Below are 115343 nucleotides of genomic sequence, written 5' to 3'. Positions count from 1 at the left end.
CAGCAGCGAGGAAGCTGTGAAATTCCTTCCGATCGATCATCATGTAGGAATTGTTTACAAATCCAGCGATCCGGACATTATACAGCAAAGACTAGACAGTGCTGCCGAAAAAATCCAGGCGGAAATGCTGAATATTCTGCCGCCCAAAAGTAAACTGACAAGCTAAACACAATATATAATAAAAGAAACTGATCAATGCCGCATATAGAACATACAGATTATTATTCAAACATATTAGGAACAAGTCTTAAAGTGGAGGTTACAGGACATTACGGATATCCCATCGTTATGTTTCCAACTTCCCAGGGACAATACACCCAAAATCACGACTTTCATCTCAACGGAAGTATCAATTGGTTTATAGAACAGGGAAAAGTAAAGCTTTATAATATCCAGACGATTGACAGCTGGAGCTTTTATGATGAAAAAATTTCGCCTCAGAAAAGGATAAAGAATTATGAGCTGTATGTACAGTTTCTGATTCAGGAATTTATCCCCTATATCCAGAAAATTCATAAAACACACCGTGTTGCAGTGGCAGGAGCAAGTTTCGGAGGTTATCATGCCGCTAATTTTGCTTTCAGGTTTCCGGACGTGGTTTCCCATCTGTTCTGTCTTTCCGGAGCATTCAGCATCAGGAATTTCATGGACGGGTATTCAGATGAACTCGTATATTTTAACTGCCCGAGAGAATTTGTAAAGAATGACGAGGCATGGAAATACAAACATATGCACATTGTACTGAGCACTTCTGACCAGGACATCTGCAGGGATAAAAATATTGAAATGACAGAGATCTTAAGCTCGAAGGGAATCGATTTCTGGTACGATGAGAGAAAATGGATCAATCACGACTGGCCGTTATGGAGGATGGTATTTCCTACTTTTATAGGAACTTTTTTCTCATGAAACCGTACATTTAATAAGATAAAATAATAAAACATATACCAATTTAAAAACAGAAATTATGGCAAAAAAAGTGGGAATTCTATTCGGTATGGAAGACACATTTCCTTGGGCGTTTATCGACAAAGTGAATGAGCTGGGCGGCGGAGAAATCATTGCTGAAGCAGTAAATATCGATAAACTTGAGCAGGGAGCTGATTACGGCTATGCAGTCATTATCGACAGAATTTCGCAGGATGTTCCTTTTTACAGGGCTTATTTGAAAAATGCAGCACTTAACGGAACTTATGTAATCAATAATCCATTCTGGTGGAGCGCCGACGAAAAGTTCTTCAATAATGCGCTGATGACAAAACTTGGAATTCCGCTTCCTAAAACAGTACTCCTTCCTTCGCACGAAAGACCTACAGATACTTCGGAAACATCATTCAGAAACCTGAAATTTCCTCACGACTGGGAATATATTTTCAATTATGTAGGGTTTCCTGCCTATATGAAACCTCATGACGGCGGCGGATGGAAAAGTGTATACAGGGTAGAAAATCCTGAAGATCTATGGGAAAAATTAAGCGAAACAGAACAGCTTGTGATGATGGTACAGGAAGAAATTGTTTTCGATGATTATTACAGGGTTTACTGTCTGGGCAAAAAATATGTTCATATTATGCCTTACGAACCACGTAATCCACATCACTTAAGATATGCCACGACACATCAGACCAAAGGAGAGGAACTTGAAAAACTATTAAAAACAATTCATGATTACACTATTACCATGAATGAAGCTCTAGGCTACGACTTCAATACGGTAGAGTTTGCCATCAGAGACGGAATTCCATATGCGATAGATTTCTGTAATCCGGCTCCTGATGCAGATAAAAACTCGGTAGGTGAAGAAAACTTTGCATGGATTGTAGAGCATTCTGCTAAACTGGCTATTGAAAAAGCAAAAGAATATGTTCCTGGAAAACCTAACATCTCTTGGGGTACGTTTGTAAAAGACTCCGTAAAATAAACATTAAAAAAATAAAAAAACACGAAAAAAAAATGCATCAGTTTACTATAGGAATCGAGGAAGAATATCAGATCATTGATGTTGAGAGCAGAGACTTAATATCTCATGTTTCAAAGATCATTGAAGGGGGCAAAGCTGTTTTAAGTGAAAATCTAAAACATGAAATGCATGAATCAATGATCGAAATGGAAACCGGAATCTGCCAGAATATCAAGGAAGCCAGAACGGAGCTGACTAACCTGAGAAGACATTTAATCAATACAGCTCATGAACAGGGACTTCGGGTTTCCGGAGGTGGAACCCATCCTTTTTCTAACTGGGAACATAACACCATCACCAACGGTGAGCGGTATAACAAGATCGTGGATGATATGGGAGATGTTGCCCGCGGAAATTTAATTTTCGGGCTCCATGTCCATATTGGGATCCCTAACCGTGAAGAAGGGGTAAGGATTCAGAATGTGATGCGTTATTTTCTTCCACACGTCTATGCACTTTCTACCAACTCACCTTTCTGGATCGGAAGAAATACAGGATTCAAGTCTTACAGACAGGAAATTTTTGTAAAATTCCCAAGAACCGGTATTCCCAGCTACTTCAATTCACTGGCTGAATTTGACAGCTATGTAGAACTTCTGGTAAAAACCGGAACTATAGATAATGCCAAGAAAATCTGGTGGGACCTGCGTGTCCACCCATTCTACCCTACCATTGAATTCAGAATCTGTGACATGCCTTTAAGGATAGAGGAAACAGTTTGTATGGCTGCCATTATGCAAAGTTTAGTAGCAAAAATCTATAAACTTCACCAGCAAAATTTAAGTTTCAGAAGCTACAGAAGATTATTGCTAAACGAAAACAAATGGAGAGCATCTAAAAGCGGTATTGAAGCCCATCTGATTGATTTCGGAAAAGAAGAATCCGTTCCTTATCCACATCTGTTGAAAGAACTCCTGGAATTCATTGATGATGTAGTAGATGACCTGGACTGCAGAAAAGAGGTTGAATATGCCTGGACCATCCTGGAAAACGGAACAGGAGCCGACAGACAGCTTAAAGTATTTAATGAAACCGGAGATCTTACCAAAGTGGTAGATTATATGATCTCTGAAACGGAGTATGGCATAACACATGGCGAAACGGCTTCGTAATATTTTTGGTAACTTTGCAAAAAATATGAAGTAGTATGAAAGATATTCGAATCGCTCTGGTTGATATGAACAACAACCATGTCAATCAAGGCTTTAGAAATATTAAAGAGATTTCAGAAGCATTCCAACAAAGTTCTGAAGAAAATGTAACGATCAAAACATTTGATGTAAGGTTTAAGAATGAAATGCCTAACGTTGAAGATTTTGACATCTTTATTTCTTCTGGCGGACCTGGAAACCCACACAGAGAAGGTTTGGAATGGGAAGACAGGTATGCCGCTTTTCTGGATGATATTTTAAAGCATAATAAACATAATGAAGATAAAAAATATCTGTTCCTGATCTGCCATTCATTCCAATTGGCAAGTATTCACTGGAAGCTGGGAAATATCTGCAAAAGAAAATCTTATTCTTTCGGGGTAATGCCGGTTCATAAAACAGACGAAGGCAAGCAGGAGTTTTTGTTCAAAAATCTTCAGGATCCTTTTTATGCTGTAGATTCCAGAGCGTACCAGTTTATTGAGCCGGATATGGACCGTTTTGATGAGTTGGGAATGAAAATCACGGCTATCGAGAAATTCAGACCACATATTAACCTGGAAAGAGCTATAATGGCTGTACGTTTTTCAGATGAAATATTCGGAACGCAGTTTCATCCGGAAGCTGATCCCAAAGGCATGATAGAAAATCTGAAAGACGAAAAGAATAAAACGGCAATGATTGAGAACTTCGGCATGGAGAAATACCTTGAAACTGTAGACAGAATAGATGATGAAGACAAGATTATCCTTACCAGAAGCCAAATCCTTCCGAGATTCCTTCAGTCTGCAAAAAAAAACATTTTAAAGGAAAGTGAAGCTTTGGCTTAAGCTTATATAATAGATGCTTCGACTTTGCTCAGCATGGCAATGCTGAACAAATAACAGTCAGTATTAGAGATGTTATGCTGAGCGAAGTCGAAGCATTATTAATAAGATATGGCAATAACCATAACAGATTAAATCGGACAGAAATGTTCGATTTTTTAAAATAAAAACCACAAAGAAAAAATATGATCCCAAAATACAGAAAACAGTTTAACCAGGAATTTTCGCAGGAAAAATATGATCAGCTTAAAGAAAGCCTTGCCCAGAAAGGAAATATTGCACCGGCATTCAGAATTTCAGAAAGCCCGCTCTTTCTTACTACTGAGTTTAAAAACAAACTTCTTGACGCAAGCGAAAGTATTATTGACCAGATAAAAGCACTTCCTGCCGAAGTGCTTTACAAGGCTGTTCCGGATAACTGCAGAGTGCCGAATGACACGCTTCAGCCTCACTTTTTTACCATTGATTTTGGGATCTGCCGAAGCGAAAACGGACAAATTGAACCGCAACTCATAGAACTGCAGGCATTTCCTTCTTTATATGCTTTTCAAAAAGTATTTGAGGACACATTTTGTGAGGTTTACCCTTTTCTTTCTGAGATCAGAAATACAATGCCGCATTCTGAGTTCAAAAGTCATTTAAAAGAGCTGATTATAGGTGATGAGGACCCTGAAAATGTTATTCTCCTTGAAATATTTCCAGAGAAACAAAAAACAGCCATTGATTTTGCTCTAACAGAACAATTACTGGGAATAAAAACAGTTTGCCTGACTAAAGTAAAAAAAGAAGGCAGAAAGCTGTTTTATGAAAACAACGGAAAAACTGTTGAGATTAAAAGGATCTATAACCGTGTCATTTTTGATGAACTGGATAGAATTCCGGATCTGAAAACCGGGTTCGATTTCCGTGATGATATTGATGTTAAATGGATCACACACCCTAACTGGTTCTTTAAGATTTCAAAGTTTCTTCTTCCGATTCTAAAGCATCAATTCGTTCCGAAGAGCTATTTTCTTCACGAATTCCCCGAATCCGAAAGTCTGGATAATTTTGTATTGAAACCTTTATTTTCATTTGCAGGAAGCGGAGTGAATTTAAATCCTACGAAAGAAATTACTGAGGCTATTGAGGATAAAGAAAATTATATCTTACAAAGAAAAGTAACTTATGAACCAATTTTTGAAGATATCAACGGAGAGTTTTCAAAAGCTGAAATCAGATTGCTTTACATCTGGCACGAAAATGACGAACGTCCTATTCTACTGGAAAACTTGGGAAGAATGACTAAAGCTGCGATGGTAAATGTGGATTTTAACAAGAAGGATGCCATATGGATCGGGAGTTCTAATACGTTTTTTGGAGAGGAGTAATTTGACAAATCAAAAAACAGGATAGTAAACAAAACCCAATTAATACAACAAATCCTTCTGCCTTCAGGAGGATTTGCTATTTTTGCAATGATTAGTCTCTATGTTAGCTTACAGAAAGGCTTATGGAGCAATAAAAAATGATATTCATGAATCTTAAAAATGTCGATGAACTGATTTTTCAGCCGCTTGGACTGAAACTTTTAAATGTAGAAGAAGATATAGAAGCCCAAGAGTATTCAGGTTGCAGTTTAGGTCTAAACCAACTGAATATTAAATTCCGAACAGCAAAGATAACACCAACTAAAACAGGCCAGTTTGTGACTATCTGGAAACGTAATGAAAAGGGAGAAACAGCTCCGTTTGATTCTAATGATCTGTTTGATTTTTATTTAATTTCAGCTTCCACGGACAATGATAAAGGAATTTTCATATTTCCTAAAGAAGTTCTGATAGAAAAAGGAATTTTGTCCCATGATCAAAAGATTGGTAAAAGAGGAATCAGAGTATATCCAAACTGGGATCCCACGGAAAATAAGCAGGCAAAAGCGACTCAAAAATGGCAGGTAGAATATTTTCTTGATCTTTCACAGGATACGGAATCGTATCTTAAAAAAGCGAAACTACTATTTGATTTGAAATTTTAGAGTTGCAAAAAAGCTTTATCAGCGGGTTCGCCGCCTCGTTTACATTCCTTAAAGTACAACCTGCTTTTCATAAAGCTTTGTGTTAAAGAAACCTTTTGCAGATTAAACAGATTTTGCAGATCTAATAGATGAAAAAAGTGAATGAAAATTTGTTTAAAATAAAAAACGGCTGAAAATTCAGCCGTTTTTGTATAAATCTTTTATTTTATGAATTTTTATCGTCTTCCATAAGCTCGCGTGCCTGGTAATCCTGTACCAGATCGATTGCATTGGAAATAACGTCACTTAAAGCAGTGATAAAGGTTCCTTCTTCAGCCATTCCCATGGCATGTTTTAAAGCTTCAATTTCTTTAGGTATAATCTCATAGCTCACATCTCTTCCGGCTTCATTAATACCATCGATGATCAATCCGTTGATTTCTTCTTCCGTTCTTCCTCTCAGGTGTTTTTCGTTTCTGATGATGATATAATCAAACATCCTTCCGGCAATTTTTCCGCATTCTCTGATATCACCATCCCGTCTGTCTCCTACTCCTGAAATAATGCCTATCTTCTTGGTAGATTCTACATTTTTAAGGTAATCTTCTATTGCCTGGTAGCCTGAAGGATTATGTGCAAAATCAATAAGAACCTTAAAATTCTTAAATTTAAAAATATTCAGTCTTCCCGGTGTAAGCTGCGCACTCGGAATAAAAGTTCTTAAGGAATTGGAAATGTCTTCGATTCCGAAACCGTAGAGATAACTTGCCAAACTAGCAGCTAAAACATTTTCGATCATAAATCTGGCCTTTCCTTCCATGGTGATCGGGAAATCTTTAGCCTTTCCTATTCTGATCTTCCAGTCGCCTTTTTTAATCGTCACGAAACCTTCTTCATAAATGCAGGTAATTTTCCCTTCTTTGGCAAATTTTACGATATGGGGATTACTTTCATCCATACTGAATATCGCGACATTGCTGTCCAGATCATTAATGATCTTCATGGAATATTCATTATCAGCATTCAGGACGCTCCAGCCATTTTTCTTTACACTGTCCAGAACAACTCTTTTTACTTTTGTCAGGTCTTTTAGATTATGAATATCATTCATTCCTAAATGATCCTCTTCGATATTCGTCAAAACCCCGATATCACATTGTGAAAATCCTAAGCCTGAACGCAGGATTCCGCCTCTTGCTGTTTCCAGAACAGCAAATTCTACCGTAGGATCTTTCAGAACAAACTCAGCAGAAAGCGGTCCTGTAGTATCTCCTTTGGAAAGCATTGTATTTTGTATGTAAATCCCGTCAGAAGTAGTAAAGCCTACTCTGTAACCATTGCTTTTTACAATATGGGAAATCAGTCTTGTTGTTGTTGTTTTTCCATTGGTTCCTGTCACGGCGATAATGGGAATGGTGAACGGCTTCCCCGGAGGATACAGCATATCAACTACCGGAGCAGCTACATTTCTCGGTAAACCTTCGCTTGGCGCCAGGTGCATTCTGAATCCGGGAGCAGCATTTACTTCAATAATGGCTGCGCCGCTTTCTTTAAGAGGCTGAGTCAGGTTTTCTGCCATAATATCGATGCCGCAGACGTCCAGACCTATAATTTTGGAAACTCTTTCAGCCATGGTGATATTCTCCGGATGCACCATATCAGTAACATCTATGGAAGTGCCCCCTGTAGAAAGATTAGCCGTTGATTTCAAATAAACCACTTCTCCCTTCTGAGGGACGGTTTCAAGGGTGTACTGAAGCTTTTCAAGAAGTTCCAATGTATCTTTGTCTACTTCTATTTCGGTAAGCACATTTTCATGGCCATAACCTCTTCTCGGATCTCTGTTCTCTTTATCGATCAGTTCCTGAAGATTCAGTTCCCCATCACCTACTACATGGGCGGGAACTCTCCTTGCTGCCGCAACCATTTTATTGTTAATCACCAGAACCCTGAAATCATATCCTGTAATATATTTTTCTACAATGACTTTTCTGGAATATTTCTGGGCATGTTCCAATCCTATTTTTGCAGCTTCCCAATCGTTTACATTAATAGAAGAACCCTTTCCGTGATTTCCGTCCAATGGTTTTAGTACAATGGGATAGCCTATTCTTTTTATAACGCTGTCCAGACCTTCTTCATCCATCACCAGATCTCCGATAGGAACAGGTATAGCAGCATCATGGAGCATTTTTTTCGTCAGTTCTTTATTACATGCAATATCTACCGCAATTGAGCTTGTTTTTCCTGTAATGGTAGCCTGGAAACGCTGTTGGTTTACCCCATATCCAAGCTGCACCAAAGAATTTGTTCCCAATCTTATCCATGGAATTTTTCTGGAAACAGCCTCTTCCACGATACTTCCTGTAGAAGGCCCCAGGCGGACACGTTCTCTGATCTCCTTCAATTTCTGTATACAGGCATTAATATCGTATTCTTTATTATTTATTAAAGCCTGGGCTATATTTACAGCTTCTTCAGCAGCATAAATGCCTGCATTTTCTTCAATATAATTAAAAACAACATTGTATATTCCCGGTGATTTTGTTTCGCGGGTTCTTCCGAAGCCTACATCCATACCTGCCAGCGTCTGTATTTCCAACGCTATGTGTTCTATGACATGCCCCATCCAGGTTCCCGTTTCTATTCTGTGAAAGAATCCACCTTCCACTCCTTCTGAACACCTGTGGGTAAACAGAGAAGGGATCAGCTTTTCAATTCTTTCTCTGAAACCGTCGATTTTATTGGTAGGATAATTCTCCATTTCTTCAAGATCCAACCTCATCTGTATCAGCTTCTTTCTTCTGATACTCCAGATGTTTGGGCCTCGCAGTGCCTGTATCTTCTCAATTTTCATAATCTATTTGCATTTTATCAGTTAACAATAACTCCTTCAAAAATCAAAGATAATGTAAAACCCTAAACCAAACTATACCACATTTAAAGATTCCCAAAAAAAAATTAAAAAAAATTAACAATTCTAAAACATTAAAAATCATTAAAATGTGGCATGAATTTCGCCAAATGTTAATTATTTTTTAAATTTGCACACTATGATGAGACCCGTTGGAAAATTAATTATTATCGGAGGAGCTGTAAACAAAGGAAGCTTTGCAGAAACCGATTTCGACCAGAACATTGAAAAAAACCTTAACTTTTTTGAAAGAGGAATCTTAAGAAAGATCATTAACGAATCTAAGCTTAAGGAAAATTCTGTCATCGAAATTGTAACCACAGCCTCCCAGATCCCTCAAATTGTAGGCACAGAATACAAAAAAGCTTTTGAATTTCTTGGCGCCAAAAATGTAAATATTCTCGATATCCACAACCGTGAAGAGGCCAATTCTGATGCTATGGCAGCCAGAGCTAATGCAGCAGATGTTGTGATGTTCACCGGGGGAGATCAGCTCAGGCTGACTTCTATTCTTGGTGGAACAAGATTTCACGATACTATCTTACTGAAATACCAGGAGCAGGATTTTATCTATTCAGGGACTTCTGCCGGTGCGGCGGCGGCTTCTGAAAATATGATCTACCAGGGAAGCAGCTCTGAATCTCTTTTAAAGGGAGAAATTAAAACAACGCAGGGGCTGGGTCTTATAGATAATGTAATTATTGATACACACTTCGTACAGCGTGGCAGAATCGGGCGTCTTTTTCAGGCTGTAGTCAACAATCCGAGAACATTGGGAATAGGACTGGGTGAAGACACCGGACTTTTTATCCATAATGATATTATGACAGCTGTAGGTTCAGGGCTGGTGATCCTGGTAGATGGAAGATTTATTAAGGATACCAACCTTACGAATATCAACCTGGGTGAACCTATTTCAATCGATAATCTTACGGTACATGTTATGTCTATGAATGATCATTACGACCTTACCACAAAGAAACTTACGATCGAAAATTCACAGTTCAACCCTATCCCACAGGATAAATAAAAGTTAACGGTCAATGGTGAATAGTGAATTTCACCGGTTAAAATTTTATCATTATCTTTAAAATTGACCATTGACTTTTCACAATTGGCAAATACAATCTTATGAAAATCATTATCCACGGCGGTTTTTTCTCTGAAAGCGATCAAAGTCATGAAGTAAAGACGGCAAAACAAAATTCTTTAAAACAGATTGTCCAAAAGGCTTTTGAATATCTTCAGACGCATTCTGCTTTTGATACGGCAGCTTATGCTGTTTCTCTTCTGGAAGATGATCCGTTGTACAATGCAGGCATCGGCTCTCAGATACAAAGTGACGGTGTGATCCGTATGAGCGCAGCAATTATGGATGGAGAAACGCAGAAGTTAAGCGGTGTAATCAATCTTCAGGATGTAAAGAATCCGATTTTTGTCGCAAAAGAGCTAATCAAAGAGGATGACAGGGTTCTGGGTGGTAATGGTGCTAAGATTTATGCCTCTGAACATGGTTTCGAGAATTTCTCAACGGAGATTCCCCAAAGAAGAAGTGAATATGAAGCTAAACTTAATAATGGCGGTAAAGGAACAGTAGGCTGCGTGGTTCTTGATAAAGATGGAAAGCTGGCAGTAGCAACCTCTACAGGCGGGAAAGGCTTTGAGATTCCTGGAAGGATTTCAGATTCGGCGACGGTAGCAGGAAATTATGCCAATTCAGTTTGTGCAGTGAGCTGCACGGGCGTAGGAGAAGATATTGTAAGCAATGCCACTGCTGCAAAGATTGTAACGAGAACTACTGACGGAATGAGTCTGGAACAGGCTTTTAATAAGACATTTGAGGAGCTTAAAACCATAGATGGCTTTGCAGGGGCTATCGCTATTGATAAAGACGGAAATATCTACCATCAGGATTCTTATCCTACGATGGTCTTTGCAAGTTTTGACGGAGAAGACTTTCAGGTCTTTCAATAATTTTAACATTTTTTTATTATCCTATTTAATTTTTTGGCACGTATTTTACATGTTTACTAGTAACAAGTTTTAATATAAATCATTAAAAATAAAAATCATGGGAAATAAAACAAAAGGGCTATTGGCCTTACTAGGGGTAGGTGCTTTAGCATATTGGAAATACAAGAACTCTACACCTGAAGAAAAGCAGGCTGTAAAAGATAAAATCAATACTGCAAAAGACAACCTGAACAAATGGGGAAATGACGTGAAGAACAAAGCCAATGATGTTGCATCCCAAGTTCAGAATAAAGTAGACGAAGCTAAAACAAAAGCTGAAGATTCTTTAAGCTAAAAACAGATTAGTTTTTTTAACATTCATATATAAAAAGTCATCGTAATCTCAGGATTATGATGACTTTTTATTTTAAATGATACTGTAAAATTAATTTTTATATCCTTTCAAAGCATAAACCAACGGCAATTTATTATCAAACTTTGAAATCCGCCATTTCCCTTTTTCAAATTCTTCCACATGGTTGAAACACGGATAAGGTGACCAGTCAAATTCCTGGAATTTTTCCAGTTGTATATCATGATTTATCAGATTCTGCAGCACTTCAGCTAAAGAATGGTTCCACATCACATACTGCTGAACAATATCTGCAGATTGATCAGCATAGGTTCCTTCGTAGGTTTCTACAATAGGTTTTTCATTAAAATAATTGTAGGCAACTTTCGTAAAATCATCATCAAACATCCAGACGGCAGGATGAAATTCCGCCATTATAAATTTTCCACATGGTTTTAAATAATGGCTGATGACCTCTGCCCATTTATCGAGGTCAGGAAGCCAGCCTATTGCTCCGTAACTTGTATAGACGATATCAAATTTCTGATCAAGAATACCCGGAAGGTTATATACATCCGAACAGATAAATTTGGTATCGGTACCACATTGCTGTGCAAGCTCTTTTCCTGCTTCAATAGCTTTATCAGACAGGTCTATACCAATAACCTGAGCTCCCATTCTTGACAAGGAAATAGAATCCTGTCCGAAATGACATTGAAGATGCAGAATATTTTTACCTTTTATATCTCCTAGAAGCTCCAGCTCTATCGGATTGAGTGAGTTTCTTCCTTTTAAGAATTCATCCACAAAATAAAAATCTGATTTCAGGTGAGGGTCTACTTTGGCATTCCATGAGTTTTTATTGATTTCCAGGTAATTTTCCATGGTGTTTGTTTAATGCTAATTTAGAAAATGTTTTGAGATTATTTTACTTAATACTTATGTACAAACAATCAAATTCCGGGAATAACAATGGATGTATAAGAACTGTAAAGCTCCCACCCCATTGTTTCATAAAGTGATTTTCCCTGCTCTGTTGCCACTAAAAAATTGTTGTAAATACCATTTGATACTGCAATTTTCTTGAGTTCATGCATCAGAAAAGTAGCGAGTCCCTTTCTTTGATGGTTTTCTGCTGTTACAATTCTGTCATAAACTGCCAGATCATCTGCAAGCACAATTCTGCCTATGCAAGCCAACTCTCCATTTTCATCAATAATCTTAACCGCTGTTGTGGAATTGTAGTTTTCATATTCAAGCCGATAGCTTTCGCCCAGGCTTTTCCGTGAAATATTCATCGGACTGGAACAGAACATCATGTATCCGGGAGGCTGAATTATCCATTTTTCTGATACCCTATTTTTTACCTCATCCGGAGAGGCGCAAACCTTGAGGTAAATCCAGGGTTCATCAATCTGTTTTGAGAGTTCAATGAAATCATCATTGATCTCAGGAAAAACATATCTTATTTTCTGCCTTTCTTCTCCTACTTCTACTTTAAAACCGGATTTGTATCTTACCGGAAGAGGAAGTTTTCTGGACAATGACCATGCCCTCAACCATTTCTCTATAATATTATAAGGCACGATGTCCATCATGGTTTGCTCGTTATATTTACAAAGGCTGGTTCAGCAGTTTCTTTTTCTGTTCTGCAAATTCTTCTTCACTTAACACTCCACTTTCTCTGAGTCTCCCCAACTGTTCCAATTGATCTAAAACTGAAGGTTCTGATTTACTTTGAAAATATTCTTTAGGACGGGCCATAAAGTCCCTTACTTTTTCACAAAATAATTCTGCATAATATTTTCCAACATTATCAATTTCAAGAACATTATCCGAAATATGAATATCTATGGAAGCCAGCATTAAGGATTTCTCGTATTGTATAGAACTTACTTTATCGTAAGAAAAATCTTCTACCTTCAGCCCATACATGAATTCTTTATCCACAAAAATAAGTCTTCTTTCCGTTGCTACTAAGATGATATGATGATTAGTCAGTTTATTTCTTCCTTCAATTAAATACACAATTCTTTCATTCTCCGAAAGGACATCCGGTAACGCATGAATTTCTTTTCTGGCAAAAATGGTGGGATTGATATCTAATATTTCCAGTTCATCTTTTATTTCGTCAAGTCTTGATTTTTCACTCATTATTAGCTTTTATAAATGGTAGATATTACAAATTTAATTTTTTTCTAAAATAGGGAAAGACATAAGTCTATTATTTTAAAAATAAATTTAACAGTCATTCTTACAAAAACATAACTCGCACAAGTATTAATACCAGTAAATGCAAAAAGCATTATCAATCGATAATGCTTTTTAATTTTATATTTTCCAGAATATTACCCTAAAAACTCTTCCAAAGAAACTGTTTTCTGTTCTCCAGCTCCCAGATCCTTAAAAGTAACTGTTCCGTTTTTAATTTCTTCTTCTCCTAAAAAAACAAGGTTTTTAATTCCTTTCTTTTCAGCGTAGGTAAACTGTTTGTTCAGTTTTGCATTTTCAGGATACAGTTCAGCGGAAATTCCTTTTTCCCTTAGTTGCATGATCAGTTTTAAAGCTTCTACCGTTTCTTCTCCTCCGAAGTTAGCAAAAAGGTATTCTACTTTCATTGAAGCTTCTTCAGGGAAAAGATTAAGCTCTTCCATCACCAGATAAACCCTGTCCAAACCAAACGAGATCCCGATTCCCGGAATATTTTTAACTCCGAAAACCTCTGTAAGGTTGTCATATCTACCACCACCTCCAATGGAACCCATTGCCACCTCATCCGCTTTCACTTCAAAAATAGCCCCGGTATAATAATCTAAACCTCTGGCCAGCGTAATATTGAATACCAGATTCTGCATATCTACACCAAGGTTCAGAGATTGAGTAAGGACAAATTCAAGTTCTTCCACTCCTTTCAGTCCAATTTCACTGTCAGCAAATTTTTCTTTTAACTGCAGAAGATTTTCCAGCGCATCATCGGACTGATTAAATAAGAACTCCAATTTATCAATAGATTCCTGAGAAATTTCTCTTTCCAGTAATTCTTTAACAACTCCTTCTTTTCCTATTTTGTCCAGTTTATCGAGAGCTACAGTAAATTCAATCAGTTTATCAGTAATACCTGCATATTCTGCCAGACCGGAAAGGATCTTTCTGTTGTTCATATGGATGGTAACAGGAATTTTCAGATCGGAGAATGATTTCAGATATAGCTGAACCAAATCCACTTCCTGTAATAAGCTTTCGCTTCCTACCACATCTGCATCACATTGGTAAAATTCTCTGAATCTACCCTTCTGTGGACGGTCTGCTCTCCATACCGGCTGAATTTGGTAACGTTTGTAAGGAAATGTCAGCTTACCATGATTCATCGCCACGAATCTTGCAAAAGGTACGGTAAGGTCATAACGGAGCGCTTTATCTGAAATTTGAGAAATAAGTTTCTGATGATTTTTATTATCCCAGTCTTCCTGATTCACTTTTGAAGCGTATTCCCCTGAGTTCAAAATTTTAAAGATCAATCGGTCACCTTCTTCTCCGTACTTTCCTGTCAAAGTAGAAAGATTTTCAAAGCTTGGGGTTTCTAGTGGCTGAAAACCGAACAATTCAAAATTATTCTGTAAAATATTAATAATATATTTTCTTCTTGAAACTTCCTGTGCTGTAAAATCTCTCGTTCCTTTTGCTAAACTTGGCTTCATTTGCTGTATGTCATTTTGATAGATGCAAAAATAAGGAATTGAAAGGACTTTTCCGAAAGATAAAAAAGCTGAGGGAGATTTCTCCCTCAGCTCCTGATACATCATCATTAAGAAGTTCAAAAATCAGACGCTTTCAAGAATCTCCAGGATCTCTTCACCATAGTTTTCAATCTTATGTTTTCCGAAACCTTTGATCTCAAGCAGCTCTTCTTTTTTAGCAGGTTTATACTTAGCCACAGACATCAGTTCTTTATTGCTCGCGATAAAATAAGTGGGGAGATTCTGTTCTTTCGCCTTCTCAGATCTCCAGTATTTCAGGGCATCTAAAATTTTCTCTTCATCGGAGTTTAAAGTATCATTATCTGCAGAGTACTTTACTGCCTTTGGTTCCTTCACTGTATTTTTAGCTGTTTTCAGCTCTTCAAAATACAGGATTACGGACCAATAACATTCATCGTTTACAAAAGCGGTTTCCACTTTTATAATTTCGTTCACGTCAAGAAAATCATCAAGCATTTTTTGATCTCTATGAAGAAATTCCTTGGAAAGTCTGATTTTAAAAACTTTTACATTCATCATTTGTGTTTTTAAAATTATTTACCTCCTAAAAGCAGGATCTCATCGATTCTGATCTCGGTTATATAACGCTTAACGCCGTCTTTGTCATCATACGATCTGTAGGTAAGTTTTCCTTCAATTGCAATTTCTTTTCCTTTGGGTACATACTTCTGAAGGATTTCAGCTGTCTTTCCAAAAGCAATCAGATTATGCCATTGTGTTTCTTCCACTTTTTCGCCTTTTGCATTCGTGTAATGATCGCTGGTGGCTAGCGACACGCTTGCTTTTACATTTCCGCTTTCGAAGTTTACTGTTTCAACTTCTTTACCTGTGTAACCAATTAATGTTACTTTGTTTCTTAGTGACATAACTTTAAAATTTTTAAGATTAATAATTCAGATAAGAGACGTTCACTGTCTTTCTCAAATCTCTGTTGCAAAGATTGTTACACCAAAGCATCTTAGTCGGTTATAAACTATTTAAATTCATTTGTATTCGTTTGTTGTCGAGTATTTCCGTATCTTTGATCAAATCAAGCTATGAAAAAGGACATCACTATTTTTGAGTTTCCTTTAAATCTTGGGCTCACTAAAAAGAAGCATGAGATAGAACCGGGAGTAAGAAAACTTCCTGAATGGCTCAGGAAATTTGGTTTTCATAAAGGAATAAATCCCATATACTGGATCCTGATTATGATACAGAAGGGCTTTATACCCAACCTTTCATTGAAAATTTAATTCAAATTATAAATAAACCGACTGAAAAAAATTAAATATGAAAAAGATTACCAGAATATGGCATGGAGTTGTCAATGCTGAGAAGGCAGATGAATACCTTAAATACGTTGAAGAAACAGGTATTTTACACTATAAAAATACCCCAGGAAATCTATCTACAAAAATACTGAGAAAAAAAGATCAGGAAATTTGTCATTTTTTTACTGTTACCGAATGGGACTCTTATGAAAGTATCAGGAAATTTGCAGGAGATGATTATGAAAAGGCAAAATATTATCCTGAAGACAAAAGATTTTTACTGGAATTTGAGTAAAATGTCAATCATTATGAAACTTTTGAATACTAATTAATAGAAAGAAATTGTGAAGAAAACAATAAAAAGAACGTTCAGGGTTTCGAAATATGTGATTTACCGAGAAACACTGGTTGATTATAAAGAGCATTTCTGGTCTTTTTTAGGAGCATTTGTCGGGATCGGAATTATTGCATTTATTCAGTCCCATACTTTGGCTGCCACTGAGAACATCTTCCTCATCGGTTCCTTTGGTGCATCAAGTGTTCTGATCTATGGGGCCATTCAGAGTCCTCTTGCCCAGCCCAGAAATTTAGTGGGTGGACATGTTATTTCAGCGCTTGTGGGAGTTACGGTTTATAAAATCGTTCCTGATATCATATGGCTTGCTGCGCCTCTGGCTGTAGCTTTTTCTATTGTCTTGATGCAGTATACAAAAACCCTTCATCCGCCCGGAGGAGCAACCGCTCTGATTGCAGTAAGCTCTACAGGAAAAATTCCGGACCTTGGATATTGGTATGTACTTTCTCCGGTTTTATCAGGCTGCATCATTCTTTTACTCGCAGCTCTTTTATTCAACAATATAACTCCGAATAGAAGCTATCCTTCTCATACAAGTTTTAAACGGTTATTAAGAAAAAAACATGAACATTCACACAAAATGAAAAAATAAAAGCATGAACTGTCTCGAATGTGGCGAAAAAATTATCGGGAGGTCTGATAAGAAATTCTGTAATGATGCCTGCCGGAATGCCTACAATAATAAGCAGAACAAAGATTCTACTAATCTGATGCGGAATGTGAACAACAAACTCCGCAGAAATTACCGTATCCTTATGGAACTGAATACAGATGGCAAAGCGAAAATTGCAAAATCAAGGATGGATGGCTTAGGTTTTGATTTCGATTATTTCACCAATCTGAAAGTTTATAAAAATGGCTCTGAATACAGGTTTATTTATGACTACGGCTATAAGCTTCTGGAAGATGATTTTGTACTCATTGTAAAGAATCAGACATAATTCCCTACTTACCCTAAATATTCAATTATGAAAGAAATTGTTCTTATCACCGGTGCCGGCGGAATGATCGCACAGAAACTCTCAAAAAAAATAGAAAACGAATACTCCGTACGATTTCTGACGCGAAAGAAAAGGCATGAGAATGAATTTGAATGGGATATTAAAAACGGAACAATCGATGAATCTGCTCTTGAAAATGTTTCCCACATTATTCATCTGGCTGGCGCCAATATTTCAGAAAAACGATGGACCAAGGAAAGAAAGCGTGAACTGATATCCAGTCGTGTAGATTCTGCAGGACTTCTTTTAAAAACAGTAAAAAAGAAAAAAATACAGCTTAAATCTTTTATTTCCGCTTCTGGAATCAATTATTACGGAACGGTAACAACAGAAAAATTTTATACTGAAAAAGATCCTCCCGGAAATGACTTTCTGAGTGAGGTTGTGGTTTTGTGGGAAAGATCGGCAGATGATTTCAAAGAACAAAACCTGGCAGAAAGGGTTGTGAAAATACGGACAGCCGTTGTTCTTTCTGAAGAAGACGGGGCACTGAAGAAAATGGTTCCCACTATAAAATACGGCATTGGGTCTGCTTTAGGGAATGGAAAACAATACATGCCGTGGATTCATATTGACGATATTTGCTCTATTTATCTGACAGCCCTGAAAAACTCTGATATGGATGGGGCTTACAACGCAGTTTCTCCTCAGCATACTACCAATGAGAATTTAACGGAAAAAATAGCTGAAGTCCTGAAAAAACCTTTATTTATGCCTAATGTACCTGCATTTGTTTTAAAACTGATGTTTGGAGAGCTGGCAGATGCTTTACTGGAAGGCTCACGGGCTTCTTCACAAAAAATACAGGATACAGGATTCCAATTTAAATTCCCTGATCTGAGGGGATCTCTGGAAAATCTTCTGAAAGAGAAGTAATTTAGAAACAAAAAAAGTATTATATACATATCCTAGTGAAGCCACACTCAGACTTTCAAATTTTCCAGAACCTTATTAAGCAAAGCTGTTAATGTTTCTAATTCTGTTTTATCTAAGATAGCAGAAGCCTGATCGGCTACTGTTTTTCGGAAATCTTCAGAATTATTGATCAGAAACTTACCTTTTTCTGTCGCTGAAAGATTAAATATTCTTCTGTCGGAAATACTTTGTTTCTGTTCGACCAGCTCATTACTGATCAGGAATTTGATCTGTTTTGATACGGCTGCCTGGCTGACCTTAAATGCCGCAGCAATTTGTTTTCCGGTAACCTGATCCTTCCGGTATATATATTCTATAATATTGTAATGCGTTGCTGTAACACCGCTGATGTTCCCCTTGTTCATATTAGCCAATATAAAACACTGAAGATCAGTAAACGTATTAAAAAATTGATTCTTTTCTATTTCCATAAAAATACTTAACTTAGTTAACTATTAACAAAGTTAATGAATTATTATGAAAGAAATCATCATCACTCACGCAAGACAGAATAATCTGAAAAATATTTCATTACGCATTCCAAAAAATAAAATAACGGTCTTCACAGGAGTTTCAGGATCTGGAAAATCATCATTGGTATTTGAAACGATAGGTGCCGAAGCCCAACGCCAGATTAATGAGACACAAAACAGTTTCATAAGGAACCGTTTACAGCATTTTGGAGTTCCGAATGTAGAAAAAATAGAAAACCTTAATGTCCCTTTTATCATCAATCAAAAGAGGCTGGGAGGAAATGCACGCTCAACAGTGGGAACAGCAACAGATATTTATGCTTCCCTCCGGCTACTTTTTTCCAGAATAGGAAAACCATTTGTGGGATATTCCAATGTATTTTCTTTCAACAATCCTCAGGGGATGTGTCCCGAGTGTGAAGGTTTGGGCTATGTACAGACCGTGAATACGGAAACTCTTTTTGACAAAAACAAATCACTGAATGAAGGCGCGATACGGTTTCCCACATTTCAGCCTGGAGGATGGAGGCTGACACGCTATATTTATTCCGGGTATTTTGACAATGACAAAAAGCTTAAAGACTTTACAGAAAAAGAATGGGAAATGTTGTTGAATGCCAAAGAACATCTTCCCAAAAATCCGACCAAAGAATGGGGAAAAACAGTCCGGTATAAAGGCGTAATTCCCAGAATTGAAAGTTCATTTCTGAAAAAGGATTCTAAAGAGAATATTACGCGAAAAGATACTTTAAAAAAAATCATAATTACTAAACCATGTCCGCTTTGCGAGGGGAAAAGGCTCAATTCAAAAGTTCTGTCCTGTAAGATTGAAGGTAAAAGCATTGCAGACTGTACCTCACTCTCCATTGATGAACTTCTCGTTTTTATTCAGAGCTTGTCATCGGAAATATATTCTTCTATAATTAATGAGTTGATAAAAAAGCTTCAGAACCTAATTGATATAGGTTTGCAGTATCTGACCCTGGACAGACAAACTGACACGCTATCAGGAGGGGAATCCCAACGGATAAAAATGGTAAAGCAGCTGGGAAACAGCCTTGTGGATCTGCTGTATATTTTTGATGAACCCAGTATCGGCCTCCACCCTAAAGATATTGACCATATTGTAGACATCATCAAAAAAATAAGGGATAAAGGCAATACCGTCTTAATTGTTGAACATGACCCGGATCTCATCAAAATAGCCGATCTTATTGTGGATATGGGACCTGATTCGGGGAAAAACGGCGGTGAAATTATGTATCAGGGAACTTTTAATCATTTAAAAAATGCAAAAGGTAAAACAGCCGATTATTTTAACAAAGCCCGTACTTATAATAACGTCCCTAGATCAGCAAAAGGCTATCTTGAAATTAAAAATGCTCATCTTCATAACTTAAAAAATGTGAGTGTAAAAATACCTACAGGCATAATGAATGTTGTAACCGGTGTGGCAGGATCAGGGAAAAGCACTTTGATCAATAAAGTTTTACCCTTATCCTATCCGGTAACCGTAGTAGATCAATCTGTTTTTACAGCCAGTATCCGTTCAAATCTGTTAACGTATCTCAATCTGTCAAATACTGTCAGAAAACTTTTCTCCAATGCCAATAATGTTTCTGAAAAGCTTTTCAGCCGCAACGGTGAAGGCGCCTGTTCCAATTGCAGGGGATTGGGCGTGGAAAAAATAGACCTTGCTTTTATGGATGATATTGAACAGCCCTGTGAAGTCTGTCACGGATCAGGATATAAACCTGAAGTTTTACAATATCTATACAAGGGTAAAAATATCGCTGATATCATGAATATGACCGTTCTGGAAGCCCTGCAGTTTTTTCCCGGACCCGGATTTGAGCATGAACTCAGTCTAATGATTAAATTAGGACTGGATTATCTGACTCTGGGGCAGCGGCTGGACAGCTTCTCCGGAGGTGAAAGACAACGTTTAAAACTGACCAAAGAGCTGAACCGTACAGATAAGATTATTGTTTTGGATGAGCCCAGCACAGGCCTTCATCCTATTGATAATGAAAAGCTGCTTTCTTTCTTTGATGAACTGATACATAATGGGAATACCTTAATCGTTATTGAACATAACCTGGACATCATCGCTCAGGCAGACTGGATTATTGATATCGGTCCTGGAGCCGGAAAACTGGGCGGCAGTATTGTATTTGAAGGAACCGTGAAAGACCTCTTATCAGCACAGCATTCTGCAACTTCCGTATATTTAAAGAAGCACCTTCGAGGTCAATAGAAGCTGAAATGGCTGCTTACTGTTTATTTTGTGATAAAGATTCTCTGATTTTAAGGGAAATTTAGGGGCTTGTTGAAAAAGAAATATTAATTTAGCATTTATATATAAGGCCTATCAGACCCACATCATTAAATATAAAAGAGAAGATATTCCCATGCAGAATCCTAACATTACTATTCTTAAAACAGAAATTTTATCAGACAACTGGTATACACTTAATAAAGTCACTTACAACATTACAAAAAAGGACGGAACCACAGAAACCCATAGCAGAGAAGCTTACGACAGAGGAAACGGAGCGGTTATCCTCCTTTATAATAAGATTTCAGGTACTGTGATCTTAACCAGACAGTTCAGGCTTCCTACTTTCATCAATGGGAATGCCACAGGAATGCTTATTGAAGCCTGCGCCGGCCTTTTGGACAATGATAACCCCGAAGACTGTATAAAAAGAGAAACGGAAGAGGAAACCGGTTATAAAATTTCTAAGGTGGAAAAAGTGTTCGAAGCCTATATGTCTCCTGGCTCCGTAACGGAAATCCTGTATTTCTTTATCGCTGAATATTCTTCTGAAATGAAGATCGCAAACGGTGGAGGACTCGAAGAAGAGGGAGAGCATATTGAAGTTTTAGAACTTCCTTTTAATGATGCCCTTACCATGATAGACAGCGGAGAAATCATGGATGCAAAAACCATCATGCTTCTGCAGCATTTACGCATCAAAAGTATTGTATAGAAATAAAATGAAAAAATTACTTTTTACACTTTCATTGGCTCTTTCTGCAGCAGTCTTCGGACAGAAAACAAGCAGTAAGAATAACAGTCTGGTACTCTACCCTTACCAGACTTTCAACTGCGATAATAAAGGATATTTTAATCCTGGAAAATATAAAAAAGAGGAAATAGACGGGATTTATAAGCTCCTATATCAGTTCAACAGTGGTTTGTTCGACACTCATGCGGTCTTTAAACTTTCGGATCTTGAAGATGTCCGAAAAAATAAAAACATTTATCTGCAACAATTGGAAAAGCAGTATCAGGAAAAGAAAAGCCAGCTGTATAACCTTAAAGTTATTAATCTTCCCGAGTGGAAAAAGCTTCACCAGGAAACCATTCAGACTTTTGAAAATGAATATCAACTGAAAAAAGAAGAGCTTATCGCCTACTCTGATCCTGCATCACTTAAAAATAGCAAATATTACGATACCTGCAAACAATATATTGATGCTGTTTCTTCTCCAGACAAACAGAAAATGTACACCGTTTGGAAAAACTTTGTTGAAGCAAAAAGCAAGGATAATGCTGATCCACAATCTGTAATAGATAGGTTCAAGGCTCAATTCAACGATCCGAAGAAAGATGATTATGCACTGATTCAATTAATTGGTTTCGGTTTCTACAATTGTGCCAACGGCAGTTTCAGACCAGATCCTAATGATGAGGGAGCGCTTTATGAAAAGTTTGATAAGATCTTTACGAAGCTGAAACAGGACTGTGATGAGCCATAATTTTATTTAAAGATTGAAAAATTTAATGATTTAAAAATCAGCCAGCATTCGTTTTCGGGTGCTGTTTTTTGTTTCCGTAAGAAATTTCTCTTATGAGCCTGAAAAAAAATGATTCGCTTTTATTTCAGACAGCTGTACTGATGTGGAAGGAATTCCAAATTTTAACAGCCTGTCAATAATTTGTTCAAGGTGGGCACTGTCTTTTAACACACATTCAGCAATGAGGCAGTATTCTCCTGTGATTCTTTTACAGCTGATGATCTCGGGGAAGTGTTTCAGGTGGTCAATAAATATTTTAAACTCATCATTTTTAAACTTCAGATGAATAATGACTCTCAGGCTATATCCGAGAAGGCCATAATCAATATCTGCTGTAAAACTTTTGATAACACCGGTATCGGTAAGGTTCTGTACTCTCTCTTTTGTAGCAGACTGAGAAAGGGAGATGTTACGCCCTATTTCAGCATAACTTAATCTGGAATTTTCAGACAGTAACCGTAAGATTTTATAATCAAAATCGTCTAAAACTATTTTCATTGTATTTTTAGATTAAATCAGTAGAAATAATCAAAATTATAAAATTTAACCATTAAATCCATTTTAAAACTATATGAATTAGACAGAAATTTGACATAAAAAAATATGACAACAATTGAATTTTCAGACAATGGAAATACACCATTTGAAAAACTTATTGGCCATAACACTGAAATACTATACCACTGGAACAGACTTGAAGAGACTTTCTTCAAAAATACCAGTTTAGACTCTGATTTACTGGAACAGATCCGAAGAACACTTGCATTTGGCAATGGCTGTGAATACTGCATGGTAAAAGGCGGAAGACCCGATTTCAGCCAGTCAGATCTTAAAATTTCTGTAGCCGTAAGCTTCGCAGAGCTATTCTCTAAAGATCACCGTTCCATACTCAAGAGCCATTTCAGCATGTTGAGAGAATTCTTTTCCGAAAAAGAAATTTCGGAGCTCTGCACCTTTATCAGTTTTATCAGTGCTTCCCAAAAACTGGGAAAAATATTTAATCTGACTGAAGAATATCAACAAAATGCAGTAGTGAGAATGGAGCAGTTAATTTTATTTAAAGATTGAAAAATGTAATGATTTAAAAAATTATAATGGCAGTATCCTATGGGTGCTGCTTTTATTTTTAAATACTTACTCCGTGAATATTTTTAACCTCGGCCATCACAAAAGTGCTGTGTGCACTTCCTATAGAATCTAATGAACCCAGCGTATTGAACACAAAGTCCTGGTAATGTTTCATATCTCTTACCTGAACTTTCAGGAGAAAATCGAAATCTCCTGAAATATTATAGCATTCAGCAATTTCATCAATCTGTAAGATATCTTCAACAAACTGATTTCCTACAGAACGGTCATGGATTTTAAGTTTAATCTGGCAAAAAACAGTAAACCCACGGTTCAGCTTTTCTGCTTCCAGTACAGCTGCATAATGCTTGATATATCCTTCCTGCTCAAGTCTTTTCATCCGTTCGAAAACAGGTGAAGGTGAAAGATTGACTTCTTTTGCAATCTCTTTTACAGTCAATTTAGCATTCTTTTGCAGGATTCTGAGCAATTGAAGATCCCTTTCGTCAAGTCTTTCCACAGAATAATATTCTTTTTGAGGTTATGTTTTTCAAATTTACAGAATTTTTAACTTTAAAATAAGACCAAAACAAAATAATATTCCTAATTTTTGCAAATTAACCAATCAATTCACTTTAATCAATACCTTTGACATAGATTTTGTTCTTTAACATACTTCATCAAACAGAAGAGGTTTTACATAACGTAGATTAATAGGGAATCGTATGAGAATCACGAGCTGTCGCGCAACTGTAAGTAACACGACAAAGGTTTTTATCCAAGTATATCCACTGCCAGAAGCGGGAAGGATGATAAAAACTGTTACAAGTCAGGAGACCTGCCTATTCTGAATTGACAATGCTTTCGCGGTCTGAAGCTTCAGCTCATATAGATGATACTTTGAACGTCCCTGCATTACCGGGAAATTACGTCCTCACTGTATCCATTTATATCTTAAAATTCTTTCCAAACAGCATTGCGGAGCATCTAAAAGAGCCTTTAAAATACTAATTGTCTAATTTAAAGTTTAAAAACATGCAAACGCACATTCTTGGCAGCCCGCGTATTGGCCGCCACAGAGAACTCAAAAAAGCCTGCGAACAGTATTGGTCAGGTAAAACATCATTAAACGAATTACTGGAAACCGGGAAAACCATTAGCCGGCAGAACTGGAAAATGCAGCAGGAAGCAGGAATTGACCTTATTCCCTGCAATGACTTTTCTTATTATGATCAGGTTTTGGACATGACTCTAGCTGTGGGAGCAATTCCCGAACGCCATAAAGAAATTGCCTCAAGAGCAGCCAATTCTGAGCTTGATCTATATTTTGGCATGGCAAGAGGCTACCAGAAAGACGGCCTCGACATTACCGCCATGGAAATGACAAAATGGTTTGATACCAATTACCATTACATCGTTCCTGAATTTCAGAAGAACCAGCAGTTCGGATTATTTTCCAAAAAGATCATCAGTGAATTCATCAGCGCAAAAGAAGCCGGAATAAATGCCAAGCCTGTGATATTAGGCCCTCTTACCTATCTTCTTCTGGGAAAAGAGAAAGAAGACGGGTTTGATAAACTGGACCTCATAGAAAATCTGCTTCCGGTATATATCGAAATTTTAAAAGAACTGGAAAACCATGATGCCACATGGATTCAGCTTGATGAACCTTTTTTAGGTCTGGATCTTACTGAAAAAGCAAGAGAAATCTACCCATCTGTTTATGCTGAAATCAGAAAACAGTTCCCGAATCTTACATTTATTCTTGCTACTTATTTTGAAGGTTTAAAAGACAACCTTTCATTAGCAGCTTCACTTCCTGTAGATGTCCTGCATATTGATCTGGTACGATGTCCTGAACAGCTGGATGAAGTTTTACGTACCATTCCTCAAACATTGAGTCTATCCTTAGGTATTGTAGATGGACGGAACATCTGGAAAAATAATTTTGAAAGATCTTTAAGCTTTATAGAAAAAGCGGTCAGCACCATTGGTTCAGACAGGGTTTTCATTGCCCCTTCATGTTCTCTGCTTCACTCTCCTTTTGATCTTGAACTGGAGACGAATGAAGAAACATTATCTCCTGAAATTAAGCAATGGATGGCTTTTGCCAAACAAAAAGTTGATGAAATTGTTACCTTGAAAAAGCTTGCTTCCGGAAAGGCAGATTACCAGGCTCTGCAACAGTATGCCGAAAATAAAAAAGCAATTGACACCCGTAAAATCTCAGCTTTGATCCACAATCAGGAAGTAAAAGACCGTACGGATGTAACAACTGAAGATGATGCAAAGAGAAACAGCCCGTTCAGCATAAGGAAAGAAGAGCAGCAAAAAGTTCTACAGCTTCCCTTATTTCCTACGACAACGATTGGCTCTTTTCCTCAAACTAAGGAAGTAAGGACATGGAGATCAAAATTTAAAAAAGGGGAACTGACCGCTGAACAATATGATGATCTTCTTAAAAAAGAGACAGAAAGAACCATCCGCTGGCAGGAAGAGATAGGTATTGATGTGCTGGTTCACGGAGAATTTGAACGTAATGATATGGTAGAATATTTCGGGGAACAGCTTTCCGGATTTGCTTTTACTCAAAACGGATGGGTTCAGAGCTACGGCAGCCGATGCGTAAAACCTCCGGTGATTTATGGTGACGTTCACCGTCCGCATCCAATGACGGTTTACTGGTCCCAATATGCCCAATCTTTAACTCAAAAATGGGTAAAAGGAATGTTGACCGGCCCCGTAACGATTCTTCAATGGTCTTTTGTACGTGATGACCAGCCTCGTTCTCTTACCTGTAAACAGATTGCACTGGCAATCCGTGATGAGGTGAATGATCTGGAAAAAGCAGGGATCAGAATCATACAGATTGATGAACCGGCTATCAGAGAAGGGCTTCCGCTCAGGAGATCCGATTGGCAGCAATATCTTGAATGGGCTGTAGAAGCTTTCAGGATTTCATCTTCCGGTGTGGAGAATGCAACACAGATTCATACGCATATGTGCTATTCTGAATTTAATGATATCATCGAGAATATTGCCGATATGGATGCCGATGTGATTACGATAGAATGCTCCAGAAGCCAGATGGAACTGTTGAATGCTTTCGCAGATTTCAAATATCCGAATGAGATTGGTCCGGGGGTTTACGATATTCATTCACCCAGGGTTCCGTCAAAAGAAGAAATGGTTGAATTGCTGAAAAAAGCGCAAGCCGTTATTCCAGCACAGCAGCTTTGGGTAAACCCTGACTGTGGTTTGAAAACCCGCCATTGGGATGAAACAGAAAAGGCTTTGGTTGCCATGGTGGAAGCTGCAAAAGAAGCAGCAGAAACTTTTGATAAAGAAGGAAATTTAGTTAAATAATAGGATTTGTGCAGGAGTTTTTAAGCTCCTGCTTTTTTTGTTTTGGTCAAAAAAATTATAGCATCTTTATGATTACTTTTCCTTTTGCACGGCCACTTTCTACATATTTCACTGCTTCATTCGTATTTTCGAACGAAAAAACTTTGTCGATGACAGGTTTTATTTCTCCTGCTTCTATCAATTTTGTAATTTCTGCTAATTGCTTTCCATCAGCTTTCATGAAAAGAAAAGAATAATTAATATTTTGCTTATCCGCTTTTTTTCTGATTTTACGGCTCAACAATTTTGTCACCAATTTTATATACCAGGGCAGGTTAAGTTCATCTGCAAATGCAGGTGTTGGCGGACCGGAAATTGAAATAATTTTTCCTTTTGATTTCAGGATATTGAATGATTTTTCCAGGGTTTTGTTGTCCTGGCTGTTCAGCACTGCATCATAATCCATCAGAATATCTTCAAAATTCTGTGTTTTGTAATCGATCAGTACATCTGCACCAAGGCTCTTTAGGAGTTCAAAACTTTTTTCACTGGCAGTAGTAGCAACCGTTGCCCCTAGATATTTTGCCAGCTGTATAGCAAAAGTCCCTACACCACCGGATCCGGCCTGAATAAAAACTTTCTGACCGGCCTGAATATTAGATTTCTCAATCAAAGCCTGCCAAGCCGTTAAACCCACCAAAGGAATTGAGGCCGCCTCTTCCATTGTCAGGTTTTTAGGTTTTAAAGCCACATCCTTTTCATTAATAGAAATAAATTCTGCGAAAGTCCCTATATGAAAATCTGCTACCCTTGCATAAATCTCATCCCCTACTTTAAAGCTTTTTACTTTTGAACCTACTTTTGTGATGACTCCTGCCACATCATGACCTAAAATCAACGGCATTTTATAAGGTAAAATGAGTTTAAATTCACCGCTTTTTATTTTAGAATCCAGGAGATTGACACTTGCTGCATAGATCTGAACTAAAACCTCATTTTCTTTGACAACGGGTTCAGGCAGATCTATAAGTTGAAGTGCACTGTCTTTTTTATAACGATTGATACCGTATGATTTCATAATTTGAGCTTATTTATGGTTTAAGGTATTGTTCTGATCTCTTAGGGTTTACTAAACCAAATGTGAATTTAGGAAAAAATCTGTGCAGAAAATAAACCAGTTTTGTATCACCTATCCGAATTGTATATTGATCTTTCTGTAATCCTAAAATCAAACCTTTTACGAGTTCTTCCGGTGTCATTTTCTTATCTTTCCTTGCGGCAGTCATTTCCGTATCCACAACCGGAGGAAGTAATTCAAATATCCTGATTTTGCTATCGATAATCCGTAAATGCTCTCTGAGTGATTGGGTATAAAATGCCAGCGCCGTTTTAGAAGCCGAATAGGTAGCTTCAAGAAGTGACGGTACATAGCTCAGGATGGAAGTGGTATTGATAATAGCACTTTCTTTTCTTGATTTCAGCATCTCCAGAAAAAGATTATTTAAACGTATTACCCCTAAATAATTAACTTCCATTTCGTATACAGCATTTTCGATATGTTTTTCGGTGGGAATTCCCAAATTGATGGGCGCCGCACCAACGCCGGCATTGTTGTACAAAATATCAATCCCACCCATTTCTGAAACTTTATCAAAAAGTAGTTTAGCATCTTCAGCAACAGATACATCACTTTGGATGGCCGTGAGATTTGGAAACTGTTTTTTTGCAGCATCAAGTTTATCCTTACTTCTGCCTGTAATAATAACCTTCGCACCTATTTTTAAAAACTGCTTCGCTGCTTCCAGCCCTATTCCTGAAGCTCCTCCTGTTATCAGAATTGTTTTTCCTTTTAATTCCATGATACTCTATTTAAAATGAAACCCCTCTTTTTGTCAGACGATCTGCTCTTCTTATTATCAGAACCCTCAAAGTCCGATTGTTTCGATCTAAGTGGATATTTCTATAAGAGTTAAAAAGAGTATTTTTCATTGTATTGTAAAATTAATTCGTTAAATTCGCTTGCATTTTACAAGTACAAATTTATACAATAACTTTTAAAATGCAAGTTATTTTTTTAATTATTAAATTTATTTTATGTCAACTTCAAAAAAGAGATCAGATTGTCCTATCAGCTGCTCACTGGATATCTGGGGAGATAAATGGTCACTGCTTATTATAAGAGACTTGATGTATGCCAAACAGTGCACTTATGGAGATTTCTTAAAATCCGAAGAAAAAATAGCCACCAATATTCTGGCTTCCCGCCTTCTCATGCTGGAAGAAAACAAGCTCATCATCAAACTGGACCATCCGGAAAGTAAGGCTAAAGTATTATACAAACTCACCCAAAAAGGTATTGATCTACTCCCTGTCCTGATTGAAGTTAATCTATGGGCCGAAAAATATTCTGACATTCCGGAAGACCAGAAACTGATGTTAAAAGAAGTAAAAAAGGATAAAGAAGCTTTTATAAATAAACATATTAAAGAGCTGAGTAAGGGAATACATTAGAGTATAACCGTGAGGCGAAGATTTCAGGAAGGAGCCTTGTCAAGGTCTTAAACCTTGACAAGGCTTTTCTTTTCTTATAAGTGAAAACTGCAAATAAACTTGCTTAAAATTCAATTTATTCCATATTTTCCGATGCTCAATATCTTTATGGTCAGCCCTCTCCTAAGAAAAAAACAAAAATGATAAATTTTCCTGATTTCTCAAGCATCAAATAAATTAATACTGAATAACTTACATTTTTCTCAATTAAAAACCTTAATTTTGCACCCCGAAATAAGGATTCTACAGTTATGAAAAAATTAGGCGAATACAGAAAGCTTCTTGAAGTTGATAAAACCGTTACTTTAAAGGAATTAAAGACCATTTACAGGAATACAATGAAAGATACGCATCCTGATAAATTTGCCAATGACGAAGCCGGAAAGCTGGAAGCAGAGGAAAAAAGCAAGTCTATCATTGAAGCCTATCACTTTCTGGTGAGCATCAACCCGGAAACACAGGAAAAATATAAGGAAGAATATACTGAAACGATTACAAAATCTAATATTCAGGATTTTTACCTTGAAAAAGCAGTTTTGAAAGTTCAGCACCTGAATGGAAACATGTATGAATACCTTGGAGTTCCGAAAAATACATATATTAAAATGGTGAATTCCGATTCTCCAAGCCGTTTTGCAAGAAGACATATCTACGGTAGTTTTATCTACAGAAAGGCTGGCGAAGCTATGGCAGATTAATTTTCTGTATAACAATAAATAAGCGAAGGCTTTCAGTTCATTCTGGAAGCCTTTTTTTATGATTAAAGAAATTAAACGATCATCTTTTTGAAATGTATACTTTCAGGATTTTTTTGACGCAAAGGATTAATTATTATACTTCATAAGAAGGATGCAAAAAAGGAATCAATCAAAGATTGATTTGATTAAGGAAACGTAAAGCGCATCAGAAATCTAATGCGCTTTAATTAATTGAGATCCGGACTCCCGAAAAGATACTTTCAGTTTTATAGTGTGACCACTATTTTACCTACTACCCTTTTTGTTTCCATTTCCAGATGGGCTTTAGCCATTTCCTCAAAAGAAAAAGTTCGATGGATATGAGGAATCAGGGATTTATTCTCAAGTAAGCCAGCAATGGCCTGAATCGTTTCTTTTTTGGAAGCCACCATCATGAATTCAAGATTAATATCCTGTTTTTCCGCTTTATCCTGAGTGTTTTGAGGAATTTCAGGCGAAGGTAAGGTTACAATAACTCCTCCGGGCCGTACTGCATCAATTGATTTCAACAATGTTTCTCCCTGGATGGTATCTATAGCAATATCGATGTCTCTAACCATATCGAGGCGGTCTTTTTGGGTATAATCAATATGCTCATCCGCTCCGATCGACAGAACAAATTCCTTATTATTTGCGGAGGAAGTTCCTATCACATAAGCTCCAAAATATTTAGCGATCTGTACTGCAAAATGGCCAACTCCTCCTGACGCAGCATGGATCAGAACCCTGTCGTTTTTCTTAATTTTAGCAACATCCACCAAGGCCTGGTAAGCTGTTACCGCTGCTAAAGTAGCTGCTGCAGCCTCTTCAAATGTATGATTGTCAGGAATCAGGGCCAAATGACTTTCAGGAGCAGCCACATACTCTGCATAGGCTTTTCCGTTCCCGAAAAAGTTTACCATTCCGAAAACTCTGTCCCCGATTTTAAAATCACTTACTTCCTCTCCGATTTCACTTACCTCTCCTGCAATATCCCAGCCTAAGACCACCGGTCTTATATCACCATATATCCAATTGAGAACACCATCATATGCTCTGGCATTTACATCAACCGGGTTGATTCCTATTGCTTTTACTTTTACTAATACTTCGTTACTTTTTATTTGGGGTTTTTCAGTATCAGCCAGCTGAAGCTTATCAACACCTCCGGCTTCATTTAAAATAATTGTTTTCATTATATTTTTACTTTAAGGTCAAAACAAAAGTAAATTAATGCTATATTACAGGCAAGTATGCACTTTTTTGTACTCTACAAACCAAAAGTATACTATTGCTGATTATCAATATATTAATTTTAATAAAAATCATGAAAAAATATTTAATCGACGAGCCTTCCTGTCCTGTAGACTATGCATTTAGAAGAATTGGCGGAAAATATAAAGGAAGAATCTTATGGTATCTGCACGTAAAAGCTATTATGCGTTACGGCGAATTGCGGAAGACGCTCTCCGATATTACCCCGAAAATGCTTACCCAGACTTTGCGCGAACTGGAAGATGACAGCCTTATCAACAGGAAAGTATATCACGAAGTTCCGCCAAAAGTAGAATATTCTTTAACAGAAGTTGGCCAGCAGCTCATCCCTTTCATTGACTATTTAAGAATCTGGGGAAATGAGCAAATAGAAAAACACAAAGCTAAACAGATAATTTAATATAAGGTAATTGTCCTAAAATTAAAAAGCGCCTCAGAAATCTGAGGCGCTTTTCGGTTAATTAAGGCTAATATCTTAGTCTATGTGTTTAGGAGTATATCCGTCTTCACTTAGTTCTTTGTGTACATAGTCAGCTTTCATTTCAGCTTCGTAGTCTACTTTTTCATGTTTACCCATTCTTCTAAGAATTGAATCAAATAATGAATACACTACCGGTACAATGATCAGCGTCAGGAATAATGATGATGTCAAACCACCGATAATAACCCAGGCTAATCCGTTGTTCATCTCTGCTCCTGCTCCTTTTGCAATCGCAATCGGGATCATCCCGAAGATCATCGCAATCGTTGTCATCAGGATCGGACGAAGACGTGCGTGGTTCGCCTGAATCAGTGCATCATGCGTATTCGCACCTGCTGCTTTTCTCATATTCGCAAAGTCGACAATCATAATCGCGTTCTTCGCTACCAAACCAATCAACATGATCATCCCCAGCATCGTAAAGATGTTTAATGAATTTCCGGTGATGGCAAGAATAACCATTACCCCGATCAATGCCAGCGGAATGGAGAATAATACCACGAACGGATATACAAATGAATCATACAATGAAACCATTACCAGGTATACCAATACGATAGCCGCCATCAATGCAATTCCTAGGGTACCGAAACCTTCGGTCTGGTTTTCCATATCACCACTCCAGATATAGCTTACGCCTGCCGGTTTGGTTTTTTCGTTATCCATAAACTGAGCGGCCCATTCGTTGGCAACATCTCCTACAGGACGACCTACTACTTTAGATTTTACCTTTACAGAAGGCGATTTATCCCTACGTTCCAATAAACTCGGTCCTGAGCCCATTTTTACGTCAGCAAACTGACTCAATCTGATCTGCTCTCCCTGAGGGTTTGTAAACATCAGGTTTCTTACATCATCAATGGATTGTCTGTTGGCATCACCAAAACGGATGTTGATGTCATATTCATATTCTCCGGCTCTGAATTTTCCGTCTGTATTTCCACTGAATGCAGTCTGCATCGTTTGTCCTACGCTGGAAAGATTTAAGCCTAAAGATGACATTTTATCTCTGTCGATATTCACCTGGACTTCCGGATTTCCAGAGTCAGTTGATAATTCTGCATCTACAGAACCAGGAACTTTTTTAAGCAATTCAAGAATTCTGTTCGCTTCCTTATTGGCTGTTTCGTTATCCTGAGCCGTTACCACCATTTCAATAGGTGCATTATCTGCTCCCATTAATCCGATCGGTGCCGTTTTAAATTCAACTCCTGTGAATTTTTCTTCCAGCGCTCTCTTGATTTTTGCAGACTTGATATCTGTGCTTTCATTACGCTCAGATTTATCTACCAGAATCACCTGAATTTCTGACTGATACAAGGTAGCCTGCGCTCCACCAAATCCTGATGACTGCTGACCAACTGTGGTGATCATATCTACAACATCTTTATCATTTCTAAGGTACCTTTCAACCGCTAACGTAATCTGATTGGTTTTTTCTACGGAAGCATCTTTTGGTAATTCCATCTGAACAAGGAACTGTCCTCTGTCCATTTTAGGGAAAAATTCACCCCCGATAAATCCGAATGCTACCAACATGAATGAAGAAATCAAGATAATGAACGTTACGATCACGGTCATGATTCTTCTTAATGAAGATTTCAGCACCCACTCCAAAATTCCTGTGATCCAGTGCGTGAATTTTTCCAATTGCTTTTCAAACCAAAGGATAAATTTCTCAAAAGGATTTTTACCTGTTAAATGCACCAACTTACCATATCTTGAAGATAACCAAGGAATGATAGTGAATGAAGCTAATAATGAGAATAATGTTGCAATAACCACCGTGACACAGAACTGCGCCAGGATATCAGATACCAGCCCCGAACTCATCGCGATTGGCAAGAATACCACCACGATTACCAGGGTAATAGCCGTTACGGTAAATCCAATTTCTGAAGCACCATCATACGCTGCACGGATTCTGCTTTTACCCATCTCCATGTGACGGTAAACGTTCTCCAAAACTACAATCGCATCATCCACAAGAATACCAACCACCAATGAAAGTCCTAGTAAACTCATCAGGTTTAAGGTATATCCCATCAGATACATCCCGATTACCGTTGCAATCAATGACATCGGGATAGAAACCATTACAATGAATGCATTTCTGATGTTATGAAGGAACAATAACATTACTACTGCTACCAGGATAATTGCTAGGAATAAATCGAAAATTACGTGGTCTGCAGCCTCAAGTGTAAAGTCTGTGGTATCATCTACAATATTGATTTTAATTGCCTGGGTTTTATAGTTGTTCTGAACATCAGCAATTGTTTTCTGAATAGCTTCTGAAACGGAGACCGCATTGGCATCAGACTGTTTTTTAACCTGAAGTAAAATCGTTGAATTCTGATTGTATCTTGCCACTTTCTCCACATCTTTTTGGGTATCGAAAACGGTAGCAATATCAGACAAACGAACCTGAGCTCCATCTTTATTGGAAACCACAAGGTTATTCATCTCATCTACACTTTTATACTTCCCGGAAAGTCTGATCGTAGATCTTGACGTTCTGGTCTTCAAAGCTCCCGTCGGGAAATCCAGGTTGGATGAAAGAATGGCCTGCTGAACATCTGCAATAGCAATACCATAACCCTGCATTTTCTTTTCATCTAAGTTGACCTGAATCTCTCTCTCCTGGCCTCCTACAAGATCAACCTGAGCCACACCATTTACACGGGAAAAAATAGGCTCTATTTTTTTATCTAAAAGGTCATAAAGATCTTTATTATTAAGCTTGTCACTGGAAATACTCAAAGTCATGATCGGAAGATCATCCAGTGAGAATTTTTGCAAAGAAGGTGGATCTGCATCGTCCGGAAGGTCTGCCAGAATAGCATTTACCTTTCTCTGTGCATCATTCAAAGCATAGTTTACATCGGCACCGGTATTCAGCTGAACCATAATAACCGATAAACTTTCGTAAGATGAAGATTCAACTTTTTTTACGTTTTCCAGGGAACCCACAGCATCTTCAATTTTTCGGGTTACCGAAGTTTCCACCTCAGCAGGCGAAGCTCCCGGATATACCGTAGAAATGGTTACCATATTGGTTTCAAACTTTGGAATCAACTCGTACCCCATCATGGAGTAACTTAATAAACCACCCAGTGTAAGTATCGTAAACAATACGATAACAAGGGACGGCCTTTTAATGGATATTTCTGCTAACTTCATCTTCTGTTACTTTACGATATTGATTTTTGAACCGTTATCAAGGTTGATTTGTCCGCTGGTAACTACCTGTTCACCACCATTCAGTCCGCTTAAGATCTGAACTTTGTCACCGTATACTTTTCCGGTTTGTACTTTGATCAGTTTAGCCGTTCCGTTGCTTACGATAAATAATTGTCCTGAACTTACTCCGTTCACAAAAGCTTCTGCAGGAACGGTCAGCATATTCTGGGTTTCAGCACCATGATTGGTTTTGAACAAAGCTGTTGCATACATACCCGCTTTCAGGTTTCCTCTGTTCTGAACTTCAATTTCAACAGGGAAATTTAAAGAAGCATCACTTTTAGGAGCAATGAAGGTAATTCTTCCGCTGAAAGATTCTCCGGGTAAAACATTTACATTAATTGGAACTTCCTGGCCCAACTGAATTCTTCCAACCTGGCTTTCATCCACCAATACAGAAAGTTTCAAGCTGTTGATATTAACGATTTCAAACATGGAAGTTCCCACGGAAACCACTGTTCCCGGCTCTACCATCTTTTTATTAATTGTTCCGCTGATCCCTGCACGGATGCTGGTATCATTTACTCTTACTCCCTGAGCTCTTACGGCTGCCTGTGCATTTTTCAGCTGCAGTCTTGAGTTATCAACCTGCTGTTTGGTAACACCTCCGGTTTTGAAAGCATTTTCGTAACGTTGGTTATCAATAATCGCATTTTGCAAATTATTTTGAGCCTGAGAAACATCCACTTCGATTGCGTCTTTTTTGATCACAGCCAAAGTCTGTCCTGCAGAAACTCTTGATCCTTCTTTTACCAGAACGCTTACAATACGTCCGGCGATTTCGGAAGACTGATTCATTTCCTGCTTTGGAATGAAAGTTCCGTTGGCAGTATAGTCTGTGTCAATATTTTCTCTTGCAACAGTGACAACATTTACGTTGATTTTATCCACCTGTTTAGCAACTTCTTTTACTTCTGTTTCCTGTTTCTTCTTATTATCAGCGATTTTATATGCGGCTAAACCAATAAGTACTGCTGCGACGATGATATATATTAAGGTTTTTTTCATAGTTTATTACGGGTTTTGTAGTGTGTTTAATTCTCCTTTAGCCTTGATTAATTTTATTTCCGCCTGTTTGTAATCTAATAAAGCATTTGCATAATTCTGTTTCGCCTGGGTAAGAGCATTTTCAGCATCTAAAACCTCTGTAAGCGTTGCCAGACCATACTGATAGTTGGCCTGAGTATTTTTCTGAACTCTCTCTGCCAATCCTACATTATCTTTCATACTCTCAATATTGATTAATGCATTTTCCATATTGGTAATTGCATTTTTATAATCTAAACTTAAGCTCAGCTGGGTATTTTGGATATCTAAATCTAAATCCTGGATATCAATTTCTGCCTGATTGATTTTAGCTTTGGTAGCTCCCCCGGTGAAAATTGGAATGTTCACATTCAAACCTATCGCTGAATAATCGCTCCAAAGAACTCCGTTGTTAATCCCATTGGTAAGAGGAAATTTTCTACCTTGTCCTCCCCAGCCGTAATTGGCAACCAGATTCACTGTCGGGTATAAATAAGCTTCCGTAGCTTTTTTGTTAAACTGCAGAAGTTCTCTGTTTTTGTTTAAGACTTTGATTTCTGTACGGTTGTCCAGGTTTACATTGCTTGCTATCAATTCAGGTCTTGGCTCGATTGTTTTCTCTTCAAGCTCGATATCCGTAGAAATCGGAATTCCCATATAAAACTTCAAAGCATTTTTTGAAAGTTCAACGGAATTGATTAGCTGCTGCTTATTTGAACCGATATTTGTCAACTGAACATTGGTGCGATCTAAATCGATGGCTTTTGCTAAACCATTATCAACCAGGCTCTTGATTACATTTCTCGTTTTTTCCGTATTGGCGTAGCTGGCTTCAACCGTTTTAAGATTCTCTTCCTGAACAAAAACCTGATAATAAGCTGTTGCTACATTTTCAATAATTTGTTCGTTCGTTAACTGAGCATTTAAAACATAGAATTCTCTGGTAGATTTTGCCGCTTTAAGACCGGTAAAAACTCTTTGATCAAATACTGCCTGCTGAAGCTGTACAGAAGCCGTTGAGCTCCATGGCTGTCCCAGCTGTGCTCTGATTCTCTCCCCGCCAAATTCAAGCAAAGATTCCTGAATAACCGGATTGTAAGTTAGCCCTGCAGTAGCACTTATCTGCGGTAAAGCTCCAGCTCTGGCCTCATCAATTTTATATTCAGCTTTTTTGATCTGTAATGCCGCTTTTTTGGCTTCTGCCTTATTTTGCAGTGCCTGCTTGATGGCTTCCTGTAAAGAAACCTGCTGCTGGGCAGATACGGATGAAAAGCCGAAAATCATAAATGCTGCAGCTATCCCAATTTTTAGCTTTTTAGCAGTTATACGTTTTCTTTTCATAATTTTATACTTCGTTTATTTTTTTAATATAATTTTTCTCGTCAATGTTTTTATTTCTAAAGGACGAATCATTTCTTAAAATACTTTAACATTTTTTTAATTTTTGAAAAGCATGTTGATAATGATCTCTTTTCTTTCGGAAATGATTTTATCATATTCTTCATCGCTAATCATCAGATTCTCCATAAATAAAGGTCTTATAGCACTTGGAAATACAAGTAATGAAACCATATTCAGAATAAACTGAACGGGAGCCATTTTTTCAATATTTCCCAGTTCCATCTCTTTTTCGATGTCTTTATAAAGAGTTTCCAGTACATCTTCTTCTATCTCTCTCTGATGGCAGTTCCCTTTATTAATCTGTGAAACAATATAAGTTTCCAGATATGGATATTGAAGACTGGTGGCAAGGCTTCCTTCTATAAACTTGCTGATCTTCACTTTAAAAGGAAGATCTGCATTTTGAATAATCTTTGATTTTTCCTGTTCCACCCGTTGGGCTTCATCAAAAATGATCTGAATCAGATTATCCCTTGATCGGAAATAATAATTAATCAGTGTTCTGTTCACTCCGGCTGCATCTGCAATCTCCTGGGTAGTAGCATCAAACTTCCCTTTCACAAAGAATAAATTCTTCGCTGTCTCTTTTATTAATTCCTGTGTTTGGTCTTTTTTTGCTTGATTTGACATTATTGTTAAACAATTTTGTGCAAATGTAAATCAAATTTTATTTTTGACAAAATTGTTAAACAAAATAATTAAACAAATTTGTCATGATTTACATCATGTTTTGAGAATAAGCATAAATCAATTAAGATCATGATTCGGAAAGAAATGTCTAACAATTTTGTTTATGGCAAAGGCAAAAAAATAAATTTTGGAGAAGTATAATAAGAAAAAGGGCATTCATTGAGCAAAGGAATACAGGGAAACAATTAAAATCAGGGTGGAAGAACTTATAGTTGTAGCTTCTGGCAAAGAACAAGATACCAAAACAAAACGGGCAGAAAATTCTGCCCGTTTTTTATTTTACAATAATTTTATCTTATCTTCTGAAATATCGACGATTTTATCTTTATACAGTCCGCCGAGTGCTTTTTTAAAGTTCTTTTTACTCATCTGAAGCTCATCTTTGATCTCTTCAGGAGAAGACTTGTCTGACAGATAGAGAAGTCCGTAGTTTTCTTCCAGTTTGTCAAGAATCTTTTGCTTGAATTCATCTATATTTTCGAAACCTTCCGGCTGTAGGGAAACATCAATTTTACCGTCTTCACGGATAGCTTTGATATAACCGCTTTCTTCCGATAAAGGATACAGCTTTTTGAATACATCTGATGCATAAACAAGTCCAATATATTTTTTATTGATCACCACATTCCAGCCCAGCTCACTTTCATTCATCATCAACAGGTCTACCTTATCTCCTTTTTGGAAAGGAAGGTCCTGGTACTGTGGATTTCTTTTGAATTTTGTAGTTCCGGTAATCAGATCAAGGTCTTCATCCACATATAAATAAACCAGGTATCTTTTTCCTTCAATAATTTTGGATTTCTGCTGTTTGTAAGGAATAAAAAGGTCTTTTATAATCCCCCAATCCATAAAGGCTCCACTCGGAAGGCTCTGTACACAGCTCATTACCGCATACTCTCCTACTTCAGCCAATGGAATTTCAGTGGTTGCCTTTAATTTTCCGTCGTCCTGATAGACAAAAACTTCAACCTCATCATCAATTTCCTTATCATCGCTGGTGAAAACTTTGGGCAAAAAAGCTTTTTCGCCTGATTCATCCGTTAAGATCCATCCTGAGTAGTTTTTATCTGAAATTTTTAAAGTCTGGGTTTTTCCGAGTTGCATTGAATAATAGAATTAGCCACAAAGGTACGGAAAATTGAAGATTTCAAACTATGTATCCTGTTTTATCCTGCTATCGAAATACAATTTTCAGTCCACAAAAAAAGAGAAGCAAATGCTTCTCTTTAATTTTAAATATTTGAATTTTAAATCTTTCAATCAAAAATTACATATGAATTGGTCTCTTCCCTGTAGCATCCAATGCCGCTTCTTTAATAGCTTCTGCATAGGTTGGGTGGGCGTGAGAGCTTCTTGCAATATCTTCAGCACTTGCACGGAATTCCATAGCAATTACTCCTTCTGCGATAAGGTCGGCAGCTCTGGCTCCGATGATATGCATTCCTAAAACTTCGTCAGTTTTTTCGTCTGCAATAATCTTTACAAGACCGTCGATGTCGCCACTTGCACGGCTTCTACCTAACGCTCTCATTGGGAAAGAACCTACTTTGTAAGCTACTCCTTCTTCTTTCAGCTGCTCTTCAGTTTTACCAACTCCGGCAACTTCAGGCCATGTGTACACAACACCAGGAATAAGGTTATAGTTGATGTGAGGTTTCTGACCTGCAAGGATTTCAGCTACCAAAACTCCTTCTTCTTCCGCTTTGTGAGCAAGCATTGCTCCTTTGATCACGTCACCGATCGCATAGATGTTGGCAACGTTAGTCTGTAAGTGGTCGTTTGTTTTTACTCTTCCTCTTTCATCAAGTTCCACACCTGCTTTTTCAAGAGCAAGACCGTCTGTATAAGGTCTTCTACCCACAGATACCAAACAGTAATCTCCTTCTACGGTTACTTCTTCTCCTTTTTTATCTTTAGCTGTGATCTTTACAGTATCTCCGTTTCTTTCAACAGCAGAAACAGCCGTAGAAAGCATAAACTTCATTCCCTGTTTCTTAAGAACTTTAGTCAGTTCCTTGCTTAGAGCTCCATCCATTCCCGGAATGATCTTATCCATGAATTCCACAACAGTTACCTGAGCGCCTAATCTTAAGTATACAGAACCTAATTCAAGACCGATAACTCCTCCACCGATTACTACCAGGTGCTTAGGAATTTCTTTAAGGTTTAATGCTTCTGTAGAGGTAATCACTCTTTCTTTATCCAGAGTAATGAAAGGTAAAGAAGACGGCTTGGAACCGGTTGCAATGATGGTATATTTGGATTCGATGGTTTCAGAAGAACCGTCGTTTTTCGTTACTTTGATCTGAGTAGCAGATTCAAAACTTCCCAATCCTTCAAAAACGGTGATTTTGTTTTTGCTCATCAGGTAGTTGATTCCATCTGTATTCTGTTTCACCACTTCGTTCTTACGCTCGATCATTCTTGCAATATCAGCCTGCGGCTCATTGATAATGATTCCGTGGCCTGCGAAGTTGTGCTTCGCGTTCTCGAAATGTTCAGAGCTGTCTAAAAGCGCTTTTGACGGAATACATCCAACGTTAAGACAAGTTCCGCCTAAAGTTGAATATTTTTCAATAATTGCTGTTTTGAAACCTAACTGTGCCGCACGGATAGCAGCTACATAACCTCCAGGACCGGAACCTATTACGGTAACATCGAATTGACTCATGTTATTGTATGAATTTGTTTATTATTATCTTTCTTAATTCTCACAAATTTACATATAAATTACCAAGCACCAAAGTGAGTTTTATCAATTTTAAGATTGACAATTCAGATGGTTGATTTGCGGAACTTCTATTTCAATAATTTTATATTTTCTTCATTTCCTTCTTTCAGATAGATTGCTGTAAAAACAAGAGGTTTTTCTGCTGATGCATTATCAAAGTGAAGGATCTTTACATTTTTAGGTTCATAGAAAGCGTCTCCTTCATGAAGAATTATTTTTGGCTGACCTTCTATCTGAAAAACCGCTTCTCCAGATTTTATTATGCCCACTACGGGACAGGGATGCAGGTGCTTTGGAACTTCCAATCCCGGCACTAGCGTTATTTCCTGAATTTCCGTAGTCTTAACTTTCTGGTTAATGACAGTTTTCAATAATTCTTTTCTGGAGATGGTCTTCTGCTGAGCCAGCATTACAACAGAATTCAGTATCAAAATAACAATTATAAATGGCTTTATGAAATTTCCCATTTTATTTATTCTTAAATTATATGCTAATTCTTTCAAGACTTATGAATCAATCCACATTCAGTTTTCCTTGGCCAAAAGTTCCGGCACTTTCAAAAAACGAACCTCCATACACGTACCATTCAAGATTTTCCAAATAGTCAACTGCATTTTCAGGGGTTATTTGTGTGCGGTCTTTTTTCGAAACAATTCCTTTGTACCATCTTCCTGATTTAGAATAATGTTCAAATTCAACAAAATAGTGAATCCATATTCTTTGACAAAGTTTGCACTGCTGAATTGTTACTTCTGCATATCTTCCGTTGGTATGGTCTATGCCTAATTCAGAACTTCTATATTCAGTATAGTCCGAAGTCGGTTTTTCACAAGCACATCCAATTTTGGGAATTTTAATCATTGATGAATATTGATTTTAAATAAAATTAATGAAGGTCAAATGTAAAAAAATATGGATCTATAACGCAAATTCAGCAATTATTTTTTCATCAGATCCAACAACACCTTCTCATATTTATCCAGAATAATATCCTTCGAAAATCTTGACCTTATGGAGTTTTTTATTCCATCACGATTATAATTTCCCTGCAGAACTTTCATTATTTTTTGGGAGAAATCTTCGTAATTTTCAATATTTGAAACTTCTCCGTTCACCTGGTGCTGGATGATCTCATTAATGCCTCCCGGACAGTTATTGGCCAAAGAATAAGTTCCGCAGGCACCTGCCTCCAAAAGAACATTCGGGAAACCTTCATACCTAGAAGAGAGAATGAAGAGATCTGCATATTTTAGATATTGGTAAGGATTATCCTGTCTGCCATGGAAAATAACATTTTTCAGTCCCAGAAAATCTTTCATCTGAAGCAGTACATCCTTATCTTTACCGTCGCCCAGGATATGAAGCATAATATTTTCGTTTTTAAGTCTTGAAAATACTTTTAGCAAATTGTCAAAACCTTTCCTCGCCGATAGATTTCCTATGGCCACTACATTTTTATAATTGTATTTAAAACTATCCGGCTTGACAGAAACGCCCAATTTTTCATTGATAAAGTCAAAATCGACAGGGTTGTTTATTTTTACAATTTTCTTTTTCTTAATATTAAAATTATCAACAAGATCATGCATCATGTCATCACTTTGGGCAATGATCCTCTGATAATTATTGTAAAAGTTGTAGAAGAATTTGATTTCTTTCCGCGTTACATGCTGTGTTACCACATTCGTTTCCCTGGCAATAAATTTCGTCCTTGGGAAGAGTTTAATGAATAAGGCCAGATAAGCATTTACTTCGCCAAAACCTGAAAACACAATATCTGGTTTTCTGCGGTAAATTTCGCCTAAAATAGGCTTTAGGGAATGCCTGATCCTTTCGGTGTTGATGTCAATGATTTCAACATCTTTTTTCAGAAAATTAAGATATCCGCCCTGTTTGCGAAGCAACAGGATTTTGGGTTCAAACCGGTCTCTGGAAAGATGATTGGCGATAGTGGTAACAATTCTTTCTGCACCACCGGTTTCCAGATCCGGCAGAATAAATATGACAGATATTTTTTTCATCAGTTAAAGTTAGTAAAAAGTTTTATTAAGTTTCAAATATTGATATCCGGAACATTTCATTAAAAGTTAATAAACACAAGTTATTATCTAAAAAAAGCCCTTCCAAAGAAGAGCTTAGATATTAAATATATTGGATTTCTTAATTTGCTACATCGCTGATAAATTTTATTCTCAGCATTCTAACTTCCTCATCCGAAAGTTCATCTCCGAACTCATCGAGAAGCACTTTCATGCTGTCGCTTTCAGATTCAGTCATGAATTCCATGAAGCCATCTACGATATCTTCATCAAAATTATCTTCAATATAATAGTCAATATTCAGTTTTGTCCCCTGATAGACAATACTTTCCATTTCTTTTAAAAGTTCATTCATGGAAAGGTTCTTCGCCCTTGCAATATCTTCAAGGTCAATTTTTTTATCGGTACTCTGGATAATAAAAACTTTATGGCTGGATTTATTAGCCACCTGTTTCAGTACCATATCCTGGGTACGTTCGATATTATTTTCTTCTACGTAGGCTTTAATAAAGTCTGCGAATTCTTTACCATATTTTTTGGCCTTTCCTTCTCCTACCCCGTAAATCTTGGCAATTTCTTCCAATGAAATAGGATACTGAACGGTCATATCCTCCAGACTTGGATCCATGAAAACCGTGTAAGGTGGAATTCCATGTTTTTTGGCTACTTTTTTTCTAAGATCTTTTAACTGGTTGAAGAGATTCTGATCCAGACCTGTACTGGCCTGCATTTGTACTTGTTCACTCTCTGCCTTGGTTTGGGAAAGATCAAACTCTCTGTCTTCCGCAATTAAGAATGGTTCTTTAGATTGTTTTTCTAAGAAGTTTCTTGCCTTATCAGACATTTTCAAAACACCGTAGGTTTCAATATCTTTCTGCAGAAATCCCTGAACCGTTGCCTGTCTCAAAATAGTTTTCCAGTAGTTATCTTTTTCGTCCTTTCCGAAACCGAAATGAGAAGTCTGTTCTAATTTATATGATTTTGTAACTGCATTTTCTTTTCCAACAATTACTGAGATCAGATCCTTAGACTTGAACTTTTCACCAGTATCTTTAATAAGTGTCAGAACTTTTTTAAGGTCCGATGTTGCTTCTTTTAATTTTGGAGGGTTAGAGGAATTGTCACACATATTGGCTCCATCCCCTTTCACCGGATCAAAATTTTCTCCGAAATAATAGAGAATATATTGCCTTCTGCTCATTGAAGTTTCAGCGTAGCCCACCACTTCATTTAAAAGCTGTAACCCGATTTCTCTTTCGGAAACTGGTTTTTGTGCAAGGAATTTTTCCAGTTTCTCAATATCCTTAGGATCATAAAATGCAAGGCAATGACCTTCGCCACCGTCTCTTCCTGCTCTTCCTGTTTCCTGATAATAGCTTTCCAAAGATTTAGGAAAATCATAATGGATTACAAAACGTACATCCGGCTTGTCGATTCCCATTCCGAAGGCTATGGTAGCGACAATAACATCTACTTCCTCCATCAGAAATTTATCCTGATTAGCCACTCTCACTTTCTGATCAAGACCGGCGTGGTACGGAAGCGCATTGATCCCGTTTACCTGTAGCAGCTGGGCAAACTCTTCCACTTTTCTTCTGCTCAAACAGTAAACAATTCCCGACTTTCCTTTATGCTGATTGATAAATCGTACGATTTCTTTGTCTACATTGACTTTCGGACGTACTTCGTAATAGAGGTTCGGACGGTTGAAACTTTCTTTAAAAACTAACGCATCGCTCATTCCTAAAGTTTTCTGGATGTCATCCTGAACTTTTGGTGTTGCAGTAGCTGTCAAAGCGATCACCGGAACCTCAGCAATCCTGTCAATAATCGATTTCAGGTTCCTGTATTCCGGCCGGAAATCATGGCCCCATTCTGAAATACAGTGTGCTTCATCAATAGCTACAAAAGAAATCTTAACTTCTTTAAGGAAATCCAGATAATCGTCTTTGATTAACGATTCCGGAGCTACATACAAAAGCTTGGTTTTGCCACTCCTGATGTCATCAAAAACCTGTTTTGTCTGTGTCTTATTTAATGATGAATTTAAAACGTGCGCTACCCCGTCATCAGATGAAAGGCCGTTTACCGCATCTACCTGATTCTTCATTAACGCTATTAAGGGCGAAACTACTATTGCCGTACCTTCTGAAATAAGTGCCGGAAGCTGGTAACATAATGATTTACCTCCTCCTGTCGGCATTAAGACAAATATATCCTTCCCACTAAGTAGGTTTTCTATAATTTGTTCCTGCTGGCCTTTAAATGTAGAAAACCCGAAATACTTTTTCAATTCGCCTGATAAATTGGCTTTTTTTGCGTTCATCTAATTTTCTATTGCTAAATTTGCATCCAACCCAAAGTTATAAAAATTCTGCTTAAAATAAAAGCGAACGAATTTATAAAAAATAAAACTTATATTAAATATTCTTTTTTAAATATAACGTTTTTTAATGGATTTTTTGTATACCTTAAAATTATAAAATGGAAAGAGCTGACCTTATTTCAATTGCAAAGAGCACTTTAGAGATAGAAATCTCAGAACTTGAAAAATTAAAGAACAGGATAGGTGAAGATTTTGCCAGAGCAGTGGAAATTATTCATTCGGCAAAAGGGAAATTAATTGTTGTGGGAATCGGGAAATCTGCCCATGTAGGTAATAAAATTGTTGCTACTTTAAATTCTACGGGTACACCGTCGCAATTTCTTCATGCTTCTGAAGCGATCCATGGAGACCTCGGTGTAATCCAGAAGCAGGATGTGGTTTTATGCATCTCAAATTCCGGAAATTCACCTGAAATAGCTAATCTTGTTCCTTATTTAAGAGATTATTCTTCTGCCCTGATCGGGATGACAGGGAATAAAAACAGTAAACTCGCCGAATTCTCCGAAATTGTTCTGGATACTCACGTAGATGTGGAAGCCTGTCCTAATAAACTGGCCCCGACCAGCTCTACCACCATCCAGATGGCACTTGGAGATGCTATGGCTGTTGCTTTAATGGAGCTGAATGATTTCAGAGAGAACGATTTTGCTAAATTTCATCCGGGAGGAAGCTTAGGAAAGAATCTGGTTTCAAAAGTAGATCAGTTCTTATCCCCTCAGAAGCCGCAGGTTGAGGAAAATGCACCGGTAAGGGACGTCATTATTTCAATCAGTGCATCAAGCCACGGGATTACAGTAGTGACACAGGACGAAAAAATAATTGGCGTGATCACCGACGGGGACTTGAGAAGAATGCTGATGAAAGGTGATGATATCACTAAAATTCAGGCAAAAAACATCATGTCTGCCCATCCTAAAACCATTGAAAGAGATACTCTGGCCAAGGAAGCTATGAAAATCCTGAAAGAAAATAATATCGGCCAGCTTATCGTTACAGAAAATGGAAAATATTTCGGGATCATTGATCTTCATACATTGCTTGATGAAGGAATCAATTGATTCTATTTAAAATCATTTTATTAATCACAATAAATCAGCAGACGGTATCTACAAAATACCGTCTGCTTTTTTCTGAAAACCAAACATACAAGTATTTCCCTATAAACTTAGACAAAATCACATTCAATAATTCTAAATACTGATTATTATTTCATAATTTCGCAGACTTAAACGGCTTACCTTTTACGGGTTGGCTATTTTAGAGAGACTTAGTATATGGACGAAAAAAAAGAAATGTCCTTTTTGGGACATATTGGAGAATTAAGAGGTCACCTTGTCCGCTCAATTATTGCTATTATAATTGTTGCTGTGGCTGTAGGATTCAATATCAACTGGATCATGGACCATATCTTTTTTGGTCCGACCAGAAATGATTTTCCAACTTTCAGGGTAGTCAATCATTTTTCAAGAATGCTTTTAGGAGAAGACAGTATTCATCTTCCGAAAGATTTTCCGGTTCGTGTACAGCGGCTTTATCAGCAGTTCAATGTGATGATGGCTGTTTCTGTTTTCGGAGGTCTGGTAGGAGCTTTTCCTTATATCGTATGGGAGTTATGGAGATTTATAGGCCCTGCCCTTCATCCTAAGGAAAGAAAGAACTCTATTTTTATTATCAATGCGGTATGGATCCTGTTTATGACAGGAGTTTTATGCGGTTATTTTTTAATCCTTCCTTTCGCTGTAAATTTCGGGGTTATCTTTAAGATTTCCGATATTATCATTCCATTGTATGACTTAAGTGATTATACCACATTATTTTTACAGGTAATTTTAGGTATGGGAGTTATTTTCCTGTTTCCTATTCTTATCTATTTCCTAACGAGCATAGGAATTCTGACCCCTATGTTTATGAAAACTTATCGCCGTCATGCTATTGTTCTGATCATGGTCGTTGCTGCGATTATTACGCCGGCAGATGTTTTAAGTATGCTGATGGCTGCTTTTCCGCTCCTTATTCTGTATGAATTCAGTATTATCATGTGTTCCTTTACTTACAAAAAGGTTCAGAAGAATGCCGGAAATCTGCCAACCGTTCAATAGCACAGATTAAATTAAAAACATAAAACACTATTAAACAACTTCTTACACTAAAGGAGTTGTTTTTTTAAATATTTTATTTTCAATAATTACTGAAAGTTCAAAAATATTTTTACCTTTGAATAAGATTTAAATAAAAGCAAATTCTTAATCCCATGAAAAGCATTTATAACATAGTAATTTATAGCATTGCCACAGTCTGGATGATCAATGGCCTTTTCTGTAAAGTATTGAATTTAGTACCTCGTCATGAAGAGATTGTTGCAAGAATTTTAGGCGGTAATTATTCAAGAATACTAACCCTGCTGATCGGATGTTCAGAAATTCTGATGGCTATATGGATTTTAACGGGAATTAATTCCAGGTTCAATGCCATTGCACAAATTGTAATCATTGCAGCTATGAATATGCTGGAATTTATACTAGCTCCTGATTTACTGCTTTGGGGGAGATTCAATTCATTATTTGCTTTTCTCTTTATTGTACTTATTTATTTCAATGAGTTTCATTTGAATCCAAAAAATTAAATTATCATGTTTGACTTTTTAAAAAACCACCCGTTTGCTGTTGAAGCTTTTTTCGAAAATTCTCTTGTTCTGACCTTTGCAGTATCCAAAGAACAACTACAGCACTTGATTCCGGAGTGTCTGGAGCTTGATACCTTCAAAGATCAATGGGCTTTTGTAGCAGCAGCAATGGTTCAGACAAAAGACTTACGCCCAAAAGGATTTCCAAAGTGTATGGGAAATGATTTTTTCCTGATCGGCTACCGGGTATTCGTAAGATATAGAAACAATACCGGAAAAAAATTGCGTGGATTGTATATTCTTAAATCTGAAACGGATAAAAGGAAGATGGAATTTATGGGGAATTTATTCACACATTATAATTATTCAACCACAGACATTCGGCAGACAGAAAAAGAAAACATAAAAGAGATACAATCTGTTAAATCAAAGTTTAAGGTCAGTATCTGCAAAACAGAGGAAAATATTCCCTTACCCGCAGATTCTCCCTTTGCAGACTGGAAGGAAGCAAGAAGGTTTGCAGGACCATTACCTTTTACTTTTACCTACAATAAAGAAACTCAGGAAGTTCTTATTATAGAAGGCGTAAGACAAAACTGGACTCCTGCACCGGTGAAGATCCTCGATTATAATTTCGGATTTTTAGGTACGCTGAAACTGGAAAATCCCATTTTAGCCAATGCTTTTATCATTAAAAACACTCCATACTACTGGAAAAAAGGAAAAATTGAATCATGGAAACAAAAAGAAGAAAATTTCAAGGCGTTTTAAATATTTTAAGTTTTAACCGCCATTTTTATATCATAGGAATAGGGATTTTAGCTTTAATTATGATCAGTCATCAAATATCTGAGTGGTCAGATTACTTATATTGGCTCATCATAGCTGCATTTCTTTATGGACTTATCATGCCGTTAATCGTATCAGCTTATGTTTATGATTTTTCGGGATATTATAATTTTCAATGGCTAAAAAACTGTTCAGTTGACGAATCAAAAGTACGACAGATCTTAAATATTAATGCCGGCTTTGATGAAACGAGCTACATTATTAAAGACAACTTTCCACAGGCAGATTTAAAAGTGTTTGATTTTTATGATGCGAAACGACATACGGAACCCGCTATAGTAAGGGCCCGGAAAGTGAGTTTTGTATATCCTGATACTCAACAGATGCAGTCAAATTCTATTCCTTTGCCTGATCAATCGGCTGATATTATTTTTCTGCTTTCTGCAGTACACGAAATAAGATCACACAAGGAAAAAGTCCTGTTTCTAAAAGAGTGTTACCGCTTATGCAAAACCGATGGGAAAATAATTATGGTAGAACATCTGAGAGATCTTCCTAATTTTTTAGCTTTTTCAGTTGGCTTTACCCATTTTTTCTCAAAAGCTGTATGGAAAAATGCCTTTAGCAGTGCGGGGTTCGTATCATTCAGAGAGATAAAATTCACCCCATTTATGTCAATTTTTATCTGTACCCCTTAGTCATCTATTTAATATGGAACTTCATTTACAAATAACCGGAATGCTTCTTATTGTTTTAGCATTTGTACATATTATTTTTCCTAAACATTTTAACTGGGAAAAAGAACTCCAGTCGTTGAGCCTAATGAACCGGCAAATGATGTGGGTTCATACTTTATTTATTGCCTTAACAATATTTCTTATGGGTTTACTCTGCATCACCTCTCCACACGAGTTAACAGATACAGGCCTGGGTAAAAAAATAACCTTGGGATTAGCCGTCTTTTGGACCGTCCGATTATTCATTCAGTTTTTTGGATATTCCTCAGAATTATGGAAAGGAAAAACTTTTGAAACGGTTATCCATATTATTTTTTCCCTATTCTGGACATACATAAGTGTTTTGTTCTGGATAATCTGTTTCAAGAAGTAGAAGAAATTATTTTGTGTTTAAAATCTAAATTATTGCCATTAATTTTTCTATTTTTGATAGAATTTAATTTGATTTTAAATGAAAAAGCTGACGTATACACTTTTATTTGCTTCGGGACTTGTTTTTGGGCAATTCTTTGAAAAAGATAAGGTTTTCACAAAACAAGATACACTGAAAGGTTCTGATACCCAGTTCAGGAATTTCTGGGATGTCAAAAAATATGATCTTTCTGTAGAGCCGGATTTTGCACAGAAAAGTATTAAGGGATATAATAAAATCAGCTTTGAGATCACCAAAGATATTACCGACCCTGTTTTCCAGATCGATTTGCAGAAGCCGATGAAGGCAGATAAAGTGGAAGGTAATTTCCCGATTGCCAACTATAAGCAGGATGGAGATTTTATTTTCATCACAGCCAAAAAGAAATTCAAAAAGGGTGAAAAATATACGATTGATGTAACCTATTCCGGAAAACCAACGATTGCAAAAAATGCACCCTGGGACGGAGGCTGGGTCTTCGCTAAAGACGAGAAAGGAAATCCGTGGATGAGTGTAGCCGATGAAGGAATCGGAGCTTCCATATGGCTTCCGACAAAAGATATCTGGAGTGATGAACCGGAAAATGGTATTGTTATGAAGATCATTACTCCCAATGATCTTGTAGGTGTAGGAAACGGAAGACTGACCAGTAAAAAAACGGAAGGTAACAAAACAGCTTATACCTGGGAAGTAAAGAATCCAATCAATGCTTATTCTATCATTCCGAATATTGGCAAATATGTCAATTTTAAAGATACATTTAATGGAGAGAAAGGAAAGCTCGACCTGGATTACTGGGTACTGGATTACAATCTTGAAAAAGCAAAAAAACAGTTCCAGCAGGTAAAACCAATGCTTTCTGCATTTGAATACTGGTTCGGGCCGTATCCTTTTTATGAAGATTCTTACAAGCTGGTTGATTCTCCCTATCTGGGTATGGAGCACCAGAGCAATGTAGCTTATGGGAATGATTACCAAAACGGTTACCGAGGCAGGGACCTTTCCGGAACAGGCGTAGGTCTTAAATGGGATTATATCATCATTCATGAAAGCGGCCACGAATGGTTTGCCAATAATATTACGGCAAAAGATCAGGCGGATATGTGGATCCATGAAAGTTTCACCATGTATTCTGAGGTTCTTTTCGTGGAAAAATATATGGATAAAAAATCGGCGGACATATATGCTGTAGGCATTCGTAACAATATTGATAATGATATTCCGATTATTGGAAAGTATGGCGTGAGAAATGAAGGCAGCGGTGATATGTATCCGAAAGGGGCCAATATGCTTCATACCATACGGCAGATCATCAATAATGATGAAAAATTCAGACAGATCCTGAGAGGCCTGGGTAAAGATTTCTACCATCAGACTGTTACCACAAAACAGATCGAAGATTATATGTCATCTAAATCAGGAATTGATCTATCGAGTATCTTTAATCAATATTTAAGAACAGTAAAAATTCCTAATCTTGAGTATTCTCAAAACGGAGATTCCTTAAAGTTCCGGTACACAGATGGGGTTAAGGATCTTAAACTTCCCATAATCATTAACGGTGACCAGACCATCAATCCTACCGAAAACTGGCAGACTGTAAAACTTAAAAAGGCTACACCGGTAGAATTTAACAAGAACTATTATATCCATTATAATCAGGTTCAGTAAATAAAAAAATCAAAAAAGGCAAATCGTTACAGTACAGGTTTGTCTTTTTTAATTTCAGCTATGAAGCTTTTCTTCGGATCATAAGATCAGTAAGGTTCTTTTAAAATTTTAAGAAAAGTTTAATACTGAACACCGTAACAAAATGATCAAATAAACTACTATTTAACTATAAAGATTTAAACCTAATGAGAAAAACAGCAATCAGTCTGGGTCTTTTCGCCGCTTTTTTGGCTAATGCCCAATCTATAAAAACAACGATTGATCTTGTGAATGTAAAAGACGACAAGGTAGCCGTTACCATGGAGTTTCCGAAAATGAAATCCGGAGATATCAAGTTCCATTTCCCGAAAACCGTTCCCGGTACGTATTCTGTAGATGATTACGGCAGATTTGTGGAAGGGATCAAGTTTTATGATAACAAAGGAAAAGAATTAACCTACACAAAAGTTAATGACAATACATACTCATTAAAAAATGCTAAAGATCTTAGCAAGGTAACCTACCTGGTAAATGACAGTTTTGATGATGAAATGGACAATTCAAAACATAAAGCTGTATTTTCCCCATCAGGAACCGATATCGAGGAAGGTAAGATATACATGATCAATACCCATGGCTTCATTGGGTATATCGACAATATGCAGGATGTTCCGTACCAGCTTATCGTTCAGAAACCTGCGGGCTTCTATGGAACAACAGCTTTAGTGGATCAGGATAAGTCTGATGCTACAGATACGTTTACACTGGCCAATTATGCTAAAGTGACGGATTCTCCGCTGATGTACACGAAACCTGATTATATTACCTTCAACGCAGGAGGTATGGATCTGGTGCTGGGCGTTTATTCACCAACCGGAAAGTATAAAGCAGCAGACTTTAAAGATAATCTTGAAAAAATGGTACTGGCTCAGAAGAAATTCCTGGGTGATATGAATACCAATAAAAAATATGCGATCATGCTTTATCTTTCGGGGGGCGAGGGACCGCAGATCAAAGGTTTCGGGGCATTGGAGCACCATGAATCCACCAGTGTTGTGCTTCCTGAGATGATGCCTAAAGAAGCAATCGATAAAACAATTACCGATGTCGTTTCCCACGAGTTTTTCCATACCGTAAATCCTTTGAAAACACATTCTGAAGAAATCCATTATTTTGATTATGCAGATCCCAAAATGTCTCAGCACTTATGGATGTATGAAGGCGGAACGGAATATTTTGCCAATCTTTTCCAAATTCAGGAAGGTCTGATCAATAAGGATGAATTTCTTCAAAGAATCAATGAGAAGATCACCAATTCAAAGAATTATGATGATACGATGCCGTTTACGGTCATGAGTAAAAATGTTCTGAAAGATGAATATAAAGATCAGTACAGAAACGTTTATGAAAAAGGAACATTGCTGACTATGTGTCTGGATATTGAGCTGAGAAAACTGTCTAACGGAGAGATGGGCTATCGTGATATGATCAGAAAGCTGTCCCAAAGATTCGGGGAAAACAAACCTTTCAAAGACGACAAGCTGATTGATGAATTGGTAACAGTAACCGGTTATCCGCAGGTAAAGGATTTCTATAATAAATATATCGCAGGAAACCAGCCGACACCTTATGCCGAATATCTGAATATGGTAGGCATAGAAGCAAAAAAGAAGGACACACCTCCCCTTTTCTGGTTCATTAAAGACCCGAATCAGACAGGCTATAATGATAAAAATAACACTTTTGTATTTGATGAAAGTTCTGCACTATCTCCTTTTGCAAAGAGCGTAGGATTTAAGATCACTGACGAAATTGTTGCTCTGGATGGAAAAACAATTGATATTCAGAAGGTACAGGAGTTTATAGGATATACCAAAACAATTAAGGAAGGACAGGATGTTACTGTTACTATTCTCAGAAAAAATGGTGATAAAACCGATAAGATGGATCTTAAAGGAAAAGCTATTTTAGACAAAATGACGATTGAAAGTCTACAGTATAAGGCCAACCCAACTCCGGCAGAACTAAAGCTGCAAACTCAGTGGCTGACGGGAAAGAAATAATACAGTAAGAAATTAATGGTTATAAAAAAAGCGGAGAAAATTTCTCCGCTTTTTTAGTATTTCTTATTTACCGCCTTGCTTTTCTAACAGTTCCAGCGTATGCTTCACATGGTCGTTGCCTTTCCATTCATCATGGCCGGGAATAACCTTAGCACCGGAAGGATATTTAGTCTGCAGGTTTTTCATCGTCAGTGGCCATTGCTCTACATTGGCTTCTCCGGTGTAGCCAAGATCAACAGCAGAGCTGCTTTTTACCAGGCAGCCTCCATCCAGAACATTATATTTTGGAAACCAAACCACTACATTATCTGCTGTGTGGCCTTCACCCAGAAAGTCTACAATAAATTCTTCCCCTCCTATTTTATATTTCTTTCCTACTTTTATTAAATTATTTGAAGTTGCTTTTCCTTCTTTTTTCAATAATTCGTTGGTTTTAGCAGTAGCATAAGTTTTGATTCCTTTATTATTGTAAAAGCTAAGGTCTCCAGCCCTGTCAGCATGTGAATGTGTGGCAAATACAGCAATCACGGGTAAATTATGTCTCTTTTTTATAGTATCCATAAGGCTCTGATACTGGGTTTTCTGCCAAGGAACATCAAACAGAACGACTCCTTTTTTGGTGACCAGATAAAGAGCATTGGTTGAATATTCTTTACCTCCAAAAACCCCGAATGTCTTATACAGATAGAGCTTTGAGCTAAGAGGCGGTTCAATAACAAAATCGCGTACCTGTGCATAAAAAAAATTAGTCAGGAATAAAAACAACACTGCAAAAGCCTTAACACTTTTCTTCATAATTTTTTATAGTATTTAATTGATTAGATTAATCGTAGAGAATAACTGGAATATTTTGTGTTTTAAGAGAAACAAAGGTATTTATAATTTGTATAATTAATTCACAATAGAAACGATTTAACTTTTTTTAATACTAAAAAAGCGGTGCACAGGTGGGATATTATACCCCGGAAATAAGTAAATTGATAGGTTTACAGTAAAGATTTAAACAAAGATTCAAAGGAGTTCATCTTAAAAACAGATGATGAACTGGAGTATGCCAACAGTGAAATATTTTAAGACTTTCTGATTGTTATTCTGAATGTAGTTCCCTTTCCTACTTCAGTTTGGGAAATTTTAATATCACCTTTATGATATTCGTGAATAACTCTTCTCGCCAGTGAAAGTCCCAGCCCCCAACCTCTTTTTTTAGTGGAATAACCTGGTTTAAAAGCATTTCTTGCCTGTTGTTTTGTCATTCCGCTTCCGGAATCTTTAACCTCGATCAGGATATTTTTGTTTCTTTCAAAAACGTACATCTCCAATGTGCCTTCTCCTTTCATAGCATCTACTGCATTTTTCACCAGATTTTCGATGACCCAGCTCATCAGGATCTTATTGTGGGGAATGAGAATAGTATAGGTCGGAAGATGCAGGCTGAAATTTATTTTCTTAGAGATCCTTGTTTTTAGGTAATTATAATTCTCCACAATCGTCTCATTGAAATTCATATCATTCAGCTCAGGAACGGATCCTATTTTAGAAAAACGCTCGGAAATAGTCCTCAGCCTTTCAATATCTTTCTCAATTTCGTATACCCCTTCAGACTCCGGATTATCCAGCTTCATAATTTCCATCCAACCAATCATGGATGATAAAGGGGTTCCGATCTGATGGGCAGTTTCTTTGGCCAGTCCGGCCCAGAGATACCCTTCATCTGTTTTCTTAATCGTTCGGAGGAACCAGAATGAAAACAGAAAATAGCATAAAATAAAAAAGCCCAGTATAAAAGGAGAATATCTTAAATCATTAAGCAACCGTGAGTTATCATAATAAACAAACTGATTATTTCCGTCAGGTATTTTTATTTCAATAGGCGGATAGCTTTTTGCCATTTTTTTGGCCAGAAGAGTTATCTGAACCGGGTCATTCTCTATTTCCTGCGGAATATTTTTATGGACCATAGGCCGGTCATCCCTATCCAGCACAATCATTGGAATCGTGTTATTAGAACTGTATATTTTGAGAATCAGCTCCTGAACTTCCAGGCTGGGAGTTACTTCCTGCTGGAATTTCAGCGCACTTACCAAGATATCTACTCGCTTGATTTCCTCTTTCCTGAGAAAATTAATAAGAACTGTTGAGGCCACCACGATAGTGACAACTACCAAAGTCATCAGTAAAAATATAATCCAGTTATTCAGTCTGGTAAGTATGGATTTCCTCAAGCTGTTTTTATTTTAAGACATTCAGAATTTTCTGCAGTTCTGTATTTCCGCTTCCCTGATAGTTATTAATAATGATTGAAAATACATATTTTTTCCCATCCTTGGCTGTATGATATCCTGCAAAAGATTTGGTATCCCTCATTGTTCCGCTTTTCATCTTCATTCCATTATCTTGAACAGGAAAGCCATCGTAATAAGCATCAAACCAGCTCTGTTTCTTTGCATATAGCAAGGCCTGAACTTCAGCTTTGGCGGCAACATAATTTTGCGGGGAAAGTCCGCTTCCATCGGCAAAATTGATCATATTCGGATTGATTCCTTTAGATTTCCAGAATTCTTTTAAATAAGCAACCCCGTTCTTAAAACTGGAATTGCCGTTCTTTTCTTTTCCTAAAGTTTTAATTAAAGCTTCCCCATAAAGATTGATACTTTTTCGGAGAAACCAATAGACTATTTTATCCAAAGTTGGAGATGCATAGGTAAGAATTATATTCTTCGGAGCTCCCGGTATTGCTTTCCCTTCCAGTTCGAGCTCTGAACTGGTGGTTATTTTTCCCGAGAGTTCAATGCCTGACTCTTTAAGCCATTGCTGTACTTCTGCTCCCAGCTGCATCGGCGGATTGGGAACAGCACCCGAAACCGTGACTGTTTTTCCTGCTGGCAGCGTACCATTGATTAAGGCTACATCAGAATGTGGTGCAGTAAAGATAAGACTCTGATCAGAGCTGCCTCCTGCCTTCAGATCATTGAGCCATTTTACATGTTCAAGTGGATAGGAAAAGCCTTTAAACTCTGTCCCGTTAATATTGATGTCAAACTGGTTTTCTCTCCAGTTTACTCCCCAAACTCCGGCTCCGTAATAGTTGCCGAGGTCATCCCAGGGCCATCCGCCTGGAATTGTCTGATGGTCAAAATAAGAATCATCAATCACCAGATTACCGGAGATTTTTGCAATTCCTGAGCTTTTAAAGGCATCAATGAGCTTCTTTTTAAAGTTTTCAGGTTTGTAGGCATCATACCGCCAGCTCCCCAAAGTAGGGTCGCCATTGGAACTGATCACAAAATTCCCGTTCAGAATTCCTGCAGATACATTTCCGGAATAACCGGCTGTTGTTTTATAGGTATAATTTTTTCCCAATGTTTCAAGAGCTGCACCGGCAGTGAAAATTTTCTGCGTAGAAGCTGTTGACAGGCCTTTACTACCCTGATATTCGTAAATGAATGTCCCGTTTTCATCGGTAACATAAAATGATAAACCGGATGACACTGCTCCCGAAGAATCCATAAGATCTTTGGTGGCTTTATCCAGCTTCTGCGCAATATTCTGGGCAGACAGTACCTGAACCGACAGTATAAGAACTGCAAGTGTTTTCTTCATTGCAAGGCTTTTATAAATCTAAACTTATAGTAGACTGCACAAAGCACCTACTATTCAATTCCTGATCAAATATAATAAAAATAACAGCTAGTTTTCATGGCTTAAAGGATACTGCCCGCCTCTATTTCATAAGGTTCTTTGCCTTTTTCAAAGATCCTTGTCATTTCACTGCCCTCTACTGTAATCTTATCTCCGGTTCTTCTGATCCAGTTTCCTTCACGAAGTCCGATTACTTTTGTATCATTTTGGGTAAGGAATTCTCTGATCCTGGTTTCTCTTGTTTCCCCGTTATGCTTTAAATCGGGATTTGGGTCCAGATAGTGCGGATTGAGGTTGAACGGAACAAGACCCATACAGTCGAAACTTGGCGGATAAACAATAGGCATGTCATTCGTGGTTTTCATATTCTGACCTCCGATATTGCTCCCGGCACTGCAGCCCAGATAGGCTTTTCCTGATTCAACATTTTTCTTCAGAACAGACATCAGGCCTTCTTCATGCAGTGTTTTTACCAGTAAGAAGGTATTTCCTCCGCCTGTAAAATATCCCTGTGCATTATTCAACGCTTCTGTTTTATTTTCAAATTCGTGAAGACCCTTTACTTTAATGTTGATGGTTTCAAAGAAAGAACGTGACTTTGCTGTATAATCCTCATGCGAAATTCCGCCGGGTCTGGCAAAAGGAACAAAAATGATTTCATCAACTCCTTTATATAATTTAATTAATTCTTCTCTTAAGTATTCTAAATATTCTCCTCCAAAAAGTGTGGAAGTGGATGCTAATATGATATTCATACAGGGAAATTATATTGATTATTAAAAAAATTGTTGAGTTACAAAGATAACTCAATCCCTGACGAATCAAAAATTAAGCTAAAAAAAACATTTTATCCGTTAATATTCTCTAAAAAAACTTAAAGGTTCTAAAATTTAAGTTTTTGTGGAATTATTATTGAATTTTAAAGAATAGAATTTTAAAAATGTAAGATTATGAAAATGGCTAAAATTAATATTAAAAATTTGTTTTTAGGTTTAATAATTGCAGGAAGTGCAAGTCTTGTCAATGCGCAAACTACTAAAGTGGATAGTGCAAATAACACATCGAATACAGCTGCTACAGCTCAGGCAGGAAGCAATTCCACTATCGATGGTCTTAAGAAACAAATTGAAACCAATCCAAAGGATACAGAAGCTCTCTCAAAATTAGCTACAGCTTATCAGGAGGCTTCAGACTGGACCAATGCAGTTGAAACATGGAAAAAAATATCTGTCTTATTACCGGACTGGGCCCCGTCTTATTACAGCCAGGCTTATGCCTATCAGTCTGCTAAAGATGATGCCAATGCCAAAATTGCTTATGAAAAGTATATTGCCACTGTAAAACCTGCTGAAGTAGAACAAAATAAGAAAAACCTGGCTTATGCTTATTTTTATCTTGCTTTTACAGAACAGAAAAGTGACCCTAACAAAGCAAAAGAACATATTGCTAAGTCTATAGAATATGATCCTACCAATCAGGACGCTGTAAAGCTTAGCAAAGTTTTAAATTCATAATAAAAAAATAAAATCCGGAAAATTTTCCGGATTTTATTTTTCCTATTGGTCTTATCATCTCAAACGGTTTATTTTCAATCAATTTTTTTACCGAAGAAATCCGTTTCCCCATGGAGATGCCTGATGATCTTTTCAATATTCCTTTCGATACTAGCATCAGTTTTCAGATTATTGATATACCGGATCAGTTCGTTTCTTCTTGATGGGATCAGGCTTTCAAAATTACGGGTTGCTACAGCACTTCCTTTAATGGCTGCATCCAGTTTAGGATGAATAGAAACAGTTCGGTCTGAATCATCAAATTCAATAGAAACTTCAATCATTTCACCTATTCTTTTGGGAGAATTTTTAAGCATTAAAAGATTCACATATAGCCTCCATTCCCCCAGATATCTCATCAGGTTCTGTCTAAATTCTTTTCCGTTTATCGTTCCTTTCACAGGAATAGGGCTTTTATCCTTTCCTGCTGCCCTGAAAATTTCAGTTAAGACCTCTTCAGGAACAAAAACAAAAGGATTGATACCGATAATTTCGAGTACGGCTGTAAAACTGCTGTTTTTCATGTTTAACAAAGATAATATTTTATATGAAATGAGTTGCGGGATATGTGATACGAGGTCCTGAGATTCAGGTTAGAGTTTATAAATTATAAGTTACAAACATTCTTCAACTCTTCTACCCTAACTTCTAACTTCTAACTTCTAACTTCTAACTTCTAACTTCTACCAAAATTAAAATTTTCCACTCACAAAGGGAATCATTATCTTTGCATGAATAAATCTAAACGAACGAAATGAAATTTTTTATTGACACAGCCAATTTAGAGCAGATCAAAGAAGCAAGAGACCTTGGAATTTTAGATGGGGTAACGACCAATCCTTCATTAATGGCCAAAGAAGGAATCCAGGGGAATGAAGCGATCAAAAATCATTACAAAACGATCTGTGAACTTGTAGACGGAGATATTTCTGCTGAAGTATTATCTACTACGTATGAAGAAATGATCAAGGAAGGTGATGAGTTGGCCGCTATCCACCCGAATATTGTGGTAAAGATCCCAATGATCAAAGACGGAATCAAAGCTTTAAAATATTTTTCCGATAAAGGAATCAAGACAAACTGTACGCTTATTTTCTCTGCAGGACAGGCTCTTTTAGCCGCTAAAGCAGGGGCTACTTATGTTTCTCCTTTCCTTGGAAGATTAGATGATATCTCAACGGACGGATTAAACCTTATCCAGGAAATCAGATTAATTTTTGATAACTATATGTATGACACTGAAATTCTGGCAGCATCTATCCGTCACTCTATGCACATCATCGACTGTGCTAAAATCGGAGCAGATGTGATCACGTCTCCACTTCCTCCAATCTTGAGCTTGTTGAAGCATCCTTTAACAGACAGCGGATTGGCTCAGTTTGTAGCAGATTCTCAAAAATTAGCTTAATAATTCGCAACAATTTTCAGATATAAAATCCCGAAACTTTCGTTCCGGGATTTTCTTTTATTTCAACAGATCAAGTTCCAGAATATTATTTTCCTTTTTAATTTGATTAATCAATTGCGTTTCTCTAGCATTTCTCTTCGCATTAGAAGTTTTTACCAATTTTCCCGAATCATCAATTTCCAAAACATCACGGCTTTGTGCCTGCATCAGCTTTTCACTTTTCATTGGATCTTTACAGTAGTCTTTAAAAGCTTGTTTATATTTTGTTTCATTCAATTTAATAAGGGGGTCAAGACCATGCTTATTCTCTCTGGAACTCTTCCATTCATATCCTTCCGGAAGTTTTTTAATTCCTTTTAGTTCGAATGAATGCGTCTGACTGGAATCCTCTAACTTTACAATTAATCCGGGAAGCCCATAGAATTTATAGGGTCCGTCCTGAATGAGTACCTCTGTGGTAAACCATGCAATCCATTTTCTGCCAACAAATTCGCAAACAGCTTTTTGAACAGCCAGTTCTCCGATCTTTGCTTTGTCAGGAAGAATTTTCCATTCTTGCTTTCTTCCCTCCTCTACCATATACATATCAATACCCAGAGAATTGAAAAAATTTACCGAATAATCAGGATATGACTTTTCAACACTATAACGAATTTTACCTTTGAACTTAATTTTTGAAAAATCCATTTCTATTCCACGCTTAACATGTATATCCATAGCAGCTGCCCAGATAGAATCTGATTCAGATACATCTTTACTGTAAAACTTAGATCCTTTCGGAATAACATCCAGAAACATTATTTCAGTCTCCTGGACATCTCTTGCTGTAGAATCAATGCTAAACCTATACTCATAAATGAATCTTTGATTCTGAGCACCGACTGAAAAGGTTAATAGGAGAATGAATAAGGTGATTACTTTTTTCATGATAATGATTAATATGATTTTAAATTTTCTTCAACATTTTTAATAACCTTACATGGATTTCCCACAGCAACCGCATAATCAGGAATATTTTTGGTCACAACACTTCCCGCACCTATTACTGCATTATTTCCGATAGAAACTCCGGGCAGAACCACGACGTTTCCTCCCAGCCACACATTATCTCCTACAGTAATCGGATGGGCATATTCCAGGCCTTCATTACGCTGTTTTGCATCCAGCGGGTGTCCTGCGGTGTAGAAGCTGCAATTCGGGCCGATAAAAACATTGTTCCCGAACTTCACCTTTGCACAGTCCAGAATAGTCAGATTATGGTTGGCGTAAAAATTCTCTCCCACTTCAATATTATAGCCGTAATCGCACCAGAAATTGGGTTCAATACAAATATGCTCTTTTGTACTTCCTAGAATTCTTTTGATCTGTTCGTTTCTGTTCCGGGTATCGGAATTTTTCAGCTGGTTATACTCCAGGCACAGGTCTTTGCATGTCATACGTTCACTGATCAGCTGTTCGTCATAATTGGCATTATATAGAAGTCCGGCCTCGCATTTTTCCTTTTCTGTCATAGTATTTAGATTCAAGGTTTAGGGTTTAGGGTTTAGGGTTTAAAGATACGGACAATAACAAAAAAACAGAATAGTCATTAATAACTATCCTGTTCTCTATTAAAAAATTATGTAGATTACTTCACCAGATCAGGTTCGATCGGGTTGTTATTTTTCTGAAGTGTTTCTTTAGTTCTTTTTTCCATTTCCTTGAAGACCTGGTTGGGGTCTGACAACTCTTTTCCGTCCGGGGTTTTCATTTTAAATGCCACTTTCGCATTTGAGTCACCCCCACTTCTCATCAACATTTCTCTCATATTCTTGGTGGGATCATTTACATAGGCTTTCCATACTTTTTTGTACTGTTCTTTTGTGATTTCCAGTTCTTTTCCACCCATTCCCAATATTCTGACATTACCAGGCAGTTGGGTTTCCTTTTCCTCTGCAGGATCCTGTATTGTTTTATTTCCTGCCAGTGTCATGATGTGTGAACCTGTTGCATCTTCCATCTTTACGATAAGTCCCGGAAGACCGTAGAATTTATAAGGCCCGTCCTGAAAAGGAATATCTGATGAAAACCATGCGGTCCATTCTCTTCCGCCATAGCTTGTAACAGCTTTCTGAGTATTATATTCCCCAATTTTTTGTTTATCCGAAAGAATTTTCCATTCTGGCTTTTTATCTTCCAATATCTTATATTTGTCCGTACTGACCGTTGTGAAAAGATAAGTTTTGAAATCGGGGTAGCTTTTTGTTACTTTATAAGATACCTGACCGGGCTTTTCTCTTCTGTTGATGCTAATATTACCGCTGCCTGAGCTTATCTGTTTCTGGACCTCTGCCGCAGAAGTAGAATCTGAAACAAATTTGTCGTGGCTGTAATAGGACGATCCGGTTTTACTGATATCCAGAAGCATCATTTCCTTTTTCACATCTTCTTTATTATTGGAATCGGGAATAAATTTGTATTCATAAAAAAACCTGTTGGTCTGGGCCTGGGATAGTATGCCCAGAAGTAAAAAAAATAAAATTTTAGTTTTCATCATACATTTGAATTTAATAATAAAAAAGCTCTGCCAATATAGCATTGACAAAGCTAATGGTACTTATTTCTTTGTCTGAATTCTTATTTCGCCACGTCTAATATTCGCTCCGTTTTCTTTATTAATGGTAATACTTGCGATATTTTCAGGTTTTATTGCATCCATTTCACTTTTGGTGATTTCCCTCCCATCCAGAAAAATCTTAGTATCATCCAAGCCATTCACCCTGAACTTTTTCACGCCATTCATGGCAATCATTCCGTTGGCATCTTTCTTAATGTAATCTGCTTCCAACTCCATAGTTCTGTTTACTGAACCTGGCTTATCAGTATTCGTGCTTTTATAAAAATAGACATTTCCTTTGGCTCCTTCCGAAATTCTTTTTAATGCTTCCAATCGGACTTTTTCACCTGCTTTTCTTGCTTTTTCTCCTTCAAGCCTTGCTCTTTCACCGGCTATTCTGATCTGCTCTCCAGCTATTCTGACTGCTTCACCCTGTATTCTTCCCATCTCTCCGGCTTTCATCCCTTCAATTCTGGCTTTCTCTCCCATTTCTCTGGCCTTTTCACTTAACTTCATGGCTTCGATTCTCGCTTTTTCTGCTCTTTTGCTGGCCGCTTTTCTTTCTCTGATGGCTTTCCTTGATACCTTTGTATCCCCTGAGTCCCAATTCTGAAACTTCATGACTCTTACTCTCGGAGCATTCGGAGCTGAAGGGGGTACCGGAACATCCGGAAAGTCGATATCCAGATCAGAAAGATCAGGCATTTCCACACCAAGATCTTCAAGAGCTTTAGTCCTGTTTTTCCATTCATCAGATTTGAAAAAATCATTTATTCTTTTTGATTCTGTACCAGGAATGGTAAAAGCCATTTTAAAATCATCAGAATTGGTAATTCTTCCTATTTCTCCTGAAAGTTCACCAATCTCATCCACCTTCTGCTGAAATTCTTTACTTTCCGGCTTCAGATTTTTTAAAGCTTTACTTTTTTCTTCGATTTTCTTTCCGAGTTCTGCTATTTCTTTCTTACTTGAAGATTCTTTGAAGAATTTCGGACTTATGATTTCTCTTTTTTCAGTTTGCTGTGGGGTAATGGTATCTCTTTTAATCTGAGAAACTGCTTCCTTAATCGCTATATTCGTTTCTTTAATTTCTTTGTTCTTGGCATTTACCATATAGGCAAAAGCTACTGAAAATAAAACCGGTAATGCAAAAATTCTACGCGCATATCCGAATTTGGTTTTTGGTTTTTGTAACATTTTGAGTCGTTTTTTTAGATTTGAACTTAGAAACGGACTGGCAGCAGGCAACTGTGTTCCGGAAAAGTGGCTTGCTAAAAGCATCTGCGCAAATGCTTTGGTATCCGATTGTTTTACGGCCTTTTTATCGGCCAGGTATTCGTGGATCAGGCTGATCTCTTTTTTAATGATATGAAAAAACGGATTGAACCAGAAAACAGAGGTAATAATCTCAATAAAGATTTTATCGAAGGAATGTTTCTGCTCAATATGAACCATTTCATGTTTTAAAATCTGTTCTCCTACATCGGAATCCAAGGTGATGGTATTTTTCCAGAAAAGATTTTTAAAATATGAAAACGGAGCTTCTGTCAGGTTTGTACGGTAAAAATTGATCCCGTCAAAACTTTCTTTTTGAAACTGATTTTTAAGTTTCTGGATCTTGAGGACCCCGAAAATTAACTTCCCTAAAAAATAGAGAGAAACCAGTCCCAAAGCTGAAAAAATAATTCTAAAATAAATGTGGCCATTGTCTATGTTTTTATCAGTATTAAAATTCTGTATTTTATCAAGAAGCATATACATATCACTATTCACTTCTATTGTAAAGTCATCTACCCTGATCAGGGGCAGCAACAGGGATACGACCATTGCAAACAGGAGATAAAATCTGTTATAATGATGAAATGTCTTGTCTTTTAAAGACAATTGGTAATATAAAAACATTACACCGGAGCATACAATTACTTTTCCCAAGTATAAAAACACAGTTTCCATGATCAGTTAGTTTTTCTTTTTGAGTTCGTTCAGAAGCATTTCCAGGTCTTCTACGCTCATCTCATTCTTTTCTACAAGGAAGGAAACGGCGCTTTTATAAGAGCCTTTGAAATAATTTTTCACAAGACTTTTCATAGTTTTCCCGGAATACTGTTCTTTGGTAATTAACGGGAAATATTCGTGCTGCCTGCCATATACATGATAATCTACAAATTCTTTGTCCTTCAGTACTTTTAAAATGGTAGAAACAGTATTGGTATGGGGTTTCGGTTCCGGAAAAAGATCCAGAATATCTTTCAGGAATCCTTTCTCGAGTTTCCATAAATACTGCATCACCTGTTCTTCTGCTTTTGTCAAATTCTGAATTTTCATATCCTTTTCATTTATCAATTAAGTGATAGATCTTTTTTATAAATTCTATATCACTAAGAAATTAGTTATACAAATGTAGAAATAAAATTGAATCTAACAACTAATTTTCTAGTGATAAAAAACAAAACAATGTAATCAATTGATAATCAGGACAGTAATTTATATTAAAATATGTTAAATTTTTAATATACCTTATTTATTGCCCTGTTTAATATGCATAAAAACTTAATATTAAGCCCCAAATTCTTAAAACTTGTTAATTTTTATTAAATAAAATTAAAATGTATTTGTTTAAAGTGAGAAAATATATTTATTTTAGTGCTTTAAAAATTTCTCATGAAAAGATATAACTTATTGATTGTACTATTACTGCTTATTTTTAATGTTACTACAGCTCAAAAGAAAAATTCTCCGGCTGCAGATCTCAGTATCTTAAAGGAAACCAAAACGAAGATCGAAAACACCGTTCCATTGGTAATCAAGCACCTGCAGGCTATTGCTGATAAGGAAGGGAATAACAATATCGTTACCAACGGAAAGACTGCTTTAGGAAAAGAATATGGTATTTTGGAATCCGAATGGTTCCTGTACAGAAATAATATGAAGAACTGTATTCTTAACAATTCATCCAAAAAAGCTAAAAAATGTATGGAATACCATACACAATACTTAAGAAATACATTCATCAACTACAACAATTATATCTCAAACCTTACAAGAAAGAACGGATACCTTGGTGTGGAAGGGGATACAAAATTTGATTTCAAGCCGGCAGAAATCAGTACAAAACTAAGCGAAGCCTATTTCGGTGCCAGTGATGCCGCAGGAAGAATGAAAGGTGGCCAGAAAAAAGAGTTTTTGGAACAGACCATGTCTGATGATAACAAGCTTACTCCTTACAGTCAATTGGCTCAGTAAATATTAACTAACAATAATAAATCCTGCTTAAAAAAGCAGGATTTTTATTTTAATGCAATTCATTATTTTCGATCTTTCGTTGATAATCTTCGTAAATTTTAAGTATTGTATTGGGATGTTCTTCAAATTTCCCCAGCCCGATAGAGTAATAATTTCTTCTGGACCTTTCAAAATCAAATGGCCCACTTTCTTTATTCTTCATCTTAACCATAAGGCTGTACTTCGTTAAAGTAGTATAACCGCCACCTTCAGTCGGTTCCCTAAGTTCGTAGGCATCAATCTGAAATCCTGTTATTTCTGTCCAGAGAATTTCATTATCAGGAGGTATGGAAAAACTTCCTTCAAAATGCATAATATCAACAAAATTTCGCCCGTAGCAAAGCTTTATCCCATCTTTGGATATCATTATTTTCTGCTTTACATCCCAAATATAGCCGGAAATAACCACTACAGGCAGAAACAGGGTTACTATGATTAAAAAAATGATAAATATTCTCCCTTCTTCTGCTAAAATCAGCCATTTGATAAGAAAAAATAAGGGGACTGCGCAGAATATGATGAGTATTATGGAATCAGTTACTATTGATTTTTTCTTTTCTGTAATAATAATGGTTTCCATAGGCCCGGAATTTATAATGAAATAATATAAAAATAAACTTTAGGTTTCACTGTACCAAGTTAATCTAAAAACAGTATACCTATTTAAAAATGATAAAAGAGAACTACAGATGCAGTTCTCTTTTTAGTTAGAATATGATATACATTAATCATTATTATATCCTAATGAAAAATTAAGGCCTGTTATTAAAACAGATCTCCGCCGGAAGGCTGTTATGTATTAATCATAAAAACATTCAAAAAAAGTAGAAAATGAAGGCGGAGATCATTAAAAACATAAATAGACTCTTTAACCAGTTTTCTGGCTATTGAGCGATACAAAAGTAAGCTTCAGATCTGTTCCGGTAAAAAATATATTGTAGAATTAAATAAAACATTTTGTAGAAGTAATACTACTTTCGAGACAATAAAAGGAAAAGTCAAATTTTATTTAAACAATTCATTTGATTTATCCTGCCCATAAAAACAACATGTTTCGGATTTTATAAAAGCAATCAGCTTCAGAAATTTGCATTATAAATGTAAAATAATGAATAACATCATCCAGAAAATTGAAAATACAGATTGGCAAACGATCACTGAAAATATGCATCAAAATGGATATGCCATAATATCCGGTTTGCTATCAGACAATGAATGCGAAGCTTTAAAATCAGATTACGATAACCCGACTTTATATCGTAAAACAGTTGTAATGGCCCGTCACCGGTTTGGGCTGGGCGAATATAAATACTTCAATTATCCGCTGCCTGATCTTATTCAAGCAATAAGAACAAATATATATCCGCATCTTGTTCCTGTTGCTAATGCATGGTTTAAGGCATTGAAGATAGATATTGATTTTCCATTGGAACACACAACCCTACTGCAACAATGTTATGATAACGGCCAGCGGAAAGCGACTCCATTAATCTTAAAATACGGGAAAGGAGGTTTTAACACTCTACATCAGGACCTCTATGGAGATATATACTTTCCAATTCAGCTCGTTTTGATGTTGAGTGAACCTGAAAAAGATTTCACAGGCGGAGAGTTTGTACTTACCCAGCAGATTCCCAGAGCACAGTCCAAAGCCATAGTTATTAATCCAAAGAAAGGCGACATGCTGATTTTCACCACCCATTTTAAACCTGAAAAAGGAACTAAAGGATATTACAGAGTAAATATGAAGCATGGTGTAAGTGAGATAAAAGAAGGCGACCGCTGTACATTGGGAATTATTTTTCATGATGCCATCAGTTAACAAATGAAACAGCATATTGAACTCTCACCCAATGCCTTAAGGAGCCAGATCAGAAGCGGGAAAATTAAATTCGGAGGGAACCGCAAACTAAAAATTTACGGGCTACTCCACTGCTCCTCTGGTAAAAGGATGAAACAGGAAAACAGGGTCTTTTTTAAATCTGAAAAAGAAGCATTAGAAAATAATTACCGTCCATGCGGACACTGTATGAGGGAAAAATACAAACAATGGAAAATAAAGGAAAATTGCCTGCATCCATAAAAAATATATAGAAATTCGGGAATCCTGTAATGATACATCACATTTTTTTAATACCATTGTATTATTAGAATGTACAGTCATGAAAATTAAAACATTTGGATTTCTCGTTTTAGGTTTTATTTCAATGTATGGTCAAACAGCTGTGATTGAAGTGAATTATGAGACTAAAATCATTCAGGACAGCATCAATAAAAGCCAGATTAATATTTATTCCTCCACTTTATTGTGCAATAATCTGGAATCGTCCTATTACAGCCGGGAAGCTAAAGCCTTTTACAACAGAAATTCTAATGAAACCAAAACTACAGGTACAATCAATACAAATTACGGAGCCATTCCCAAATATCCCAAGTCGGTAAGCAGTGTTTACAAGAACAGAGAAAATTTAATAGTATCCATGCCTGTTGGCAGATATATTTTCACTTATGAGGAACCCCAGCTGAAATGGGAAATACTGAACGATAAAAAAGAAATAAAAGGCCTTAAAAGCCGACTCGCAAAAACCACAACTGATACCGGCGACACTTTTTTTGCCTGGTTTACGGACGAAATAGCAATTCCTGACGGACCTTTCAGATTCAAAGGCTTATCCGGTCTGGTACTGGAAGTATACAATAACAACAGAACCATTGAAATTTACGCCACGGATATTAAGAAATCCGAAGAAATAATAGAACCCTTACATTATATAACCAATGTCAAGACAAAATCTAAAAATCAATTCTTGGAAGCACGAAAAACCTATCAGGAAAACCCATCCATCTACAATGGAAATATGAGAATATTTGACGAAAACGGAAATGAAACCACTAAAAAGATGACCGATCGTATAAAAAGTCACACAACTTTCCTGGATTAAGTAAATTCAAAGAATGAAATCAGACAAAATTGATTCTACTAAACACATACTTTATCCGGCAACTTAATCTGTGGCCATACCACCATTTTTGCCTGTCTAAAATAAAGTCTCTTATTAAAAAATATACTTTTTCGAATCCTTTACTTTCAATAACGTCCGGATTATTTAATGAAGAATATAAAAACAAAAAAAGAAGCAATAAGGTATTGCTTCTTTTGTCCTAGTAGCGGGAACCGGACTCGAACCGATGACCTTCGGGTTATGAGCCCGACGAGCTACCTACTGCTCCATCCCGCGGTGTATCTTTAGAGTACTTACCGAAAGCACTTAACTTAGTAGCGGGAACCGGACTCGAACCGATGACCTTCGGGTTATGAGCCCGACGAGCTACCTACTGCTCCATCCCGCGGTGTATCTTTAGAGTGCTTACCGAAAGCACTTAACCTTAGTAGCGGGAACCGGACTCGAACCGATGACCTTCGGGTTATGAGCCCGACGAGCTACCTACTGCTCCATCCCGCGGTGTATTTTTAGAGTGCTTACCGAAAGCACTTTCTTAGTAGCGGGAACCGGACTCGAACCGATGACCTTCGGGTTATGAGCCCGACGAGCTACCTACTGCTCCATCCCGCGATATTGTGAGTGCAAAGATACGGCTATTTTTTGAAAATCCTAATTTTTCTTTTAAATAAAGGACTTTTATGAAAACTATTTTATTATTTGTATCTTTGTTTTATGGCAAAAATACTGAAAATTTACCCTGATAACCCTCAGGAAAATCTTGTGAATGAGGTTATTAAAACCTTACAAAACGGCGGGCTTATTATCTATCCTTCTGACACGATCTATGCTTTGGGATGTAATATTTTTGATATAAAAGCCATGGAAAAGCTGGCCCAGCTTAAAAAAGTCAAACTGGAAAAGTCTCAGTTCTCAATTATATGTAATGACCTGAGCCACCTTTCAGATTTTACAAGACCTATTGATACTTCAGCCTTCAGATTTCTGAAAAGCCACCTTCCAGGACCATTTACTTTTATCCTGGATGCCAACAAGAGCCTTCCTTTGGCCTATAAAAATCATAAAACCATTGGTATCCGTGTTCCCGATCATCCGATTCCACAGCTTATTGTGGAAAAATTGGGCCATCCAATTGCTTCAACGTCTATAAAAGATGACGATGAGATTATTGAATATTCCACAGATCCTGAGCTAATTGCAGAAAAGTATGACCATCTGGTGGATATTGTAATCGATTCTGGATATGGTGATAATATAGCCTCTACCATTGTGGATCTTACTTCGGGAGAACCGGAAATCATCCGCCAGGGAAAAGGAATCATTTAATCAGAAGCAGTCAACCGATCATTTGGATTATGAGTTTGTATGGTAAATACGCACTGGGAATTCTTTTTACCTTTGTGCTTCTTGCTGCAGTAATGCTTTATGCATTGCCGCTTATTTACTTAATTACAGGTACAAAAGGAATTACATCCGTTAATTTTTTTTATACAAGGATTGTTCTTTGGATGGTTCTTTTTTTTGTTTTTCTTTATAATTTTTTTGTAGAAAAAAATGCTTTCCTGCTACAGAAAGAAAAGAATTATACTGTGTCATTCTATACAAAGTCAGTAATCCGTTTATATTTTACCTGTCTTATAGGAACTTCCGTTATTGGTATAATTATCCAGCTTTTGACTCAGGAAGGCATGAGCAGCAAAATGGTTCAGATCTCTTCTGCTTTTAAAAATAATTATCTGCTGATGATCTTTATATGCCTTACTGCCGGAGTGGTAGAAGAACTTCTTATGAGAGGATATATTCAGCCAAGAATTGAAAGAATATACAATAATCAATATTGTGGTATTTTCATTTCCGCCCTATTATTTGGAATTTTGCACAGCACTTATGGAACAATCGGACAGGTAGTTGTACCTTTCTTTATCGGAACCGTTTTTGCTATGTTTTATAAACAATATTCGAACATTAAAATTCTAATCATCTGTCATTTTATGTACGACTTTGTGTCTGTGATGATCATGAATTTAATTGATACTAAACATTTATCTGTACTCTAAACATTATGAAAATTATAACTTCTCCAGCGAAACTGATGAACGTTGAGAATTCAACTGACTTATTAAGATCAACCACTCCAAAATTCATCGAAGAAGCTGCATTCATCCAGTCTTATTTGAAGCACAAATCTCCGAAATATCTTTCGGAATTAATGGAAATATCACCTAAGCTGGCCGATGAGAACTGGGAAAGAAACCAGAAATGGAAGGCGAAGCCAACGGCAAAGGAATCTGCTCCTGCCCTATTTGCTTTTACAGGAGAGGTTTACAGAGGACTGGATGCAAAAACCCTGGACAAAAATGCTGTTGACTATTTACAGAAAAATTACAGGATGCTTTCCGGATTATATGGTCTGCTGAAGCCTTCCGATAAAGTAATGCTATACAGGCTGGAAATGGGACGTCATTTTGAATTCGATCAATACAAAAACCTATATGAATTCTGGAGAGAAAAGATCACGGAACAGCTGAACTCCGAGATGAAAAAGGGTGAAATTCTTCTTCATCTGGCCAGCAATGAGTACGGAAAAGTAATTGACAGGAAAAAATTAAATCATAAGATCATCGATTTTGATTTCTATGAATTAAAAGACGGAAAACTGAAAACTATTGTTGTTTATACCAAGCATGCAAGAGGTCTTATGGTAAGGTTCTGTGCGGAAACTAACGCCAAAACCCTGGATGATGTAAAGGCATTCAACTATGAAGGCTATCTGATCGATGAGGAAAAATCTACGGACACTAAACTGGTTTTCACAAGATAAATGACAATATCAGCATTCAAAAAATATTTTAAAACTGAGCTTTCCGAACTTTATAACGATTCGGAAAGTGCTTTTTTATGCAGTGTTTTTATACAGAAAATTACAGGCTTTGACTCGTTTCAGCAAAGAAGACTTTCTCATCAAGAACTTCTTATTGATGATGAAAAAAAGCTTGTTCAGGTTATTTCTGATCTAAAAACCGGAAGACCCTATCAACAGATCCTTGGGGAAACAGAATTTTACGGAATGTTGTTTTTCGTGGATGAACATGTCCTTATTCCGCGTCCTGAAACGGAGGAGCTGCTTGAGATGGCAATTCATACCATTCAAAGTTCAGAATTAAATGTTCAGGGTTTAAAGATTCTGGATATCGGAACCGGAAGCGGTATAATTCCATTGGTTTTAAAAAAACATTTTCCCGGAGCGAAAATTACATCCATTGATTTATCGGAAAAAGCCTTGAAAACGGCTAAGCGAAATGCAGAACATCATCAGTTGGAAATCAACTTTATTCATGCAGATTATCTGAACTTTGAATTAACGGAAAGCTATGATATTATTATTTCCAATCCTCCTTATATAGGAATTGAAGAAGAAATTGAGATCGCTGATTCTGTCAAGGAATTTGAACCCAAAATGGCACTCTTCTCTCCTGTGAAGGATGCATTAATCTTCTACAGGAAAATCGCAGAAGATGCTCAACAATACCTGAAAGACAATGGTTTTTTATTTTTGGAAATCAATCAGAAACTTGGTCCTGAAACCCTTGAATTGTATACCGGATATTTTTCTGAAGCCCAACTGATCAAAGATTTATCTGAAAATGACCGCTTTATTGCTGGAAAAAAATAAAAATTGAATCATGGAAATTATCGCACACTCTGTCAATGAAATTAAAATAGCCGAAATTGTTTCCGCTGACATCATTATTCAGTCTGCTCAGGACGGATTGGATCTTCTTGGAAATATTTATTATCAGGGTTTCGATAAGCTGATTATCTATGAGAAGAATCTCACCCCTGAATTCTTTGATCTGAAAACAAAAATAGCAGGAGATATTCTACAAAAATTCTCTAATTACCGCATGGGCCTTGCCATTGTAGGGGATTTTGAAAAGTATCAAAGCAAAAGCATCAGGGATTTCATTTTCGAAAGCAATAAAACAAAACATATTAATTTCACTGAAACACTTGAAAATGCTTTGGAAAGGCTGGGAAACTGACAATTATTTTAAAAAATATCCATCTGCTCTTTTATAAATCTAAAAACAACACGGATCTGTGGGAATAGTTTAACGCAAAGGTTTACCATTGTTAGTGTTTATTAAAAAAAGCAAAGATGCGATCAACAAGTTGATCTGATGAAGCGGATGGATGAACAGGACTTATATATTCTAGTATTCTAGCTATTTATATCTGTGCGCCAATCTTAGCTTCCTCGCTTTTCTTTTTCAAAAAAGCAGATCGCATCTTCAACCGCTTTATCAACAGGTTGATACCGGATCCCCAATTCCTCTGAAGATTTCCGGTTGGAGTAATAATTATTAATTCTTAAAGCTTTCATATTAGGAGAACTCAGGCTGGTTTTTATTTTCAGTTTTCTCAGTATGTCTCCTATTATTCCGAGTATGGCAAGTCCTGAGCTTGGTATTGGGATCATAACGGGAGCCTGTCCTGTTATGGCATTTACTTTTCCAAAAAACTCTTTGTAAGTCAGGTTTTCATTGGCCAGCAGGTATTTTTCGCCATTTTTACCATTTTCAATGGCTTTTATAATTCCTTCCGCCACGTCTTCTGCATGTACAAAGTTTTTTCCGCCTTTTGGATAGAAAACAAGCTTCTTTTTCCAGGCCCAAAAGATAATTTTCCCCGAACTCGGCTTGCGGTCGTTGGCCCCGATCATGAAGGTAGGGTTTACAATAACTACTTTTGTTTCCTTTCTCTGCTGCAAAAGGTAATTCTCCGTTTCCAGTTTGCTTTTGGCATAATAGGAACGGGTAAAAGGATACAGCTGAGGAGCTTCTTCATTTCCCCAGGGAGCAGAATTTCCATAGCCTAAAGTATTGGCCGTACTTACGAACAGGAATTTTTCTACTCCCACTGATACAGTTTGAGCAAACAGATTAACTACAGCATCATAATTCGTCTTTTTATAATCTTCATAACGCAACAGGTCCTGACTGGTTTCCGCCGCAATATGAATAACAGTACCCACATCCTGCAGATGCTCTGAAATATCCGAGAACAGGTCTCCTTCTATGAGCCTGAGATTTTCATTTTCTTCGCCCATCCAGCTGCTTTTCTTGCGCACCAGAGCAGTAACAGAATAATCATATTGTAATAATTTAATAATGGTATTAGTTCCCAGAAGCCCTGTGGCTCCGGTCACGAAAACTTTTTTCATGCTTCTATTTCTTTTTTAATGGCACTGGTCATCAGAGGCAGCTTAATCCATATAGGCAGGATCTTCATAATCAGCCAGCTTATGGGATTCACCATAATAACGGAATCTTTTTTGAAAAGTTGCCTGATGCAGTAAGCTGCCACTTTGTTTGGGTCCAGGAGGGTAAGCTTTCCTAAAACACCTTGCTTTTCAATTCTTTTGCAGACATCGATATTGGTTTTCATCGCTCCGGGATTCACAACGCTTACAAAGACATTAGTGTCCTTCAGCTCTTCATGAAGTCCTCTTGAAAATGAATGGATAAAGGTTTTGGAAGCCGGATATACCGTTTTGAAACCTATGGGTGAAAAAGCAGCCATACTTGATACATTCAGAATATAGGCTTTAGGCTGTCTTAACAGATTAGGTAACAGCTGATGGGTGATTAGTGAGGTTGCTGTTACATTCACCTGTAAAATGGTATTGATATAAGACGGCGAAGCATCTACAAATTTCTTCGTGCCTCCAAGCCCCGCATTATTGATCAGGATATGAATTTCAAAAGACCGGTTCAGCCATTCTGTAAGCTTCATGACATTTTCATTCACCGAAAGGTCTACTTCATAATACTCTGCCCTGATCCGATAGGTTTCTTCAAGCCGCCGAGACAATTCTTTTAAATGTTGCCCCGGAAGGCTTACCAAAATGACATTGATATTCTTACTGGCTAGGTTTTCTGCAAATGCTTTTCCAAGTCCCTGGCTCGCTCCCGTTACTACAGCATATGATTCTTTGGTATCCATAAAACAATTTTATGATACAAAGCTATCCGGAAAAGTATCTTTGAATGTTCAGGGTTATCTGAGTGAACCTATTTTTAAATTAAAAATAAATCTATATAACATATTGAAAAACAATTAATTAATTAAAAAAGAACGTTAAAACTTATAAACCTGAACCATTTTTATACTCGGAAGGAGTCTGATCTGTCAGCTTTTTAAAAGTGGTATTGAAAGAAGTTTTGGAATTGAATCCGGATTCGTAGGCGATCCCTAAAATTGACAGTTTGCTTTGAGGGTCTTTGAGAAGTTTTTTGGCATACTCAATTCTGTATTCATTCACGTATTGAAAAAAGTTCTTCTTAAATCCGGCATTAATCACATAAGACAGATGGTGTGTAGAAATAGACAACAGTTCGGAAAGCCTGATCAGGTTCAGCTCGCTGTCCAGATAGGGCTTTTGCTTATCCATGATTTCTTCCAGCTGACTTTTGATCTTCAGCAGTTCTTCATCGGGGAGCAGCTTTTTCTTTACTTCTTCTCTCTCGGGATCTTCATCAATAGAAATCAATTCATCACGCTGCTTTTCTTCCAGGGGATAAATTTCTTTCTGCTTTAAGGAATAATACCCTACAAAATAAATAACCAGCAGAAAAGCTCCGTTAATGAAAAAATTCAGGGCAGTGGAATCATAGGATAAATTATAAACTATGTAAGCAATATTAATAATGAAAATAATGACAGTAATATATTCGAGCCAGTTCAGGTTGATACCTTCTGTATTCGCAGAAAACTGCTGGATCCTTTTTTTGTGCTTCCGGATGGTGAAATATGAAAGACCGGTATAGAATAAGGCCTGTACAAGGATTAAGCCGATAAAAACAAAATTAAAAACAGTATGATCATCAAATCCACCAAAACGCTGTAACAGAATATTGATCCAAAAAACAACAGGCAGAATAAGGTATTTCAGGTCTGAAATTTTAAATTTAAATGCAGGATTGGTGTAAAATAACACACTGAAATAGAACATAATGGGCGTGAGAAACTGGATCATCTGAACGGAAATGATGGAATGTACTTCTACCGGAGCACTATTCACTAGGGTAAGAACCTCATCCAGCCAGAAACTTGACCATAAAAAAAGAAATATACCAAACCAGAAGTTGGCCTTTCTGTTTACCCGCAACGGATTGGACAGTTTCAGTAAAGAAAGCAAGACCAATGAACCATAGATTAATACAACGATGAAACGGTTTAATTCTGATGTGTTCATTGGTCTTGATATTTTGATTAAAGATAAATCTTTTTATCCTATTCTTTTCCTGACGAAAATTTCATAGCCCAGATAGATCAGCGGTAGTGACATGATTCCCAGATACAGAGCATTATGCATAGCAGCATCCGGAGCTACAGCCACTGCATAAACCAATCCGAAAAATGCGCCTCCAAGATGTGCCGCATGGCCGATATTATCATGCTGTCTAGGGTTCATCATCATATACACAGAATATCCAAAGTACAGCAGTCCGAAAATATAGCCTTTAACCGGAATCGGAATAAAGAAGATATAGATACCGATATCAGGCATCATAGCTATAGATGCAAATAATATCCCTGAAACACCTCCACTTGCACCTACCGCGGAATACCACGGCTGTTTTTGGTAAATGTAAAGCGAGAGAAAATTTCCCAGCAATATGGACCCCAGATATACAATCGTGAAACCGAGATTTCCGAAAGTCTGAATGATAATCGGTCCAAAGAAATACAGCGTCATCATATTAAATACCAGGTGCATGATATCAGCATGCAGAAACCCAGATGAAAGCAGACGGATGTATTCTTTTCTGCCCAGAATAGCTCCTACACTGAATTTATATTTCTCAGTGATCCCCGGATTGTTGAAGGCAACAAAACTGATAATGGCCGTAATTATAATAAATAAGATGAGAATATTCATAATTTTAATTCTTAATTTTCTGGTTCACCGCCTTCAAACAGATCTCCGATGACGGTCCGGTCATCATCTACAATACCGTCTCCTGTTTCGGGTTCTTCATATACTTCCGGTTCTTCTTCTACAGGTTCAGGAATCGTGATATTGATTGTTTTTACTTTAAATTTCGTGAACTGGTTTCCAATTGCCTTGATTCCTTTTACAGCAATGAACTCGTCAATAGGTATGGTTTCCGGGTCACGGTCTTTGCCTTTATCCTTAGCAAAAATGATTTCTGCTGAAGCACCGTCTGCTACAATTACGTTTTCAATGAATGATTTCGGGTGTTCAGAAGGCATAAAGGTCTGTATATTGGCTGTATTTTCCAGAAGGAATCTTTTGATAAAATACATTTCCTTTTCTCCGTCGTAGTAAATGCAGGTTACCGGCTGTTGCGGCTTCCATTTTTCCAGCACCAGATATTCATCATCGAAACGGTTTCCAAGGTCGAAAGACACCAGCTTCACCTCACCATTGGTATTGATTGTCAGAATTTTATCATCTCCTTTAAAACTACCTAAAAGAGTCCCTCTCGCATCGGCATTCAGTCTTCTTACCGTATCATCAAACCAGATTTTTCTGGGAGCCAGTGTAGAAACGCCTTCTTCCTTCAAATCCACCTTTTTCACAGAATATTTGGTCACCAGGTTTCCTTTAGAATCTCTTCCTTTGATAGCAAGTTCAGAGAAATCAATTTCCATTTTATTTTTCCTGATTCTTGGATTCGGTTTTAAAAGGACAGTTACTGTTTCCGCTTCCCCATTTGGATTGGCCGAGAAATACAGGGTTTCGGAACCTTTTTTATCAGAAGCCAGCGGATAATCTGTGTTTCTGGTCACCGCCGTTACAGAAAAACGTTTCATATAATAAGGTCCGTCTCTGCCTTCACGGTAGATCATATTATAGACTGTTCTTTTATCGTTCTTCTTCCATATGGCAACATGCAGGATATCTTTTCCAACGAATGTTTTGGCATCCACCTTTACAACCTTCATCGTTCCGTCTTTTCTGAATATGATGATATCATCAATATCCGAACAGTCAAAAAGGTATTGGTCTTTTTTCAGTGAGGTACCGATAAATCCTTCTTCAAAATTGGCATAGAACTTTTCATTGGCTACTGCTACTTTTGTGGCATCAATAGTATCAAAAATCCTAAGCTCTGTTTTTCTCTGCTTATCTTTTCCGTATTTTTTCTGAATATTTAAATAGTACTCAATGGCATAAGCAATCAGGTTGGCAAGGTGATGTTTTACCTGTTCTATTTTGCCCTCTAAAGCAGCTATATTTTCTTTAAATTTATCTAAATCGAATCTTGAAATTCTCTTAATTCTGATCTCCGTCAGTTTCAAAATATCCTCTTCTGTTACCGCTCTTAAAAGATGCTTTGTGTGAGGCTTTAATCCTTTATCAATGGTTGCAATAACATCCTCCCAGGTCTTTACCTCTTCAATATCATGATAAATCCTGTTTTCAATAAAGATTCTTTCCAGTGAAGAGAAATGCCAGCTTTCCTGAAGCTCGTGAAGTTCAATTTCAAGCTCTTTCTTAAGCAATGAAACTGTATGTTCCGTATTCATTTTCAGGATATCGGAAACATTCATGAACATCGGTTTATCTCCTACGATTACGCATGCATTCGGAGAGATAGTTACCTGGCAGTCTGTAAATGCATAGAGCGCATCTATGGTTTTATCCGGTGACACATCATTGTGAAGATGAACAAGGATCTCTACCGTATCAGAGGTATTATCTTCAATCTTTTTGATCTTGATCTTTCCTTTTTCATTGGCCTTCAGGATAGAGTCTATCAGGTCGCCTGTATTTTTTGAGAAAGGAAGCTCCGAGATTACCAGCGTATGCTTATCGGTCTGGGTAATTCTGGCTCTGGCTCTTACCTTACCGCCCCTGTGTCCGTCATTATATTCGGAAACATCAAGGTAACCGGCGGTCATAAAGTCAGGAAACAGTTCAAATTTCTTTCCTTTTAAATGAGCAACAGATGCATTGATAAGCTCGTTGAAATTATGGGGAAGAATTTTTGTAGAAAGTCCTACACCAATTCCTTCTACTCCTTGTGCAAGCAATAGGGGGAATTTTACGGGAAGATCAATAGGCTCATTATTTCTGCCGTCATAGGATTTTGCCCATTCTGTAGTCTTAGGGTTAAAGACCACTTCCAGTGCGAAAGGGGTCAGCCTGGCCTCAATATATCTTGCCGCTGCTGCTGAGTCTCCGGTATAGATATTCCCCCAGTTTCCCTGAGTATCTATCAGAAGTTCTTTCTGGCCAATCTGTACCATGGCATCCGTAATGGAAGCATCTCCGTGAGGATGGTATTTCATAGTATTTCCTACGATATTGGCTACTTTATTGTAACGGCCGTCCTCCAGTTCCCGCATAGAGTGCATGATCCTTCTCTGAACAGGCTTAAGCCCATCATAAACGGAAGGAATCGCTCTATCCAGAATTACATAGGAAGCATAGTCCAGAAACCAGTCTTTATAAAGTCCTGAGACTTTTTTCAAGCTCTCACCTTCGTGCGAGTTTTCTTCTGTCGTCATCTGTTTTTAATCGTTTTTCTCTTTATTAATTTGTACTACTTTATTCAGAGAGAGTTTTAAATCATTTACTTCTTTTCTACTCAAATAAGATATTTCATATTTGAGGATGGTAGAGCCATTGTTCTTGCTTGAGATGGTCACGTATAGTCTTTTAATAAAAAAAATACTGACGATCTCGTATGTTATCAATTTATATTTTGGAAATTCATCATGAAGAGGTCTGTCCAAAAAAGGAATGATATTTCTGTTCTTAAAATTCAGTGCTTCTCCATCACTGTCATATTCAAATATTTGTCTGCCGTTCAGGTGAAAAATCACCATTAGTATGACTGGAACAATAAGAAGAATATAACTTTCTTTTCCTACAGCATGAAACCTGTATTCATTTAACAAAAATGCTGCAATTCCAAATATGGCCATCATTATCAGTAATGTATGTACAAAATTGTAAACCGAAGCTTTGTTGCGGTTGCTGAGTCTCATTTGTGATATTTGTGTTTATTGGTTTAATTTTTAGTTTGCTACTTCATCCAAGGTTTCTTTTTTATCAATATCCGGATCTTCCACTACAAGATTTTCAAGAATAAACACCTGCCTGTCCGGTGTATTTTTACCCATATAAAATTCAAGCAGCTGATCTATTGTCTGGTCTTTGCCTATTACTACAGGCTCCAGACGGATATCTTTTCCGATAAAATGTTTGAACTCATCGGGTGAAATCTCTCCAAGTCCTTTAAATCGGGTAATTTCAGGGTTTTTCCCAAGTTCGTTCAAAGCTTTTATTCTTTCCATTTCGGTGTAGCAGTATCTTGTCTCTTTTTTATTTCTCACCCTGAACAATGGGGTCTGAAGAATATAAAGATGTCCATTTTTAATCAGATCAGGGAAAAACTGAAGGAAAAATGTAATCATCAGAAGACGGATATGCATACCATCCACGTCGGCATCGGTAGATATAATTACCTGATTGTATCTCAGATCTTCGAGACTTTCTTCAATATTCAGAGCAGCCTGAAGAAGGTTAAACTCTTCATTCTCGTATACTACTTTTTTAGTCAGTCCGTAGCAGTTCAAAGGTTTTCCTTTCAGAGAGAATACGGCCTGGGTCTCAACGTCTCTTGATTTGGTGATAGATCCGGATGCGGAATCTCCCTCGGTAATGAAAATCTGGGTCTCCCCTTTTCTTTCATTCTTCTGGTCGTTATAATGCTGTCTGCAATCACGGAGCTTCTTATTGTGAAGGGATACTTTTTTTGCTCTTTCTCTTGCCAGCTTCTGGATTCCTGAAAGTTCTTTTCTTTCTCTTTCGGAAATAAGAATCTTTCTTTGGATCGCTTCGGCAATTTCAGGGTTTTTATGAAGGAAATTATCGAGTTTGCTCTTCAGAAAATCAATGATAAAAGTCCTTACGGTAGGTCCGTTGGGTCCCATATCACTGGATCCCAGCTTTGTTTTCGTCTGGGATTCGAATACAGGTTCTTCTACGTTGATAGAAATGGCTGCAATGATAGATTTTCTGATATCTGAAGCATCAAAGTTTTTATTGAAAAATTCACGGATCGTCTTTACATATGCTTCACGGAAAGCATTAAGGTGCGTTCCTCCCTGCGTGGTATTCTGTCCGTTCACGAAAGAAAAATAGGTTTCTGTCTGTGATTTGTCAGAATGCGTAATAGCCAATTCTATATCGGTATCTTTCAGGTGAATAATGGAATACAGAATTTCGTTTTCCATCTCTTCTTCCAAAAGATCTTTAAGTCCGTTTTCAGAATAATAGGTCTCACCGTTGAAAATAATCTTCAAACCGGGGTTCAGGTACGCATAGTTGCGCAGCATTTTTTCTATATATTCTTTCCTGTATTTGAAATGAAGGAAGATCTCACCATCAGGAATAAAGGATATTTCAGTTCCGTTTCGGTCCGAAGTATCTTTTTCTTCATGGTTTTCAGTAATCAGTCCCCTGGAAAATTCCGCCATCTTCATTTTTCCTTCACGGAAAGACCTTACGCGGAAATACTCTGAAAGGGCATTAACAGCTTTGGTACCCACCCCATTCAATCCTACAGATTTCTTGAAGGCTTTACTATCGTATTTTCCTCCTGTATTCATTTTGGAAACGGCATCTACGACCTTTCCCAGTGGGATTCCACGGCCAAAGTCACGGATGCTGACTTTACCGTCGTCCACTTTTATTTCAATTCTTTTCCCAGATTTCATTCTGAACTCATCAATAGAGTTGTCCAGAATTTCTTTGAGCAGAATGTAAATACCGTCGTCCGCAGAGGAGCCGTCTCCTAGCTTCCCGATGTACATTCCGGGGCGCAGACGGATGTGTTCCTGCCAGTCGAGGGTTCTGATATTATCTTCGGAGTAGATTGGATTTATTTCTTGTGACATATATGATTTCAGCAAACACACAAAAGTACGAAATTGTACAAAATTATACGAATTTTTCGATTCGTTTTTTTTCAGTATTTAACCTTAAATATTGTATTATTATTAATCAAATCATATATTTACCGTATTATTCAATATCTAGTGAAAAAAATTATACTTTTTCATCTATTCTCTTTTATATTATCATCATCATTATTATTTGCCCAGATTCCCGGAATGGTCAATTATAATGATGGGGATGGTCTGAACAATTCGTATACCTACTCGCTCAGTCAGGATAAAACCGGGTTTTTATGGATAGGAAGTGATAACGGATTGTTCCGGTTTGACGGAAAGGAATTTAAGCATTTCAACAATAAGCAGGGCTTAAAAAACATCGAAGCCCTGTCATGTATCCCTTTATCCAACGGGGAAATTTTTATTGCCCCTTTTCTGAATGATTTTGCTTATTTGAAAAACGGCAGAATTATCAACTCGGATTCTAACAGCGAATTACAAAAAATGCAGTTCACCGTTAATCCCGACTATTATGTTGATGGTGAATCTCTTTACCTGTTTTCTACCTATAATCCTGACAATATCTACGTGTATGGGAATGAAAGAGTGAGCAGGATTCCTTTGGCAATCAAGAGCAGCCTGACAGCTCCTTATTATGCTTTCGGTCTGAATATCGCTGATCAAATGCTGTATCTGTTCAATCAGGAAAAAACTGAAAACATTCAGGCTTATAATATCATCACAAAAAAGAAAACAATCTGCAATATTTCTCTTAAGAAAAACACGGTCACATTAAGGAAGGGTGACATTTTTGTTTTCAGAAACAAAAGAACGGTAGAGGTTTACCAGCTTTACAACAAAATTTACTTCAAAAAACTTAAAAGCTATACCGCAAAGGAAAATATTCACCGGCTCGTCATAGATCGTAACTACCGGCTCTGGCTGTGTCCTGAAGAGGGCGGAGCTCTTTATTTCAAACAACCTTTATTTGATAACAGCAAACTTTCCGATCCCGTCAGAATGATGGAAAACTACATCCTCAACGATATTTTAGTGGATAAAGACAACAATACCTGGTTTTCTACTCGGAATAATGGCATCTTTTTCATTGCTGACCAGTTTTTTAAAAATTATGTCCATTTTCCGATCAAAAATAATTCATCCAATATAAAGGCCATTGCCAAAAACAGCCATGGTATTTTCCTGGGCTATAACGAAGCTAAAAGTGGCATTTACCATAATGGGCATGTAACGGATCTTGTTTTTGAAAAAAACATTAAAATAGAGCACAAATCTATATTTTCTGAGGGAAACACTGTGATATTCGGGCTTACAAGAAGCCTGTTTCAGTATGATATCCTGACGAGGGAAAAAAAAATTTTAAAGGATTATCTTTTAAAAAATATTGTGCCCTATACACCAGGATCTATTATATTATGCACATCCGACGGACTTGTTGCCTATAATTATAAAACAGGCAGTTATACTGAAATACTCAGCAAAGAAAGAATGTATACAGCTCTTCCCTATGCCAAGGATAGCTTGTTTGCCGGGAACTTTAAGGATCTTTATAAAGTGAATACTACTTCTAAAAAGAAAAAACTATTTCTCCAGGGATATTACTTTACAGATCTTAAAAAGTTCGGTGACAATCTATATATCGGAGCTACCAACGTTAACGGGATCATTATTTTTGATCATTCTAAAATCCTCAGAAAGATTACGGAAAAAATTGGATTGATTACAGGCCAGATCAAAAAAATTGAAGTAGAAAACAACCATGTATTTTGGGCAAGTACCAATTATGGACTCAGCAGGATTGAGCTTAAAGGAACTGATATCAGTATCAATAACTTCACACAGACAGACGGCCTGCCATCAAATTCAGTATCCGGATGTATCATTTCCGGTGATACCATCTATGTGGGAACTTCAAAAGGACTGGGAATTCTTTCTGTTAAAAATCTAATGAGCCAGAAGAAATTTATCAACAAAAAAGTAATCATCAATTCAGTTATCATTGGCGGCAGGGAAATTTTTGATACCAGACAGCCATTAACGGGCCAGACTCCTGATAATGACGTTACCTTCAATGTAAGTTTTCCGGATTTTATTTCCCAGGGAAAGATAAGTTACCGGTACAAAATCGAGGGACTCAGCAATGGCTGGCAAACGGGCACTTCCCAGAAGATCATTTTTTCTTCTCTTCCTCCGGGTAATTATACATTTAAGATCTTTGGGATCGGATACAATGGAAAACAGTCTTATGCCTCAACGAATCTGCAATTTGAGATTCTTCCGCAATTCTGGCAGACCTGGTGGTTCAAGCTGATGATCATCAGTCTGGGTGTTGCTGGCCTGTTTATCCTTATCACCTTTTATTTTCAGAAGAAAAGAAATAAAAAACTGGAAACGTTATACTATGAAAAAAAGATCGCTGAACTGGAACTGCAGGCGATAAAGGCTCAAATTAATCCTCATTTCATTTATAACTGCCTCAATTCTATCCAATATCTTCTGTATAAAGAAGATTATAAAGAAACAGAAAATTATCTTGAGATATTTGCTCAAATGATCCGAAAGACCCTGCATTATTCAGAAAAAACCTTCATGTCTATCAAAGATGAAGCAGATTATCTTTCATTATATCTGAATATGGAAAAACTCAGGTTAAAAGATCTGTTCGACTATAAAATTACTTTATCTGAAAACATCAACGAAAGCTGGGTGCTTCCTTCCTTGCTGATTCAGCCTTTTGTGGAAAACGCCATAAAACACGGAATTGCAGGTTTAAAGGACAGAAAAGGAAATATACGGGTGTCTTTTGAGCATACCGGAACATCAATCTGTGTCACCATAGAAGATAATGGCACGGGCATTAACAGCAAAAGGAAAACCAGCCCTGATTCTTTCGGGGTAAGATTATCCCAGAAAAGAATTGAAACATTCAGGCAACTTTTTGAGACTCATATTATACTGGAAATTTATGATCTCTCCGAAAAAGAGCAAAGACCGGGAACGCAGATTAAACTTTATATAAAACCTTATGAAAACCAAAATACAGGTATGCATCATTGATGATGAACAGGACGGAAGAGATTATATCGCTCTTCTACTGAAGAATGAATTTCCTGAGATCCAGACGGTATTTCAGGCATCAAGCGTAGAGGAAGCTTATATTTATCTTACTAAAAATTCCCCGGATATTCTTTTTCTGGATGTGCAGCTGAAAGACGGTACTGCTTTTGACCTGCTTTCAAAGTTCAGAGAAATAGACTCCCGGATCATTTTCATTACCGCATTTGAAAATTTTGCCATTCAGGCTATTAAAAACGGTGCGGCAGATTATTTACTTAAACCCATTAAAAAAATAGACTTTATCATTGCTGTCAATAAAGTGCTGGAAACCATTAAAAAAAGTAAAAGCCAGCCGGGTATTTCTTCCAGCGAGAACAAGATCAGTCTTCCTACCCTTCAGGGCTTCAAATTGACCAATATCAGCGATATTATCCGTTGTGAGGCAGATTCCAGCTATACCACCTTTTATCTTACGGATAAAACGAAGGTCATTGTTTCCAAAACACTGCATGAATTTGAGGAACATCTTACAAAATATAATTTTTTCAGGATCCATCATAAACATCTGATTAATCTTTTTCACCTTAAAGAATACATTAAAGGGAAAGGCGGGCAGGTAGTGATGGCAGACCATTCTGTCCTGGATGTTTCTGTGCGTAAAAAGAATGATTTTTTAAACAAGATTGAGAATTTAGATTAAAAACTGCAGCCGGAATATATTTCCGTTTTGTTATCTGCCTTCCAGTTTTGCCATCATTTTTTTCAGCATTACCGGAACAATCAATTGGTGGAAAGGACGCACGGGAATGAAATACAGCATTCCCATCCGGTTGTGGTATTTCACGGTAGTTGAAATTGTTAAAACACTATTTTCAGTGCTGTGTTGTGCATTATCATAAAAAATTGAAACCCTGAAATCAAGGTGCTTATCATTCTCACCTATGATAATTTCGTGATCCGTCTTATCGAATATTTTGAAAATTCCTATCTGATCTCCCACTTCAAGTTTAAAATCATCAGGTGATAACGACTTACTCTTATCTGTTCCGGTTTTCAGTCCGAACATTTTAACGATGCTGTTTCTGAAAGCAAACATGTTCTTCCCCCACTGAGGTGTACTGGTGAAAAAAGCCCTGCCTATTTCGTTCGTACTGATATTTCGTTTAGTATTCAATTCTCCTTTAAAACTGTCTGCATAATCAAAAAATTTTTCTTCTTTGAATAAAACAGATCCTTCCGGTATTGCAGTTTTTATAATTTTCATGGTATTAGAGTGGTTTTGGGCTCTGTTCTAACAAATATAACTGGTTTGCTGCAGAAAAGACCTGAGCAATCTCAGCTTTCCTTTTTTTAATTACAATTAATAGCAGCAAGGCTTCACTTATTAGAAAAATGTATTCACTTATTAATTCACATTAAAGAGATTTTAAAAACTATTCTAATTTTAACCTATACCCAAAATAACTATTAATCCTTAAAGTTTTTGTTGGTTTTTGATGTATAAAATCAATATAATATTATGGTAAGAATGTATTTTTTAACTATTTATCTTCTTTTAGGATGCCTTATGGTAAATGCCCAGGCACCATGTTCAGATTTTAATGACCCCAATAATCCTCCCGGACTTTGGACTCCTGCTCCTTATCCCAACGGAAATGTAGGGGTTTCTGCCGGTACCCCGAATACGCTGGATGGTTCCCAGTATATTATTCTTGATGATAAATCAGGTGGATCATGGTATATCAACCCTTCTGATTTTAAAAATCTAGGGCAAAGATTTTTAGGCCAGTGTCTTTATTTTGATTTCTATCTTGAAAAAGATGGTGGCTATGGTGCTCCTATTCATCCTACCATCTACATCATGTCCGGCAATCAGTATATCACTTTTGTAGCCAATGTCACCGTAACTCCGGGAAGCGGATGGGTTCGTGTACGTGCACCGATCGCTAATGGTACAGGAACTACCCTTCCAAGCAATTCGGATGGAACATGGACGTTAGGCTCAGCAGTAACGACTGCTGATTTTAATAACATTATGAACAATTCCACGGCTGTTATGATATCTCCGGATTATACCTCAAACCCAAGCGAAAGAGTATGGTACGATAATATCTGTGTGAAATCATGTGACGGATGTACTGCGGATTTTAAACTTGACACTTCATTCAGCACCGTAACCAATACGGCTACCGCTAACTTAACCCTTACGAATCCTGTTCTGGTTTCTACGCCTAACAATCCGGGAAGTACTTATACCGTGGCATGGGGTGACGGAACTTCTTCACCTTACATTATATCTACTCTAAGCCATACGTATACTACTCCCGGAACGTATACGATCTGCGTTACTGAAAAGAAAGATAAAATGATCATATGTACAAGATGTTTTACATTCTGCTACTCAAAAAGAGACACTGTACCAACAAAAGAAGGCGGAGCAATTGCATTGAAATCTCCACTTTCCGATCTTGAGAGCATTGCTAAAACAGAACTTCAGGCAGAGGAACAAAAAGGAATTATCATGGTTCCTAATCCCGCTAAAAGCCATGTGGACCTACAGACCAACCTTCCTAAAAGAGAACTGGTATCGGTAAGACTGATGGATTTTTCAGGGAAAGTATTGCTTGAAAAATCTGAAATCCTCAACAGCGGTCCCCAGACCCTTACCCTGAATACGGAGAAGCTGGTACAGGGTGCTTATATCGTTGAAGTGAAATCTGAACATATCACAAGTTCACAGAAACTGCTGATTTCAAAATAAAGTCTTATAAAATGATATAACTTCAAAGACTGTCCTTGCATGGGACAGTCTTTTTTTATGGAATTTCTGCTTCTGATTACAAAAAATGAATTAAATTCGAAGTAAGTAAAAAATCCTTTAATGATACAACTTCCATTATCCAAGCTTTCCAATGTAGGAACTACCATTTTCAGCCAAATGACACAGCTCGCAAACGAAAACGAGGCAATCAACCTTTCACAGGGGTTTCCGGATTTCATGCCGGATCCTGAGCTGCTGGATCATGTAGATTATTTCATTAAACAAGGGTTTAACCAATATGCTCCAATGGGTGGAATGATTACTTTAAAGGAAGAAATTGCCAGAAAAATTGAAAACAGCCATCAGGCTATATACCATCCAGACTCAGAGATTACAGTAACTGCGGGGGGAACTCAGGCTATTTTCACTGCAGTAGCCACTTTTGTTAAAAAAGATGATGAAGTGATCATTTTTGAACCGGCCTACGATTGCTATGAACCTACTGTAGAACTGTTCGGCGGAGTTGTAAAACGATTTAAAATGAAAGCCCCGGATTATGCAATCGACTGGACAGCAGTACGAAACCTGGTCAGCGATAAAACCAAAATGATCATCCTGAACAATCCCAATAATCCGTCGGGGAAGATTTTAACAGCGCAGGATATTCAGGAACTGATTGCCATTGTAAAAGGAACTTCCATCCTTATTTTAAGTGATGAAGTCTATGAAAATATTGTTTTTGACGGAAAACAGCATCTGAGCCTCGCCAAATATCCGGAACTAAAGGAAAGAACTCTTCTGGTAGCTTCATTTGGAAAGCTGTTTCATGTTACGGGCTGGAAAATCGGTTATTGTGCTGCTCCAAAAGCGCTGACAGATGAATTCAGAAAAATCCACCAGTTCAATGTCTTCTCTGTTAACACTCCTATTCAGTTGGCGCTGGCAGCTTACATGAAAAATGAAGCTCATTACAATAATTTGGGGCAGTTCTTTCAGGAAAAAAGAGACTTTTTAAGAAAAGGACTGGCCGGAACTTCTTTTGAATTGCTGGATTGTGAAGGAACTTATTTCCAGGCATTGAAGTATGATAAAATATCGGATAAAAATGATTTTGATTTCGCGAGCGAGCTTACTATCACTCATAAAGTGGCAAGTGTTCCTTTTTCGTCATTCTATAAAAATAAAAGGAATGACCATGTGATCCGGTTATGTTTCGCAAAAAAGCAGGAAACATTAGAAAAAGCCATAGAAAATCTTTCCAGGCTTTAAATCTTTATATAAGCGGAGAAAGTAACCTAGCCAGGTGTTCAAAGAATACTTTGGTTTTTGGTCTTTTCCTCCATGATTCGAGAGAGATTTCCTCACAGTCATTCATGTCTTCATGAAAAAGGTTCTGAAGCTTATCATTAATTTCTTCATTAAATACCAATGCATTGACCTCAAAATTCAGTTCCTGGCTTCTTACATCCATATTGGCTGTCCCCACGGAAGAAAAGTTATCATCAACGATCATTGTTTTAGCGTGGATAAAGCCTTTTTTGTAAAAGAAAATCCTCACATTATTTTCCAGAAGCTCTTCGTAATAAGAATATGCCGCAGCATTCACAACCATGGAATCCCCGGATTTAGGAACCATGAGCCTTACATCAACTCCGGAAAGAGCTGCCTGTTTGATGGCATTTAATACGGTTTCTACCGGAATAAAGTATGGAGTAACAATATATATTCTTTTTCTGGCAGAAAGTACCGCAGAAGCTGTACTGAGCATGATGGAAGGCTTGGTATCCGGACCGCTGGCCGCCGTCTGAATAAGCGAATTTCCTTCTTCTTTGTTTTTATAATCAAAATAAAGCTTAGAGATTTCAGGAATCTTTTCTGTTGCAAAGATCCAGTTGCTGAGGAATAAAAACTGAAAGTAGAAAGCAGCTTCTCCTTTTATATAAAGGTGAACATCTCTCCAGTATTGTATGGGATTAGGATTAATATATTTATCGGAAACATTGATTCCGCCTGTAAAAACTTCTGCGCCATCTACAATAATGATCTTTCTGTGGTCCCTGTAATTGACCCTGTTGGCCAGCAGCCTGAATGTAATTTTATTAACAGGAGATAGCTGAACGTCTCCTTCCTTTAGTCTTCTCAAAAGCTTACGACCTATTTTCCCGCTCCCCATATCATCATAGAGAAAACGGACGATAACACCCTCTTCTGCCTTTTTGATCAGCAGATCAGCAAGCCTGTTTCCTATTCCGTCATTATCATAGATATAATATTCCAGATGAATATGATGGACCGCTTTTTCAATGACCTTAAAAACTTTTTCAAATTTACCTTCCCCATTGATCAGTATTTCCGCATGGTTTCCTGGTGAAAGCGGAGAATAGGAAGCATTATAAAGATAATTGACTGTTGTTAAAAACTGTCCTATTTCTTCGGTATGATTTTTTAATGTTTTATAATGTGTTTTCCGGATATAAGCACTTACACCCTGATAAATCTGTTCGTTCCGTGCAATTTTAAAACTATAGAACTTATTTTTCCGGTAGTTAACTCCAAATACAAAGTAGATAATAATTCCTATAACCGGAAGAAAGATGATCAGCATAAGATAAGCCAGGGTTTTGCCTGTATTCTTAGTATCCATAATAATTTTACCGGCCAGAAAAATAATCCCAACAAGATAAAGAACTTCAAGTCCTACAAGAATATATGGGAATTGATCAAAAAACTCTTTTATCATACCTTGAACTTTGCAGATACTAAAGGTAGGTAAAAAGGCAAATAGATAAAAGATAAAAGAACGGGATCGGTAATCTGTGTATCCTGTTTACAAAAAAAATAAATCAGCTCATTTTCAGATCTGGTTTTATTTTTAATTTACAGAATGCCTTGTAATGATATTTTATAAAAACATTCCGCCGGAAGCTTCTATTCTCTGTCCGTTGATCCAGCCTGCATCTTCGGTGCACAAGAATGCCACTACCCCTCCGATGTCATCCGGAAGTCCGGCTCTTCCCAATGCAGTAATACTAGAAATCATTGAATTTACATGCTTATCGTCTCTTGTTCTTCCGCCTCCAAAGTCTGTTTCAATAGCTCCCGGCGCTATAACGTTTGCTTTGATTTTACGGGATCCCAGTTCTTTTGCCATATATTTTGTCAGCATTTCTACACCAGCCTTCATAGAACCGTAAACAGAGGACCCCGGCAAAGCAAATCTTGCCAGTCCTGATGAAATATTAATAATTCCGCCCCCGTCATTAACAAAAGGAAGCATTTTCTGTGTCAGAAAGAAAACTCCTTTAAAATGAACATTTATGATGTCGTCAAGCTGTTCTTCTGTAGTTTCCATGATGGGAGCATATAAAGCTGTTCCCGCATTATTGATCAGGAAATCGATATTTGGGCTGCCTGTTTCAGTTTTCAGATGATCTGTAATGTTTTTCACAAATGCATCAAAGCTTTTTACATCTCTGGTATCCAGCTGATAAGCCACAGCATTTTGTCCCAATGCTTTTATTTCTTTAACCACGGCTTCAGCTTCCTCACTGCTATTTTTATAAGTAATAATAACATCCAAGCCTTTTTGGGCAATCTTAAGAGCGGCATTTTTTCCAAGGCCACGGCTTCCGCCCGTGATTAATGCGATTTTTGTTTTTGTATTCATTGTTTTATATTATTTATTTTATTATTTAATGATACAAAGTTGGAAAATTCTGCGGAAGAAACGTTTGCCTGAATCAATCTGAAATTTGCAAAATTCAAATCATGTGCGAAACTGCATTGGGGTAAATGAAGTCTTTCTTTTGAAAAAGTTGGAAAAATGAGCTATTTCCTCAAAACCCAGCGCATAAGAAATCTCAGAAACATTCCATTTGGTTTGTCTTAAAAGAATTTTAGCTTCCTGAATCATACGGTCGGCAATAAATTCGGTGGTTGTTTTTCCAGTGCTTTCTTTTAATTTTTTATTTAAGTAATTCACATGAACCGCTAGTCTGTCAGCATAGTCTTTTGCTGTTTTTAGCTGTAATCTCTGGTCTGAAGATTCTATCGGGAACTGTCTTTCCAGAAGTTCTATAAATAACGACACTACACGTAATGAGGCATCATTTGAGGCAGAAAGCTTTGCAGCAGGCTGCAGCTTTTGTCCGTAATGAATGAGCTCCAGTACATAATTCCTGATCAGGTCATATTTGAAAATATAATCGGAAACTATTTCCTGTTTTATTTTTGTGAACAGAGTTTCTATTTCGTCTGCCAGATCATCATCAATCTCGAACAACGGAATATTCCCCGGCTGAAAAATCGGCAGGTCTTCCAATGAAAACCGGGATTGCGCTTTGATGAAGAAATCTTCTGTAAATACGCAGAAGCTTCCCGACTGGTCAGGATCTTCCGGAATCCAGTGATACGGAACTTTAGGGGTAGCAAATAATAAAGCATTCTTTTTGATAGCTATGATTTTGTCTGCATATTCTGCCCTATTCTGTCCTCTGATCAGGCTTATTTTGTAATATTTTCTTCTGTTGTAAGGCATTTCCGAAGTAGTTCGCGCTCTTTCGATAGTCTGCCTGATATCGAATACATTGAAATGTCCTATATCTTTATGAAGTCCTTTCGGAAAAATACTTTCAAGATCTTTTCCCAGTTTGGCGGCCATTTCTTTATAGAAATCTTCAAGGGATGAATGAGTGATCTTTTCCATAACTGACTTTTTGTAAAATTCAAATATACAAAGTTAGCATGATTTGAAAAATGAAAAAAATTACTTTTTTCTTCATGAAGTGATATACATATACATATTTTTCTTACCTTAGTTTTCAAACTAACTCACTAAAAATTAAAACAATGAAAAATCAAGATTTACAGAAAGGAAAAAAACTGAACAAAAAGCATTTAAGAAGCATTACCGGCGGATTAATGGACTGCATTGATCCCATGACCGGAGCCTGCAGTAAAATATCAATAGGCTGTGCACAGCTGCAATGCAGACCCGGAATAGAGCCTTAAAGGAATTTAAAAAGCTACTCTGTATAAGAGTGGCTTTTTTATTACTGGGAAAAAGAAAAAATGCTCCAGAGATAATCCCTGAAGCATTTTCAATTATAACTAACTTTAATATATTCTTATACGTTGAATCTAAAGTGCATGATGTCACCATCCTGAACAATATATTCCTTACCTTCTACAGCAAGTTTTCCGGCTTCTTTAATTTTTACTTCAGAACCATAGGTTATATAATCATTATACTTGATTACTTCTGCACGGATGAAACCTTTTTCGAAGTCTGTGTGGATCACTCCGGCAGCCTGTGGAGCTGTCCATCCCTGTCCTATTGTCCATGCTCTTACTTCTTTTACACCCGCTGTAAAATAGGTCTGAAGTTTTAATAAATCGTAAGCTTTTCTGATCAGACGGTTTACTCCAGGCTCTTCAAGTCCTAATTCTTCAAGGAAGATCTCTCTTTCTTCAAATGTTTCCAGTTCATTGATATCTGCTTCAATCTGTGCTGCTAAAACAACGGTCTCTGCACCCTCGTTTTTAGCCATCGCATCAATCTTTTCTATCCATTCGTTACCGTTTTTGATAGAATTTTCGTCTACGTTGCACACATATAACACAGGCTTTTTGGTTAAAAGCTGGATATCATCGATGATTGGCTGCGTCAAATCATTGACCGGAAACTCTCTTGCATTTTTCCCGTCCTCGATGAATTTTTCCAGGTTTTGAAGTGTTTCATAAACAAGGATATCATCTTTTTTTCCGGATTTGATAAACTTTTTAGCTTTTTCAACAGCTTTTCCAACTGTTTCAAGGTCTTTAAGCTGTAATTCGATGTCGATAATTTCTTTATCTCTCATTGGGTCTACAGAACCTTCAACGTGGATAATGTTACCATTATCAAAGCATCTTAAAACATGAATAATGGCTTCACACTCGCGGATATTGGCAAGAAACTGGTTTCCCAGCCCTTCTCCTTTGCTCGCTCCTTTTACAAGCCCTGCAATGTCAACAATTTCAACTACAGCCGGCAATACTCTTTCTGGATTAACTATTTTTTCAAGTTCAAAAAGCCTTTGATCCGGTACAGATACCGTACCAAGGTTCGGTTCTATCGTACAGAAAGGATAGTTCGCAGATTGAGCTTTAGCGTTGCTTAAGCAGTTAAAGAGAGTTGATTTGCCTACATTCGGAAGGCCTACAATTCCACATTTCATATTGTAAAATTCAAAGTTTAATATTCAATAAGTTCAGGCTGGAAGTCTGATGTTTAAATTCATATTCCGACCACCCAACTTTCAGCCTGCAAAGATAGTGATTTTAAAGGGAGTTTCATAATAAAAAAATCTGCCAGAATTTAGGCAGATTTTTAATAATTTTTGTCAATTAATTGTTTTTTATGGATTGTTTCCCGTGGCTTCCTGAGCCAGAGGGACATCATTCGGTGTCTCCTGCAATGTTTTATCTAAAGTAAATAAAGACTCATCGGTAGCACGGTCACCGCCTGCAATTTTCAATTTATCTATCAGGTTGGCAGCCAGTGTTTCTTCTTCTATCTGTTCCTGTACAAACCATTGCATAAAATTCCATGTAGCCCAGTCTTTTTCTTCCAATGCGAGATCTACAATTCTGTAAATTGCTGTAGTATTGTCTACTTCATGTTTAAAGACTCCGTCAAAACAGGCTGTTAAAGATTCCGGATCGGCAGGCGGAGCCGGAATGGCGTCTACTTTTGGTTTCCCGCCTCTGTTCAGCACATATTCCATAAACTTGATAGAATGATTTCTTTCTTCCTGCGCATGTCTGTAAAGGAAATTGGCAATTCCCTGATATCCTTTATCATCTGCCCAGATCCCGTAAGACAGAAAAACGTGTGATGCATGAATTTCTTTGTTCATCTGATCACTCAATGCCTTTTCAATGGTCGGGGAAAGTCTGTTGGTATTCATAATGATATATTTTTGGTGATTATTAGCTAATAATGCAAAAATGGTTCCGATAGAGTTCTATTTTATGACTATTAATTTAAATCCTGTTTACAATCAACTGAATGACATTAATTTAAACAAATAATTTATAGTTATTCTAAAATAAAAAAACCAGTCCTTTTTTTGAACTGGTTATTGTTTTGGTCAAAGTTAAGACATAACACTTTTATTTCTGTACTGCTGATTTTTTGCAATTACAGCCCCATATTTTTTCATTCTTTCAAATTGCTGCTCTTCAAAGAAGTTATTTTATCTTTTTAGCCATATAATCACTTTCATTTCCAAGCCTGTCTACCGCTTTTATGGCCACTGCATTTAGTTTTCTGCCGCCTTTAGATTTTGGTATATCCCTCGAAAGAGTGTCCAATGTAAGGATTTCTGTTTCCCAAATTCCGTTGTACTGAGTGAAAAGTATCCATTGGAAGACATTTCCTATACTTTTGCTACTCCAATTCGTTTGTACAAAACTTCCGTTATCCACTGTAAATAATGTTGGAGTCTGTAATGGAACTGCCTTTATCCATGGTGTTTTCGGAACTAATGCTTTTTCGCTGTATGGTCCGTTTTTCAGAGTAGGAAGCATGTCTGTATTTTTTGTTAATCCAGCGATGCTCCAATGAATTTCTCCGGCATCGTTCTTTAAAATCTGTCTTGAGATTTCAATCTGATTCTTAATTTCCGCAGGGCGGTCGGATACTTTGATCTCAACAGTATTAAGACCCGGCCAAAGATGGCGGTTCATTGTATTCTCGGATTTCCACCAGTCTAATAATGCTTCAAAGCCCTGACCTTTGGCATCGATCGGCCAGTACAGCTGCGGAGAGAAATAATCTACCCAGCCTTTATTCAGCCATAATTTGGCATCAGCATATAATTCGTCATATTGAGAAGAACCCACAATTCCTGCAGGATATCCGGGTTTCCAGATTCCAAACGGACTGATCCCGAATCTTACATAATCTTTCTCTGCATGAATCTCTTTGTAAATTCTCTCTACAAATTTATTGACATTATCCCTTCTCCAGTCTGCTCTGGATAAAGTTCCCCCGTTTCTCTGGTACTCATTCCACGATGCATTATCTGGAAAGTCCGCACCCCTGTTATAGGTGGCGTAAGGATAGAAATAATCATCAAAATGGATGGCATCAATGTCATATCTTTTCACAATATCTTTTACAACATTGGAAACGTGTCCCTGTGTTTTGGGATTGGCAGGATCGAACCAATACATTCCGTTCTTTAGTCTTACCACAATATCAGAAAGCTTATTCACCATAGACAGGCTGTTTACAGCACCTCCGTTCGAATGGTGGGCACGGTAAGGATTTAGCCAGACATGCAGTTCCAAGCCTCTTTTGTGTGCCTCCTCAATCCAGAACTGAAGGGGATCATAATTGGGATAAGGAGCCACTCCTGTTTCTCCGGTCAGAAAGTATGACCATGGCTCTATACTACTTGTATACAACGCATCGGCAGAAGGTCTGATCTGGAAGATTGCTGCATTGAAATTGTTATCTTTCAGCATATCGAGCATGCTTATGGCTTCTGCTTTCTGCTGATCAACCGTTAAATTATTCCTTGAGGGCCAATTGATATTGGCTACACTTGCGATCCAGGCTCCGCGGAATTCTCTTTTAACCTCCGGAAGAACGGTTCTGAAGTTCTCATCAGACGGAGGCACTGCTGTTACAGGTTTTACTCCCGTAGCCGGATCTTTAGGCTTTATGGTATTGTTGTTAGGCTTTGCTGTATTTTTTGTTGGTGCTTCTTTTATTGTATTGTTCTGGACGGAGCAACTGGTATATGACGCAAAAACTCCGGCTAAAACAGTAAGCTTTATGATATTCATTCTCATCGTTTGCAAACTACTTTAAATTTATTTCTTCTAAGAGATTATTATGCCAAAATAAACATTTTAAGACATAGTGTAATAAAAAAGCCCCGAAAAATTCGAGGCTTTTCTAGTATATATAAGAATTTCTTATGCTTTCGCTGATCTGTCCATTCTTTTTCTTTCTTCTTCGGAAAGGATTTTCTTTCTCATTCTGATGAAGTTTGGAGTTACCTCAATCGCTTCATCACCCTGGATGTATTCCATACATTCTTCCAGTGAGAATAAGATTTTCGGTGCAACACCAGTATCTTTATCTTTTCCAGAAGCTCTCATATTGTTCAGCTGTTTTGCTTCTACAATGTTTACTACCAAATCTCCAGGCTTGTTTTGTTCACCGATGATCATACCTGCATAGATTTCCTCACCCGGATCCACGAAGAACTTACCTCTGTCCTGTAATTTAGCGATAGAATATTCTGTAGCAGGACCTTGGGTTTTGCTGATCAGTACTCCATTGTTTCTTCCAGGAATAGCACCTTTGAAAGGCTTATATTCTGTGAAACGGTGCGCCATAATAGCTTCACCAGCAGTAGCAGTCAACATCTGAGAACGCAATCCGATCAAACCTCTTGAAGGAATTTCGAATTCCATATGCTGCATTTCTCCTTTAGTTTCCATAATGTGAAGGTCACCTTTTCTCTGAGTAGCCAAGTCGATTACTCTTGAAGCAAATTCTTCCGGAACATCAACTACCAAAGATTCGTAAGGCTCACATTTTTCTCCATCGATTTCTCTAAGGATAACCTGTGGCTGACCAATCGTCATTTCGTAACCTTCTCTTCTCATTGTTTCAATTAAAACTGACAAGTGAAGAATACCTCTACCAAATACCAAGAAAGTGTTTGCATCATCAGTTTGTTCAACTCTTAATGCTAAGTTTTTCTCTAATTCTTTTGTTAATCTTTCTTTCAGGTGGTTAGAAGTTACATACTTACCGTCTTTACCAAAGAAAGGTGAATTGTTGATAGAGAACGTCATGTTCAATGTAGGCTCATCAATTGCAGTTCTTGGCAATGGTTCCGGATTTTCAAGATCTACGAATGAATCACCGATCTGGAAAGCATCAAAACCTACAACAGCACAAATATCTCCTGCTTTTACTTCTGAAACTTTTTTCTTTCCTAATCCTTCAAAAACATAAAGTTCTTTTACTTTTCCTTTCAGAACTTTACCGTCTGCCTGAGCAAGTCCGATCCACTGAGATTCTTTGATCTCACCTCTGATCACTTTCCCGATTGCAATTCTTCCTAAGAAAGAAGAAAAGTCAAGAGAAACGATCTGCATCTGTAAGTTTCCTTCCTCTACTTTAGGTTCAGGAACATATTGCAGGATACCATCCAATAATGGGAAAATATCTTCTGTCTGTTCTAATGAAGTGTTGAACCAACCTTGCTTGGAAGAACCGTAGAATGTTGGGAAATCAAGCTGTTCTTCAGTAGCCTCAAGGTTGAAGAATAAATCAAATACCTGGTCATGAACTTCTTCAGGACGACAGTTTGGCTTATCTACTTTATTGATAACAACTAAAGGTCTAAGTCCTAATTCCAATGCTTTCTGAAGTACGAATCTTGTTTGAGGCATCGGCCCTTCAAAGGCATCCACCAACAAAATAACTCCATCCGCCATTTTTAAAACTCTCTCTACTTCCCCACCGAAATCGGCGTGACCGGGAGTATCAATTACGTTAATTTTAACGTCTTTATAAGTAACAGAAATATTTTTAGATAGAATGGTAATACCTCTTTCTCTTTCAAGGTCGTTATTATCCATTATTAATTCTCCACTTTCCTGATTTTCTCTGAAAATGTTTGTAGCATGAATAATCTTGTCAACCAAAGTCGTCTTCCCGTGGTCAACGTGTGCGATAATCGCAATATTTCTAATGTTTTGCATGAATGATTTTTACGGGTGCAAAAATAGTGTTTTTTAATGAATAATGAGCAAGAATATAGATTAATTAACAAATTCATAATGAGAAATCTATGCAAGATCTTTTAAAAAATCGGGTAAAATAATATACGTCAAGTTCTGTCGCAGGCTGCATTTATCTTTGCTTCAGTAGATTTCCTGCAGGAAACACAATTTATTAACATCAAAAAACAAAAAAATGGCAACAATTGAATTAAATGATCCATTTACAGGTGAATGGACCTGTTTTTTAGAAACAACACATACATATGATGAAACAACAGATATTGATGATAATATGTGTGATGATATCATCTATAAGAAAATCAACAATAAATATTACAGAAGAATACTAGTTGATGACACGGTAAATGTAAAGTGGTTTGGAGCTAAGGGTGATGGTGAAACAGATGACACGGAAGCAATAAAAAAAGCCATTAAATCTTCTCATTCGGTAAGATTCGACCGTGGTCAATATATCATCAATTCTACGATCGATATTCCAATGGAGTTTTCAGGACTCAGCATTTCAGGAAGCGGAAGTGATATATGGGATAAAAACAGCACCATTCTTACAACGAAAACTTCAAATACGCTTTTTAAAGGTGTGGCAGGGCTAAATACTTTCAAAATTTCAAATCTTATTTTTAACGGAAAACATGATGATCATGCTATCACATCCGGAACTATTGCCATGGATTTTACTGATGGCGGAGGATTAATTCTGGACAGAGTTGTGGTAAAAAATTTCTCTGAATATGGTTTATATTCTGAAAAAGGCATGTTAAGAATAGAAAACTGTTATTTCCGGGATAATAAAATTGGTGCTCAAATATATTCGGACAGTAGTATTTCCAATTCTGAATTCGCTGCCGGAGATATTCCTTTAAGACTGGTTGCCGGAGGTAACAGATTAGTCAATGTATGGTGTAATTCCGGAAAGATCTCATGCCTGGATATCGAACCTTTGAATACCAATACAGGTCATCAAAACACGTCTATCACTAATTTATATATTGGTGAAGTGGACAGCGGCCAAACCGAAGCGTATGCTATTCGAATCAGGGGTAATGATGTTAAAAGAGTTCAACAGGTTCAGATCAGCAATTCATTCTTCGTTCATGCTGCCGGTAACTCAATAAACGGACTCGTGTATGTAGACAAAGCTGACGAAATTATTCTGAATGGTATCAATGTTTTAGGCAAAGGCCTGTATTCAACGGCAAATGATTATACCAGTCATTTTGTTAAAGGGATTAATTCCAATAGAATTACAGTTGCCTCAAGTGTAATTAATGGCATCAATAAAAATGTTATATATCAAGGGAGTAATTGCTATGATTGGGAAATATTTAACAATACCTTCAATAACTGTGGCGATCATATTGCCGTTAATGATGAGGGAGCAAATATTTACGTAGCTGAAACAATGGGAAGAACATCTGTGATCGGCAACAAGTTTTTAGTGGCAAGTGGAAGCTCTGTTCCATACGCTGCATATGTTTCCAGTATTGAAAGCTTAAACTGGGATAGCAATTTCATTTCTTATCCTAACGTCATCATTGTAAAAGACCCTACTTATACCAGCTCGCCTGAAAACAACTTTTCCGGTTCTTTTTATAGAAATGGAAATGATTTTAAAACAATAAACAAAGCAGCTTTGACAGCCAGTTCTTTTGATCATGGATTTGTACGTCCAAACAAAAACTTAAAGCATGCACAATTCTTTTACGATAATAATTACAGAAAGCCAATTTGGTACGATGGTCTGGATTCGACGTGGAAAGACAGCACAGGAACGGTAATATAAATCAAAATAATAAAATACTTCAGGAACACATGATCTTTGTAAAGTATCATATTTACGTAGCAACCTATTTGGTGATATCTTTGGTAAAAACCTGTCAGCAAAAGACGTTGGGAATTCGCAGGCAACCTCTATTGAAAACGAAAATGGATTCCTAGTGATTAAAATAACAGGATTTAACGAACCCAATCTTGGCTATATTATTCAGGGTAACGTACAACTTATTATTTAATACAAAGCACCTCAATCGAGGTGTTTTGTAATTTATCACCTCAGGCTCTACTGTTCATATTTTACATCAGATAAGATTTTGGATCTGACCAGTATTCCAAAGCCAGTAAATAAGCCCGGCCTGAACCAAAACCACAAGTGCAAATTTCAATAAAAAAGACTTTTTCGAAATTTTATGTCTGAAAATAAGCATCCCTAAAACCGATCCTAAAGTTCCTCCTACAAAAGTCACTCCCAACAGGGTGCTCTCCGGAATTCTTCTTTTATGTTTGATTGAAAGCCTTTTGTCCCAGCCGAAAATAATGAAAGTAAAAAGATTTATTACCAACAGAATGTATATCATAATCATAGGACAAAAGTAGTGAATTAAGCAGTGGCTTCCAGTAACATCATTCACCATAAAAAAAGCTGCCTTCCTAAGAAAGCAGCCCTGAGTATTTGTATCTAACAAATTATTTTTTAGCTTTTACATCAACAGCGATTTCGATGTCTTTGCTGATCATCCATTCTGCCGGATCTGCTTCTGAAGTACCGAATTTGATTCCCCAATCTGCTCTGTTTACTGTAAATTTAGCCTGAACAGAAGCTGAACCTTCAGCAACATCTACTTTAGCAGGGAAAGTTACGTTCATTGTTTTTCCAGATAAAGTAAGGTTTCCGCTTACTGTTTTGTTTGCTCCTGCAACAGCATCTTTAGGTGCTTCTTTCAGATCTGTAACACTTGTAATTTTGAAATCTGAAGTAGGATTCTTTGCTGTATCAAAGAAATCAGGGTTTTTCAAGTGAGCTTCAAGATCTCCCGGTTTTTTATCTTTTTCTGTTACTGAAGCAGGATCTACTTTAATAGAGTTCATATCGATCACGAAGTTTCCAGCAGTCAGTTGACCTCCTTCAACGCTTAAATCTCCTGATTTTACGTTAAGTGTTCCCCAACGAGGAGCCATACCTCCTTTGTGGAAAGCTTTCCAGTTTACCACAGAAGTAGCAACATCAACTGCTAAAACTTCACCTTTACTTTCTGCTACTTTCTGCTCTGTCGCAGTTGCTGCAGTATCTGCTGATTTTTCTTTTGTACACGATGCTGCAAGTAATCCTATTCCTACCAATGCAATTACACTAAGTTTTTTCATATTGTTTATTTGTTTAAAAATTTAATTAAATCTTAAATTTCAATTTTTCAAAAATAGAAAAACCATATCAATTATTATCTTAACATACATCAAGAAATTAAAAATTTCAGATTTTACTATTCACAGCTAGCATATGAAGGTGAAACAACCGATTCAGGATTTTAAAATTCATTAACTTTGTACAGGTAAAACTCTCATGATAACTCACAAAGAGATTACAATTTTGAGCCGTTTCAGGTTTGTCAGTGAACTATATCGAAAGAGTTGATAGAGAAATTACTCATCATTAAATCAATCAAAAAATATGAATCAACAGTTATTTGAAAAAGTAGATCAGTACATCGGTAATTTGTTTGCTCCGGAAGACAGTGTTCTTCAGGAAACTATTCAGTCTTTGGATGATGCTTCTATCCCCCAAATCAGTGTGACGCCCAGTCAGGGCAAGTTTTTGCAGTTGATGCTGCTTAGCTGTAAAGCCAAACGAGTTCTGGAATTGGGTACTTTAGGAGCCTACAGCACGATCTGGATGGCTAGGGCAATTCCTGCAGATGGTAAAATAATTACGGTAGAATTTGATCCTCATCATGCCCGTGTTGCCAGCCAGAATATTGCAAAAGCCGGGTATTCAGATAAAATAGATCTGCGAACCGGCAAAGCGATGGATATATTAAATGAACTTATTTCCAAAGGCGAAGAAGCTTTTGATTTTATTTTCATTGATGCTGACAAACCTCCCTATACCGAATATTTTGAATTAGCGTTGCAGCTTTCACATCCGGGAACGATTATTATTTGTGACAATGTCATCCGGGAAGGCAAAGTCCTTGATGAAAATACCACCGATGAAAAAGTGAAAGGAGTGCAGCGGCTTAATCAAATGCTGGCCAACAACCCAAAAGTTACCGCTACTATTATGCAAACCGTCGGTGCAAAAGAATATGACGGGATAGCAATCGCTATTGTCAATTAAATTTCGGCCAGTTCATTTTCTTTAACGAAGAATAAACATTTAAGGTGGGGCAACTCGCCTTTTTTTCATTCTAAAGCCTTATTTTAGCCTTCCGAAAACAAAATAATGACGACCGTAACATTTATACAGCAACAGCTTAATATATCAGAAAAAAGCATCAACAATACCCTACAATTACTGGCTGAAGACTGCACAATTCCATTCATTTCCCGCTACAGAAAGGATAAAACCGGGAATCTGGACGAAGTTCAGATCGAACAGATCTCAAAGATTAGCAAACAGTTTGAAGAAATTGTAAAGCGAAAAGAAAGCATTTTAAAATCAATTGAAGAGCAGAATGCCCTGACAGCAGAATTGAAACAGAGAATTGAGGAAAGCTTCGATATTCTGGAGCTGGAAGATTTGTATTTGCCCTTCAAAAAGCGCAGAAAAACAAAAGCAGATACTGCCAAGGAGAAAGGACTTGAGCCTTTAGCCAAAATTATTATGAGTCAGAAAAACAATGACCTGCAGTTTCTTGCCTCTAAATACCTGAACACAGAGGTTCCATCGGAAGAAGAAGCGCTTCAGGGCGCAAGGGATATCATGGCGGAATGGATCAATGAAAATATGTATGTCCGTAAAAACCTTCGCCGCCTGTTCCAGCGCAAAGCAATGATTACTTCTAAAGTGGTGAAGGCTAAAAAAGATGAAGAGGATGCACAGAAATTCTCACAGTATTTTGAATGGGAAGAAAATCTTAACAGAACACCTTCTCACAGGCTTTTGGCAATGCTCAGAGCTGAAGCTGAAGGTTTTGTAAAACTTAATACAGGTATTGATAAAGAAGAGGCCATTGATTTTATCGAAAAAGCCATCATCAAATCCAATAATGAAAGTTCAGATCAGATTATCCTGGCCATTAAAGACAGCTACAAAAGACTTTTAGAGCCTGCCATTTCTAACGAAGCTTTACAGGAGGCTAAAGAAAAGGCAGACAAAAAAGCGATTGAAATATTTTCTGAAAACCTGAGCCAGCTTCTTCTTGCCCCTCCTTTAGGCGAAAAAAGAATTTTAGCCATTGATCCGGGATACAAAAGCGGCTGTAAAGTGGTCTGCATTGATGAAAAAGGAGATCTTCTCCATAATGAAACCCTCTACCCTCACGCGCCACAGAATGAAAGCGGAATGGCCATGAAAAAGATCCGTTCTATGGTGAATGCCTACAATATTGAAGCAATCTCCATCGGAAACGGGACGGCAAGCCGTGAAACTGAGTTTTTCATTAAGAAAATTGCTTTTGATAAGCCGCTGCAGGTTTTTGTGGTTTCGGAAGCAGGAGCATCAGTATATTCTGCAAGTAAAATTGCAAGGGATGAGTTTCCTTCTTATGATGTAACAGTGCGTGGAGCAGTTTCCATCGGGAGAAGGCTGGCCGACCCGCTCGCGGAACTGGTGAAAATTGATGCCAAATCCATCGGCGTGGGGCAATACCAGCATGATGTAGACCAGACTCAATTGAAAAACGAACTTGATCTGACAGTTATGAAGTGTGTAAACTCTGTGGGAATCAACCTGAATACTGCAAGCAAATCACTTTTAAGCTATGTTTCGGGGATCGGTGAGAAAATGGCGGAGAACATTGTTAATTACCGAACTGAGAACGGCGCTTTTGAGGACAGAAAACAGCTTAAAAAAGTTCCGAGGCTTGGGGAAAAAGCGTACCAGCAGGCTGCAGCTTTTGTAAGAATTGCCAATGCCAAAAATCCGCTCGACAATTCTGCCGTACATCCTGAAGCTTATGGAATTGTAGAAAAAATGGCTAAGGACCTTGGCATTAAAACCAACGAACTGATTGCCAGCAAAGAAAAAACAGCTTTGGTAAATCCTGAAGATTATGTGACAGAAGAAATAGGAATTTTAGGGATCAAGGATATTTTGAAAGAGCTTGAAAAACCTGGATTAGATCCCAGAAAAGCAGCTAAAGTATTTGAATTTGATCCTAATGTAAAAAGTATCCGGGATTTAAAGCCTGGTATGATTCTCCCCGGAATTGTCAATAATATTACAGCTTTCGGGTGTTTTGTAGATATGGGGATCAAGGAAAGCGGACTTGTCCATATTTCCCAGCTGAAAGACGGGTTTGTTTCTGATGTAAATGAAGTGGTGAAACTTCACCAGCATGTACGGGTAAGAGTGACAGAAGTGGATGAAGCGAGAAAAAGAGTGCAGCTGAGCATGATTTTATAGTTATCTGTAAATCTCAATAGTATAATCAAACAAAGTAATCATACATTGAAATATAAAAATTTAATTTTCGACCTGGACGGGACACTTTGGGATCCCAGAGCCACAATCATCAAAGTATGGAATGAGGTCCTGATGAAACATGAGTTGATAAGAAAAGAGATGAAGCCTGAAGATATGAATCAATATCTGGGTTTATTGGCAGATGACATTTTAAAAGATATCATTCCGGGAATTTCTGATCATAAAATTAAAGAAGTGCTTTCTGAAGTTGTACAACGTGAAAGTAAGGTTCTGCGCCTTCATGGCGGTATTTTGTATGACGAGGTTTCAGAAACCCTGAAAGTTTTAGCAAAAAATCACAAACTTTTTATTGTCAGCAACTGTCAGGACGGATATATTGAAGCATTTTTAGACTATTACCAGTTCAACGACTTATTTACAGATATTGAGTGTTATGGTCGGACTAAAAAGCCTAAATCAGAAAATATCCGTTTGATTTTAGAAAGGAATCATTTAAGTATTGAAAATTCAGTGTATATTGGTGATACGCAGACCGATTATGATTCTGCAAAAGCCAATGGATTGCCCTTCGTTTTCTGTAAATATGGATTCGGAAAACTTTCTGATTCACTATACGAATCATCAATTTTTACATTTTCAGACTTGAGAACCTATATTTCTAATGTTACAAAATAGTGAGAGGCTTTATTTATAAAAATATTTTAGATTTTTTAAATTTCACTTATTAAATAATTATAAGCCAAAAACAATATTGTTTTTGGCTTATATATAAAATTATTATACTTAATTAATATTTTATAATAGGCATTAAAGCTGTATTACGCGGACGAGAAGCACCATTTGTAAAATCATTAGCCGTATTAGATGGAGTTGACAAAGTTATTGTTGCACCGGTACTTTGGCTATTATTAGCTCTCACAGTAGCACCATAAATAGAACTAAACTGTGCAGTTGTAGGTAAATCCCATCCCAAGGCAGCTGCTAAGGTAGGCATAGTTGACGAGGAATTAACAAATGGAATTATACTATCAGCATTTGGTCCTGCTCCTCCGGCAAGAAAAGACCCTTTTTGCCATGTTCCCAACAATCTTCCACTATCAATTCCTCTGGCATTATCCCAACCTCTTATAAACTCCCCTCTTAAATCCGGAAGCTTAAAAGTTGTACTTCCATCTCCTGCACCATATGTAGTTGCGATTACAGAAAATAATACTGCATAATCAGTACGGCTTACTTCAGAACCATCGCATTCTAGATATCCGGTAGGTACAGTGCTGCTTGCGCGATAAAACACACTTCCTGGAGGAACTCCTTCTCCTGGAGTTTCTAAATTAACCCATTTCGTACCATCATTTACATATAAACCAGGTATTACGTTGTTGGGTACAGTTCCAGCTGTAGCAGTATTATAAACAATCATTCCACCAATATGTGCACTTAGAGGGGATGAATCATTAGTTGCCACTAAAGCTACTGATGGAAGCTTTACTCCCTTATTAGGACTTGTAACATCTAAAGCTGCGTTACTATTTGGAGTAGTCGTTCCTACTCCCACATTACCTGTATTGGTTACAGTAAAGTCATTAAGCTGCTGAGCTGCTGTGGGAGCTCCGGAAGCAGGATTATCTTTAGCTCCATCAACATTAAGAATCCCTTGAGGGTTTGCAGTATTAATTCCAACCTGTGAAAACCCCAGAATCGAAAATGAAATTGCTGTTAAAATAATAAGTTTCTTTTTCATCTTATTAAAAATTTTAATTATTTATTAAATCACCAGATAACATCTTTATTAAATAACATTTGATAATTATCTTGGAGCAAAAATATTTCCTTCTGATCAGATTAAACAAAAAATGACATATCACAATCGTATCTCACATTTTTAACAATCTGATTATCAGTATTTTTTTTAATTTAAGCGAATCAAATAAATTCAAGATAAACATATCCAAAGTTTCCATTTTTTACTGTAAACCGAATCTATTAAGATGTATTTTATAGTAAAATTTCAAAGTCGTTCATCTATTTTTTCAAACAAAATGCCTGAGATATATACTATCTCAGGCTTAACAAAAACATTAAAAACCACACATTTATTTATAAATTATCAATCCATAGATAAATATCTTTTCCTGAAGGAATATTTAATTTCTTACGCATTCTGTTCTTTCTGATTTGAATAGCTTCTGCTGTCACTTTATTACACCTGGCAATTTCCTGTGTGCTGAAATTAAATTTTAAATAAACACAAAACCTGAGCTCAGAATTAATAAGATTGGGCTTGATCTGTAGAAGTTTTTCACAAAACTCGGGATACATTTTTTAAATCTCAAAACAAATTCTGAAGCATTGTGTTTGCCTAAAATTATAAGCTCTTCTTTAGCCTTATGCAGGCTTATGTCCTGATGTCTACTAACCTGCTGAAGATCTGTAATAGTATTATTTTTTATATTTAATCTCCATATTCTTTCTATAGCAATTCCTACAACTACAGTTCCCAACAATATACCATACCAAACTCTTTTATCCTTTAGATCGGGTTTATAAGATACCTTATCAGCAGAGAGTCTTTCTTTGTTTTTCCTTTTCACTATTTACATCCTCTTTTTAGGTTGTTTAAATGAGAAATCAAGTAATTAAAAAATCATATCTGATATTTTTGTGTTGCAAATTTATTTTTTTTCATAAATTCTAACGAAAAACATACTATCACATAGATATCTCTAATAACACAACAGAAGAAAAATTGTATTTACTGTTTTTAATAGTAAGAACAATACTTCAGTAAATACCACTTTTTTTAAACCTTGAAAAGCTAAAAACAGTTTAATACAAAAGGCTGCCTAATTATAGAATAGTAAGTAAATAATTGAAATTTAAATGCTTATTCACAACACATCCATCCACAGATAAATATCCTCATCAGAAGGGATGTTTAGTTTTTTCCGAATCCTGTTTTTTCTGATCTGAACAGCTCTGGGGGTAACTCCAATGAATGTAGCTATTTCTTTTGTAGTGAAATTAAGTTTTAGATAAGCACAAAATGCAATTTCAGTATTCACCAGATTAGGTTGAATTTGTATAAGCTTTTCATTGAGTTCAGGATATGCTTCTTTGAATTTCATAGTAAATTCAGGTGCATCTTTTTTGGCTAGAATGATAAGTTCCTCTCTGGCTTTACCTAACCTTGTATCTTGAAGCTTATTAATCTGGTTTTCTTTCAGATCAATAATACTATTTTTTCCTTTCTTTATTCTTTTTATTCTGATTATAGCAATTCCTATAATTGCTGCTAAAATTAAAATTCCCAATAACAACTTGCGATTCAGACTTTTATTTTTTGAACTTACAATCTCGCCAGAAATTCTATCAGCAGAAATTTGCACTCCTGCAGCACTAGCCTTAGCCAGACTGTCTTTTGTACTTATATATTTGTTTACATAGAATAGCTCATCGTCATTTTTTTTTAATGCGCGGTAATTATCTGCCAATAATTTATATAAAAATATTCTGTCTTCAACACTTCTTTTATTTTTTGCAAAAGCCAAAGCTTTAAAGCCATATTCTAATGATTCTTCATATTTTTTTTGGCTATACAAAATCTCAGCCTTTTGTATAAAACCTGAGCATTTAAAGTTGTCAAAAGGATTTGCCTTAATTATCTTAAGAAGCTGTTCATTATAATATGTTGCCGAGTCAATCCTTTTTCCACTGTATAAATAATAGTTGGCTAAATTAAAATACAGAACCGTTTTATTTATATGACGAGGTCCATGATAATTTTTATGTATTGCCTTTACTTTATTAAGATAATAAATGACACTATCTGGTTTATAATTTTCGTAACATGCTGAAAGTTGAACATTTGCATAAGATAACATTTCGAGTTTTTCATTCTGGGTACTTCCTAAATCGGCAATGGTCAGTTCTTTTTTAAACTCTGCTATTGCCTGCCTTCTAAAACCTAAAGCGAGATAATTTCTTCCAGCAAGATCTGTCAATTTGAACCTAAAATCTAAATTTTCTGCAATATAATCATTATAATTCTTTCCTAATTTATTAATATAGACAATGCTTTCCGGATAATTCCCGGCATTACACAACCCGAGTGCTATCCAAAGATTGCTTTTTGCAATTCCTTCTTTATTTCCTATCTTCTCTGAATATAGTAAGGCTTTTTTAGCCAAAAATATCGTTTGGGCTGGATTTTGAGTATCCAATGCTGTTTTAGCTAAGTTTAACAAAGAATCAACCTCCTTGATATTTCCAGAGGCAGCTTTGATGTTCGAAGTTAAAAAAAATATAAAAACCGGAATAAATACTATTTTCAATATTATATTCCATGCTTTTTTTTCCATCCAAGTATATTTATTGCAAAAATAACTTATTTTTCATTTTTTTTGTAATTAATAGAATTTTATCTAAAAATATTTATAAAAACATCACTATTTCTGCAATAAAATCCTTTATTTATAATCTTTAGAATTCCTTTTTGGCTCCTTTACTTCCGGCCATTTTACCGTTTCTCCTTTATCATCCTGAGGCAATACTCTTTTTTCCCTGCTCGTAAATTCAGGATCCTCCGATGCCATATAAGCCAATGCAGCCGTTAAAACCACATTATTTTTAACCTCATCAAAAACGATCTTGTCGTAGGTATCTTTCGTCGTGTGCCATGTGTAACCGAAATATCCCCAGTTCAGAGAGCTTAAGGAAAAGCCTGGTACACCCGCCGCTACAAATGATGCATGGTCAGAGCCGCCTCCACCAGGCATTCCCGGGAAATCGGTTTTAATATGATCTCTCACGGTTTTAGGAACTCCGGTTAACCATTTCCCGATATAGCTGTAAGAATCTACAAATCCCTGCCCGCTGATATTAATTACACGTCCGGTTCCGTTATCCTGATTGAATACTGCCTGTGTTCCCTTTATAATCTGCGGGTTGTCTGCTACAAAGCCTCTCGAACCGTTAAGTCCCTGCTCTTCACTTCCCCAAAGGCCAACAATAATAGTTCTTTTATTATTGGGGTAATATTTTTTTAGTATTCTCATGGTCTCAAGCATGGTAAGTGTACCCGTCCCATTATCAGTTGCTCCCTGAGCTCCGTCCCAGGAGTCCAGATGCGCAGAAAGGATCACATATTCTTCAGGCTTTTCTTTTCCTTTGATGATTCCGATCGTATTAAAATTTTTCGCTTCAGGAAGAACCCTGGACTGGGCTTCTACCCTGATCTTAGGTTTCGCCCCTTTTTCTGCCATTCTGTAAAGCATTCCGTAATCTTCAACATCGATGTCTATCATAGGGATTTTTGACGTTTTCGCTCCGAAAATCCTGTTCGCTCCCATAATCCCTGTCCAGTTGGAAATAGCAATTCCTGCTGCCCCTGCTTTTTCCAAAGCTTCCGGAAGTGTATTATTGTCATAGCCAATGTTTTTCACATAATCACGGAAGTCTTTTCCGGCCTGTTCTTTTTCTGCTTTCAGTTTTTCATACAGTTCCGGTGTGGCAAATTCTTTGATCTGCTCGTCTGAACGTCCGATCTTCTGATACTGTGCCATAAGCACTATTTTTCCCTTTGCAGAAGGAAGCCATGCATCGAATTCCGCTTTGGAGGAAACTTTTGGAAGCACCACCACCTCAGCTTCTACTGCTTTTTTGGTTGCAGGGCTCCACGCAAGCTGTGTTGCAGCCAATGATTTTACGCGGGGGTATACCATATCTACGTGGGTAATACCACGCTGCCATCCTTTCCATGTTCCGAATTGCTGAAGGCTGGATTCTATTCCCCAGGAACGGAGTTTAGCCGCAGACCATTCATTGGCAGCCAGCATTTCAGGAGTTCCTACAAGACGCGGTCCTATACCGTCCAGAAGCTCATAAGCCATGTTTTCCAGCTGGGAATTATTATTGATTTCATCTACAAAGCTTTTCACAACAGGATCAAGCCTTTCTTTCGGATCTACTTTCACCTGAGCCCATGAGAACTGGGCGACCAGCATAACCGCTGGTACAGCAAAAAATTTATTTATCTTCATAACCTATATTGAATGCTTAAAGATAGCAGAATTTGCTTGAATACAGAAAAAAGTGCAGAAATAAAAGGATTAATTTACGAATTTTCCGGGCTGACAATTTTGATCAAAGCCTAAATTTGATTGGTTAAATTAAGGCAAAAAAAAACCGGCTCAGTGAGCCGGCTTGGGAACGAATTATTTTTTAGCTTCTTCTACAGAAACTTTTCTGAATTCTTTGAACAGTTTGCTAAGTTCTAAAGCTGATTTACGAGCTCTTGTACCTGCAGCTTTGTTTCCTTTTTCTGCTTGTTGGTTAGCCTCAGTTGCGAACGCTTCGAATTCAGCGTTGATTTTTTCAATTAGTTCTTTCATTATTTTTAAAATTTAGGGTGCAAATATAGGTTTTATGGTAATTCCAGCCTAACTCAGGCAAAAAAAGTTTGGCTTAAAATGCATTTTTTTTCTGCTTTTCTTCTATCCATTTGATTTTCTTTGCATTTATAGTAAAAAATAACGGCTTTTATTAAGTGAATTAGGACTTCTAGACCATTATTCGAATATTTTTCCATCCTTTTATCTGGCCTATTTATTCTTATTCCAAAGTTTTAGGTGCTCTCGAATTCCGGAAAACAGATATTCGTTTACACTGCACTGCGAAAATATATAACCAAAATAACTGTTCCTGATAAATTAATAGGAATTGTATCCCTTTTGAATGCAATAATCTTCTAATTTTGAATAAAAAAGATTCATGAATATAATTTCAAAATTTACAGTGGGTTCTGAAGAAGGAATTTCTGATCTTATAACCATTATCGATTCCTCGGTTTACACCTTGCATAAAGAACTTATTCCTGAAGAAGATATCAAAAAATACATCGCCGGCAATATTGATCCCAGAAAAATGATCAATGACCTGAATGACCTTTCCAACCAGCTTATTATAACGTATGCAGATGATCAGCCTGCCGGTTACAGCATTCTTAAAAGCGGTTCCGGCCATCCTGCCCTGCCGGAAGGGAAAAAGGCTACAGAGATCAGCTTTGTGATCCTTTCGGAATTTGATTCACCGGAAACCAGACAGTCACTCTGGAAAAAATGCAGGTCTGCAGCCAGTTTCACCGATATATTATGGCTCAATATGATGATTCATGACCCACTTTTAGAGTTTTTTAAAGAAACAGGTTTCACCATTATTGCTGATGCTACAGCCGGACCTTTTCAACTGCCGTCGCATCTATTAAAACTGGACATCAAATAATTTCCCGGACTTGTGCCATTTAAAAATAATCTTACTTGATCATACTCCTTTAAAATAATATTAAATTAATATTGCTTTTCGTATCTTTGATTTTTATAATTTCTATATTATGAGTGATCAGCTGGAAACTATTGAAGATTATTACAGACGCGTCCGAAAGAATCAGGTAAAAATGTTTGATTCTGATGATTTTGAAACAGGAAAGTCGCATTTCAATGTTTCTATGCGGCGGTATTGCAGCTTTAAAAGTCCGTATAACCGCCGTGATTATTATAAGATAAGCTTTATTCTGGGAAAAGGCACATTTCAATATGGATCTCATGAATTGTACATTGACCGCCCTGCTCTCTTTTTTCCTTCGCCTAATATTCCGTATTCATGGGAATGCGACGGCGATCTTCAGGAAGGGTATTTTTGCCTGTTCAATCAGGAATTCTTCAGTGGAAATACTGAATTCAATCTGTTTAAGAAGACTTCTCTGTTTAAAGAATGGAGCAAGCCAATTGTTTTTTTAACGGATGAACAGACCCAGCTGACTACCCTTTATTTTGAGCAGATGTATAAGCTGAATAATTCAGCATACCCTTTCCGGTGCAGCAGCATTAAAAGCCACCTTGCCTCTGTGATGCATCTCGCTTTGGAGAACCGTGTGGATGATATCAATCCCAGTGAGCTTCCGGCTAATATCCGTTTATACCGCCTATTTGATGAGCTTCTTAATAAGCAGTTCCCATTGGATTCCCCGGCATATCCGCTGGCTCTGAAAACCGCTTCTGACTTTGCAGATCAGCTTAATGTACACGTTAATCATTTGAATTCATCGGTAAAATCTGTCACTCAGCTTACCACGACTCAAATTATTAAAGAAAGGGTATTTGAAGAGTCCAAAAACCTGTTAAAATATACCAACTGGGATATTGCTGAAATAGGATATACCCTGGGATTTGAACAACCTTCCCATTTCAATAATTTCTTTAAAAAACATGCAGAGGTTTCACCCTTAAAATTTAAAAATGCATTTTAAATCTTTGATTTTTGTAATTTTTACTTTGTCTTTTAAAATTGAATTTCTGTATTCCCGGCTTATTTTTGCCTAGTAAAATAACGAATGAATATGTTGTTGAAAGAAGCATCTGAAAAAAGAATCAGATTAATAACCATTATGGCTTTTGTGTCGATCCCGCTTTCCGGGTTTGTCACTGATATTTATTTACCATCATTCCCATCGATGGCAAAGGAGATGCAGGTCTCTGAAAAGGATATCCAGATCACTTTAACGTCTTACCTGCTGAGCTACGGGATCTCACAGCTTTTTGTAGGGGGAATCCTGGACAGTATCGGGCGTTACCGTCCTAAACTGGTCGCATTATTCCTATTGATCATCAGCAGTATCCTGATTACAATGACCGACAGTATTCTGCTGATCTGTCTGCTCCGTATTTTGCAGGGGGCAGCCGTTTCCGTACTGGTTGTTGCTACACGGGCTATTTTTGTGGATCTCTATGATTCTGAAAAAGTAAAGCATTATCTGAGCTATTTCACGATCGTCTGGTCGTGCGGGCCTATTCTGGCTCCTTTTCTGGGCGGTTATCTGGAAAAACTGTTTAACTGGCACGCCAATTTTCATTTCCTGGCTTTCTATGCGGGAATGCTGTTTTTATTTGAATGGTTTTTCAGTGGTGAAAGCTTACCGGAGAAAAAGAAACTTAATCTTTCCGAAAACATCAGCCTATATAAAATGATGCTAAAAAACAGGATCTTTATGCTGGGAATTTTCATTTTAGGACTAAGCTATTCTATTGTAATGCTTTTCAATATTACGGGTCCTTTTATTATTGAAAATACCTTCCATTTTACTCCTGTAGTTATTGGGTACTGTACACTGATTTTAGGATTTTCATGGATGATTGGCGGTTTTATAGGAAAACGGAGACTTAAACTTGATTTTAAGGAAAGAATTTTACAGCCTATCATTTTACAGCTGATTCTGATTACCGGACTAATTGCGACCAGCTTCTATGCGGAAAGCCTTTTCATTATGATTCCTTTTGCATTTTTTATTCATATCTGTTCCGGGATTTTGTTTACGTCATTTTTTACAACCAGCATGCTTTATTTTCCTAAAAATGCGGGAACAGCTGGTGGACTGATGGGCGGACTAGTGTACGTGATTACTTCTATTACAAGTTTTATTATTTCGGTCAGTGGAACTGTCACAGAACAGGATGGTCTTGCCTGGCGTTATCTGGCGATTGCCATTATACTTTTGGGAATTATCCTGGTCATGCACCAAGCCGTTAAAAAAGAACAAGCAGAGAATTAATCTCTGCTTTTTTATTTTTTCAATGAAATATTATAAAAATGGCTTATTCCCAGATCTATATGCATTCTTACTTTTTAACGAAAGCAACGGCATCTACTTCTATCATCATATCATCCAGTGCCAGTCTGGGAACCGGAATTAAAGTACTTGCCGGGAACTTTTTATTTTTCCATATTTTCTGCATTTCCTCTGTCCATATTTTAAGTTTCTCCTGATCATGATCAACAATTAAAACCGTAATTTTAAGAACGTCATTAACTCCTAACTGATAATCGGCAAGTACGGTTGCCAAGTTTTCCAGAGAAAACTTGGCCTGAGTCCTAAAATCTTTAGAAAGATGATGTTCCAAGCCTTCTCCTCCGCTTTGTCCGGATATAAATACATATTTCCCCTCAACTTCATTCGTTGTA

Annotated in this window: 110 protein-coding genes, 4 tRNA genes and 1 riboswitch (2 of these 115 running past the window's edge); of the genes, 53 read left to right on the top strand and 61 right to left on the bottom strand. The window is 37.1% G+C overall.

What is annotated here, in order from left to right; all coding sequences use genetic code 11:
- The 7 genes from LC418_RS12295 to LC418_RS12265 form a co-directional block, all read left to right on the top strand.
- Nucleotides 1–166, top strand: partial view of an ATP-grasp domain-containing protein gene (locus LC418_RS12295; protein ID WP_223559338.1) — the 3' end only. It extends 1046 nt beyond the left edge of the window; the window shows 166 of its 1212 coding nt (coding positions 1047–1212); the start codon falls outside the window, past its left edge; its stop codon occupies nt 164–166.
- A 29-nt stretch (nt 167–195) separates the two neighbouring features.
- Nucleotides 196–909 carry an alpha/beta hydrolase-fold protein gene (locus tag LC418_RS12290; RefSeq protein WP_223559337.1) on the top strand — a complete coding sequence of 238 codons (714 nt, stop codon included), beginning with the start codon at nt 196–198 and terminating at the stop codon, nt 907–909.
- 58 nt (nt 910–967) lie between these two features.
- Nucleotides 968–1921, top strand: coding sequence for an ATP-grasp domain-containing protein (locus LC418_RS12285; RefSeq protein ID WP_111958157.1), 954 nt, complete (start codon nt 968–970; stop codon nt 1919–1921).
- A 32-nt stretch (nt 1922–1953) separates the two neighbouring features.
- Nucleotides 1954–3072: a carboxylate-amine ligase gene (locus tag LC418_RS12280; protein WP_111958159.1), complete on the top strand. Its 1119-nt coding sequence runs from the start codon at nt 1954–1956 to the stop codon at nt 3070–3072.
- Nucleotides 3073–3107: 35 nt separating this feature from the next.
- A complete protein-coding gene (locus LC418_RS12275; protein ID WP_223559336.1) occupies nt 3108–3941 on the top strand; it encodes a type 1 glutamine amidotransferase in 834 nt (277 codons plus the stop codon).
- A gap of 182 nt (nt 3942–4123) precedes the next feature.
- Entirely contained in the window at nt 4124–5308 is a 1185-nt protein-coding gene (locus LC418_RS12270) for a hypothetical protein (protein WP_223559335.1), read from the top strand.
- Nucleotides 5309–5454: 146 nt separating this feature from the next.
- Nucleotides 5455–5952 (top strand): MepB family protein, encoded by a 498-nt coding sequence (locus LC418_RS12265; protein WP_223559334.1) that lies wholly within the window; start codon nt 5455–5457, stop codon nt 5950–5952.
- 205 nt (nt 5953–6157) lie between these two features.
- Here the strand turns inward: LC418_RS12265 and cphA are convergent, their stop codons facing one another.
- Complete coding sequence (gene cphA, locus LC418_RS12260; protein ID WP_223559333.1) at nt 6158–8788, bottom strand: cyanophycin synthetase; 2631 nt, start codon at nt 8786–8788, stop codon at nt 6158–6160.
- Between the two features lie 196 nt (nt 8789–8984).
- On the opposite strand from cphA, the gene LC418_RS12255 reads away from it, so the two are divergent.
- The 3 genes from LC418_RS12255 (at nt 8985) to LC418_RS12245 (ending at nt 11153) form a co-directional block, all read left to right on the top strand.
- Entirely contained in the window at nt 8985–9875 is an 891-nt protein-coding gene (locus LC418_RS12255) for a cyanophycinase (RefSeq protein WP_373426874.1), read from the top strand.
- 101 nt (nt 9876–9976) lie between these two features.
- On the top strand, nt 9977–10819 hold the full coding sequence (locus tag LC418_RS12250) for an isoaspartyl peptidase/L-asparaginase (RefSeq protein WP_223559332.1): 843 nt from the start codon (nt 9977–9979) through the stop codon (nt 10817–10819).
- Between the two features lie 97 nt (nt 10820–10916).
- Nucleotides 10917–11153: a YtxH domain-containing protein gene (locus LC418_RS12245; RefSeq protein ID WP_111958171.1), complete on the top strand. Its 237-nt coding sequence runs from the start codon at nt 10917–10919 to the stop codon at nt 11151–11153.
- Nucleotides 11154–11243: 90 nt separating this feature from the next.
- Here the strand turns inward: LC418_RS12245 and LC418_RS12240 are convergent, their stop codons facing one another.
- The 6 genes from LC418_RS12240 to LC418_RS12215 all read right to left on the bottom strand — a co-directional run bounded on the left by LC418_RS12240 (nt 11244) and on the right by LC418_RS12215 (nt 15774).
- A complete protein-coding gene (locus tag LC418_RS12240; protein WP_223559331.1) occupies nt 11244–12035 on the bottom strand; it encodes a class I SAM-dependent methyltransferase in 792 nt (263 codons plus the stop codon).
- 68 nt (nt 12036–12103) lie between these two features.
- Nucleotides 12104–12748 (bottom strand): GNAT family N-acetyltransferase, encoded by a 645-nt coding sequence (locus LC418_RS12235; protein ID WP_223559330.1) that lies wholly within the window; start codon nt 12746–12748, stop codon nt 12104–12106.
- A 16-nt stretch (nt 12749–12764) separates the two neighbouring features.
- Nucleotides 12765–13304 carry a PH domain-containing protein gene (locus LC418_RS12230; RefSeq protein WP_223559329.1) on the bottom strand — a complete coding sequence of 180 codons (540 nt, stop codon included), beginning with the start codon at nt 13302–13304 and terminating at the stop codon, nt 12765–12767.
- A gap of 194 nt (nt 13305–13498) precedes the next feature.
- The gene (gene hisS, locus LC418_RS12225) at nt 13499–14848 is read right to left on the bottom strand and encodes a histidine--tRNA ligase (protein ID WP_111958177.1); all 1350 of its coding nucleotides are present in this window, start codon (nt 14846–14848) and stop codon (nt 13499–13501) included.
- A 123-nt stretch (nt 14849–14971) separates the two neighbouring features.
- A complete protein-coding gene (locus tag LC418_RS12220; protein WP_223559328.1) occupies nt 14972–15427 on the bottom strand; it encodes an HRDC domain-containing protein in 456 nt (151 codons plus the stop codon).
- Between the two features lie 14 nt (nt 15428–15441).
- On the bottom strand, nt 15442–15774 hold the full coding sequence (locus LC418_RS12215) for a single-stranded DNA-binding protein (protein WP_048504355.1): 333 nt from the start codon (nt 15772–15774) through the stop codon (nt 15442–15444).
- A 171-nt stretch (nt 15775–15945) separates the two neighbouring features.
- Here LC418_RS12215 and LC418_RS12210 point away from each other — a divergent pair, with 171 nt between their 5' ends.
- The 5 genes from LC418_RS12210 to LC418_RS12190 are packed head-to-tail and all read left to right on the top strand — an operon-like array spanning nt 15946 to nt 18393.
- Entirely contained in the window at nt 15946–16143 is a 198-nt protein-coding gene (locus tag LC418_RS12210) for a hypothetical protein (RefSeq protein WP_223559327.1), read from the top strand.
- Nucleotides 16144–16180: 37 nt separating this feature from the next.
- Nucleotides 16181–16456: a hypothetical protein gene (locus tag LC418_RS12205; protein ID WP_223559326.1), complete on the top strand. Its 276-nt coding sequence runs from the start codon at nt 16181–16183 to the stop codon at nt 16454–16456.
- A 49-nt stretch (nt 16457–16505) separates the two neighbouring features.
- Entirely contained in the window at nt 16506–17108 is a 603-nt protein-coding gene (locus tag LC418_RS12200; RefSeq protein WP_223559325.1) for an HPP family protein, read from the top strand.
- Nucleotides 17109–17112: 4 nt separating this feature from the next.
- Nucleotides 17113–17457, top strand: coding sequence for a hypothetical protein (locus LC418_RS12195; protein ID WP_111958185.1), 345 nt, complete (start codon nt 17113–17115; stop codon nt 17455–17457).
- Nucleotides 17458–17484: 27 nt separating this feature from the next.
- Nucleotides 17485–18393 carry a TIGR01777 family oxidoreductase gene (locus LC418_RS12190; protein ID WP_223559324.1) on the top strand — a complete coding sequence of 303 codons (909 nt, stop codon included), beginning with the start codon at nt 17485–17487 and terminating at the stop codon, nt 18391–18393.
- 47 nt (nt 18394–18440) lie between these two features.
- Here the strand turns inward: LC418_RS12190 and LC418_RS12185 are convergent, their stop codons facing one another.
- Nucleotides 18441–18797 carry a MarR family winged helix-turn-helix transcriptional regulator gene (locus LC418_RS12185; RefSeq protein ID WP_223559323.1) on the bottom strand — a complete coding sequence of 119 codons (357 nt, stop codon included), beginning with the start codon at nt 18795–18797 and terminating at the stop codon, nt 18441–18443.
- A 112-nt stretch (nt 18798–18909) separates the two neighbouring features.
- Here LC418_RS12185 and LC418_RS12180 point away from each other — a divergent pair, with 112 nt between their 5' ends.
- The 3 genes from LC418_RS12180 (at nt 18910) to LC418_RS12170 (ending at nt 22670) form a co-directional block, all read left to right on the top strand.
- Nucleotides 18910–21162 (top strand): ATP-binding cassette domain-containing protein, encoded by a 2253-nt coding sequence (locus LC418_RS12180; RefSeq protein WP_223559322.1) that lies wholly within the window; start codon nt 18910–18912, stop codon nt 21160–21162.
- Nucleotides 21163–21316: 154 nt separating this feature from the next.
- Complete coding sequence (gene nudK, locus LC418_RS12175) at nt 21317–21898, top strand: GDP-mannose pyrophosphatase NudK (RefSeq protein ID WP_223559321.1); 582 nt, start codon at nt 21317–21319, stop codon at nt 21896–21898.
- A 7-nt stretch (nt 21899–21905) separates the two neighbouring features.
- On the top strand, nt 21906–22670 hold the full coding sequence (locus LC418_RS12170; protein WP_223559320.1) for a hypothetical protein: 765 nt from the start codon (nt 21906–21908) through the stop codon (nt 22668–22670).
- Between the two features lie 90 nt (nt 22671–22760).
- On the opposite strand, the gene LC418_RS12165 is transcribed toward LC418_RS12170, so the two are convergent.
- The gene (locus LC418_RS12165; RefSeq protein ID WP_223559319.1) at nt 22761–23207 is read right to left on the bottom strand and encodes an Lrp/AsnC family transcriptional regulator; all 447 of its coding nucleotides are present in this window, start codon (nt 23205–23207) and stop codon (nt 22761–22763) included.
- Nucleotides 23208–23312: 105 nt separating this feature from the next.
- On the opposite strand from LC418_RS12165, the gene LC418_RS12160 reads away from it, so the two are divergent.
- Nucleotides 23313–23777, top strand: a complete 465-nt coding sequence (locus LC418_RS12160) for a carboxymuconolactone decarboxylase family protein (RefSeq protein ID WP_223559318.1) — start codon at nt 23313–23315, stop codon at nt 23775–23777.
- A 58-nt stretch (nt 23778–23835) separates the two neighbouring features.
- Here LC418_RS12160 and LC418_RS12155 read toward each other — a convergent pair whose 3' ends face one another.
- On the bottom strand, nt 23836–24297 hold the full coding sequence (locus LC418_RS12155; RefSeq protein WP_111958203.1) for an Lrp/AsnC family transcriptional regulator: 462 nt from the start codon (nt 24295–24297) through the stop codon (nt 23836–23838).
- Between the two features lie 154 nt (nt 24298–24451).
- Nucleotides 24452–24637, top strand: a riboswitch (cobalamin riboswitch).
- Nucleotides 24638–24812: 175 nt separating this feature from the next.
- Between LC418_RS12155 and metE the strand changes: the two genes are divergently transcribed.
- Nucleotides 24813–27143, top strand: a complete 2331-nt coding sequence (metE, locus tag LC418_RS12150) for a 5-methyltetrahydropteroyltriglutamate--homocysteine S-methyltransferase (protein ID WP_223559317.1) — start codon at nt 24813–24815, stop codon at nt 27141–27143.
- 55 nt (nt 27144–27198) lie between these two features.
- Here the strand turns inward: metE and LC418_RS12145 are convergent, their stop codons facing one another.
- Entirely contained in the window at nt 27199–28200 is a 1002-nt protein-coding gene (locus LC418_RS12145) for an NADP-dependent oxidoreductase (RefSeq protein ID WP_223559316.1), read from the bottom strand.
- A 13-nt stretch (nt 28201–28213) separates the two neighbouring features.
- Complete coding sequence (locus tag LC418_RS12140) at nt 28214–28981, bottom strand: SDR family oxidoreductase (protein ID WP_111958209.1); 768 nt, start codon at nt 28979–28981, stop codon at nt 28214–28216.
- A gap of 235 nt (nt 28982–29216) precedes the next feature.
- Between LC418_RS12140 and LC418_RS12135 the strand changes: the two genes are divergently transcribed.
- On the top strand, nt 29217–29633 hold the full coding sequence (locus LC418_RS12135) for a winged helix-turn-helix transcriptional regulator (RefSeq protein ID WP_223559315.1): 417 nt from the start codon (nt 29217–29219) through the stop codon (nt 29631–29633).
- Between the two features lie 290 nt (nt 29634–29923).
- Nucleotides 29924–30370: a KTSC domain-containing protein gene (locus LC418_RS12130; protein WP_111958213.1), complete on the top strand. Its 447-nt coding sequence runs from the start codon at nt 29924–29926 to the stop codon at nt 30368–30370.
- 266 nt (nt 30371–30636) lie between these two features.
- Here the strand turns inward: LC418_RS12130 and LC418_RS12125 are convergent, their stop codons facing one another.
- A complete protein-coding gene (locus tag LC418_RS12125; protein ID WP_223559314.1) occupies nt 30637–31584 on the bottom strand; it encodes an NADP-dependent oxidoreductase in 948 nt (315 codons plus the stop codon).
- A 131-nt stretch (nt 31585–31715) separates the two neighbouring features.
- On the opposite strand from LC418_RS12125, the gene LC418_RS12120 reads away from it, so the two are divergent.
- Nucleotides 31716–32063, top strand: coding sequence for a winged helix-turn-helix transcriptional regulator (locus LC418_RS12120; protein WP_111958402.1), 348 nt, complete (start codon nt 31716–31718; stop codon nt 32061–32063).
- Nucleotides 32064–32138: 75 nt separating this feature from the next.
- On the opposite strand, the gene LC418_RS12115 is transcribed toward LC418_RS12120, so the two are convergent.
- From LC418_RS12115 to recQ, 10 genes are all read right to left on the bottom strand, one after another.
- Nucleotides 32139–35327 (bottom strand): efflux RND transporter permease subunit, encoded by a 3189-nt coding sequence (locus tag LC418_RS12115; RefSeq protein WP_111958217.1) that lies wholly within the window; start codon nt 35325–35327, stop codon nt 32139–32141.
- Between the two features lie 6 nt (nt 35328–35333).
- Nucleotides 35334–36395 carry an efflux RND transporter periplasmic adaptor subunit gene (locus tag LC418_RS12110; protein ID WP_111958219.1) on the bottom strand — a complete coding sequence of 354 codons (1062 nt, stop codon included), beginning with the start codon at nt 36393–36395 and terminating at the stop codon, nt 35334–35336.
- A gap of 6 nt (nt 36396–36401) precedes the next feature.
- Nucleotides 36402–37754: a TolC family protein gene (locus tag LC418_RS12105; protein ID WP_223559313.1), complete on the bottom strand. Its 1353-nt coding sequence runs from the start codon at nt 37752–37754 to the stop codon at nt 36402–36404.
- Between the two features lie 96 nt (nt 37755–37850).
- Entirely contained in the window at nt 37851–38444 is a 594-nt protein-coding gene (locus LC418_RS12100) for a TetR/AcrR family transcriptional regulator (RefSeq protein WP_111958223.1), read from the bottom strand.
- Nucleotides 38445–38783: 339 nt separating this feature from the next.
- A complete protein-coding gene (locus tag LC418_RS12095) occupies nt 38784–39608 on the bottom strand; it encodes a CvfB family protein (protein WP_111958225.1) in 825 nt (274 codons plus the stop codon).
- A gap of 163 nt (nt 39609–39771) precedes the next feature.
- Complete coding sequence (lpdA, locus tag LC418_RS12090) at nt 39772–41175, bottom strand: dihydrolipoyl dehydrogenase (protein WP_223559312.1); 1404 nt, start codon at nt 41173–41175, stop codon at nt 39772–39774.
- 128 nt (nt 41176–41303) lie between these two features.
- On the bottom strand, nt 41304–41702 hold the full coding sequence (locus tag LC418_RS12085; protein ID WP_223559311.1) for a cupin domain-containing protein: 399 nt from the start codon (nt 41700–41702) through the stop codon (nt 41304–41306).
- A gap of 46 nt (nt 41703–41748) precedes the next feature.
- Nucleotides 41749–42096, bottom strand: a complete 348-nt coding sequence (locus LC418_RS12080; protein WP_111958231.1) for a hypothetical protein — start codon at nt 42094–42096, stop codon at nt 41749–41751.
- Nucleotides 42097–42173: 77 nt separating this feature from the next.
- Nucleotides 42174–43256: a glycosyltransferase gene (locus LC418_RS12075; protein WP_111958233.1), complete on the bottom strand. Its 1083-nt coding sequence runs from the start codon at nt 43254–43256 to the stop codon at nt 42174–42176.
- Between the two features lie 139 nt (nt 43257–43395).
- On the bottom strand, nt 43396–45600 hold the full coding sequence (gene recQ / locus LC418_RS12070; RefSeq protein ID WP_223559310.1) for a DNA helicase RecQ: 2205 nt from the start codon (nt 45598–45600) through the stop codon (nt 43396–43398).
- A gap of 158 nt (nt 45601–45758) precedes the next feature.
- Between recQ and LC418_RS12065 the strand changes: the two genes are divergently transcribed.
- The 7 genes from LC418_RS12065 (at nt 45759) to LC418_RS12030 (ending at nt 53934) form a co-directional block, all read left to right on the top strand.
- Nucleotides 45759–46718, top strand: coding sequence for a KpsF/GutQ family sugar-phosphate isomerase (locus tag LC418_RS12065; protein WP_223559309.1), 960 nt, complete (start codon nt 45759–45761; stop codon nt 46716–46718).
- 216 nt (nt 46719–46934) lie between these two features.
- Nucleotides 46935–47759 (top strand): twin-arginine translocase subunit TatC, encoded by an 825-nt coding sequence (tatC, locus tag LC418_RS12060; protein WP_223559308.1) that lies wholly within the window; start codon nt 46935–46937, stop codon nt 47757–47759.
- 152 nt (nt 47760–47911) lie between these two features.
- Complete coding sequence (locus tag LC418_RS12055) at nt 47912–48283, top strand: DoxX-like family protein (protein WP_223559307.1); 372 nt, start codon at nt 47912–47914, stop codon at nt 48281–48283.
- Between the two features lie 6 nt (nt 48284–48289).
- A complete protein-coding gene (locus tag LC418_RS12050; protein ID WP_223559306.1) occupies nt 48290–49054 on the top strand; it encodes a DUF2071 domain-containing protein in 765 nt (254 codons plus the stop codon).
- Nucleotides 49018–49770 carry a methyltransferase gene (locus LC418_RS12045; RefSeq protein ID WP_223559305.1) on the top strand — a complete coding sequence of 251 codons (753 nt, stop codon included), beginning with the start codon at nt 49018–49020 and terminating at the stop codon, nt 49768–49770. Before LC418_RS12050 ends, LC418_RS12045 begins: the two co-directional genes overlap by 37 nt.
- A gap of 490 nt (nt 49771–50260) precedes the next feature.
- Nucleotides 50261–51892, top strand: coding sequence for a M1 family metallopeptidase (locus tag LC418_RS12035; protein WP_223559303.1), 1632 nt, complete (start codon nt 50261–50263; stop codon nt 51890–51892).
- 185 nt (nt 51893–52077) lie between these two features.
- Entirely contained in the window at nt 52078–53934 is a 1857-nt protein-coding gene (locus LC418_RS12030; protein ID WP_223559302.1) for a M61 family metallopeptidase, read from the top strand.
- A 63-nt stretch (nt 53935–53997) separates the two neighbouring features.
- On the opposite strand, the gene blaIND is transcribed toward LC418_RS12030, so the two are convergent.
- The 4 genes from blaIND to pepE form a co-directional block, all read right to left on the bottom strand.
- The gene (gene blaIND, locus LC418_RS12025) at nt 53998–54729 is read right to left on the bottom strand and encodes an IND family subclass B1 metallo-beta-lactamase (RefSeq protein WP_223559301.1); all 732 of its coding nucleotides are present in this window, start codon (nt 54727–54729) and stop codon (nt 53998–54000) included.
- Nucleotides 54730–55004: 275 nt separating this feature from the next.
- Nucleotides 55005–56156, bottom strand: coding sequence for a sensor histidine kinase (locus tag LC418_RS12020; protein WP_223559300.1), 1152 nt, complete (start codon nt 56154–56156; stop codon nt 55005–55007).
- A 7-nt stretch (nt 56157–56163) separates the two neighbouring features.
- Nucleotides 56164–57534, bottom strand: a complete 1371-nt coding sequence (gene dacB, locus LC418_RS12015) for a D-alanyl-D-alanine carboxypeptidase/D-alanyl-D-alanine endopeptidase (RefSeq protein WP_223559299.1) — start codon at nt 57532–57534, stop codon at nt 56164–56166.
- Between the two features lie 101 nt (nt 57535–57635).
- A complete protein-coding gene (pepE, locus tag LC418_RS12010) occupies nt 57636–58328 on the bottom strand; it encodes a dipeptidase PepE (protein WP_223559298.1) in 693 nt (230 codons plus the stop codon).
- Between the two features lie 195 nt (nt 58329–58523).
- Here pepE and LC418_RS12005 point away from each other — a divergent pair, with 195 nt between their 5' ends.
- A complete protein-coding gene (locus tag LC418_RS12005; RefSeq protein WP_223559297.1) occupies nt 58524–59087 on the top strand; it encodes a tetratricopeptide repeat protein in 564 nt (187 codons plus the stop codon).
- Between the two features lie 74 nt (nt 59088–59161).
- Here the strand turns inward: LC418_RS12005 and LC418_RS12000 are convergent, their stop codons facing one another.
- Entirely contained in the window at nt 59162–59650 is a 489-nt protein-coding gene (locus tag LC418_RS12000; protein WP_111958272.1) for a YdeI/OmpD-associated family protein, read from the bottom strand.
- 230 nt (nt 59651–59880) lie between these two features.
- Between LC418_RS12000 and fsa the strand changes: the two genes are divergently transcribed.
- Nucleotides 59881–60534 carry a fructose-6-phosphate aldolase gene (fsa, locus tag LC418_RS11995; RefSeq protein ID WP_111958274.1) on the top strand — a complete coding sequence of 218 codons (654 nt, stop codon included), beginning with the start codon at nt 59881–59883 and terminating at the stop codon, nt 60532–60534.
- 57 nt (nt 60535–60591) lie between these two features.
- Here fsa and LC418_RS11990 read toward each other — a convergent pair whose 3' ends face one another.
- From LC418_RS11990 to LC418_RS11970, 5 genes are all read right to left on the bottom strand, one after another.
- Nucleotides 60592–61461, bottom strand: a complete 870-nt coding sequence (locus LC418_RS11990) for a GLPGLI family protein (RefSeq protein ID WP_223559296.1) — start codon at nt 61459–61461, stop codon at nt 60592–60594.
- 8 nt (nt 61462–61469) lie between these two features.
- A complete protein-coding gene (locus LC418_RS11985) occupies nt 61470–62045 on the bottom strand; it encodes a sugar O-acetyltransferase (RefSeq protein ID WP_111958278.1) in 576 nt (191 codons plus the stop codon).
- Between the two features lie 116 nt (nt 62046–62161).
- Nucleotides 62162–63070 (bottom strand): GLPGLI family protein, encoded by a 909-nt coding sequence (locus tag LC418_RS11980; protein ID WP_223559295.1) that lies wholly within the window; start codon nt 63068–63070, stop codon nt 62162–62164.
- Between the two features lie 60 nt (nt 63071–63130).
- Complete coding sequence (locus LC418_RS11975; RefSeq protein WP_223559294.1) at nt 63131–65083, bottom strand: M56 family metallopeptidase; 1953 nt, start codon at nt 65081–65083, stop codon at nt 63131–63133.
- 6 nt (nt 65084–65089) lie between these two features.
- Entirely contained in the window at nt 65090–65455 is a 366-nt protein-coding gene (locus LC418_RS11970; RefSeq protein WP_111958406.1) for a BlaI/MecI/CopY family transcriptional regulator, read from the bottom strand.
- A gap of 336 nt (nt 65456–65791) precedes the next feature.
- On the opposite strand from LC418_RS11970, the gene LC418_RS11965 reads away from it, so the two are divergent.
- The gene (locus LC418_RS11965) at nt 65792–66373 is read left to right on the top strand and encodes a hypothetical protein (RefSeq protein ID WP_111958282.1); all 582 of its coding nucleotides are present in this window, start codon (nt 65792–65794) and stop codon (nt 66371–66373) included.
- 49 nt (nt 66374–66422) lie between these two features.
- Here the strand turns inward: LC418_RS11965 and LC418_RS11960 are convergent, their stop codons facing one another.
- Nucleotides 66423–66992 carry a hypothetical protein gene (locus LC418_RS11960; RefSeq protein WP_223559293.1) on the bottom strand — a complete coding sequence of 190 codons (570 nt, stop codon included), beginning with the start codon at nt 66990–66992 and terminating at the stop codon, nt 66423–66425.
- 528 nt (nt 66993–67520) lie between these two features.
- On the opposite strand from LC418_RS11960, the gene LC418_RS11955 reads away from it, so the two are divergent.
- The 3 genes from LC418_RS11955 to LC418_RS11945 all read left to right on the top strand — a co-directional run bounded on the left by LC418_RS11955 (nt 67521) and on the right by LC418_RS11945 (nt 69354).
- Nucleotides 67521–68234, top strand: coding sequence for a 2OG-Fe(II) oxygenase (locus LC418_RS11955; RefSeq protein ID WP_223559292.1), 714 nt, complete (start codon nt 67521–67523; stop codon nt 68232–68234).
- A 3-nt stretch (nt 68235–68237) separates the two neighbouring features.
- Nucleotides 68238–68495 (top strand): Ada metal-binding domain-containing protein, encoded by a 258-nt coding sequence (locus tag LC418_RS11950; protein ID WP_223559291.1) that lies wholly within the window; start codon nt 68238–68240, stop codon nt 68493–68495.
- Nucleotides 68496–68574: 79 nt separating this feature from the next.
- The gene (locus tag LC418_RS11945; protein WP_223559290.1) at nt 68575–69354 is read left to right on the top strand and encodes a GLPGLI family protein; all 780 of its coding nucleotides are present in this window, start codon (nt 68575–68577) and stop codon (nt 69352–69354) included.
- Nucleotides 69355–69578: 224 nt separating this feature from the next.
- On the opposite strand, the gene LC418_RS11940 is transcribed toward LC418_RS11945, so the two are convergent.
- From LC418_RS11940 to LC418_RS11925, 4 genes are all read right to left on the bottom strand, one after another.
- Nucleotides 69579–69651, bottom strand: a tRNA-Met gene (locus tag LC418_RS11940).
- Between the two features lie 39 nt (nt 69652–69690).
- Nucleotides 69691–69763: transfer RNA gene (locus LC418_RS11935), tRNA-Met, on the bottom strand.
- Nucleotides 69764–69803: 40 nt separating this feature from the next.
- Nucleotides 69804–69876: transfer RNA gene (locus LC418_RS11930), tRNA-Met, on the bottom strand.
- A gap of 38 nt (nt 69877–69914) precedes the next feature.
- Nucleotides 69915–69987 (bottom strand) — tRNA-Met (locus LC418_RS11925).
- Nucleotides 69988–70089: 102 nt separating this feature from the next.
- Between LC418_RS11925 and LC418_RS11920 the strand changes: the two genes are divergently transcribed.
- From LC418_RS11920 to LC418_RS11900, 5 genes are read left to right on the top strand one after another with little or no spacing between them, the layout of a single operon-like run.
- Entirely contained in the window at nt 70090–70701 is a 612-nt protein-coding gene (locus LC418_RS11920; protein ID WP_223559289.1) for an L-threonylcarbamoyladenylate synthase, read from the top strand.
- Between the two features lie 29 nt (nt 70702–70730).
- The gene (locus LC418_RS11915) at nt 70731–71432 is read left to right on the top strand and encodes a CPBP family intramembrane glutamic endopeptidase (protein ID WP_223559288.1); all 702 of its coding nucleotides are present in this window, start codon (nt 70731–70733) and stop codon (nt 71430–71432) included.
- Between the two features lie 5 nt (nt 71433–71437).
- On the top strand, nt 71438–72196 hold the full coding sequence (gene yaaA / locus LC418_RS11910; protein WP_111958298.1) for a peroxide stress protein YaaA: 759 nt from the start codon (nt 71438–71440) through the stop codon (nt 72194–72196).
- Nucleotides 72197–73048, top strand: a complete 852-nt coding sequence (prmC, locus tag LC418_RS11905) for a peptide chain release factor N(5)-glutamine methyltransferase (RefSeq protein ID WP_223559287.1) — start codon at nt 72197–72199, stop codon at nt 73046–73048.
- A gap of 10 nt (nt 73049–73058) precedes the next feature.
- A complete protein-coding gene (locus LC418_RS11900; protein ID WP_223559286.1) occupies nt 73059–73418 on the top strand; it encodes a DUF4180 domain-containing protein in 360 nt (119 codons plus the stop codon).
- Between the two features lie 206 nt (nt 73419–73624).
- On the opposite strand, the gene LC418_RS11895 is transcribed toward LC418_RS11900, so the two are convergent.
- From LC418_RS11895 to LC418_RS11865, 7 genes are all read right to left on the bottom strand, one after another.
- Entirely contained in the window at nt 73625–74599 is a 975-nt protein-coding gene (locus LC418_RS11895) for an NAD-dependent epimerase/dehydratase family protein (RefSeq protein ID WP_223559285.1), read from the bottom strand.
- Nucleotides 74596–75381, bottom strand: coding sequence for an SDR family NAD(P)-dependent oxidoreductase (locus tag LC418_RS11890; RefSeq protein WP_111958306.1), 786 nt, complete (start codon nt 75379–75381; stop codon nt 74596–74598). The genes LC418_RS11895 and LC418_RS11890 overlap by 4 nt, the downstream gene beginning before the upstream one ends.
- Nucleotides 75382–75523: 142 nt before the next feature.
- The gene (locus LC418_RS11885; RefSeq protein ID WP_223559284.1) at nt 75524–76633 is read right to left on the bottom strand and encodes a helix-turn-helix domain-containing protein; all 1110 of its coding nucleotides are present in this window, start codon (nt 76631–76633) and stop codon (nt 75524–75526) included.
- A 33-nt stretch (nt 76634–76666) separates the two neighbouring features.
- Complete coding sequence (locus tag LC418_RS11880) at nt 76667–77320, bottom strand: rhomboid family intramembrane serine protease (protein WP_111958310.1); 654 nt, start codon at nt 77318–77320, stop codon at nt 76667–76669.
- A gap of 11 nt (nt 77321–77331) precedes the next feature.
- Nucleotides 77332–79920 (bottom strand): DNA gyrase/topoisomerase IV subunit A, encoded by a 2589-nt coding sequence (locus LC418_RS11875; protein ID WP_223559283.1) that lies wholly within the window; start codon nt 79918–79920, stop codon nt 77332–77334.
- A gap of 6 nt (nt 79921–79926) precedes the next feature.
- A complete protein-coding gene (locus LC418_RS11870) occupies nt 79927–80343 on the bottom strand; it encodes a hypothetical protein (protein WP_223559282.1) in 417 nt (138 codons plus the stop codon).
- Between the two features lie 90 nt (nt 80344–80433).
- Nucleotides 80434–82317, bottom strand: coding sequence for a DNA topoisomerase IV subunit B (locus LC418_RS11865; protein ID WP_111958316.1), 1884 nt, complete (start codon nt 82315–82317; stop codon nt 80434–80436).
- A gap of 141 nt (nt 82318–82458) precedes the next feature.
- On the opposite strand from LC418_RS11865, the gene LC418_RS21035 reads away from it, so the two are divergent.
- Entirely contained in the window at nt 82459–85392 is a 2934-nt protein-coding gene (locus tag LC418_RS21035; protein WP_223559281.1) for a sensor histidine kinase, read from the top strand.
- Nucleotides 85361–86092, top strand: coding sequence for a LytR/AlgR family response regulator transcription factor (locus LC418_RS11855; RefSeq protein WP_223559280.1), 732 nt, complete (start codon nt 85361–85363; stop codon nt 86090–86092). The genes LC418_RS21035 and LC418_RS11855 overlap by 32 nt, the downstream gene beginning before the upstream one ends.
- 30 nt (nt 86093–86122) lie before the next feature.
- Here the strand turns inward: LC418_RS11855 and LC418_RS11850 are convergent, their stop codons facing one another.
- The gene (locus LC418_RS11850; RefSeq protein WP_223559279.1) at nt 86123–86656 is read right to left on the bottom strand and encodes a DUF2867 domain-containing protein; all 534 of its coding nucleotides are present in this window, start codon (nt 86654–86656) and stop codon (nt 86123–86125) included.
- 264 nt (nt 86657–86920) lie between these two features.
- On the opposite strand from LC418_RS11850, the gene LC418_RS11845 reads away from it, so the two are divergent.
- Together LC418_RS11845 and LC418_RS11840 are read left to right on the top strand one after the other, a co-directional pair.
- The gene (locus tag LC418_RS11845) at nt 86921–88153 is read left to right on the top strand and encodes a T9SS type A sorting domain-containing protein (RefSeq protein ID WP_223559278.1); all 1233 of its coding nucleotides are present in this window, start codon (nt 86921–86923) and stop codon (nt 88151–88153) included.
- 120 nt (nt 88154–88273) lie between these two features.
- Nucleotides 88274–89422 (top strand): methionine aminotransferase, encoded by a 1149-nt coding sequence (locus tag LC418_RS11840; RefSeq protein WP_223559277.1) that lies wholly within the window; start codon nt 88274–88276, stop codon nt 89420–89422.
- Between the two features lie 4 nt (nt 89423–89426).
- Here the strand turns inward: LC418_RS11840 and cls are convergent, their stop codons facing one another.
- The 3 genes from cls to LC418_RS11825 all read right to left on the bottom strand — a co-directional run bounded on the left by cls (nt 89427) and on the right by LC418_RS11825 (nt 92858).
- Complete coding sequence (cls, locus tag LC418_RS11835; protein WP_223559276.1) at nt 89427–90893, bottom strand: cardiolipin synthase; 1467 nt, start codon at nt 90891–90893, stop codon at nt 89427–89429.
- A 162-nt stretch (nt 90894–91055) separates the two neighbouring features.
- On the bottom strand, nt 91056–91820 hold the full coding sequence (locus tag LC418_RS11830) for an SDR family NAD(P)-dependent oxidoreductase (RefSeq protein WP_223559275.1): 765 nt from the start codon (nt 91818–91820) through the stop codon (nt 91056–91058).
- Nucleotides 91821–91919: 99 nt separating this feature from the next.
- A complete protein-coding gene (locus LC418_RS11825) occupies nt 91920–92858 on the bottom strand; it encodes a helix-turn-helix domain-containing protein (RefSeq protein ID WP_223559274.1) in 939 nt (312 codons plus the stop codon).
- A 143-nt stretch (nt 92859–93001) separates the two neighbouring features.
- Between LC418_RS11825 and LC418_RS11820 the strand changes: the two genes are divergently transcribed.
- The gene (locus tag LC418_RS11820) at nt 93002–93163 is read left to right on the top strand and encodes a hypothetical protein (protein WP_167409432.1); all 162 of its coding nucleotides are present in this window, start codon (nt 93002–93004) and stop codon (nt 93161–93163) included.
- Nucleotides 93164–93279: 116 nt separating this feature from the next.
- Here the strand turns inward: LC418_RS11820 and ychF are convergent, their stop codons facing one another.
- From ychF to typA, 4 genes are all read right to left on the bottom strand, one after another.
- Complete coding sequence (gene ychF / locus LC418_RS11815; protein WP_223559273.1) at nt 93280–94371, bottom strand: redox-regulated ATPase YchF; 1092 nt, start codon at nt 94369–94371, stop codon at nt 93280–93282.
- A 180-nt stretch (nt 94372–94551) separates the two neighbouring features.
- Nucleotides 94552–95103 (bottom strand): ferritin, encoded by a 552-nt coding sequence (locus LC418_RS11810; RefSeq protein ID WP_111958336.1) that lies wholly within the window; start codon nt 95101–95103, stop codon nt 94552–94554.
- A 283-nt stretch (nt 95104–95386) separates the two neighbouring features.
- Nucleotides 95387–96991: a glycoside hydrolase family 10-like protein gene (locus LC418_RS11805; RefSeq protein WP_476727397.1), complete on the bottom strand. Its 1605-nt coding sequence runs from the start codon at nt 96989–96991 to the stop codon at nt 95387–95389.
- Between the two features lie 132 nt (nt 96992–97123).
- Nucleotides 97124–98929 (bottom strand): translational GTPase TypA, encoded by a 1806-nt coding sequence (gene typA / locus LC418_RS11800; RefSeq protein WP_111958340.1) that lies wholly within the window; start codon nt 98927–98929, stop codon nt 97124–97126.
- A 214-nt stretch (nt 98930–99143) separates the two neighbouring features.
- Between typA and LC418_RS11795 the strand changes: the two genes are divergently transcribed.
- Nucleotides 99144–100754, top strand: a complete 1611-nt coding sequence (locus LC418_RS11795; RefSeq protein ID WP_223559271.1) for a glycoside hydrolase family 55 protein — start codon at nt 99144–99146, stop codon at nt 100752–100754.
- Nucleotides 100755–101049: 295 nt separating this feature from the next.
- Here LC418_RS11795 and LC418_RS11790 read toward each other — a convergent pair whose 3' ends face one another.
- Together LC418_RS11790 and LC418_RS11785 are read right to left on the bottom strand one after the other, a co-directional pair.
- Nucleotides 101050–101331 carry a DUF1294 domain-containing protein gene (locus LC418_RS11790; protein WP_223559270.1) on the bottom strand — a complete coding sequence of 94 codons (282 nt, stop codon included), beginning with the start codon at nt 101329–101331 and terminating at the stop codon, nt 101050–101052.
- A gap of 103 nt (nt 101332–101434) precedes the next feature.
- Nucleotides 101435–102112 (bottom strand): YceI family protein, encoded by a 678-nt coding sequence (locus LC418_RS11785; RefSeq protein ID WP_223559269.1) that lies wholly within the window; start codon nt 102110–102112, stop codon nt 101435–101437.
- A gap of 304 nt (nt 102113–102416) precedes the next feature.
- Here LC418_RS11785 and LC418_RS11780 point away from each other — a divergent pair, with 304 nt between their 5' ends.
- The 3 genes from LC418_RS11780 to LC418_RS11770 all read left to right on the top strand — a co-directional run bounded on the left by LC418_RS11780 (nt 102417) and on the right by LC418_RS11770 (nt 106007).
- Nucleotides 102417–103082, top strand: coding sequence for an O-methyltransferase (locus LC418_RS11780; RefSeq protein ID WP_223559268.1), 666 nt, complete (start codon nt 102417–102419; stop codon nt 103080–103082).
- Nucleotides 103083–103187: 105 nt separating this feature from the next.
- Nucleotides 103188–105311 carry a Tex family protein gene (locus LC418_RS11775; protein ID WP_223559267.1) on the top strand — a complete coding sequence of 708 codons (2124 nt, stop codon included), beginning with the start codon at nt 103188–103190 and terminating at the stop codon, nt 105309–105311.
- 45 nt (nt 105312–105356) lie between these two features.
- Entirely contained in the window at nt 105357–106007 is a 651-nt protein-coding gene (locus tag LC418_RS11770) for an HAD family hydrolase (RefSeq protein WP_223559266.1), read from the top strand.
- 112 nt (nt 106008–106119) lie between these two features.
- On the opposite strand, the gene LC418_RS11765 is transcribed toward LC418_RS11770, so the two are convergent.
- The 5 genes from LC418_RS11765 to LC418_RS11745 all read right to left on the bottom strand — a co-directional run bounded on the left by LC418_RS11765 (nt 106120) and on the right by LC418_RS11745 (nt 111721).
- Nucleotides 106120–107073 carry a phage tail protein gene (locus LC418_RS11765; RefSeq protein WP_223559265.1) on the bottom strand — a complete coding sequence of 318 codons (954 nt, stop codon included), beginning with the start codon at nt 107071–107073 and terminating at the stop codon, nt 106120–106122.
- A gap of 496 nt (nt 107074–107569) precedes the next feature.
- Entirely contained in the window at nt 107570–107923 is a 354-nt protein-coding gene (locus tag LC418_RS11760) for a hypothetical protein (protein WP_223559264.1), read from the bottom strand.
- A 297-nt stretch (nt 107924–108220) separates the two neighbouring features.
- The gene (locus LC418_RS11755; RefSeq protein ID WP_223559263.1) at nt 108221–109690 is read right to left on the bottom strand and encodes a helix-turn-helix transcriptional regulator; all 1470 of its coding nucleotides are present in this window, start codon (nt 109688–109690) and stop codon (nt 108221–108223) included.
- Between the two features lie 108 nt (nt 109691–109798).
- Complete coding sequence (locus LC418_RS11750; protein WP_223559262.1) at nt 109799–111370, bottom strand: M28 family peptidase; 1572 nt, start codon at nt 111368–111370, stop codon at nt 109799–109801.
- A gap of 174 nt (nt 111371–111544) precedes the next feature.
- Nucleotides 111545–111721, bottom strand: coding sequence for a histone H1 (locus tag LC418_RS11745; RefSeq protein WP_040994607.1), 177 nt, complete (start codon nt 111719–111721; stop codon nt 111545–111547).
- 379 nt (nt 111722–112100) lie between these two features.
- Between LC418_RS11745 and LC418_RS11740 the strand changes: the two genes are divergently transcribed.
- The 3 genes from LC418_RS11740 (at nt 112101) to LC418_RS11730 (ending at nt 114933) form a co-directional block, all read left to right on the top strand.
- Nucleotides 112101–112610 (top strand): hypothetical protein, encoded by a 510-nt coding sequence (locus LC418_RS11740; RefSeq protein ID WP_223559261.1) that lies wholly within the window; start codon nt 112101–112103, stop codon nt 112608–112610.
- Between the two features lie 109 nt (nt 112611–112719).
- Nucleotides 112720–113634, top strand: a complete 915-nt coding sequence (locus LC418_RS11735) for a helix-turn-helix domain-containing protein (protein WP_223559260.1) — start codon at nt 112720–112722, stop codon at nt 113632–113634.
- Between the two features lie 93 nt (nt 113635–113727).
- Nucleotides 113728–114933 carry an MFS transporter gene (locus tag LC418_RS11730; RefSeq protein WP_407934754.1) on the top strand — a complete coding sequence of 402 codons (1206 nt, stop codon included), beginning with the start codon at nt 113728–113730 and terminating at the stop codon, nt 114931–114933.
- A 67-nt stretch (nt 114934–115000) separates the two neighbouring features.
- On the opposite strand, the gene LC418_RS11725 is transcribed toward LC418_RS11730, so the two are convergent.
- Nucleotides 115001–115343, bottom strand: partial view of a RidA family protein gene (locus LC418_RS11725; protein ID WP_223559258.1) — the 3' portion only. Its footprint extends 164 nt past the window's final position; the window shows 343 of its 507 coding nt (coding positions 165–507); the start codon falls outside the window, past its right edge — the gene reads right to left on this strand; its stop codon occupies nt 115001–115003.

It is taken from the genome of Chryseobacterium lathyri (genome assembly GCF_019970085.1).
Taxonomy (GTDB): domain Bacteria; phylum Bacteroidota; class Bacteroidia; order Flavobacteriales; family Weeksellaceae; genus Chryseobacterium; species Chryseobacterium lathyri.
This window is presented reverse-complemented; position numbering and strand designations above follow the sequence as displayed.

What these genes read in the sequence shown, in the direction of transcription:
- LC418_RS12290 (WP_223559337.1), top strand. Translation starts at nt 196, where the DNA reads ATGCCGCATATAGAACATACAGATTATTATTCAAACATATTAGGAACA.
- LC418_RS12285 (WP_111958157.1), top strand. Translation starts at nt 968, where the DNA reads ATGGCAAAAAAAGTGGGAATTCTATTCGGTATGGAAGACACATTTCCT.
- LC418_RS12280 (WP_111958159.1), top strand. Translation starts at nt 1,954, where the DNA reads ATGCATCAGTTTACTATAGGAATCGAGGAAGAATATCAGATCATTGAT.
- LC418_RS12275 (WP_223559336.1), top strand. Translation starts at nt 3,108, where the DNA reads ATGAAAGATATTCGAATCGCTCTGGTTGATATGAACAACAACCATGTC.
- LC418_RS12270 (WP_223559335.1), top strand. Translation starts at nt 4,124, where the DNA reads ATGATCCCAAAATACAGAAAACAGTTTAACCAGGAATTTTCGCAGGAA.
- LC418_RS12265 (WP_223559334.1), top strand. Translation starts at nt 5,455, where the DNA reads ATGAATCTTAAAAATGTCGATGAACTGATTTTTCAGCCGCTTGGACTG.
- cphA (WP_223559333.1), bottom strand. Translation starts at nt 8,788, where the DNA reads ATGAAAATTGAGAAGATACAGGCACTGCGAGGCCCAAACATCTGGAGT.
- LC418_RS12255 (WP_373426874.1), top strand. Translation starts at nt 8,985, where the DNA reads ATGATGAGACCCGTTGGAAAATTAATTATTATCGGAGGAGCTGTAAAC.
- LC418_RS12250 (WP_223559332.1), top strand. Translation starts at nt 9,977, where the DNA reads ATGAAAATCATTATCCACGGCGGTTTTTTCTCTGAAAGCGATCAAAGT.
- LC418_RS12245 (WP_111958171.1), top strand. Translation starts at nt 10,917, where the DNA reads ATGGGAAATAAAACAAAAGGGCTATTGGCCTTACTAGGGGTAGGTGCT.
- LC418_RS12240 (WP_223559331.1), bottom strand. Translation starts at nt 12,035, where the DNA reads ATGGAAAATTACCTGGAAATCAATAAAAACTCATGGAATGCCAAAGTA.
- LC418_RS12235 (WP_223559330.1), bottom strand. Translation starts at nt 12,748, where the DNA reads ATGATGGACATCGTGCCTTATAATATTATAGAGAAATGGTTGAGGGCA.
- LC418_RS12230 (WP_223559329.1), bottom strand. Translation starts at nt 13,304, where the DNA reads ATGAGTGAAAAATCAAGACTTGACGAAATAAAAGATGAACTGGAAATA.
- hisS (WP_111958177.1), bottom strand. Translation starts at nt 14,848, where the DNA reads ATGAAGCCAAGTTTAGCAAAAGGAACGAGAGATTTTACAGCACAGGAA.
- LC418_RS12220 (WP_223559328.1), bottom strand. Translation starts at nt 15,427, where the DNA reads ATGATGAATGTAAAAGTTTTTAAAATCAGACTTTCCAAGGAATTTCTT.
- LC418_RS12215 (WP_048504355.1), bottom strand. Translation starts at nt 15,774, where the DNA reads ATGTCACTAAGAAACAAAGTAACATTAATTGGTTACACAGGTAAAGAA.
- LC418_RS12210 (WP_223559327.1), top strand. Translation starts at nt 15,946, where the DNA reads ATGAAAAAGGACATCACTATTTTTGAGTTTCCTTTAAATCTTGGGCTC.
- LC418_RS12205 (WP_223559326.1), top strand. Translation starts at nt 16,181, where the DNA reads ATGAAAAAGATTACCAGAATATGGCATGGAGTTGTCAATGCTGAGAAG.
- LC418_RS12195 (WP_111958185.1), top strand. Translation starts at nt 17,113, where the DNA reads ATGAACTGTCTCGAATGTGGCGAAAAAATTATCGGGAGGTCTGATAAG.
- LC418_RS12190 (WP_223559324.1), top strand. Translation starts at nt 17,485, where the DNA reads ATGAAAGAAATTGTTCTTATCACCGGTGCCGGCGGAATGATCGCACAG.
- LC418_RS12185 (WP_223559323.1), bottom strand. Translation starts at nt 18,797, where the DNA reads ATGAACAAGGGGAACATCAGCGGTGTTACAGCAACGCATTACAATATT.
- LC418_RS12180 (WP_223559322.1), top strand. Translation starts at nt 18,910, where the DNA reads ATGAAAGAAATCATCATCACTCACGCAAGACAGAATAATCTGAAAAAT.
- nudK (WP_223559321.1), top strand. Translation starts at nt 21,317, where the DNA reads ATGCAGAATCCTAACATTACTATTCTTAAAACAGAAATTTTATCAGAC.
- LC418_RS12170 (WP_223559320.1), top strand. Translation starts at nt 21,906, where the DNA reads ATGAAAAAATTACTTTTTACACTTTCATTGGCTCTTTCTGCAGCAGTC.
- LC418_RS12165 (WP_223559319.1), bottom strand. Translation starts at nt 23,207, where the DNA reads ATGAAAATAGTTTTAGACGATTTTGATTATAAAATCTTACGGTTACTG.
- LC418_RS12160 (WP_223559318.1), top strand. Translation starts at nt 23,313, where the DNA reads ATGACAACAATTGAATTTTCAGACAATGGAAATACACCATTTGAAAAA.
- metE (WP_223559317.1), top strand. Translation starts at nt 24,813, where the DNA reads ATGCAAACGCACATTCTTGGCAGCCCGCGTATTGGCCGCCACAGAGAA.
- LC418_RS12145 (WP_223559316.1), bottom strand. Translation starts at nt 28,200, where the DNA reads ATGAAATCATACGGTATCAATCGTTATAAAAAAGACAGTGCACTTCAA.
- LC418_RS12140 (WP_111958209.1), bottom strand. Translation starts at nt 28,981, where the DNA reads ATGGAATTAAAAGGAAAAACAATTCTGATAACAGGAGGAGCTTCAGGA.
- LC418_RS12135 (WP_223559315.1), top strand. Translation starts at nt 29,217, where the DNA reads ATGTCAACTTCAAAAAAGAGATCAGATTGTCCTATCAGCTGCTCACTG.
- LC418_RS12130 (WP_111958213.1), top strand. Translation starts at nt 29,924, where the DNA reads ATGAAAAAATTAGGCGAATACAGAAAGCTTCTTGAAGTTGATAAAACC.
- LC418_RS12125 (WP_223559314.1), bottom strand. Translation starts at nt 31,584, where the DNA reads ATGAAAACAATTATTTTAAATGAAGCCGGAGGTGTTGATAAGCTTCAG.
- LC418_RS12120 (WP_111958402.1), top strand. Translation starts at nt 31,716, where the DNA reads ATGAAAAAATATTTAATCGACGAGCCTTCCTGTCCTGTAGACTATGCA.
- LC418_RS12115 (WP_111958217.1), bottom strand. Translation starts at nt 35,327, where the DNA reads ATGAAGTTAGCAGAAATATCCATTAAAAGGCCGTCCCTTGTTATCGTA.
- LC418_RS12110 (WP_111958219.1), bottom strand. Translation starts at nt 36,395, where the DNA reads ATGAAAAAAACCTTAATATATATCATCGTCGCAGCAGTACTTATTGGT.
- LC418_RS12105 (WP_223559313.1), bottom strand. Translation starts at nt 37,754, where the DNA reads ATGAAAAGAAAACGTATAACTGCTAAAAAGCTAAAAATTGGGATAGCT.
- LC418_RS12100 (WP_111958223.1), bottom strand. Translation starts at nt 38,444, where the DNA reads ATGTCAAATCAAGCAAAAAAAGACCAAACACAGGAATTAATAAAAGAG.
- LC418_RS12095 (WP_111958225.1), bottom strand. Translation starts at nt 39,608, where the DNA reads ATGCAACTCGGAAAAACCCAGACTTTAAAAATTTCAGATAAAAACTAC.
- lpdA (WP_223559312.1), bottom strand. Translation starts at nt 41,175, where the DNA reads ATGAGTCAATTCGATGTTACCGTAATAGGTTCCGGTCCTGGAGGTTAT.
- LC418_RS12085 (WP_223559311.1), bottom strand. Translation starts at nt 41,702, where the DNA reads ATGGGAAATTTCATAAAGCCATTTATAATTGTTATTTTGATACTGAAT.
- LC418_RS12080 (WP_111958231.1), bottom strand. Translation starts at nt 42,096, where the DNA reads ATGATTAAAATTCCCAAAATTGGATGTGCTTGTGAAAAACCGACTTCG.
- LC418_RS12075 (WP_111958233.1), bottom strand. Translation starts at nt 43,256, where the DNA reads ATGAAAAAAATATCTGTCATATTTATTCTGCCGGATCTGGAAACCGGT.
- recQ (WP_223559310.1), bottom strand. Translation starts at nt 45,600, where the DNA reads ATGAACGCAAAAAAAGCCAATTTATCAGGCGAATTGAAAAAGTATTTC.
- LC418_RS12065 (WP_223559309.1), top strand. Translation starts at nt 45,759, where the DNA reads ATGGAAAGAGCTGACCTTATTTCAATTGCAAAGAGCACTTTAGAGATA.
- tatC (WP_223559308.1), top strand. Translation starts at nt 46,935, where the DNA reads ATGGACGAAAAAAAAGAAATGTCCTTTTTGGGACATATTGGAGAATTA.
- LC418_RS12055 (WP_223559307.1), top strand. Translation starts at nt 47,912, where the DNA reads ATGAAAAGCATTTATAACATAGTAATTTATAGCATTGCCACAGTCTGG.
- LC418_RS12050 (WP_223559306.1), top strand. Translation starts at nt 48,290, where the DNA reads ATGTTTGACTTTTTAAAAAACCACCCGTTTGCTGTTGAAGCTTTTTTC.
- LC418_RS12045 (WP_223559305.1), top strand. Translation starts at nt 49,018, where the DNA reads ATGGAAACAAAAAGAAGAAAATTTCAAGGCGTTTTAAATATTTTAAGT.
- LC418_RS12035 (WP_223559303.1), top strand. Translation starts at nt 50,261, where the DNA reads ATGAAAAAGCTGACGTATACACTTTTATTTGCTTCGGGACTTGTTTTT.
- LC418_RS12030 (WP_223559302.1), top strand. Translation starts at nt 52,078, where the DNA reads ATGAGAAAAACAGCAATCAGTCTGGGTCTTTTCGCCGCTTTTTTGGCT.
- blaIND (WP_223559301.1), bottom strand. Translation starts at nt 54,729, where the DNA reads ATGAAGAAAAGTGTTAAGGCTTTTGCAGTGTTGTTTTTATTCCTGACT.
- dacB (WP_223559299.1), bottom strand. Translation starts at nt 57,534, where the DNA reads ATGAAGAAAACACTTGCAGTTCTTATACTGTCGGTTCAGGTACTGTCT.
- pepE (WP_223559298.1), bottom strand. Translation starts at nt 58,328, where the DNA reads ATGAATATCATATTAGCATCCACTTCCACACTTTTTGGAGGAGAATAT.
- LC418_RS12005 (WP_223559297.1), top strand. Translation starts at nt 58,524, where the DNA reads ATGAAAATGGCTAAAATTAATATTAAAAATTTGTTTTTAGGTTTAATA.
- LC418_RS12000 (WP_111958272.1), bottom strand. Translation starts at nt 59,650, where the DNA reads ATGAAAAACAGCAGTTTTACAGCCGTACTCGAAATTATCGGTATCAAT.
- fsa (WP_111958274.1), top strand. Translation starts at nt 59,881, where the DNA reads ATGAAATTTTTTATTGACACAGCCAATTTAGAGCAGATCAAAGAAGCA.
- LC418_RS11990 (WP_223559296.1), bottom strand. Translation starts at nt 61,461, where the DNA reads ATGAAAAAAGTAATCACCTTATTCATTCTCCTATTAACCTTTTCAGTC.
- LC418_RS11985 (WP_111958278.1), bottom strand. Translation starts at nt 62,045, where the DNA reads ATGACAGAAAAGGAAAAATGCGAGGCCGGACTTCTATATAATGCCAAT.
- LC418_RS11980 (WP_223559295.1), bottom strand. Translation starts at nt 63,070, where the DNA reads ATGATGAAAACTAAAATTTTATTTTTTTTACTTCTGGGCATACTATCC.
- LC418_RS11975 (WP_223559294.1), bottom strand. Translation starts at nt 65,083, where the DNA reads ATGGAAACTGTGTTTTTATACTTGGGAAAAGTAATTGTATGCTCCGGT.
- LC418_RS11970 (WP_111958406.1), bottom strand. Translation starts at nt 65,455, where the DNA reads ATGAAAATTCAGAATTTGACAAAAGCAGAAGAACAGGTGATGCAGTAT.
- LC418_RS11965 (WP_111958282.1), top strand. Translation starts at nt 65,792, where the DNA reads ATGAAAAGATATAACTTATTGATTGTACTATTACTGCTTATTTTTAAT.
- LC418_RS11960 (WP_223559293.1), bottom strand. Translation starts at nt 66,992, where the DNA reads ATGGAAACCATTATTATTACAGAAAAGAAAAAATCAATAGTAACTGAT.
- LC418_RS11955 (WP_223559292.1), top strand. Translation starts at nt 67,521, where the DNA reads ATGAATAACATCATCCAGAAAATTGAAAATACAGATTGGCAAACGATC.
- LC418_RS11950 (WP_223559291.1), top strand. Translation starts at nt 68,238, where the DNA reads ATGAAACAGCATATTGAACTCTCACCCAATGCCTTAAGGAGCCAGATC.
- LC418_RS11945 (WP_223559290.1), top strand. Translation starts at nt 68,575, where the DNA reads ATGAAAATTAAAACATTTGGATTTCTCGTTTTAGGTTTTATTTCAATG.
- LC418_RS11920 (WP_223559289.1), top strand. Translation starts at nt 70,090, where the DNA reads ATGGCAAAAATACTGAAAATTTACCCTGATAACCCTCAGGAAAATCTT.
- LC418_RS11915 (WP_223559288.1), top strand. Translation starts at nt 70,731, where the DNA reads ATGAGTTTGTATGGTAAATACGCACTGGGAATTCTTTTTACCTTTGTG.
- yaaA (WP_111958298.1), top strand. Translation starts at nt 71,438, where the DNA reads ATGAAAATTATAACTTCTCCAGCGAAACTGATGAACGTTGAGAATTCA.
- prmC (WP_223559287.1), top strand. Translation starts at nt 72,197, where the DNA reads ATGACAATATCAGCATTCAAAAAATATTTTAAAACTGAGCTTTCCGAA.
- LC418_RS11900 (WP_223559286.1), top strand. Translation starts at nt 73,059, where the DNA reads ATGGAAATTATCGCACACTCTGTCAATGAAATTAAAATAGCCGAAATT.
- LC418_RS11895 (WP_223559285.1), bottom strand. Translation starts at nt 74,599, where the DNA reads ATGAAAAAAGTTTTCGTGACCGGAGCCACAGGGCTTCTGGGAACTAAT.
- LC418_RS11890 (WP_111958306.1), bottom strand. Translation starts at nt 75,381, where the DNA reads ATGGATACCAAAGAATCATATGCTGTAGTAACGGGAGCGAGCCAGGGA.
- LC418_RS11885 (WP_223559284.1), bottom strand. Translation starts at nt 76,633, where the DNA reads ATGAACACATCAGAATTAAACCGTTTCATCGTTGTATTAATCTATGGT.
- LC418_RS11880 (WP_111958310.1), bottom strand. Translation starts at nt 77,320, where the DNA reads ATGAATATTCTCATCTTATTTATTATAATTACGGCCATTATCAGTTTT.
- LC418_RS11875 (WP_223559283.1), bottom strand. Translation starts at nt 79,920, where the DNA reads ATGACGACAGAAGAAAACTCGCACGAAGGTGAGAGCTTGAAAAAAGTC.
- LC418_RS11870 (WP_223559282.1), bottom strand. Translation starts at nt 80,343, where the DNA reads ATGATGGCCATATTTGGAATTGCAGCATTTTTGTTAAATGAATACAGG.
- LC418_RS11865 (WP_111958316.1), bottom strand. Translation starts at nt 82,317, where the DNA reads ATGTCACAAGAAATAAATCCAATCTACTCCGAAGATAATATCAGAACC.
- LC418_RS11855 (WP_223559280.1), top strand. Translation starts at nt 85,361, where the DNA reads ATGAAAACCAAAATACAGGTATGCATCATTGATGATGAACAGGACGGA.
- LC418_RS11850 (WP_223559279.1), bottom strand. Translation starts at nt 86,656, where the DNA reads ATGAAAATTATAAAAACTGCAATACCGGAAGGATCTGTTTTATTCAAA.
- LC418_RS11845 (WP_223559278.1), top strand. Translation starts at nt 86,921, where the DNA reads ATGTATTTTTTAACTATTTATCTTCTTTTAGGATGCCTTATGGTAAAT.
- LC418_RS11840 (WP_223559277.1), top strand. Translation starts at nt 88,274, where the DNA reads ATGATACAACTTCCATTATCCAAGCTTTCCAATGTAGGAACTACCATT.
- cls (WP_223559276.1), bottom strand. Translation starts at nt 90,893, where the DNA reads ATGATAAAAGAGTTTTTTGATCAATTCCCATATATTCTTGTAGGACTT.
- LC418_RS11830 (WP_223559275.1), bottom strand. Translation starts at nt 91,820, where the DNA reads ATGAATACAAAAACAAAAATCGCATTAATCACGGGCGGAAGCCGTGGC.
- LC418_RS11825 (WP_223559274.1), bottom strand. Translation starts at nt 92,858, where the DNA reads ATGGAAAAGATCACTCATTCATCCCTTGAAGATTTCTATAAAGAAATG.
- LC418_RS11820 (WP_167409432.1), top strand. Translation starts at nt 93,002, where the DNA reads ATGAAAAATCAAGATTTACAGAAAGGAAAAAAACTGAACAAAAAGCAT.
- ychF (WP_223559273.1), bottom strand. Translation starts at nt 94,371, where the DNA reads ATGAAATGTGGAATTGTAGGCCTTCCGAATGTAGGCAAATCAACTCTC.
- LC418_RS11810 (WP_111958336.1), bottom strand. Translation starts at nt 95,103, where the DNA reads ATGAATACCAACAGACTTTCCCCGACCATTGAAAAGGCATTGAGTGAT.
- LC418_RS11805 (WP_476727397.1), bottom strand. Translation starts at nt 96,991, where the DNA reads ATGAATATCATAAAGCTTACTGTTTTAGCCGGAGTTTTTGCGTCATAT.
- typA (WP_111958340.1), bottom strand. Translation starts at nt 98,929, where the DNA reads ATGCAAAACATTAGAAATATTGCGATTATCGCACACGTTGACCACGGG.
- LC418_RS11795 (WP_223559271.1), top strand. Translation starts at nt 99,144, where the DNA reads ATGGCAACAATTGAATTAAATGATCCATTTACAGGTGAATGGACCTGT.
- LC418_RS11790 (WP_223559270.1), bottom strand. Translation starts at nt 101,331, where the DNA reads ATGATTATGATATACATTCTGTTGGTAATAAATCTTTTTACTTTCATT.
- LC418_RS11785 (WP_223559269.1), bottom strand. Translation starts at nt 102,112, where the DNA reads ATGAAAAAACTTAGTGTAATTGCATTGGTAGGAATAGGATTACTTGCA.
- LC418_RS11780 (WP_223559268.1), top strand. Translation starts at nt 102,417, where the DNA reads ATGAATCAACAGTTATTTGAAAAAGTAGATCAGTACATCGGTAATTTG.
- LC418_RS11775 (WP_223559267.1), top strand. Translation starts at nt 103,188, where the DNA reads ATGACGACCGTAACATTTATACAGCAACAGCTTAATATATCAGAAAAA.
- LC418_RS11765 (WP_223559265.1), bottom strand. Translation starts at nt 107,073, where the DNA reads ATGAAAAAGAAACTTATTATTTTAACAGCAATTTCATTTTCGATTCTG.
- LC418_RS11755 (WP_223559263.1), bottom strand. Translation starts at nt 109,690, where the DNA reads ATGGAAAAAAAAGCATGGAATATAATATTGAAAATAGTATTTATTCCG.
- LC418_RS11750 (WP_223559262.1), bottom strand. Translation starts at nt 111,370, where the DNA reads ATGAAGATAAATAAATTTTTTGCTGTACCAGCGGTTATGCTGGTCGCC.
- LC418_RS11745 (WP_040994607.1), bottom strand. Translation starts at nt 111,721, where the DNA reads ATGAAAGAACTAATTGAAAAAATCAACGCTGAATTCGAAGCGTTCGCA.
- LC418_RS11740 (WP_223559261.1), top strand. Translation starts at nt 112,101, where the DNA reads ATGAATATAATTTCAAAATTTACAGTGGGTTCTGAAGAAGGAATTTCT.
- LC418_RS11735 (WP_223559260.1), top strand. Translation starts at nt 112,720, where the DNA reads ATGAGTGATCAGCTGGAAACTATTGAAGATTATTACAGACGCGTCCGA.